Raw genomic sequence first — 111584 nt, 5'->3', positions numbered from 1 at the left:
GCGCTGGTGCGCGAGGGCGACCCCGACCGCTACCTCGCTACCCTCTTCGCCCCGGCGGCGGTGCGCCCGCACCTCTTCGCCCTCTACGCCTTCAGCCTCACCGTCGCGCGGGTGCGCGAGGCCGCATCGAACCCGATGGCCGGGGAGATCCGCCTGCAATGGTGGCGCGACGCCCTCCAGGGTGAAGCGCGGGGCGACGTGAAGGCCAACCCCGTCGCGGCCGCGCTGGAAGAGGCGATCAAGGTCAATCGCCTCAGCCGCCAGCCCTTCGTCGATCTGATCGATGCCCGCGTCTTCGACCTCTACGAGGATCCGATGCCGCGGGTGAACGACCTCGAAGGCTATTGCGGTGAGACCGCCTCGGCCCTGTTCCGCATCGCGAGCCTGATCATCGGAGGCGGCGCCGAGCCCGGCGGCGCAGCCGCCGCCGGTCATGCAGGGGTGGCCTACGGCATCACCGGGCTGCTCCGCGCCCTGCCCTGGCACGCCCGCGCCGGGCAGGTCTATCTTCCTGCCGACATCCTCGGGCGCTACGGCGTGACCCGCGAGGACATCGTGACCGGCCGGGGTGGCCCGGGCCTGCGCGGCGCCTGCGCGGATCTCCGCGACCTGGCCCGCCGCCACCTCGCCGCCTACGAGGCGGGGCGTCCGACCATCGCGCCCGCCGCCCGCGCCGCCTTCCTGCCGATGGCGTTGGTCGAGCCTTATCTCACCCTGATGGAGCGGACGTCCTACGACCCGCTCAACACCGCCATCGACCTGCCGCGCTGGCGCAGGGTGTGGCGATTGTGGCGGACCTCGCGCCGCAACGGCTGAGGTGCCCCGCAGGGCACCGCCCTACACCCGCTGGGTCGCTCGCTACTTGGGAGCCTCCGATTCGCTAACGCGTCAGCGGGACAGCTGTGACGAAGCGGGCTGCGCCGTTCTCGTCCAGGCGCCAGACCGTACGGATGTGGGGCGTGCGTCCGTCCGGCGCTGTGATGGGGCCTTCGAAGGCGAGCTTCACATCGCCCCGTTCCGAGACCGTCTTGGTGACGAAAGTATCCCAAGTCGGGTGAGCGATCAGCGCCGAGGCCAGATCGAACGGAGCGGCGGCTTCGAAGCCGAAACGCAGGAAGAAACGGGCTTTCGGGCCGCCTTCCAGATGGAACTCATCGAGCAGGTAATGGACGACCTTGCGCGGGTCGAGCGAGAAGCTCGACGGCCATGGCAGGTCGCTCAAGCGGGCGCGTGCTCCACAAGACGAAGGTTCCCGGCCTCAACCGTTGCCAGGGTTCCCGGCGGGTCGGCGAACTCGACCTCATACGCGGCCCCACCGCGCCAAATTCCGACAATGGTACCCTGAGTGCCAACTTCCATCCGGCCGCCGTCATCCGTGATGGCCGCAGCCGTCAGGGCGACGCGATCAAGGTCGCGTAGGGGAAGGTCAGGCTCAGCCTGCCTCACGATGGTAAGCGTATCCACCGGCATGAATGGGAAAATAGCCCCACCGCCGTTCCGGTGCAAGGGCTTGGACCCAGCTCAAAGTATCCGTGCCAAGCCCGGCACGAGGGCAGCGAGGCGGATGGGCGGGCCGATTTCCTGCGTGCCGTCCGCCGCGACGGCGGCGATGCGGCAGAAGCCGCCTACGGTGAGGCCGGTCACGAGGCGTCCGCCCGGCTCCAGAGCCGCGAGCCAATGCTCCGGCACGGCGTCCACGCAGCCATTGACGAGGATGCGGTCGAAGCCGCCATCCGGCAGGGCCGGGGCGAGGGCGTCGGCCTGGACGACATGGACCTCGGGCAGGTCCGCGAGCCGGGCGGCGGCGTCCTCCGCGAGGGTCCGGTAGCGTTCGAGGCTCAGCACCGCCCCCGCCCCGAGCCGGTCGAGCAGGGCGGTCACATAACCGGAGCCCGCGCCGATCTCCATGACCCGTTGTCCTTCCCTGACCCGCAGCCAGGACAGCATCGTCGCCACCGCCGAGGGGGCGGTCATGGTGGCGCCGCAGGGGAGCGGCAGGGCGATATCCCGTCGTGCCTGCTCCCGATGCGCCTCCGGGGCGAAGGTCTCGCGCGGCACGCGCTCCATCGCCCGCAGCACGGCGGTGTCGCGCAGGCCCTTCTCGCGCAGGGCGAGGACGAAGGCGGCGTTGCCGATGGAGGCCGCCTCGTCCTGCGCGTTGCTCATTCCTTGAAGGCCTGGGCGAAGCGGGTCAGCGTCGGCTCGTCGGTCAGGTCGAGGCGCAGCGGCGTCACCGAGATGTGCTTGTCCGCGATGGCCTTCAGGTCCGTGCCGTGGCCCGGCTCGAACCGGGCCTTGGCGAAGGCGAGCCAGAAATACGGGTTGCCGCGCCCGTCGACGCGGGCGTCGATCGAGAGCAGCGCCTGGTTGCGGAATCCCTGGGCCGCCACGGAGATGCCCTGCACCTCCTCCGGCTCGCAATCGGGGAAGTTCACGTTGATCAGGATGCCCGGCTCGATGCCGGTCTCGAGGATCTTGCGGACCACCTTCGCCCCGTGGGTGCGGGCGCAATCCCATTTCAGGGCCTGCCGCCCGCCCGCCCCGTAGGCTTGGCTCAGGGCGATGGAGCGAATGCCGAGGATGGTGCCCTCCATCGCCGCTGCGATGGTGCCGGAATAGGTCACGTCTTCGGCGACGTTCTGGCCCCGGTTGACGCCCGAGAGCACGAGGTCCGGTCCCTTGTCCGCCAGGATGTGGCGGACACCCAGGATCACGCAATCCGAGGGCGTGCCCTTCACCGCGAAACGCTGCTCGCCCGCCTGCCGCAGGCGCAGCGGATCGTTCAGCGAGAGCGAGTGCGACACGCCGGATTGGTCGCTCTCCGGCGCCACGACCCAGACATCGTCCGACAACTCGCGGGCGATCTCTTCCAGGGTGGCGAGCCCCGGAGCGTGGATGCCGTCATCGTTGGTGACGAGGATGCGCATCAGCGGGGTCCTTCGATCCGGTGGAGGCCGCCCATATAGGGCGCGAGCACGGATGGGATCGTGACGCTCCCGTCCGGGTTCTGGTAATTCTCGAGCACGGCGATGAGCGCGCGGCCGACCGCCACGCCCGAGCCGTTCAGGGTGTGCACGAAGGCGGGTTTGCCGTCCTTGCCCCGGTAGCGGGCGTTCATGCGGCGGGCCTGGAAATCGCCGCAGACCGAGCAGGAGGAGATCTCCCGGTAGGTCTTCTGGCCCGGCACCCAGACCTCGATGTCGTAGGTCTTCTGGCTGGCGAAGCCCATATCGCCGGTGCACAGCGTCATCACCCGGTATGGCAGGTCGAGCTTCTTGAGCACGGCCTCCGCGCTCGTGAGCATCCGCTCATGCTCGTCGGCGGAAGCCTCCGGCGTCGTGATCGAGACCAGTTCGACCTTGTTGAACTGGTGCTGGCGCAGCATGCCGCGCGTGTCCCGCCCCGCCGCCCCGGCCTCGGCCCGGAAACAGGGGGTGAGCGCGGTGAAGCGAAGCGGCAGCTCCTCCTCGCGTAGGATCGACTCGCGGACGAGGTTCGTCAGCGGGACTTCGGCGGTGGGGACGAGCCAGCGGCGGGGCTGCTCGGAGGCGGACGCCCCGCGCAGCGCCTCGCCATCGAGCACCGCGAACTGATCATCCTCGAACTTCGGCAATTGCGCCGTGCCGAACATCGCCTCGTCGCGCACCATGATCGGCGGCGCGACCTCGGTGTAGCCGTGCTCCTGCGTGTGCAGGTCGAGCATGAATTGCCCGAGCGCCCGTTCGAGCCGGGCGAGTTGCCCCTTCAGCACCACGAAGCGCGAGCCGGAGAGCTTGGCGGCCGTCTCGAAGTCCATGAGGCCCATGGCCTCGCCGATCTCGAAATGCTCCTTGCCCTCTCCGAGGCGTTCCCGGGTCGAGGCGTGGCTGCGGTAGAGCACGTTGCCGTGCTCGTCGGCGCCCTCGGGTACGTCGGCCTTCGGACGGTTGGGGATGGCGGCGAGCCGTGCGTCGAGGGCCTTGCCCGCTTCAGCCTGTGCGGCTTCGAGGCCGGGACCGGCCTCCTTGAGGGCGGCAACCTCCGCCATCAGCGCAGTGGCGCGCGCCTCGTCCTTGGCCTTCTTGGCCCCGCCGATCTCCTTGGCGAGCGCGTTGCGGCGCTCTTGATTGGCCTGGGCGGCCGAAACGGCGGCCTTCCGCGCCTCGTCCAGAGCGATCAACGCAGCCGAGAGCGGATCGAGGCCCCGGCGCTCGAGATCGTGGTCGAAGGCGTCCGGGTTGTCCCGGATGGCGCGGATGTCGTGCATCGGTTCGGCTCAGGTCGGTCGCGGGGTCGCGGCCCGCGCGGGCCCCGCTTTGCCGCATCGCGCCGGATGGGACAAGCAAAACGGTTCACCCAAGGGGGTGAGGCAACGCGTGCCTTTCGCCGCCGCCCGCCTTATGAGGCGGCATCTCCCCCGCGACTCGCGCCATCACAAGCCCCGCATGACAAGCTCCGCCCCCCTCGACGCCCTGATGCCCCTGTTGGAGCGCATTGCCACCGCCCTGGAGCGCGCGGCGCCGCCCGCTCCGCCGCCCTTCGACCCGGATGCGGCCGATGCGTTCCTCTGGGGGCCGGAGCGGCGGCTCGTGCCGGTGCCGCAGGTGGCGCATGTCGCCATGGCGCTGCTCACCGGCATCGACCGGGCGCGGGAGATCCTGGTCGAGAACACCGAGCGCTTCGCCCGCGGCCTGCCCGCGAACAACGCCCTGCTCTGGGGCGCGCGCGGCATGGGCAAGTCCTCGCTGGTGAAGGCGGCCCATGCCGACATCAACGCCCGCCGCCCGGCGGGCACCCGGCCCATGAAGCTCGTGGAGATCCACCGCGAGGATATCGAGGCCCTCCCGGACCTGATGGCCCTGCTCCGGCCCGACCCGCATCGCTGGCTGGTCTATTGCGACGACCTGTCGTTCGATGCCGACGACACGTCGTACAAGTCCCTGAAGACGGCGCTGGACGGGGGCATCGAGGGCCGACCCGCGAACGTGCTGTTCTACGCCACCTCGAACCGCCGCCACCTGCTGGCGCGGGACATGATGGAGAACGAGCGCTCCACGGCGATCAACCCCGGCGAGGCGGTGGAGGAGAAGGTCTCGCTGTCGGACCGGTTCGGCCTGTGGCTCGGCTTCCACAAGTGCAGCCAGGACGAGTACCTCGCGATGATCGACGCCTATGTCGCCCGCTACGGCCTGGAGATCGCCCCCGAACGCCTGCGCGCCGAGGCTCTGGAATGGGCGACGACGCGCGGCCACCGCTCCGGACGCACGGCCTTCCAGTACATCCAGGATCTGGCGGGGCGGCTGGGGAAGACGCTGGACTGAGTGAGGGTGTCCAGGAGGCGAGCCCTCTGGCGGGTGCAGGGCGGAGCCCTGCGATCTCCCAGGGGTTTCACTCCTGGACCCCACCAAAGGACTCGTCCTTTGGGATCCTCGTCTTCAATAGTCGATCGAGGCCGAGAGCCAGGCCGTGCGGGGTGCGCCGAGGATCAGGGCGCCGTTCGGGTTGGCGATCCAGTGGTGGCTGTCGGTCACGTTCGTCACCGTCGCGCGGAGCGTGACCGGCTTGTCCCGTACCAGCGTCGTGTAGCGCAATCCCAGGTCCACGGTCGTCCAGTTGGGGATCTTCGAGAAGAGCAGCTTCGTGAAGGTCGTGCCGGCATACGATGAGCCGGTGTAGACGACGGTGGCGATGGCGGTGAGGCCGCGCAGGAACGGCATGTCCCACTCGAAGCCCGCCGTGGCCTGAAAGCGCGGCGCCCCGGTGGCCGGATTGCCAGTGTAGAGACCGCCCCGCGTCCATTCCCAGCGGGCGTCGAGAAGCGTCGCTCCCGCGATGACCCGCAGGTTCGGCGCCACCTCGCCGAAGATCGTCCCCTCGAAGCCGCGATTCCGCTGCTTGCCGCCGACACCGTAGATCTGGGTGAGCGGGTCGGTGTTGCCGGCCGAATTGGTGATCTGGAAGGCCGAGAGCGTAACGCCGAAGGTCTTGAAGTCGAGCTTCGTGCCGACCTCGTGCTGCCGCGTCAGGGCCGGTGCGAAGGTTTGGCCGGCATTGATCGCCGTGCCTGGCGCCCGCAGGGCGGTGAGGCCCTGGACGGCATTGGCATAGAGGGACAGCGTCTCCGTCGGGTGCAGGACGAGGCCGAAGGCCGGACTGGTCGCGCCCTTGTCGTAGGCGGAACTCGTGAGACCCGTCACTGGCGCGTAATTGCCGGTGTCAATCTCCTGCCGCCGCACGCCGACCAGCAGGTCCACCAGCCCGTCCGCGAAGGTCATCGTGTCGGCGACGCCGTAGCTTGTCATCCGGTTGTAGCTCGACCGGCCTCTCGGGTAGGTGCCCTTCGCGAGCGGGCGGCCCGGCGTGGCGAGACGGACCGGAGCGTAGAGGTTCGTCAAGTAGTCCGGGTAGGTGGTCTGGCCGAGGGTGAGGTTCTGGTCGAGGAGCGTGGCGGTGATGGCCGCCTCGTGGCGGATCCCGCCCGTGGCGAAGCGCGCCCGCGCCCCCGCCTCACCGGAGATGCCCACCGTGTCGCCGGTTTGGAAGATGGAGTTCACCTTGGTCTTTCCGCGCGCGTCGAGCAGCGTGAAGGCCGGGTTCTCCTGCTTGTCATAGGTGAAGTGGTTGGCGCCGAGCGCGGCGAACAGCGTGATGTCGGGGGTCAGGTCGTATTCCGCCCGGCCGAGCCCGGTGAGGCTGTCGGCGCGGGAGAAGTTGAAGCTCTGCGACATGTTCCGGCGCGGATCGGGCGCCCGAGGGATGCGTAGGCCCGGCACCGGAAGTCCGCCCCGTGTCTGCGCGTCGTAGGCATCGTGCTGATAGATCACGTCGGCGAAGAGCCGGAGCCGGTCCCCGGCATAGTCGAGGGCGAGGGAGCCGACGCCGTTGCGCTGGCCCGTATGGTCGATGGGCGTCTCGCCCCCGAAGCCCCCACCGTTGATGCGCACGCCGACCTGACGCTCCTCGCCGTAGCGCCGCGACACGTCGATCTGACCCCCGCCCCGCGCGGTGGAGGCGTAATCGACGCTTGCCCGCGTCAGCGGTGCGTCACCCGCGCGCTTGGTGACGACGTTCACCGTGCCGGCAATGCTGCCATTGGGCGGCATGCCGAACAGGAAGGCCGCCGGCCCTTTCAGCACTTCGATCCGTTCGAGGGGCGCGGGGTTGATCCGGTAATCCGGCACGAGGCCGTAGAGGCCGTTCAGGGCGAACTCGCGGTTCTCGACCCGGAAGCCGCGGATCGTCAGCGCGTCGTAGCGGTTGCCGCTGCCGATGGAGGCACGCACCGACGGGTCCGTCCGCGTAAGGAGTTCGCCGACGCCGACGGCCTGCGTGTCGCGGATGGTCTTCTCTGTGTAGCTCGCCGCGCTGAACGGCGTCGCCATGATGTCCCGGTTGCCGAGGATCCCGAGCCGGCTGCCCCTTGCGACCTGACCACCTGCGAAGGTCGGCGGAAGGCCCCCCGCCTCCCCCGATTCGGCGCCCCGCGCCTCCACCGACAGCGCATCGAGCGTGACGGCAGCCTCGCCCGGTGCCGGGTGTGGGGCGGCCTGGACGGGGATGATTGTGGCGATCGAAATCGTCGAGGCAAGCACAACGAGAAGTTTTCGTGGTGGTTCTTGCGCGATGCGATGGTTATCCAGGCCGAAGATCGCTCTTTCATTGGTATCATTCGAGAGGAAATCGATCGTCATCGACGCATCCTGCGGCGTTATGTCCCTTGATAGCCGCCGGTAGCATGAGAGAAACGTTCAAGAAACAAGAATGATTTAGAAGTTATCTATGAATAGATCTAAACAACGGTGTATTGCCGCCTATTCGCGAAGCGCAGGCGCCCATTCCCGCTCACCGCGGCCGGATTCTCGTCATGGGGAAGCGGGTGAGACGAGTTTTGCCAGGATCCCCATCGTGGGGAGGACGGAGCATCGCGCCCCGTGATCCGGCCTTGATCGAACCCGCGCTTATCGTCCGCTGGACCCGAACCCGCCCTCACCTCGCGCCGAGCCCGGCCCGGCGTCGCCGTCGAGGACGCTCAGCACCGGCCGGGCGATGCGGGTGAAGACGAGTTGAGCGATGCGCTCGCCGGGCTCGATCCGCACCGGTTGGCGCGAACGGTTCCAGGCCGAGATCATCAGCGGCCCTTCGTAATCGGCATCGATCACCCCGGTGCCGTTGCCGAGGATCAGCCCGTCGCGGTGGCCCCGGCCGGAGCGCGGGAAAACGAGGCCGCACCAAGCAGGGTCGCGGATCAGCACGCTGAAACCGGCTGGGATCAGCGCGGCCGGTGAATCCGGCGCGAGGTCCAGGGGCGCATCGAGGCAGGCATGGAGGTCGAGCCCGGCAGCGGCCTCAGAGCCCCAGCGGGGAAAGCCCCAGCCGGTCAGCCGGGCGTCGAGCAGACGGATGCCGACCGAAGGCAGATCGCCCATCGCGTCAGGCGCCGAGGCGTTCGATGGCCTCGGCGATAGCGAGCGTGCGCTTGGCCGCCTCGGCATGCAGCCGCTCGACCATGCGCCCGTCGACCCCGACCACGCCGAGCCCGTGATTCTCGGGGGCATCGAACACGGCGGCGATCTTGCGCGCCTGCGCCACCTCGTCCGGGTCCGGGGAGAAGGCTGCGTTGGCCGGGCCGATCTGGCTCGGATGGATCAGCATCTTGCCGTCGAAGCCCAGCTCGCGACCCTGACGGCACTCGGCCTCGAAGCCGATCTCATCCTTGAAGTTCGTGAACACGCCGTCGATGGCCTCGATCTCGTAGGCGCGGGCGGCGGCGAGCACCTGCATCAGCCACGGGATGAGGGCGGCGCGGCCCGGTGCCGGGATGCGCCCGGCCTTGAGGAGATCGTTCGGCCCGACGATCAGCGCGGAGAGCCGCGCATCGACATCGCGGGCGGCGCTAGCGATCTCGGCGGCGTTCACCACGGCCATCGGCGTCTCGATCATCGCCCAGACGCGGGTCGAGGCGGGGGCGCCGAGGCGGCGCAGGCGGGAGCCCACGGCGATCAGCGCGTCGGAACTCTTCACCTTGGGCACCAGCACGGCGTCGGGGGCAGCCTTGGCCAGGGCGGCAAGGTCGGCCTCACCCTCCTCGGTCTCCGGCGGATTGATGCGCACCACGACCTCGCGGGCGCCGAAGCCCCGGGCCGCCACCGCTGCCGCAACCGAGTCCCGTGCCGCCGCCTTGACGGCGGGCGCGGTGCCGTCCTCCAAATCGATGAGGATCACGTCGGCGGGAAGGGAGCGGGCCTTCTCGATGGCCCGCGCGTTGGCACCGGGCATGGCGAGAACACTGCGGCGCGGACGGATCTCGCTCATCACGGTATCTCCCCGACGGACGGCCCCGTCCCGCCGGGCGCATAGCGGGCGCATCCGCTTCGGGCAAGGAGGGAACGCGCAATGGCGCGCTGGATCGCGGGTCTCGACGGGTGCCGGGGCGCGTGGGCGGGCGCGTTGATGGATCACGACGATCCGGAGCGGTTCCGCTGCGGCCGTTTCGAATCGGTCGCTGCCCTGCTCGACGGGCCGGAGGCACCGCTCGTCCTCGGCATCGACGTGCCCATCGGCCTGCCGGATCGTATCCTCGGCGGTGGCCGGACGGCCGATCTCGCCGCCCGCGCCCGGCTCGGACCCGCGCGCGCCTCGGTCTTTCCGATGCCGCCGCGCGCATCGGTCTATGCGCCCGATTACGACACGGCCAAGCGGCTTTCCCGCGAGGGCAGCGACCCGCCCTTCGCCCCCTCGATCCAGGGCTGGAACATCTTCCGCTATGTCCGAGAGGTGGATCGCCTCCTGCGCGACCGGCCGGACTTGCGCCCGCGCGTCCACGAGGTCCATCCGGAAATCGCCTTCCAGGCCCTCAATGGAGCGAAGCCCCTCGGCCTCCCGAAGAAGGGGCCGCTCGCGGCTCAGGGTCTCGGCCTGCGCCGGGCGCTGCTGGCCGCCGCCGGATTGCCGGAGGCCCTGATCGCGGCGCGCCCCCCGGGCGTGCCCGCCGACGACCATCTCGATGCCCTGGCCGGTCTCGTCACCGCGCGGGACATCCTCCTCGGTCGAGCGACCCCCCTTCCCGAAGCGCCGGAGCACGACGCGCATGGCCTGCCGGTCGTGATCTGGTCGCCCGCCCCGATGACGGGCGCAAGCTTTGCGCTAGATTCGCCCGCATGAGCCCGCCCATCCGCCACATCGCCCGTGCCATCGTGCTCGATCCGGCGGACCGCTTGCTGCTGATCGCCTACACCTCGGTCCACACGAAGGGGCCGGATGGCGAGCCGCTTCGCTTCTGGTTCATGCCCGGCGGCGGGCTGGAACCGGGGGAAGACCACGTGACCGCCTGCGCTCGCGAACTCGGGGAGGAGATCGGCCGCAGCGACGTGACGATCGGACCCCAGATCGCGTCCTGCGACGGGCCGTTCCATCTGTTCAAGCAATCCCGCGATGCGCGGGAGCGCTACTTCCTCGTGCGGCTCCCCGACGACCGGATCGACACGAGCCTCCTGGCCGAGACGGAGGATAATCCGGTCCAGGGCACGCGCTGGTGGACGCTGGCCGAACTCCAGGCGACGCGCGAGCGGATCGAGCCGGCGGGTCTTGCACGTGTCGTCGCGCACGCGATTTCCGGAACTACGACAGCCGCTCCAACCGTTCTGCATTGGCACGAACACTGATCTCGCACCTGCGGTATAGGGTGCGACAACCGAGGAGGTAGAATGTTTCCCCAGGCCCTGACCAACGGCTACCGCGCGTTCCTGTCCGGTCGCTTCCCGGAGGAGAGCCGCCGGTTCAAGGAATTGGCCACCAGCCAAGCCCCCGAGGTGCTGATCATCAGCTGCTGCGACAGCCGTGTCGCGCCTGAGGCTATCTTCGACGCCGGGCCGGGCGAACTCTTCGTCATCCGCAACGTGGCCAACATCGTTCCGGTCTACGAGACCGGCGGCGATTATCACGGCACCTCGGCGGCCATCGAGTTCGCGGTGATCGGTCTGAAGGTGAAGCACATCGTCGTCCTCGGCCACGCTACCTGCGGTGGCATCAAGGCCTACGCGAACAAGGCCGAGCCGCTCTCGCCCGGCAACTTCATCGGCAAGTGGACGTCCCTCGTCGCTCCGGCCGAAGCCAAGGCGGGCGATTCGAGTGCGCCGGACTACCTCACCCGTCTGGAACACGCGATGGTGAGCCAGAGCCTCGAGAACCTGATGACCTTCCCCTTCGTGAAGGAGCAGGTCGATGCCGGGACGATCCAGCTGCACGGGGCGCATTTCGGCGTGGCCAACGGCCAACTGTTGGTCCGCAACCCCGAAACCGGCGATTTCGCCCCCGCCGCCGATCACCAGGGCCAAGCGATCCGCCCCTCGGCCACCATCACCTGCAACTGATCCTTTGAGAATGCCGGGCTCTGCCCCGGCATTCTTCGACCAGCAAATCAGCCACGAAAAAGGGCGGTGGGTCGTTTGACCCACCGCCCTTCGGCATTCTCAGCCTATCGCTGAATTACATGGAGCGCGGGAGGCGCTGCAGCATGCCGTAATGCTCCTGAAGCGACGGCAGAACCTGCTGGGCGTAGGTCCGGAGCGCCGGGTTCGGGCCACCCTGAGCGTAGGACTGCGTCATGCTGATCGCCATCTGGTGCGACTGCAACTGCTGATCGACATACAGACGGTCGAAGCGCGGACCGGCCGGGGTCGCCGACAGCTCGGCGAGCATCGCCTGCTGCTGCGCGTTCGGGGGCACCATCGTGCCCGCGCCGGTGTTCTCGACCATGCCACCGCCGCCGATGCGGCTGCCCGCCGCCGCGCCACGCGCCGCGCCGTTGCCCACGCCCTCAAGACCGCCGACCGGGCCACCCGTCAGGGTGCCGCTCACAGCGCCCGTCGCGGCGCCGAGGCCCGCGCCGACCGCGCCACCCGCAACCGCGAGCGGAGCACCGATCAGGCCGCCGATCGGGCCGCCATCGGCCATCGCACCCATGGAGCCGGTGGCACCGCCGGACAGCGCTACGTTCGCGGCGCGGTGGTCACGAAGGGCTTCCTTGGCGTAGGTGCGAACGCGGGCGTTGCGCGACTTCTGAAGGGCGATCTGCGCCGACTGGACCTCGAACGCGTTCGCCTGCATCGCTTCCATACGGAAGTCATTCATCTGGGCGAAGGCGGGGCTGGACAGGGCCAGAACCATCGCGGAAGCAGCAGCGTAATTCTTGAGCATCAAGTGACCTCGTATCAAGAGAAAACTGACGAACTCATGCGTCGCCCGCGCCGGATCCAGAAGACCCAACGGCACTTGGCGACGCCTCGAGCGCCGGATTCCTGGGTCAACGGCAACTTCCGGAGATTGTTCCTGATACCGGCAACTGGACCGGACAATCCGGGCGCAGGTTCCGCTACGAAGACGCCGGATAGACTGGCCCGATGCTGATTTTCGTTCAGATCCTGCGGGCCGTCGCGGCGGCGATGGTGGTCTGGCACCATGCACGTCACGAAGCCGGGCTGCTCGCCGCCCGTGGTGCCGGGGAGACGCTCTCGCCCGATACGGTCCTGCCCTGGTGGGCGGGCGTCGACCTGTTCTTCGTGATCTCCGGGCTGGTGATCGTGCTGGCGAGCCGTCCGCTGGTCGGATTGCCCGGTGGCCGGGGACACTTCCTCGCTCACCGGATCGCGCGGGTGGCGCCGCTCTACTGGCTCACCACCCTGCTCTACCTCGCTCTCGCTCTGGCTGTTCCCTCCCTGCTCGGCGAGGCGGGGGCGCTGGTCCGTGATCCCGCCTTCGTCGCGGCCTCGTTCCTGTTCTGGCCTCTGGCGCGGCCTGACGGCGCGGTGCAGCCACTCTACGGCCTTGGCTGGACGCTGAATTACGAGATGGCGTTCTACGCCGTGTTCGCCCTCGGGCTGGGTTTCACCCTGCGCGGCGCGGTGGTCTGGCTCTGCGCCGTCCTTGTCGCTCTCGTCACGGCGGGGACGCTCGTCGCCCTGCCCATGCCCCTCGCCTTCTGGGCGGACCCGATCGTCCTCGAATTCGCCCTCGGGGCCCTGCTCGGCCTTGCGCGAGTTTTCGGCCTGCGCCTGCCTCCCGTCCTGCGGATCGGCCTCACCCTTCTCGGCGCGGCGGGATTTCTGCTGGCCGCGCGGCAGCTTCAGGACGGCGCCGAGGTGCCGGGCTTCGCGCGGCCGTTGCTCGTCGGCCTTCCGGCCCTGCTCCTCGTCGCGGCGGCCGCCCTCGGCCCGTCCCGCGACAGGGCCGAAATCACCGCCCTGCCCGCTCCGATGCGGGGGCTGGCACGGCTCGGGGATGCCTCCTACGCGCTCTACCTCACCCATCCCTTCGCGCTACGGGTCGGTCGCGAGGCACTCCTGCGGCTCGGCCTCGCCCCGGCTCTGCATCCCTGGGGGGCGATGCTCGCGATGACGGGTCTCGCCCTCGCGGTGTCCCTGGCCGTCCATGCCGTCGTGGAGCGCCCCCTGACCGAGCGCCTGCGGTCGTTCCTCGAAAACCGTGTGGGGGCACGGCGCCGCCCGGTTTTCATAGGCCGAGAGGATCGCTAGCCTCGCGCCCGTTCCACGACGTCAGCCCCGAGGACGGCATGATGAAGACCCTGCTCGTACCTGTGGCGATGCACGACGCCCTGCCCTCCGTGTTCGAGACGACGCGTCTGGCTGCCACGCGCTTCGGCAGCCTGATCGAAGGCGTCTCCCTGCGCCCGGCTCTGGCCGAATACGTGCCCGTCGACATGGTCGGCGGCATGACGTGGCTGCGCGACGAGGAAGCGGATATCGCGGAGGCTGAGGAGGCCGGGTCGCGCTTCGTCGCCGCCATGGATGCGGCGGGCATTCCCCGCCATCCGCGCGATGGCCAATGCATCCCCGACCGGGTGATGGAGGCCGGGCCCCGTTACCGATGGCGCCAGGACGTGCCGACCGGCGATGCCTTCCTTGGCCAGTATGCGCGGCTGTTCTCGGCCACCGTGGTCGGCCGTCCGGGGGCGGGCGACAACGCCCCGCGCATGACCACCTTCGAGACCGCCCTGTTCGAGAGCGGGCGTCCGATCCTGCTCGCGCCGCCGTCCGCGCCCACCAGCCTCGGCGAGGCGGTGCTGATCGCCTGGAACGGCTCCACCGAGACCGCCCGGGCGGTCGCCTTCGCGACGCCGTTTCTGCGCTCGGCCAAGAAGGTGATGGTGCTCAGCGTCGAGGGCGGGATGGTGCCGGGGCCGAGCGCTCAGGACCTCGCCCAGGCTCTGGCCTGCGAAGGCGTCGATGCCGTGCACCGCGCCTTGCCGACCGGGCGGCGCACCCCCGGCGAGACCTTCCTGGCCGAGGCCAAGGACTTCGGGTGCGATCTGCTCATCAAGGGCGCCTACACGCAGAGCCGCCTGCGCCAGATGATCTTCGGCGGCGTGACGAGCCATGTGCTGGCGCACGCAGACATGCCTGTTCTGATGGCCCACTGACCGGAACCCCCCGCCCCACGGCCACGTTCGGGCAGGGCTTCTCGTTTGGCCGGAGGAATTCCTTGATCCGCACCCTCCCTGTCCTCGCCGCGCTGCTCGCCGCCGCACCTGCTCTGGCTCAGCCGTCGAAGCCGGAGCCCTCGACGCACCGCTTCCGCGGAACGGTGCAGGTCCGCAACGGCGACAACCTGACCATCCAGCGGCCGAACGGCGGCACCCTCACCGTCGCCATGGGGCCGAAGACACAGGTCTACATGGCGAGCGGAGCGCGCCTGCGCGACATAAAGCCGGAGAGCTACATCACCGTGGTCACCCCGGGTGAAACCGCACGGGCTGAACTGGTGACGCTCTATTCCCCGTCGGAGCGCGGTTTCGCAGCGGGGCGCCAGCCCTGGGACACGCAGCCCGGGGCGACCCTGACAGGCGGCTGGATCTCCGACCTGAGCGGGACCGGCCCGCGGAAGGCGACACTCACCTACGGCGAGGGTCGCGAGACCAGCGCCGCCGTCGAGATCCCCGCCGGCACGCCGGTGACGCAGGTCGCGCCCGGCGAGAAGGCCCTGCTGATACCGGGAGCCTTCGTGACGGTCTTCACCAACGCCGCCCCGGATGGGGCGCAGGATGCCAGCACCATCATCGTCGGCCGCCAAGGGACTGTGCCGACCCTGTGAACGAGCTCGGCATTCGGCGCCGCACTCGCCTGTTCGGCGGGTGCGGCCGCGCTATAGAAGCGGGATGACCGAGTCCGAATTCGTCCTCGACCCGCGCCTCTCAGCCGATACCGTCCATCTCGGCGATCTCGCCCTGTCGCGGGTTCTGCTGATGGACGATGCCCGCTTTCCCTGGCTCATCCTGGTGCCCCGGCGGGCGGGCGTGAGCGAGATCACCGATCTCGCCGAGCCGGATTCGGCGGCGCTCTGGCAGGAGATTCGCCTCGCCACCGGGGTGATGCAGGAGCTCGCCAAGCCCGACAAGGTCAATGTCGGGGCGCTCGGCAACATGGTTCCCCAGCTCCATGTTCACGTGATCGGGCGGTTCCGTTCCGATCCTGCCTGGCCCGGCCCGGTCTGGGGCTTCGAGACCCGTACCCCCTACCCGCTCCATGCCCGCGCCCAGCTCGCCGAGCGGGCGGGCTCCCTGTTCGCGGCGGCCTGACCCCGATGACGGATTCCCTCGCCACCCTCGGCTTCGTCCGCAACCGCCTCGATCGCCACTCGGCCGAGCAGCCCGAGGAGACGGTGCCGCCCCTCGATGCGGAGGGCACGGGCCTCCTCATCCTCGGGGGCGACCGCTTCCTGCTGCGCGGCGATACGGCAATCCAGTCGGCCTCGACCCTCCCCCATGCGGTTGAGCGTACCGAGACGGTATTCCTCGGCCGATGGGACGGTCGCCCGGTTTTCGCCGCCTCGATCCCGGCGGACGAGTTGCCGACCCTGGAAGGCACCGAGAACCGCAGCCTCGACCTGCGCAGCATCGCCACCGACGGCACCGTCGAGGCGGAGGAACTCGGGCTCCTGGCGGTCGCCAAGTCGATGCTCGACTGGCATGGCCGCCACCGCTTCTGCGCCAATTGCGGCGCGCCGACCTTCACCGCGGCCGGAGGTTTCCGACGGGAATGCCGGGCCTGCAACGCCCATCATTTCCCGCGCGTCGATCCCGTGGTGATCATGCTGGTGCGCCGGGGCGAGACCTGCCTGCTGGGCCGCGGCCCGCATTTCCGGCCGCACATGTTCTCCTGCCTCGCGGGCTTCCTCGAACCCGGCGAGACCATCGAGGATGCCGTCCGCCGGGAGGTCTACGAGGAGACGAAGATCCGCGTCGGCGCGGTCTCGTACCGAGCCTCGCAGCCCTGGCCGTTCCCCTCATCGCTCATGCTCGGCTGCGTCGCCGAGGCGCTGGACGGGGAGATCGTCACCGACCCGACCGAGATCGAGGATGCCCGCTGGTTCGACCGCCAGGCGGTGGCGGCGATGATCGAGGGGACCCATCCCGAGGGACTCGTCTCGCCCCCGCCCATGGCCATCGCCCATGTCCTGATGCGGCAGTTCCTGGACGAGCAGAGCGGCGCCTGAGAGCCTCTCACAAGAGTCCCGCCGCGCCGTCGAGGCTAGGGGAGACCTCCCGAGGAACGGGAGTCTCGTGAGAGGCTCTAAGCCGCCTTCGGCACCGAGGCGGCCAGCCCTCTCAGCGAGGCGAGCCCGTAAGCGGCGATGCAGGCGTAGCAGGCGATCGGCGCGATGAGGGCGGCCTGGAGGCCGATCCGGTCGGCCAGGGCCCCGGTGATCACCGGCACCACCGCGCCGCCGACGATGGCGACGCAGACGATGCCCGCGCCCTGCGCGGTGCGCGGTCCCAACCCTTCGATCGCCATGGCGAAGATCGTCGGGAACAGGATCGAGTTGGCGAGGCCGACGGCCAGCAGGCTCCACCCGGAGATCGTCCCGCCGGTCAGAGCCGAGAGGGTCGCGAGGCTCCCCGCCGCCAGGGCACAGAGCGCGAGCGCCGCCCCGCCCTTCACCTTGCGCAGCACGAAGCTGCCGACGATCCGCCCCGCCAGCGCGCCGCCCCAATAGACGCTCAGAAGATGCCCGGCCTGCTCGGGGCTCGCCGCCAGAACCCGCTCCTGCTCGAGATAGCTCACCATCAGCGTGCCGATGGCGACCTCCGCCCCGACATAGAGGAAGATCGCCAGTGCGCCGAAGGCGAGGCGCGGTCGGCCCAGCAGATCGAGGCCGATGCCCTTGGTCCCGTCCGCTCCGCCCTCCTCCGGCAGCCAGCGGCGAAGCGTCCAGAAGACGGCCGCGAGCACAGCGAGCCCGCCTGCGATGACGAGGAATGGCGTCTGCAACACGGCGGCCTCGGCCTGACGGGCGGCGGCGAGCGCCTCGGGCGAGAGGGTGGCGGGATCGGCCGGAGCCGGTCCGCGCGACAGGATCGCCCAGGCGCCGACCGCCGGGCCGATGGTGGTGCCGAGCGAATTGAAGGTCTGGGCCAGGGTCAGGCGGCTCGGCGCACTCTCGGGGGCTCCGAGGCCGGTCACCAGAGGGTTGGCCGCGACCTGCAGCACCGCGATGCCGGAGGCCATGACGAAAAGTGCGGCCAGGAACAGGGGATAGACGCCGACCTTCGCGGCGGGCGTGAACATCAGGCCCCCTGCCGCCATGACGAGGAGGCCGAGGACGAGCCCACGGATGTAGCCGATCCGCGCGACGAGCGCCCCGGCAGGCAGGGAGATCACCGCATAGGCGAGGAAGAAGCAGAACTGCGTGAGCGTCGCCTCGGCATAGCTAAGGGAGAACAGGCTCTTGAGCTTCGGCGTGATGATGTCGACGAGGACGGTCGCCAGCCCCCAGGTGAAGAACAGGGCGAGCATGAAGGGCAGAAGCCAGCCCGCCTTCGCGGGGGGCGGATTCTCCCCCTTCCGCGCGGCGCCTTCGGCCGGATTCCCCCCGAGAGCGACCATGCGCTGCCTCCCCGCCCCGGCTGAGCCGGGGTCTCACCACACTCAGGGTTGTGGCGCGCGGGGTCAGCGTGTCAACGCGACCGGATTACAGCCCGGCGAGGGGGAAGACCGCCAGCGCCCCCAGGAAGACGAAGCCCGTGACGACGGTCGTCAGGAGCGCCTTCTCCCGCAGGCGCGGTGCGGCGGGCGCGCCGGGATCCTGCCCCGGCACGATGTGCTCCGGCCTCGTCTCCGCATGGTTGCGCAGAGGCAGGATGGCGAACAGGAGCGTCCACCAGATAACGAAGAAAAGGGCTACCCCGCCGCCGACGGTGAGCTTGAACAGGCTCACCCCCAGGGCGACGAAGATCGCCACCAGGACGGCGATGGCTGCGAGAGTGGCGGGCGTCGAGCGCCCGAACACCCGCATCAGGCCGCTCATACCTGCTCCAGCTCCACGAGCGTGCCGAGGAAGTCCTTCGGGTGCAGGAACAGCACCGGCTTGCCGTGGGCGCCGATCTTCGGCTCGCCCGTGCCGAGCACCCGCGCGCCCTGCGCCTTCAGCGTGTCGCGGGCGGCGATGATGTCATCGACCTCGTAGCAGACATGGTGGACGCCGCCGTTCGGGTTGCGCTCCACGAAGGCCTCGATCGGTGAACCCTCGCCCAACGGCGACATCAGCTCGACCTTGCTGTTCGGCAGCTCCACGAAGACGACCGTGACGCCGTGCTCGGGCTGCGGCAGCGCCTCGGACACCTTCGCGCCCAGCGTGTCGCGGTAGATCGCGGTGGCGGCGTCGAGGTCGCGCACCGCGATGGCCACATGGTTGAGCCGGCCGATCATTCTTTTTGTCCTCCCTGGCGCTGCTTTGCGGATGTCCGCGTTCCGTCATCGCGAGCGTAGCGAAGCGACCCAGGGCTACGAGACCTGTCAGAATGGCACGCTGCCCTGGATTGCTTCGCTCGGCTCGCAAAGACGACGGAGCGTTCAGCCGTTTATATCACACCTCCACAACCTGCACGTGGCAGGCGGGCTTCTTGCCCCAGACCTCGTTGAGCGACTGCCGGACCGCACGGTCCACGGTCTTCTCGACGCCTTCGGAATCCTTCAGCTTGCCGCGCGAGAGCCCGGCCAGAGTCTGCGACACCGCATCGACCACGATGTCGATCAGCGCCTCGCCGTTCCGGCCCCGGTTCGGCAGGCCGATGATGTCCACCGCCGGCTCGCCCAGCACCACGCCGTCCTCATCGATGGCGATGGCCACCGAGACGAGACCGGCCTGCATCAGCTTGCGCCGCTCGGGGATCGCCCGGTCCTTGTCGTCGATGAGAATGTTGCCGTCCTTGTAGAGGCGTCCGGCCTTCACGTGCTCCACCACCTCCGGCTTGCCGGGGGCGAGGCGGATCATGGCGCCGTTGCGCGCCTTCACCACGTGGCCGACACCCTGGGCGCGGGCGAAGCGGGCATGCTCATCGAGATGGAGGGCCTCACCGTGGACGGGGATCGCCGTCTGCGGGCGGGTCCACTTGTACATCTCGACCATCTCGTCCCGGCGCGGGTGGCCGGAGACGTGGACCAGCTCGGTCCGGTCGGTGATGACCTCGACGCCCTGCTCGATCAGGTCGTTGATGATCGCGCCGACATCCCGCTCGTTGCCGGGAATGGCCCGCGATGAGAAGATCACGCGGTCCCCCTCGGCGAGGGTGATGTCCGGATGGTCGCGGCGGGAGACGCGGGCGAGCGCGGCCCGGTTCTCGCCCTGCGAGCCGGTGAGCAGGGCCACGATCTTGTCGCGGGGGATGCTCTTCCACGAATCCGCGCGGCGGAATTCCGGCAGGCCGTCGAGATAGCCGCATTCGCGGGCCACATCGATCACCCGGTCCATGGCCCGGCCGACCGCGATGACCTCGCGCCCACAGGCCTGGGCAGCCTCGGCCACGGCGCGGATGCGGGCGACGTTCGACGCGAAGGTCGTCACAGCCACCCGGTGGGGAGCGTCGGCGATGATCTTCTTGAGCGTGGCGGCGACCTCGGTCTCGCTCGGGGAGAAGCCCTCGCGCACCACGTTGGTCGAATCGCAGACCAGGGCGAGAATGCCCTCATCGCCCAGGGCGGTGAACTGCTCCGGCGAGGTCACGTTGCCCGCGACCGGGGTCGGATCGAGCTTCCAGTCGCCGGTATGGACGACGAGGCCCGCCGCCGTACGGATCGCCACCGCGTTCGATTCGGGGATCGAATGCGCCACCGGCACGAATTCGAGGTCGAACGGGCCGACGTTCAGCCGCTTGCCCGGCTTCACCTCGCGCAGTTCCACCTTCGGGGCGCCCGGCTCCGAGAGGCGGCGCGTTTCGAGGAGGTTCTTGGCGAAGCGCGTCGCGTAGACCGGCACGCGCAGCTTGGTCCACAATTCGGAGATCGCGCCGATATGGTCCTCGTGCGCGTGCGTAATGAAGATGCCGAGAAGGTCCTTCCGGCGCTCCTCGATGAAGGTCAGGTCCGGGAACATGAGGTCGATGCCGGGCATCGCCTCCTCTCCCGCGAAACCCATCCCGCAATCGATCATGATCCACTTGCGGCCCTTCGGCGGCCCGAAGCCGTAGAGCGCCGCATTCATTCCGATCTCGCCCACGCCGCCGAGCGGCAGGAAGACGAGCTCCTCCTGTCCCATTGCCATCTGTCGTCGTCCAAACTCAGGCCGCCGTCGCGGCCGTTCCAAAATGCACTTCCCCAGCGGTCACGACATGCCGGGTATCGTCGGGGCCGTGGATCACGAGCCGCCCCCCCTCGTCGATCGTGTCGAACCGGCCCCGCAGGACCCGTTCCCCGCTCGCCACCGCAATCTCGGATCCGAGACCGGCGGCCCGCGCGAGCCATTGCGCGCGGATGCGGGTGAAATTCGCGCCCCCGTCCCACACACGCGCCTGCGCGGCCATGTGGTCGGAGAGATGTTCCAGTAACGCTTCCGGGCCGCCGACGTAACCCGCTGCCGCAAGGCTAGTCGCCCGCAAGCCCTCCGGCGCCGAGGCGACGTTGACCCCGAAACCGATCACCACCGCCCGTCGCCCGCCGGGCAGCGTCTCGGCCTCCAGGAGCAAGCCCGCGAGTTTGGCGCTGCCAAGCAGGAGATCGTTCGGCCATTTCAGGCGAACAGATCGGGCGGCGTCGGCCCTGTCCCAATCCGGCAGGGTGCCGCAGGCTGCGTCCACTGCCCCCGCGAGCGCCACGCCCGCCACGAAGCCGAGTTCGGCAAGCCTCTCCGGCGCCACCCTCGACACCGGCCATAGCACGCTGGCCGTGAGGTTGCCGGGCAGCGAGGCCCAGCTGTTGCCCCGCCGTCCGCGTCCCGCATCCTGGCGGTGCGCAACGACCCAGAGCGGGCCGACCTCTCCGGTTCGCGCCCGCTCCATGGCTTCGGTGTTGGTGGATCCGAGGCGGTCATGGACATGGAGCCTATGGCCCGCCGCCCGCGCCGCTTCTCCGAGACGGTAGGCCAATCCTAGAAGAGGGATTTGGCCGCGTTCGCCGCAGCGGCCCGCAGGGGATGCGGCACCACGACGAACAGGATCACCACGATGCTCGACAGGGCGAGCACGACCCGCAGGCCCGGCGCCATGGCCTCGTAACGCTCCTTCGGCTCGTCGAAGTACATGATCTTGACGATGCGCAGGTAGTAGTAGGCGCCGACCACGCTAGTCACCACGCCGATCACCGCGAGCGTCACGAGACCCGCCTTAATGGCCGCCGCGAAGACGTAGTACTTCGCGAAGAACCCGGCGAGCGGCGGGATGCCGGCCAGCGAGAACATCATCGCCGCGAGGCAGAAGGCGAGCCAGGGATGAGTCCGCGACAGGCCCGACAGGTCGTCGATCGACTCGAACATCACGTCCCGGCGACGCAGGCTGAGGATGATCGCGAAGGTGCCGAGCGTCATCGCGAGGTAGATGATCATGTAGAGGACGAGGCCCTCGATCCCTTCCTGCGAGCCCGAAGCGAGGCCGATCAGCGCGTAGCCGATATTGGCGATCGACGAATAGGCCATGAGGCGCTTGATCGAGCGCTGCCCGATCGCCGCGAAGGAGCCGAGCGCCATTGAGACGATGGAGACGAACACGAAGATCTGCTGCCAGACCGCCGTGACGTCCGGCAGGGCGCCGATGAACACGCGCACCGTCATCGACACGGCCGCCATCTTCGGTGCGGCGGCGAAGAAGGCCGTCACCGGAGTCGGAGAGCCTTCATAGACATCGGGCGTCCACATGTGGAACGGCACCGCCGACATCTTGAAGCACACGCCCGCCGCGACGAACACGATGCCGAGCACGATACCCGCGCCGGCCTGATCGTTGAGTGCCGAGACGATGCCGGGGAAGGAAACGGTGCCGGTGAAGCCGTAGATCAGCGACGAGCCGTAGAGCAGCATGCCCGACGAGAGTGCGCCGAGCACGAAGTACTTCAGGCCGGCCTCAGTGGAGCGGACGTCGTCCCGGTGGAAGGCCGCGATGACGTAGGCGGCGAGCGACTGCAACTCCAGGCCGAGATAGAGGGCGATGAGGTCGTTGGCCGACACCATCACCATCATGCCGATCGTGCAGAGGACGATGAGCACCGGAAACTCGAACCGGTCGATCTTCTCGCGCTTGAAGAAGTCGTGCGCCAGCACGATCGCCGCCGACGAGCCGAGCAGCACCAGCGACTTCATCACCTTGGAGAAGGCATCGGACACGAAGGCGCCCGACAGGGTCGTGACCCGCCCGGTGGCCGGCTGCGACAGCACGGCGAACAGGGCCACGAGCAGCAGCACCAGGGCACCGACGCTCACGGTCTCGGCGGAGCGTTCGCCCCGCCACGCGCCGTAAAGGATCAGCACCATCACCCCGATGCCGAGGATCAACTCGGGCAGGAGCGGCGCGAGGGATGGGAGGGCGGCGTGGACGGGCGGCATCGGAACGGCCTCAGCGCGGGACCGGCAGCGCAGCCGCCGCGGTCTGGGTGTTGGCGAGCGCGGCCTTCATGCCCGTCATCAACGCCTCGGTGGAAGGCGCGAACACGTCGAGCACGGGCGCAGGATGCACGCCGTAGTAAATGGTGAGGGCGACCAGCGGAGCGATGATGATCTTCTCGCGCAGGTCGAGGTCGAGGATGCCCTGGAGGTTGGGCTTGTCGAGCTTCCCGTAGATCACGCGGGCGTAGAGCCACAGGGCGTAGCCCGCCGACAGGATGATGCCGAAGGTCGAGAAGAAGGCGACCATCGGGTTGGCCTTGAAGGCACCCATCATCGACAGGAACTCGCCGACGAAGCCGGACGTGCCGGGCAGGCCGACATTGGCCATGGTGAACACCATCATCGCCGCCGCGTAGAGCGGCATGCGCTTCACGAGGCCGCCATAGGCCGCGATCTCGCGGGTGTGCATCCGGTCGTAGACGACGCCGACGCAGAGGAAGAGCGCGCCCGAGACGATGCCGTGCGAGATCATCAGGAACAGTGCGCCCTGGATGCCCTGCTCGTTGAGGGTGAACAGGCCGAGCGTCACGAAGCCCATATGGGCGACCGACGAGTAGGCGATGAGCTTCTTGATGTCGGTCTGCATCATCGCGGTGAGCGACGTGAAGATGATCGCGACCACCGAGAGAGCGAAGACGAGCGGCGCGAATTCCTGGCTCGCCAGCGGGAACATCGGCAGCGAGATCCGGATGAAGCCGTAGCCGCCGAGCTTGAGCAGGATGCCCGCCAGGATCACCGAGCCCGCCGTCGGCGCCTCGACGTGCGCGTCGGGAAGCCACGTATGGACCGGCCACATCGGCATCTTCACTGCAAAGGAGGCGAAGAAGGCGAGCCACAGCCACCATTGCAGGCCCGCCGGGAAGCGGTGCTGCAGCAGAGTCGGGATGTCGGTGGTCCCGGCCTCCCACTGCATCGCCATGATGGCGAGCAGCATCAGCACCGAGCCGAGCAGCGTGTAGAGGAAGAACTTGAAGCTCGCGTAGATCCGGCGCTTGCCGCCCCAGATGCCGATGATGAGGAACATCGGGATCAGGCCTGCTTCGAAGAACAGGTAGAACAGGACGAGGTCGAGGGCCTGGAACACGCCGATCATCGTGGTCTCGAGGACCAGGAAGGCGACGTAGTATTCCTTCACGCGGACCGTGATCGAGTTCCACGACGCCCCGATGCAGAACGGCATCAGGAAGGTCGTGAGCAGCACGAGCGGCATGGAGAAGCCGTCGACGCCGAGCTTGAAGCGGATCGTCTCGGCGAGCCACGCATGGCTCTCCACGAGCTGGAAGCTCGACGAGGTGGCGTCATAGCGCGACCACGCCACCAGAGAGAGAACGAACACGACCAGGGTGGTCGCCAAGGCCGCCCAGCGGCTGTTGCGCGCCACCGATGCCTCGTCGCCATTCAGCGTGAGGATGAAGGCCGCTCCGAGGAGCGGCACGATCAGCAGACCGGAGAGGATGCCGAGGCCGAACATTTACTGCGTATTCCCCTCTGCCTGCCGCAACGAAGGCCGCCGCATCAGTGGCCACCCTTGGGAAGACCGGACATCAGGTACCAGCTGATGAGGCCGGCGACGCCGATGAGCATGACGAACGCGTAGTGGTAGACGTAGCCGGTCTGGAGCCGGACCACCCCGCGGGTGACGTCCACGACACGGGCGGCGACGCCGTTCGGGCCGAACCCGTCGATGATCCGGCCGTCGCCCTCCTTCCAGAGGAACAGGCCGAACTTCTTCGCGGGACGCACGAAGATCGCGTCGTAAATCTCGTCCACGTACCATTTGTTGAGCAGGAACCGGTACAGGCTCGGCTGCTGCGCCGCCAGGGCGCCGGGCAGTTCCGGCCGACGGATATACATCCAGAAGGCGATGACGAAGCCCAGGACCAGCATGATGAACGGGGCGTAGCTCACCAGCGCCGGGACGTGGTGGATGTCGTGCATGATGTGGTTGTCGGGGCCGTGCGCCAGGGCATGACCCCAGAACGCATCCATGCCCTCCCCGATGAACTTGTTCTTGAAGATCAGGCCCGCGAACAGGGCGCCGAAGGCCAGCACCGCCAGCGGGATCGTCATGACCAGCGGGCTCTCGTGCGGCGTGTGATCGCCGTGATGGCCGTGATGGTCGTCCGCCACGAGGTCGCTGTGATGCGCGGGCTCGATGTCGTGACCCTTGTTGTCGTGAGCCGCGCCCTCGGTATGGCCGGGAGCACCGTCCGCCTCATGCGCCATGGCCGAGTGGGCCACCGCCAAATGGGCATGGTCGTCATGATGCCCGTGGGCATGCACGCCCCAGCGCGCCGGACCTTCGAAGGTCATGAAGAACAGGCGCCAGGAGTAGAACGACGTGAAAAAGGCGGCGATCACGGTGCACAGGAAGGCCAGGGTGTGGCCGGGCCGGGTCGAAGCGTAGGCCGCCTCGATGATCGCGTCCTTGGAGTAGTAGCCGGCGGTGAAGGGGAAGCCGATCAGCGCCAGGGTGCCGATCGCCATCATCGCGCAGGTGAAGGGGATGTAGCGGCGCAGCGCTCCCATGTTCCGCATGTCCTGCTCGTGATGCATCGCGTGGATGACCGAGCCGGCCCCGAGAAAGAGCAGCGCCTTGAAGAAGGCGTGGGTGAACAGGTGGAACACGCCCGCCGAGTAGGCGCCGACGCCCAGCGCTACGAACATGTAGCCGAGCTGCGAGCAGGTCGAGTACGCGATGACGCGCTTGATGTCGTTCTGAACGAGGCCGACAGTCGCCGCGAAGAAGGCGGTGATACCGCCGATGACGGTCACGACGATCAGCGCATTCGGCGCCACCTCGAACAGCGGCGAGAGCCGGGCGACCATGAACACACCCGCCGTCACCATGGTCGCAGCATGGATGAGCGCCGAGACCGGGGTCGGGCCTTCCATCGCGTCCGGCAGCCACGTGTGCAGCAGGAACTGCGCCGACTTGCCCATGGCGCCCATGAACAGGAGCAGGCAGGCCAGCGTCAGGGCGTTCCAGTCATAGCCGAGGAAATGGAAGCTCAGGTCCTTCACGGTGTCGATCTTCGGGAAGATCCCGTCGAAGGCGACCGAGCCGAACAGCACGAAGACGAGGAAGATGCCGAGCGAGAACCCGAAATCGCCGACGCGGTTCACGATGAACGCCTTCATCGCCGCGGCGTTGGCCGAGGGCTTCTCGTACCAGAAGCCGATCAGCAGGTAGGAGGCGAGACCGACGCCTTCCCAGCCGAAGAACATCTGCACAAGGTTGTCCGCCGTCACCAGCATCAGCATGGCGAAGGTGAACAGCGACAGGTACGCGAAGAAGCGCGGCCGGTGCGGGTCCTCGTGCATGTAGCCGATGGAGTAGAGGTGCACGAGGGTCGAGACCGAGGTCACGACCACGAGCATCACCCGCGTCAGCGTATCGATGCGGAAGGCCCAGTCGACCGTCAGGTCGCCGGCGGTGAACCACGAGGCCACCTGCACCCGCACCTCGGGGCCGCCGTCGATGAAGACGCCCCAGGCGATCAGGGCCGAAAAGGCGAGGCAGGCCGTGGTGATCAGCTCGCAGGTTCGCGCGCCGAGGTAGCGCCCGAACAGGCCGGCGGTCAGGGCGCCGATGAGCGGGAAGAAGACGATCGCGTGGTACATCGGGGGAAGGCTGTCCGTCTTCGCGTCGGGCGGGGCGGGTTGGGAGACGACGAGGGGCTAGGTCAGCCCTTCATCATGCTCACGTCCTCGACCGCGATCGATCCACGGTTGCGGAAGAACACCACCAGGATGGCGAGGCCGATGGCCGACTCGGCCGCCGCGACGGTCAGCACGAACAGGGCAAAGACCTGTCCGGTGATGTCGTTGAGCTGGGTCGAGAAGGCCACGAGGTTGATGTTGACCGAGAGCAGGATCAGCTCGACCGACATCAGGATGACGATGATGTTCTTGCGGTTGATGAAGATGCCGAGCACGCCGAGCGTGAACAGGATCGCCGCGACGGTGAGGTAGTGGCTGAGGCCGATCATCGTTCAAAAACCTCCGGCGGGCATCAGACTTCCACGCCCTGCCGCGAGGGCACCTTGCGGGTCTCCACGGCGGTGGCTTGGGTACGGGCGTTTTGCACCGCGATATTCTGGCGCTTCACGCCCGGGCGATCCCGCAGCGTCAGCACGATCGCGCCGATCATCGCCACGAGGAGGATGAGGCCGGCGATCTGGAAGAAGTACGCGTACTCCGTGTAGATCACGCGGCCCAGCGCCTGGGCGTTGGTGACGTTCTCGGCGCTCGCGACATTGCCCAGCGGCGCCTGCACGAGGCCCGGATCGATGGTCCAGGAGCCCACGACCAGCAGCAGCTCGACCAGGAAGATCGCGCCGATCAGCGCGCCGATCGGCAGGTACTGCTGGAAGCCCTGGCGCAACTCGGCGAAGTCCACGTCGAGCATCATCACCACGAACAGGAACAGCACGGCGACGGCGCCGACATAGACGACCACGAGGATCATCGCGAGGAACTCGGCGCCCATCAGAACGAAGAGACCCGCCGCGTTCACGAAGGCGAGAATCAGGAACAGCACGGATGCGACGGGATTGCGGGAGGCAATCACCATGAAACCGGACGCGACCGTGATGCTCGCGAACAGATAGAAGAAGGCGGCTGCTGCGGTCATGCGCTTGGTGCGTCCGGCCGCTCGCGCGGCCCCTTCTGCCTCGGTGGCGTCAGGCCGCCGCAGGCGGCCCGTCTATAGAACCCGGCCCGAGCCGGCACAACGGTTTTGCCGCATTGCGGCGGCGGACAGGCGGGCGTGCCTGTCAGCGGTAGGGTGCGTCCATCGCGATGTTGCGCGCGATCTCGCGCTCCCAGCGATCCCCGTTCAGGAGCAATTTCTGCTTGTCGTACAGCAGCTCCTCGCGGGTCTCGGTCGAGAACTCGAAGTTCGGCCCCTCGACGATGGCATCCACCGGGCAGGCCTCCTGGCACATGCCGCAATAGATGCACTTCACCATGTCGATGTCGTAGCGCGTGGTGCGCCGCGTGCCGTCGTTACGGCGTGGGCCGGCCTCGATGGTGATGGCCTGGGCCGGGCAGATCGCTTCGCAGAGCTTGCAGGCGATGCACCGCTCCTCGCCATTGGGGTAGCGCCGCAGGGCGTGCTCGCCCCGGAAGCGCGGACCCCGGTGGCCCATCTCGAACGGGTAATTGATCGTGGCCTTCGGCTTGAAGAAGTAGCGCATGCCGAGAACCATCCCGGACACGAACTCCTTCAACAGGAGGCTCTTGGCAATCTGATCGAGCTTCATGCCCGGATCTCCGAAGTTCCGTGACGTCAGGCGCCGGGGGCGAGGCCGGCGACCTTGAGAACGAAGGCCACCACGACGACGCAGACGAGGGACAGGGGCAGGAACACCTTCCAGCCGAGCCGCATCAGTTGGTCGTAGCGGTAGCGCGGGACGATGGACTTCACCATCGCGAACATGAAGAACAGGAAGCTCGCCTTCAGCACGAACCAGATCACGCCCGGCACCCAGGTGAAGGGCGCGAAGGGGATCGGCGAGAGCCAGCCGCCCAGGAACAGCACCGTGCCCAGCGCGCACATGGTCATGATGGCCACGTACTCACCCAGCATGAACAGCAGGTACGGGGTCGAGGAATACTCGACCATGTAACCGGCCACGAGCTCCGATTCGGCCTCCGGCAGGTCGAAGGGCGGGCGATTCGTCTCGGCCAGCGCCGAGATGAAGAACACCACGAACATCGGGAACAGCCACAGCCAGTACCAGCCGAACAGGCCGAGGCTGGTGTCCTGAGCCGTCACGATCCGCGTGAGGTTGAGCGAACCCGCGCACATCAGAACGCAGATGATCACGAAGCCGAGCGAGACCTCGTAGGAGATCATCTGCGCCGCCGAGCGAAGCGCGCCGAGGAAGGCGTATTTCGAGTTCGACGCCCAGCCGCCCATGATGACGCCGTACACGCCGAGCGACGAGATCGCGAAGATGTAGGTGATGCCGACATTGATGTCGGCGATGGCCCAGCCGTCGGCGATCGGCATCACCGCCCAGCTCGACAGGGCGAGCATGGCGAAGACCAGCGGTGCCAGCAGATAGATCGCCTTGTTGGCGCCCGCCGGGATCACCGGCTCCTTCAGCACGAACTTGAGCAAGTCCGCGAAGGATTGGAACAGGCCGTAGGGGCCGACCACGTTCGGACCGCGCCGCAACTGCACCGCTGCCCAGATCTTGCGATCGGCGAGCAGGGCATAGGCGATGAAGACGAGGAGCGCCGCGAGCAGCACGAAGCTCTTCAGCGCGATCAGGAGCACGGTCCCGACCATTTCCAGGGGCGTCATCGAGCTCTCCTACTCGGCGGCCGCGAGGGGCGCCGGCTCGGCCGCGCGCTGGCGGGCGAGCCGCGAGCACTCGGCCAGCACGCGCGAGGCGCGGGCGATCGGGTTGGTCAGGTAGAAATCACCGACCGGCGACACGAAGGCTCCGGTCCCGGTTTCGCCGCCGCGCTGGATCAACGCCGCGACAGCGCCCGCCACGTCGCCATGCTCCACCGCGTCGACGCCCGCGAAATGCGGGTGCGCCGCATAGAGTGCCTTGCGCAGCGCGATGAGCGAATCGAACGGCAGGCGCTTGCCGAGCACGTCCGACAGGGCACGCAGGATCGCCCAATCCTCGCGGGCATCACCCGGCGGGAAGCCCGCCCGGTTGGCGACCTGTACGCGGCCTTCGGTGTTCACGTAGGTCGCGTTCTTCTCGGTATAGGCGGCGCCGGGCAGGATCACGTCGGCACGGGAGGCACCCTTATCCCCGTGGGTGCCCTGGTAGACCACGAACGCGCCGGGGGCGATCTCGCACTCGTCCGCGCCGAGGTTGAACAGCACGTCGACACCGTTGCCGGCGATCATCTCGCCGAAGGTCAGGCCACCCTCCCCCGGCACGAAGCCGAGATCGAGGGCGCCGACCCGTGCCGCGGCATGGTGCAGGACGCCGAAGCCCGGACGGCCCTCAGCCGTCGCGCCGATCTCGTCCGCGAGCTTCGCGGCGGCGGCCATCACGCCGGGCGCGACGTTCGCACCGACGATGACGAGCGGCGCCTGCGCCTCCTTGAGGATCTCGAGGAAGCTGTGCTCGCCCCGCGCCAGAGCGGCCAATGATTCGGAACCCGCGCCGAGATAGTGGCTCGGATAGGTCAGGTCGATCTGTTCGCCGATCACGCCCACCGCCAGCGGGGCCATGCGCCACCGCTTGCGGATGCGCACGTTCAGCAGGGACGCTTCCGTGCGCGGATTGGCGCCGACGATCAGGATCGCGTCCGCCGCCTCGATCCCCGCGACGGTCGGGTTGAACAGGTAGCTCGCCCGGCCGAGCGCCGGATCGAGGGCCGCGCCGGTCTGGCGGCAATCGAGGTTCGACGAGCCGAGGCTGCGGATCAGTTCGCGCAGGGCGAAGATCTCTTCCACGGCGGCGAGATCGCCGACAATGGCGCCGATGCGCTTCGGATCGGTGCCCTTCACCTTCGCCGCGATGGCCTGGAACGCCTCACCCCAGGAGGCCGGACGCAGGCGCCCGTTCTCGCGCAGGTACGGCCGGTCGAGGCGTTGCATCCGCAGGCCGTCCACGACATGCCGGGTCTTATCGGAGATCCACTCCTCGTTGATGTCCTCGTTCACCCGCGGCTCGATCTGCATGACCTCGCGGCCACGGGTATCGACGCGGATCGCCGATCCCACGGCGTCCATCACGTCGACCGATTCGGTCTTGGACAGCTCCCAGGGGCGGACGTTGTAGCTCTGCGGCTTGTGGACCAGCGCGCCCACCGGGCAGAGGTCGGCGACGTTGCCCTGAAGCTCCGAGGCCATGGATTGCTCGAGGTAGGAGGTGATCTCCATGTCCTCGCCACGCCCGATGGCGCCGAGATCCGGCACGCCCGCGACTTCCGCAAGGAAGCGTACGCAGCGCGTGCAGTGAATGCAGCGGTTCATCGCGGTCCGCACCAGCGGCCCGATATGCTTCTCCTCGACCGCCCGCTTGTTCTCTTGGTAGCGGGTCGAATCGACGCCGTAGGCCATCGCCTGGTCCTGCAGGTCGCAATGGCCGCCCTGGTCGCAGATCGGGCAATCGAGCGGGTGGTTGATGAGGAGGAACTCCATCACCCCCTCGCGGGCCTTCTTGGTGAGACCCGAGCGCGTCAGCACCTCCGGCGGCTCGCCATTCGGGCCGGGACGGCAATCCTTCACCGCATAGGCGCAGGAGGCGACGGGCTTCGGCGCGCCCTTCAACTCCACGAGGCACATGCGGCAATTGCCGGCGATGGACAGCCGCTCGTGGAAGCAGAAGCGCGGGATCTCCGCCCCGGCGACCTCACACGCCTGAAGCAGCGTGTAGTCGGCCGGGACCTCGACCTCGGTGCCGTCGATGAGGATCTTGGTCATCGCATCGTCTCGAAATCTGGCACGAACGCGGAAGGGCGGGACATTCCCTGAAACCCGCCCTCGTCATTGCGAGCACAGCGAAGCAATCCAGGGCTCCGCCACAGTCTGAAACGGCCCGCTTCCCTGGATTGCTTCGCTTCGCTCGCAAAGACGGAGCTGCCGGCAACCTGTGCGGTAAGGCGCTCGGGAAGCAGAGGGGACGTTCCCATTATGATCACTCCGCTGCCATCGGCACCGGGTCGGAATGCGGGTTCGCGCTGTACTGGTCGATCCGCTTCTCGATCTCGGGGCGGAAGTGGCGGATGAGACCCTGGATCGGCCAGGCCGCCGCGTCGCCGAGCGCACAGATCGTGTGGCCCTCGATCTGCTTCGTCACCTCGAACAGCATGTCGATCTCGCGCTTCTGCGCCCGGCCCTCGGCCATGCGCGTCAGCACCCGCCACATCCAGCCGGTGCCCTCGCGACAGGGCGTGCACTGCCCGCACGATTCGTGCTTGTAGAAGTACGAGATGCGCGCGATCGTGCCGACGATGTCGGTGGACCGGTCGAGCACGATCACCGCCGCCGTACCAAGGCCGGAGCCGAGGTTGCGCAGGGTGTCGAAGTCCATCTTGGCATCGATGATCTGCTCCGCGGGCACCAGCGGAACCGAGGAGCCGCCAGGGATCGAGCAGAGCAGGTTGTCCCATCCGCCGCGCATGCCGCCGCAATGCTTGTCGATCAGCTCACGGAAGGTGATGCCGAGCTCTTCCTCGACGTTGCACGGCTTGTTGACGTGCCCCGAGACGCAGAAGAGCTTCGTGCCGGTGTTGTTCTTGCCGCCGAGGCCGGCGAACCATGAGGCACCCCGGCGCAGGATCGTGCCCGCCACCGCGATCGACTCGACGTTGTTCACCGTCGTGGGGCAACCATAGAGGCCCATATTGGCCGGGAAAGGCGGCTTCAGCCGCGGCATCCCCTTCTTGCCCTCAAGGCTCTCGATGAGGGCCGTTTCCTCACCGCAGATATACGCGCCCGCGCCGTGGTGAACGTAGATGTCGAACGGGTAGTCATGGACGTTCGACGGGCCGACGAGGCGCGCCTCATAGGCCTCATCGACGGCCTTCTGCAGGGCGTGCTTCTCGGCAACGTACTCGCCGCGGATGTAGACGTAGCAGGCATGCGCGCCCATGGCGAAGCAGGCCAGCATGCAGCCCTCGATCAGGAGATGCGGGTCATGCCGCATAATCTCCCGATCCTTGCAGGTGCCCGGCTCCGACTCGTCGGCGTTGACCACGAGGTAGTGCGGCCGCCCATCCGACTTCTTCGGCATGAACGACCATTTCAGGCCGGTCGGGAAGCCCGCGCCGCCACGGCCACGCAGGCCGGACGCCTTCATCTCTTCGATGATCCAGTCACGACCCTGCTCCAGGAGGAACTTGGTTCCGTCCCAGGCGCCGCGCTTCTTCGCGGCGTCGAGCCCCGGCGAATGCAGGCCGTAGAGGTTGGTGAAGATGCGATCCTGATCGGCGAGCATGTCAGGCCCTCACTTCTTCTTCGCGTCGGAGTCGAGCTTCTCCTCCACCGCTTCGCTGGCGCCCGTGGCTTCCGGCGGCGGCGGGGGGATGTCCCGACCCGGCAATTCCTGGCCGCCCTCGTCTCCGGCGGCGAGCTCACCCTCAGCGACCCGCTTGGCGGGCGAATCGAGGGCATCCGAATCGTGCTGGCGGGCGCCGCCATGCTTGGCGATCGAGTGGCCGCGCTCCGCGGCGTCGGCCCGATCCTCCGGCTTCACCGGCTCCTCACCATTGGCCGCACGCTGGGCGGGGGCGTCCGAGACGGTCCGCTCCACCGGGCGCCCGGCATCGGGACGGGCCGGCTTCGGGTTGGTGGCGGCCTGCTGCGTGGCCGCCTGCGCCTCGTCGGCCTTGGCGGCCTCGGCCTCCTCCGCCTTCTCGAACCGCTTGCGCCACGCGCCGACCCGCGACCCGTCGAACAGGGTCTCGTCGGTCAGGGTGTTCACGGCGCCCTGCGGCTCGGAGGAGGTCCGGCCCGTCTGCGAGCCGATCTTGACCGGGCGGCCCGCCGCGAGGTCGTCCATCAGCTTACCGAGGGATTCCGGCGTCAGGTCCTCGTAATAGTCCTGATTGATCTGGACCATCGGCGCGTTGCAGCACGCACCCAGGCACTCGACCTCCAGCCAGGAGAAGTTGCCGTCCGCCGAGACATGGCCGGGCGGGCCGAGGCGCTTCTCCAGCATGCCCTTCAGCTCGCGGGCGCCGCAGGAATCGCACGGCACCGTGCCGCAGAGCTGGATCCAGAACCGGCCCACCGGCTCCAGGGCGAACATCGTGTAGAAGGTCGCCACCTCCAGTACGCGGATCTTCGGCATGCCGAGTTCCTCGGCCACCGCCTCGATCGCCTTCTGCGGCAGCCAACCGCCATTCTGCTCTTGGGCGCGCCACAGGAGCGGGATCACGGCCGAAGCCTGCCGGCCTTCCGGATATTTCGCGATCTGGTGCTTGGCCCACTCCGCGTTCTCGGGAGTGAAGGCGAAGGTTTGGGGTTGCTCAGAGGCGGGGGCGAGTCTGCGGTTGGCCATCGCTGCTGTCTTACCGATCCACTTCGCCGAACACGATGTCGAGCGTGCCGAGCACGCAGGACACGTCGGCCAGAAGGTGCCCGCGGCACATCCAGTCCATCGCCTGCAAATGCGCGAATCCCGGAGCGCGGATCTTGCAACGGTACGGCTTATTGGTGCCGTCCGACACGAGATACACGCCGAACTCGCCTTTGGGCGCCTCGACCGCGGCGTAGACCTCGCCCTCGGGGACGTGGAAGCCCTCGGTGTAGAGCTTGAAGTGGTGGATGAGCGCTTCCATCGAGCGCTTCATCTCCCGGCGCGGCGGCGGCGCGAACTTGCCGTCGACGGAGGCGATCGGCCCCTGCCCGGCGGGCTCGCGCAGCTTGGCGCAGCACTGCTTCATGATCTTGGCCGATTCCCGCATCTCTTCCATGCGGATGACCTGCCGGTCGTAAGTGTCGCCGTTCTTACCCACGGGGATGTCGAAATCCATCTCCTCGTAGGCCTCGTAGGGCTGGCTCTTGCGCAGGTCCCACGGGATACCGGAGCCGCGCACCATCACGCCGGAGAAGCCCCACTCCATCGCCTCGTCCACCGACACGATGCCGATATCGACGTTGCGCTGCTTGAAGATGCGGCTCTCCATGACGAGCGCATCGAGGTCGTTCACCACCTGCAGGAACGGGTCGCAGAAGGCGTCGATGTCGTCGATGAGCTTGGGCGGCAGGTCCTGGTGGACGCCGCCGGGCCGGAAATAATTGGCGTGGAGCCGGGCGCCGGAGGCCCGCTCGTAGAAGATCATCAGCTTCTCGCGCTCCTCGAAGCCCCAAAGCGGGGGCGTGAGGGCGCCGACATCCATCGCCTGCGTCGTGACGTTCAGAAGGTGAGACAGCAGTCGCCCGATCTCACAATACAGGGTGCGGATCAGCTTCGCCCGGCGCGGCACCTCGATGCCCGCGAGCTTCTCGATCGCGAGACAGAAGGCATGCTCCTGATTCATCGGCGACACGTAGTCGAGCCGGTCGAAATAGGGCGTCGCCTGGACGTAGGTCTTGTGCTCGATCAGCTTCTCGGTGCCGCGGTGCAGTAGGCCGATATGCGGATCGACGCGCTCGACCACCTCGCCGTCGAGCTCCAGCACGAGGCGCAGCACGCCGTGCGCCGCCGGATGCTGCGGGCCGAAGTTGATCGCGAAATTGCGGATGTTGTGCTCAGTCACGACGACCTCCGCGCCTCAGGCCGACTTCTTCTCATCGCCCGGGAGCACGTAATCCGTGCCCTCCCACGGCGAGAGGAAGTCGAAGTTCCGGAATTCCTGCGTCAGCTGGACCGGCTCGTACACCACGCGGCCCTCGTCCTGGTCGTAGCGGACCTCGACGAAGCCGGTGAGCGGGAAGTCCTTGCGCAGGGGGTGCCCCTCGAAGCCGTAATCGGTCAGCAACCGACGCAGGTCGGGGTGGCCCGAGAACAGGATACCGTAGAGGTCGTAGGCCTCGCGCTCGAACCAGTTCGCCGCCGGGAAGACCTCGATCACCGAGGGAACGGGGGTGGTCTCGTCCGTCTGCACCTTCACCCGGATGCGCGCGTTGTGACGCAGCGACAGCAGGTGATAGACGACATCGAACCGCCTCTCCCGCTGCGGGTAATCCACCCCGCAGATGTCGATGAAGCAGCGGAAGCTGCAGGCCGGGTCATCGCGCAGATAGGTCAGCGCGTAGACGATGTCCGATGCCTGCACGACGAGGGTCAGTTCGCCGAAGGCAATGGTCCGCGAGACCACGGCCGGGCCCAGCGCGCCGCCGATGCGCTCGGACAGGGCGTTCAGGGCCGCGTCGCCGCTCTCGGGCCGGGTGTGGGCGAGGATCGAGATGCCGTTCGTCATGTCAGCGCTCGATCGTCCCGATGCGGCGGATCTTCTTCTGGAGCAGGAGCACCCCGTAGAGCAGCGCCTCCGCGGTGGGCGGGCAGCCCGGAACGTAGATGTCCACCGGCACAACCCGGTCGCAGCCGCGAACCACCGAATACGAGTAATGGTAGTAGCCGCCGCCGTTGGCGCAGGACCCCATGGAAATGACGTAGCGGGGTTCCGGCATCTGGTCGTAGACCTTGCGGAGCGCCGGGGCCATCTTGTTGGTCAGCGTGCCGGCCACGATCATCACATCCGACTGGCGCGGTGAGGCACGCGGGGCGAAGCCGAAGCGCTCGCAGTCGTAGCGCGGCATCGACATCTGCATCATCTCGACGGCGCAGCAGGCGAGGCCGAAGGTCATCCACATCAGCGAGCCGGTGCGCGCCCAGTTGATCAACTCGTCGGCGCTGGTCAGCAGGAAGCCGCGGTCGGCCAACTCGTCGCTGATCGACAGGAAGGTCGGATCGTCCGCGCCGATCGGGCGACCGGTGTTCGGGTCGATGATGCCCTTCGGCTGCGGCGCGAAGGCCGGCGTCCGGGACGAGATCGGTGAAGAGGGGTCTTGGATCAGGGCCATGCAGCGCCTCGAAATCTGTGCGGTCTCAGGGCTTTCCGGGGCTTAGTCCCACTCGAGGGCGCCCTTGCGCCACTCGTAGACGAAGCCGACGGTGAGCACCCCGAGGAAGACCATCATCGACCAGAAGCCGTACCACCCCAGTTCCCCGAACGTGATGGCCCAGGGGAACAGGAAGGCGACCTCGAGGTCGAAGATGATGAACAGGATGGCGACGAGGTAGAAGCGCACGTCGAATTTCATGCGCGCGTCATCGAAGGCGTTGAAGCCGCACTCGTAGGCCGACAGCTTCTCCGGATCCGGCGCCTTGAAGGCGACCAGAAACGGGACCACCAGAAGAGCGGTGGCGATGAAGAGCGCCACCCCGATGAAGACGATGAGCGGCAGATAATCCGCCAGCAATCCGGTCATTGCCCGAGCCTCACGAGACGAGGAACGGGTGCGGCGCGAGGCCGGACCGGCTCCCCCAGTGGAATTGTTCTTATGCCAGGATGCGTTTGCCGGTGGCTTAGTCGAGGCGCCGCCGCATGACAATGGGCGTTCCGCGACGCACAAACGGCGTTGTCTCATCGAGATGGGTGCGCGCGGCCCTGAGCGGAGACGGCAGATCCGCGCATGGGGCAGAGCGACGCCTGCGACCAAGGGGACTTGAAAGGTCCGGCCAAGCTTTCTCCCTAGGGATGCGTTTTCCTGTGCGACTCGCGCTTGACAGGGGGAGCCCACCCCCATAAACCCCGCCTCGTCGCTCGGCACTGAGGTGCCTCCGAAGCGGCCGCCCGCGCGGGCGTAGCTCAGTTGGTTAGAGTGCCGGCCTGTCACGCCGGAGGTCGCGGGTTCGAGCCCCGTCGCCCGCGCCACTTCAGAACTTCCCATCTTCATCTCATTGCAGTCGATAGCGCCCTTATCGTCGGCTGCGGCATGTTCGGCGCGTTGCTGGTATGGCCGTACTGGTTAATGCATGTTGCGGCGGGCTTTGCTCGAACGCGCGACACTCCGGGTCCTGACGGGAGCAATTTGCTCTCGCGCTGTCTTTCAGCGGACCTGATGACTGAGCCCGATGTAGCGATCCTCGACGGCGAGGCGGGTCCCGCCCTCCCCGATTCCATTCGCCGCCATCTCGGCGCGCTCTTGAGGGCCGCCTACGAGGAGGGTCCAAGAGAGCCCGACGACGGCTTCGCGGATCTGCTCGCGCGCCTGGACAAGGCGCTGGGGCAAACCGGACGCTTGGGCGCGGATGACGAGGAGGTGTTCCGCACGGGGCTGCTGGCGAGCGTCCCGGCCTTGCGTCGCTTCGCGCTGTCGCTCGCGCGGGAGCCCGCGGCCGCCGACGATCTCGTACAGGACGCCCTGCTGCGCGCGTGGCGCGGGCGCGGCGGCTTCGCGCCGGGGACGAACCTCGAAGCGTGGCTGTTCACGATTTTGCGTAACGTCTTCTACAGCCGCCATCGCCGCCAGACCCGCGAGGTGCCCGACAGCGACGGCGATTATGCCGGTCGCCTGGCCGCTGCCCCCGAGCAAGGCGGCCATCTCGATCTTCAGGACGTCCGCGCCGCCCTCGACCGGCTCGCTCCCGTGATGAGGGAGGCCCTGGTTCTCGTCGGCATCGAGAACCTGAGCTACGAGGAGGCCGCCGCCGTGATGGAATGCCAGATCGGCACGGCCAAGAGCCGTGTCTGGCGGGCGCGGGCGCAACTCGCCCGGATGCTCGGTTATGGCGGTGCCGATATCGGGAGCGACGGCGTGACCCTCTCGGCGCTGGGTACGGTGAGCGACGCTTCGGCCTAGGAGAATGCCCCTCAGCCCGGCAGCCTGAGCGTCGCGCGCAGGCCCCCACCTTCGGCGCGGCCGAGGCTCAGCGAGCCGCCATACAATTCCGCCAACTCCAGCGTGATCGGCAGGCCGAATCCGTCCCCGGGGACGGCCTCATCGAGGCGGCGGCCCCGTTCCATCACGGCGGCGGCGGCCTCCGGCGACAGGCCGGGGCCGTCATCCTCGATCCGGATCTCGATCTGCGACCCGGCCCGCTCGGCATGGACCGCGACGCGGCCCGCGCACCAGCGGCAGGCATTGTCGAGGAGGTTGCCCAGCATCTCGTCGCAATCCTGCTCCTCGCAGGCGACCGCGAGGTCGGCGGCGACATCGAGGGCGATGTCCGGCCGCTTGCCCGCATGGATCTGCACCAGCACCGCACGCAGATCGGTGAGGCGCGGCAGCAGCGCCGTGCGAACGCGTCCCGGACCGGCAAGGGCAGCGGCCCGCGCCCGGCGCAGGTGGTGGCGTACCCGACGGTCCATGTCCTCGACCTGCGCGGAGAGAACGCCGTCCGGGTCCCTCGCCGGATCGCGCAGGGCCAGCGACAGGGTCGCCAGCGGCGTCTTGAGGCCATGGGCGAGATTGGCGACGTGGCCACGGGCCCGATCGAGATTGCGCTCGTTCTGCTCCAGCAGGCCGTTCAGTTCGGTCACAAGAGGGCCAACCTCCTCCGGCTGGTCGGAGGGCACTCGCGCCTGCGTTCCGGCGCGAACGGCGGCGAGGTTGTCCCGAAGGCGCGCGAGGGGCGCGAGGCCGAGGCGCACCTGCGCGACCGCCCCCGCCGCCAGCACGAGGCCAAGCCCGGCGAGTGCCAGGGCGAGGCTCGCCAGCACGTCGCGCAAGGGGCCGTAGAGGGCGGCCCGTGGAGCGCCGACGAGGATCGTCGCGGGCGGGTCTCCCGGCAACTCGATCTGCCGCAGCATCATTGCTCCGGGCGGATGCGGCGCGGCGAGGGACTCCGAGCGGACGGTCTCGCTGCCCTTGCGGACCTCCCAGATCCAGCCGCCCGGCCGGTCGAAGGGGGGGCCGTCGAACCGCTCGGGATGACGAGCCAGCGTGCCCGCTTCCAGCCCCGCGCGGAGGGCCGTGACCTGCGCATCGAGGCGCCCGTCGATCTGCCCATGCAGGAACCGCGTGAGGATCACGCCGATGGCGAGGCCCGCCACGATGAGGGCCACCAGAACCGCCGCCAGGGCAGCGGCCACAAGACGCGTCCGTAGGGAGCCGAAGCGCAGCCGCATCACGCCGCGTCCGCCGTGAGGCGATAGCCGTGGCCGCGCACGGCCTCGATCCGCGCCGGGGCGATCTTCTTGCGCAACCGCGCGACGATCACTTCCACCGAGTTCGAATCGACCTCGGCATCGCCGTCATAGACGCGCTCGATGAGGTAAGCGCGGGGCACCACGGAATCCTTGTTCAGCATCAGGCAGGAGAGGACGCGCCATTCGAGCCCCGTGAGGCGTAAGGGCAATCCGTCCCGCTCGAAGGCGCCGAGCCCCGGATCGAAGCTCAAAGGCCCGCAACTGAGTCGGCTCGCGCCGTGGCCTTGCGTCCGCCGCACCAGGGCGCGCAGGCGAATCACCAATTCCTCCACGCGCACCGGCTTCACGAGGTAATCGTCCGCCCCGGCCTTGAAGGCGGCGACCTTGTCGCTCCACCCGTCGCGGGCGGTGAGCACCAGCACGGGCAGGGTCCGTCCCGCCGCCCGCCACGCGTTCAGCACCGACACCCCGTCGCCGCGTGGCAGGCCGAGATCAAGGATGCAGGCATCGTAGCCCTCGGTCTCGCCGAGGTGCCGGGCATCCTCGCCATCCGCCGCCCGGTCGAGGACGAAGTTCTCCGCGCGCAGGGCCTTGCCGATCTCGGCCGCCAGCGCCGCATCGTCCTCCACCAACAGGATCTTCACGCCCGTCCCTCCTCGGCTCCGGGGTAGGTCAGGCCGTTTAACCGGGGCTGAACCGCCCGGTTCAGTTCCCGTCGCGCCCCTCCCCTTACACCGGCTGCCACGGACCGAACGGGTCCCGCAGCGAAAGGCAAGAGCGATGAACGCGGACAACACAAGCACGGACACGGTGATCGACGGCACCGCCACGGAGATTCCGGCACAGCCGCCCAAGCCCGGCAAGGGCATCCCGAAGCGCACCTGGGTGGTCGGCGCGGTGGCCCTTCCCCTCGCCTTCGGGGCGGCCGGCCTGTCCCTGGCGCGAAACGGCACGGTGCCGATGACCCCGGTCGAGCCGGTGGCGATCCAGGCGCTCGCCCCCTCCGGCGCGACGGCGATCAAGGGTGATGTGGCCGAGATCTTCGGCAACAAGTTCGTCGTGCAGGACGCGACCGGGCGGGCCCTTGTCGAGACCGGCCCGGCGGGCGAAGGCGGCAAGCTCGTTGCGAAGGGCGAGAGCGTCACGGTCCAGGGCCGGTTCGAGAACGGCTTCCTCCATGCCAAGCTGATGACCCACGCCGATGGGCGCCAGGATCTCCTCGGCCCCGCGGGCGGCCCGCCCCCCGGCGGCCTCGACTGGGCCAGGGACAAGGTCGGCCTCGGCTCCACGCCCGACGTCCCCGCCCTGACGGAGGCCGTGAAGAAGGCGGGCTACGACGATGTGCGCGTCACCGGGCGCGGCCCGCGTCATCTCGAAGTCGCGGCCAAGGACAAGGACGGCCGTGAGCGCGAGCTTCATGTCGGCTTCGACGGGCAGGTGCGTGACCGGCCGGACCGCTAACCGCGACGGCGCGTGCAACCGAACGCGCTCCTGCGCGTCCTCCGCACTCTCAACCGAGGCGGAGGACGCGGCATGGAACCGATGAAGCCTATGGAGCCCATGAAACCCATGGAGCCAATGAAACCCATGGAGCCCATGGAGGGCACCAAGCCCTGGTGGCCCGAGGATCTCGGCTCGCCGTCGACGAGCGGCGCCCAGAACGGAATGAAGTACGCCTTCTTTCCCGAGAAGCGGCGCCTGCTGATCGAGGCGAATGGGCAGGTCTCGACCTATGACAGCGGCGATCACCGCATCGGCGGCGTATCGCAGGCCGATGGCGGCGGGCAATCGGTGACCTTCACGAGCCAGAATGGCGAGGTCGATATCGGTTCGCTCAAGAAGCTCGGCTGAGGCCCTTGCGCCCTCCTCCCGGTCCGTTAACTCGGATGTCCGACAGGACCGGGAGCATTCCGTGAGCGAGCGTATCGACCTCATCGCGCAGGATGGCAGCACCGCGACCGTCGCGACCCATGGGGCCGAGCCGGTCTCCTGGCGGGTCGGCGGGCGCGAGTACCTGTGGAACGGCGACCCCGCCCATTGGAACCGCCATGCCCCCTGGCTCTTCCCCGTCGTCGGCGCCTCCGCAGGGGCCGCGGTGAAGGTCGATGGCCGATCCTACCCGATGGGGCAGCACGGCTTCGCCCGCGACCTGCCCTTCACGGTCATCGCGCGGACGGACGATTCGGTGGTGCTGCGCCTCACCGACGGGCCCGAGACGCGGGAGCACTACCCCTTCGCCTTCCGTCTCGACGTGGCGGCACGGCTCCGCCCGGCCGGGCTCGATTTCGAGGTCACGGTGGCCAATCCCGGCGACAGGCCCCTGCCCTATGCGCTCGGCTTCCATCCCGCCTTCCCCTGGCCCTTCGCCGGGGGCGAGCGTGCGCGGGACGGCGGCTATGCCGTGGCGTTCGAGGCGGCCGAGCGGCCCTATGCGCCGAAGGTCGGCGAGGGCGGTCTTCTCCTGCGCGACGAGGAGCCGGTACCCCTCGACGGGGCGAGCCTGCCCCTCGATCCCGCGATCTTCACCGAGGCCTTCGTGTTCCGGAACGCGAAGAGCCGCGTGATGCGCTTCACCGGGCCGGACGGGGCGGCGATCCGCATGGAGGCGGAGGATTTCCCCCATCTCGCCATATGGACCAAGCCGACCGCGCCGTTCCTCTCCCTGGAATGCTGGACCGGCCATGCCGATTGGGCGGGCTTCGACGGCGAACTTTCGGAGCGGGATTCGCAGCGTCTCCTGGCTCCCGGTGAGGAGGCGCGCCACGGCGTGCGCCTGAGCCTGGAGGGCTGAGCCCGGTGCGCGTCTGGGTGGCGCGACCGGAACCGGGGGCCTCGCGTACCGGCGCTGCCCTGGCCGGGCTCGGCCATGCGGCCTTCGTGGCGCCGGTTCTTGCCGTGCGTCCCGTGGACGGGCCGCTTCCGGAGGGGGAGTTCGACGGCATCGTCCTCACCAGCGCCAACGCGGTCGAGGCTCTGGAGCGCCGCCTGCGGGGTGTCCCGGTCTTCGCCGTGGGAGCACGGACGGCCGAGTGGGCGGCCCGCGCGGGGTTCGGGCCGGTCATCGAGGGGCCGGGCGATGGGGCGGGCCTCGCAGCCGTCGTGGCGCAACGCCTGCCGCCGGGCGGGCGCCTCATCCATGTCGCGGGGGCCGAGCGCAAGCCGGAGCCCGCCGCCTCGCTCGACCGGGCGGGGTTTCGCCTCGTGACCCACATCGCCTACAGGGCCGAAGCCCTGCCGCGACTGCCGGGCGAGATCGAGCACGCCCTTGCCGACGGAACGCTGGAGGCTGCGTTGCACTATTCAAATCGGAGTGCCCGGATCGCCGCTTCGCTGTGCGATGCGGCGGGTTTGCGCGGAGCTTTCCGGGCTCTGGAACATTACTGCCTGTCCGCCGACATCGCGCGAACACTGGAAGAAGCGGACATCCGGGTCCATTTCGTCGCGGCCGAGCCGCGCGAAACGGCGCTGCTCGGCGGGCTTGCCCGATGAGCGGCGGCCCGACAAACCGAACAGGCCGCCCTCGCCGGAACAGGCGACGCGGTGATAGGGGAACGGTCCGCCGCGACGCCGCGGCGACCGTGACGCCGAGAGTGGAGGATCCGCCCGTGACGCCAGCGCCCAGCGACGCAGACAAGCCCGCCACCGGGCCGTCCGGCGCGAAGCCGGATGCCAAGCCCGAGGTGAAGCCTGCCGCGGTGCCTGCCTCGGCGACGAAGCCTGTCACGCCTCTGCCGCCCGGCACCCCGCCGAAGACCGGCACCGAGCCGCCGAAGCTGGAAGCCTCCAAGGCCGAGCCCCCGAAGGTGGAGCCCGCCAAGCCTTTCGAGAGCAAGCCCTTCGAGAGCAAGCCTTCCGACGTGAAGCCCGCCGGGGTCGCGAGCGGCACCGTGAAGACCGATGCGCCCAAGGTCGATCCCGTGAAGGCGGATCCGCTGAAGCCGGAGCCCGCCAAGGCTGCCGATGCCAAGATGTCCGATACCAAGTCGTCCGATCCGAAGAAGCCCGACCCCGTGAACACGGCTGGTCCCAGCGCCCGCCCCGGCGGACCCGCCGGTCCCGTGACCGGTTCGACGGTCACGAGTGGACCGATCCTCGACCTGAAGGCGACGCGTGTGCCCGAATCGGCGGGGCCGAAGGAGGCGCCCAAGCCCGGCGCGACCGTCCCCAACAAGCCCGGCGACACCAAGCCTGCCGATACGAAGCCTACCGACATTAATTCCGGCGGACCGATCCCGGTGGTCAAGCCGGGTGATACCAAGACTGCCGACACCAAGTCCGGTGAGACGAAGCCCGGCCCTTCCCCGGCTCCGGTGACGGCGTCCAAGGCTGCGCCCTCGCCTTCGCCCGCTGCATCCTCGGCCGGTGCCGTGCCCCCGGCCGCGAAGGCTCGGGGCGGCTTCGGCTCCATGGCCGCCGCCGGCCTCATCGGTGGCGTGATCGGTGCGGGCCTCCTCTTCGCCGCCGACAAGGCGGGGATCGGTGGCGATGCCGGGCGTCTATCCGCCCTCGACCAGAAACTCAGCGGCCAGATCTCGGCGCTGGACCAGCGCGTCGGTGGGCTCGCGCCGAAGGATGCCCTCACCTCCCTCGACAAGCGCGTGGCTGCCGCCGAGACGAGCGCCAAGCAGGCCCTCGACAAGGCGTCCGCGCAGCCGTCGGCCCAGGGCCAGGCGGGCGGCCAAGCGGGCGACGCAGCCGCCGTGCCGCCGGATCTCGCCGCCCGGCTCGACAGCCTCGACCAGCGCGTCTCGGCGCTTCAGGAAGAGCCCGGTCGCGACCAAGGTGGCAATGCCGCCGTGGGCGTCGCGCAGGCCGATGGAGCAAAGCAGGTCGCCGATCTCGATGCCCGCGTGAAGGCGCTGGAAGGCGCCGGGGCGAACGACGCCAAGGCCAAGGAGACGACCGACGCCATCGCCGCCCTGCGGAGCGATGTCGAATCGCGCACCAAGCAGAATGCCGATGCCGCCGCCGCGCTCGGGCAGCGCCTCGACTCGCTGCAGCAAAGCCTCGACGCCAAGGTGAAAGCGGCCACGGACTCGGTGCAGTTGGCGACCGAGGCGGCCCGCAAGGCTGCCGAGGCCGGTCAGGCTCAGGCTGCCGAGGCGTCGAAGGCGGTCGATCGCAAGCTCTCCGAGCAGGCCGAGCGGATCGCCACCCTGGACAAGGGCCTCGCCGACCGGGCGCCGACCGCGACCGTCCAGGCGGCCCTCAAGGTCGTCGTGGCGGATCGCGTGGCCTCGGCGCTTGCCAGCGGCGTGCCCTATGCCGAGCCTCTGGCCACCCTGCGCAAGCTCGATCCCGCCGCGCAGGATCAGGCCCAGGCGCTGGCGCCCTTCGCGGACAAGGGGGCGCCCACGGTCGGCCAGCTCGCGGGGACCTTCCGCAGCATCGCCGACAAGATTGCGCAGGCGCGTCAGGCCGCACGGGTGAAGGCGGCCTCCGAGAGCGGTGATTTCCGCACGAAGCTGCTGAGCATGGCCGATGGCCTCATTCAGGTGCGCAAGGTCGATGCCGCCGCACCTGCGGAGGGTAACGCCGCCGCGCCCGAGGAGGCCGTGCAGGCTGCCCTCGACCGGGGCGACCTTGCGGGTGCCGCCAAGGCGTTCGACGCCCTCCCGCAGGAAGCGAAGGCCCAGGCGGGCGATTTCGGCAATACCCTGGCCGCCCGGGCCAAGGCCGCCGAGGCGTCGCGGGCGCTCACCGCTTCAGCGTTCCAGGCGCTGCCCGCCCCCGCCGCGCAGCCATGAAGGCGGCGCTCGCCCGCCGATTTCACCCATCGGCGCGGGGCATGAGAGCCCCCGCGCCATCCCGAATTCGCGCTGGCCGCCCGGCGGCCGGTGCCAGGAGAGACTGACCTCATGTGGCGCGCCCTCGCCTATCTCGTCCTGTTGGCCGTCGCCGCCTTCGGAGCGGTCTGGATCGCCGACAGGCCCGGCACCGTCACGCTGGTGTGGAACGGCTACCAGGTCGGTACCAGCCTCGCCCTCGCGATCGTCGGCGTCATCGCGGTGGCGATCGCCCTCGGCTTCGTTTGGGCGTTCATCCGCGGCATGATCGGCTTGCCTGAGGCGCTCGTACGCGGCTCGGCCGAGCGGCGGCGGACCAAGGGACTTTCGGCCCTGTCGCGCGGCATGATCGCGGTGGGCTCGGGCGATCCGCTGGCCGCCAAGCGCTATGCGGGCGATGCCGAGCGCCTGCTCGGCACCGAGCCGCTCACCCTGCTCCTGAAGGCCCAGGCGGCCCAGATCTCCGGTGACCGCGATGGCGCCGAGCGCGCCTTCCAGGCCATGGCCGACGACCCCGAGACGCGGGTGCTCGGCCTGCGCGGCCTGTTTGTCGAGGCCCGCCGCCGCGACGACGAGATTGCCGCCCGCGCCTACGCCTCCGAGGCGGCGCGGTTAGCGCCCAGCGTGACCTGGGCCAACGACGCGATGCTCGAAGCCCATTGCGCCGACACCGACTGGACCGGCGCCCTGGAGACGGTGGAGCGCCGCGCCTCCCTCGGGCTCATCGACAAGCAGGCGGCCAAGCGCCAGCGGGCCGTGCTGCTCACCGCCATCGCCCGCGACCGCGAGGCCGGGGAGCCGGAGGCCGCCGCCGAGCGTGCCCTCCAGGCCGTGAAGCTCGCCCCTGGCCTTGTGCCCGCCGCCTGCCTCGCCGGGCGTCTCCTCGCCCGCCGGGGCGACCTCAAGAAGGCCGCCCGCGTGGTCGAGGCCGCGTGGCGCATCAACCCGCATCCCGATCTCACCCAGGTCTATCTCGGCCTGCGGACCGGTGACTCGGTTCGCGACCGGCTCGCCCGCGCGGAGAACCTCGCCAAGATCTCGTCCTGGGATCCCGAGGCACGCCTCGCGGTCGCCCAGGCCGCCCTGGACGCCCGCGAGTTCGGCCGCGCCCGGGAGGCGATTCAGCCGCTCACCCTCGAGGGGCCGACTGTCCGCACCTGCCTGATGATGGCCGCGATCGAGGAGGCCGAGCACGGCGCCCAATCCGGCCGTGCCCGTGAGTGGCTTTCGCGGGCCGCCCGTGCCCCGCGTGATCCCCTCTGGATCGCCGATGGCGTCGCTTCGCAGACCTGGGAACCGGTCTCGCCGATCTCGGGCCAACTCGACGCCTTCACGTGGCAAGCCCCGCCGAATGCGCTGGGCGCGCCCAGCGAGCCGATGGACCCGGAGGAGGACGAGCCGCAGCCCGGTCACACCCTCGTGGCAGCTCCGGCGTCAGCCGGCGCGCCTGCCAACTCCGTCGCGAAGCCCATTCTGGCGGAGGTCAAGGCGGACAAGCCTGCGGCGTCCGATCCGATTTCGGCAGGGATGGCTGCGGTGGCTCTGCCCGTTTCTGGGGCGTCCGGCTCGGGTGTCACGGTGGGCGTGCGTGATACGTCCAAGCCCTTGTCCAGCCTTGCTCCGCGGCCGGAAGGTAGCAATATCTAGACAACGGCTCATCGGGAGCCGTGCGGGGCTACCCGTTGCAGGGGGTGAGCCGGGTTCGACCCGGACGCCCGGAGGACGTTCATTATCGCCGCACACACCGCCAAGCCGTCCACCCGTCGGCTAAGGCCCTCCGATCTCCACCTCGACGATGCCGACGAGCCGCGGCGCCAAGTCGGCGTCCTGCCCATTCGCAGTGGCCGGGACGGCGCCGTGAAGGTGCTGCTCGTGACCTCGCGTGAGAGCCGCCGCTGGGTGATCCCGAAGGGCTGGCCGATGAAGGGCCGCAAGCCGTTCGAGGCGGCGGCTCAGGAGGCCTACGAGGAGGCTGGCTTGCGCGGCACGGTCGGCAAGCGACCGCTCGGCTATTACCTCTACGAAAAGCGGCTGAAGAGCCTGGAAGCCGTCACCTGCCAAGTGAAGGTGTTTCCCCTGCGCGTGCGCAAGCAGCTGAAAGATTTTCCCGAGGCGCACCAGCGCGAGCTGCGCTGGTTCACCCCTGCCGAGGCAGCGGAGGCGGTGACGGAACCCGGCCTCGCGGCCATCATCCGGGCGGTCCTGCAACGTCCGGTGCTGCCAAAGGTGACGCCAGAGGCATAACTGGCGTTGCCAAGCCCGCGCCGATCCGTTATGGCCCCACTCGCGCAGACGGAACGGCCCCACCGGCCCCCCGATCTGCCTCGCATCCCCGAGGGGATGCCAGATGCTGCGGTAGCTCAGTGGTAGAGCACTTCATTGGTAATGAAGAGGTCGAGAGTTCAATCCTCTCTCGCAGCACCAGCAATCTCAACGACTTAGACTGCGGTTTATGAAGTGCTGAGAGGTTCGTGCGAACCTCTAGGCTCCGATTGAACCTGTAACGTAGGTTCACGGCCGGCTAGGTCGCGTGGCCTTCTCGGCACGGACGAAGCTGCCGTCACCCCTCCCCTCGCCACCCAAGACGCAGCCGAAGCCCTGATCGCGCTCGGTTGGCCGATCACGCCCGACGGCCTCGGCGTGGAGTGCTGGCGGATCAGCGATCTGGTGACGACGGACAAGGATCTGCTCGACCTTGCGATGCGATGCGGAATCCAGGCTCTCAGCGACCGGGTGCGGTAGGCCCCTGGGGGGGAGCCGCCCCAAAGCATGTGCGACAGGCGCCGAATGGCTATCGCCACTGATGCCTTGAATAGGGGCCCGAAGGCTCAACCGTTCGACGTTCGCAAGCACCCACCAACCATAGATGGGTGAAGCCGATGTGTCGGCGGCTCAAACTCGATCTGAGCATCCCGGAGCCGAACGCTCAGCGCTCCCAGCTCGCGACACCGCCATGGCGAGAGCATGTGCCGCGATGGGTGTGGCTGAAGCTCCACGTCCCATCACGGCAGCGGGCCGAGGCGCCAGCCGGCTTGGAGCCATCTCTCGTTTTCGCTGGCCGGTGGACCGATTGGCCATCTGTGCGGCTCACATAGTGTCCGTGTCGGTCCAGTGTGGAATCGTCAGGCTCCCTGTACTCGCGAGCTTGAACGACGCTGACGGAGGCAAGAATGGCTCCGATCAGCACCACGCGCCGAAGCCGTGAGTGTACCGGGTACCCCGAGCTGTTTCGGCCGAGCATCAGCTTTCTCCGGTCCTGCCGGATACTGCTGCGCTCGCTGTTAAGTTGTCGAGAGGTTGTGGGCTACAACCGTATCGCTACTGATACGCCGTCAATGGCCTGAAGGTGCGGTGTGAGATATGGCGCATCGGCAATCGCACGCGCATGCGCGCCCTCGGCGATCACCCGTCCCATGTCGGGCCTATGCACGCTCATCGCGCTGGAATCCAACGATAACGCACCACCCTGTTCTCGGCCTCAGCTCGACCTTTCTCGATCTCGTCGATCAGGTCGGCTGTACTTCTGTTTCTTTTACCTCGGGGTTGTCTTCTTCCGGGATGGTCGGCTTGGTCTTGGGTGACGGTTCGATTTCGTCGAGCCGAGAGGGATCCTCGATCAAAGCACCGGGATCCTCACCCGGCATCGGGGTATCGGCCATGGCCATTGAACGTACCTCCTCTTCCACAGAGCGACTGCTCGCAGGCCCTAAGTGTTCCGATCCGCTGACGCCTCAGGTCTCGCGGTCGGCTTTCGATGACAGCCCACGGTGTTTGGCACCTCAGACTACCGACCAAGTCTCGTTCTCACGGCACATCCCACGTCAGGTTACGGCGATCGGCAACTCGCTGACCTGAGTCGTGTAACGCGGTGTCCGCACATCCAACTTGGTGTTCCACTCGCGCTTCGTCGTAAGCCCCGCCCACGCTGGCATCACGGCCCCCTGCCCCATCGCGCGTTGCAGGCGTCCATCGCCGCCCTCAGCGGCGACGTCGTGAGGCGAATTGTTGGTGGCACATGCTCGAAAGGGAAGCGTGATCCAAGGCTGCTTTCAACTCGTCCCGGTCATGAGGCGATCCCTACCGATCTCCCCGATAGTGGACATCGCCTGACTCCGCGTGCGCAGCCTCCGATGGAAGAAGTTTGTCATCTTCCGATAACAACATGTGGGAACGATCCTCTTCGCACTGCCCGAAGTTCGGAATCTGCTACTCTTGATATGCCTCCTTGAATTCGAGATACAAAACATGAAATTGATCTCCAGACTTGCTGCGAAAAGCTAGCGCCGTGCCTGTATCGACCCGTCGCGTCTTCCTGTCCGGCGCCCTCGCCTTGAGCATGGGATCGGCCCGTGCCGCGCCGGCGCCGCTGCGGGTCGTGGCATCCTCGGTACCCCATGCGGAAATCCTGGAATTCGTGACCGGGCAATTCGGCCCCGAGCTGCCGCTGAAGATCATCGAGATTTCAGGCGATCTCCGTCCGAATGCCCTGCTCCGTGACGGGGATGCCGACGCGAACTTCTTCCAGCACGTGCCCTTCCTGCGATCGGAAGAGGCCTCGATGGGGATACGCTTCGCCGTCGCCGCCGCGGTGCATATCGAGCCGCTGGGCTTGTACAGCCGTCGGGCCAAGTCCCTGGCGGAAGTGCCGGCCGGCGGGATCGTGTCCCTCTCGAACAGCGTCTCCAACACGAGCCGTGGGCTCCTGCTGTTGCAGGCCAACGGGCTGATCCGGCTGCGTTCCAAGGAGCCCGGCGTCGACCTCACCCTGGACGATGTCGTCGAGAACCCGAGGAAGTTCCGTTTCGTCGAGATCGCGCCCCCGCAACTGCCGCGCTCCCTCGACGACGTGGCGCTCGCGGTGATCAACGGCAATTACGCGCTCGAAGGCGGGTTGGAACCCGCCAGGGACGCGCTGGCCCTCGAGCGGGCCGAGGGCAATCCATATGCGAATGTCCTCGTCACGACGGAGGGCTTGGCCACGGACCCTCGCGTGTTGCGCCTCGCCGCGTTGCTGACCTCGGCCGAGGTCGCCGCCTTCATCCGCACTCGCTACCGCGGCTCGGTCATCCCCGTCCGCCCGGCCTGACCGGTGCCGGGTGGCCAAGGCCGCCGTCTTCCCTTCCGACCTGACCACGCTGCCCCGGCTTCCCCGTGGCGGCAGACCGGAGCCCACGACCGATGCGTTTCCTGAAGACCCTCGCCATCGCCTTGCTTTGCACGGTTGCGATGGCGGCCCACGGGCAGGCCGGGGCCGAGACCCTGAAGATCGGCACCGTGCCGGGCGCCTACAGCGACGCTGTCAATGCGGTCGCCAAGGAGGCCAAGGATCAGGGCATCGACGTGAAGGTCATCGAGTTCAGCGACTGGACGACGCCCAACGTCGCTCTCGACGCCGGCGATATCGATCTGAATTTCTATCAGCACCGACCCTTCATGGAGAACGCCTCCAAGCAGAAGGGCTACCGGTTCGATATCGTGGGAATCGGCATCCTGCAGAATATCGGGCTGTTCTCGCTGAAGCATAAGAGCTTCGACCAGATTCCGGTGGGCGGGAAGGTCGCCATCGCCAACGATCCGGTCAATCAGGGACGTGGCCTGCTGCTGTTGCAGAAGGCCGGGCTCATCAAGCTGAAAGACGGCGTCGGCTTCCTCGGCACTGTCGACGACATCACCGAGAATCCGAAGAAGCTGAAATTCACCGAGGTCGAGGGCCCCCAACTCGTGCGGATCACCGGCGATGTCGACCTCGCACAGGGGTATCCGCACTTCATCGTGGCGGCCGGGACCTTCGATCCGACGAGCGGGCTCATCTATTCCGGCATCGAGGACAAACTGTTCGCGGTGAGCTTCGTCAGCAAGGACTCGCGCAAGGACGATCCGACGATCAAAAAATTCGTTCAGATCTTCCAGAACTCCGAGGCGGTCAAACAGCAGATTCACAAATCCTTCGCCGGAAGCGATAAGCTCTACCTGCTCGCATGGCAGAAGTGACGATGGTCGGTTTGGCTCTAGACAGTGTCGGCACCGTATCTCCGGTCGCATCGATCGCGGTCGGTCCCCAGGCGGTTTCCGCAGCCCACGCGGCCGTGGGTCTGCGGGGTACTGGAACAGTGCGGTTCGATCGCGTCTCCAAGACGTATCGTTCGGCAGCGGGAGAGGTTCGAGCCCTCGACGACGTGAGCCTCGACATCCCGTCCGGGGCGATCTTCGGCATCATCGGGCGCTCGGGCGCGGGGAAGTCCACGTTGCTCCGAACCGTCAACCGGTTGGAGGAACCCAGTTCCGGCCGGGTGCTCGTCGATGGCGAGCCGATCGCCACCCTCGGCACGGATGGCCTCGTGGCCCTGCGCCGCCGCATCGGCATGATCTTCCAGCACTTCAACCTGCTCTCGGCCAAGACCGTGCGGCAGAACGTGGCCCTGCCGCTCACGGTAGCGGGCGTGGAGAAGCGCGAGATCGCCCGGCGGGTGGAGGAGGCGCTGCGCCTCGTCGGGCTGGAGGGGAAGGCGGAAACCTACCCGTCGCGCCTGTCCGGAGGCCAGAAGCAGCGGGTCGGCATCGCCCGCGCCCTGGTGAGCGATCCAGAGATCCTGCTCTGCGACGAGGCGACCTCGGCGCTGGACCCGGAGACCACCCTGTCGATCCTGGGCCTCCTGCGGGACATCAACCGGCGGCTCGGGCTCACCATCATCCTCATCACCCACGAGATGAGCGTGATCCGTGAGATCTGCACCGATGTCGTGGTGCTGGAGGCTGGCAAGGTCGTGGAAGCCGGGCCGGTCTGGCGAGTCTTCGGCGCGCCGGAGCACCCGGCGACGCGGGCGCTGCTCGCGCCCCTCACTCGCGACATGCCGGACGATCTGGCCGCGCGCCTGAGGCCGCACCCTGTGCCGGGCGGGAAGGCCGTCCTGCGGATCACCTATTCCGGCGCGACGCCGCCCGACCTCTCGGCTCTCGTTGCGGCGACGGGCGGGCCGGTGCACCTGCTGCAGGCGGGTGTCGAGCGCATCCAGGGGCATGCGGTCGGCCGGATGCTCGTCGCCGTGGGCGGCCCGGACGCGGAAGCCCGGCTGAGGGCCATCGGACAGGATGTCGAAGGGATCGGCTATGTCGCCGCAGATGATTGACCGCCTCTGGCAGGCGGCGTTCGACACGCTCTTCATGGTCGGCGTCTCGGCGGGGATCGCGGTCCTCGCGGGCATCCCGCTGGCGCTGTTCCTCGTCACCTCCGGTCCCGGCGGCATCTTCCCCGCGCCGCGGGCCAACCGTCTCGTCGGCTTGGTCGTGAACGGTTTCAGGGCCGTGCCCTTCATCGTGCTGCTCGTGGCGCTCATCCCGTTCACCCGGCTTGTGGTCGGCACCACGATCGGCGTCTGGGCGGCCATCGTCCCGCTCGCGGTGAGTGCGACGCCGTTCTTCGCACGGATCGCCGAGGTATCCCTGCGGGAGGTCGATCCCGGCCTCATCGAGGCGGCGCAATCCATCGGATGCCGCCGCCGCCACATCCTGCTCCACGTCCTGTTGCCGGAGGCCCTGCCGGGCATCGTTGGCGGCTTCACCATCACCGTCGTCTCGATGATCGGCGCCTCGGCCGTGGCCGGTGCGGTCGGCGCGGGCGGCCTCGGCGACGTGGCGATCCGGTACGGCTACCAGCGCTTCGACACCACCGTCATGTCGGTGGTGATCGCGATCCTGATCGTCCTCGTCTGCTGCGTGCAGTTCACGGGCGACACCGTGGTGCGGAGGCTGCGCGCACGATGACATCCCTCCGAAAGCAGATCCGGCTGAACGCGTTCAACATGAACTGCGTCGGCCACATCAATCACGGCCTGTGGACCCATCCGCGCGACCGCTCCGGCGATTACAACACGCTGCGCTACTGGACCGATCAGGCGAAGCTTCTGGAACGCGGCCTGTTCGACGGACTGTTCATCGCCGACATCCTCGGCGTCTACGACATCTACGGCGCGGGCATCGACGTGACGGCGCGGGAGGCCGTGCAACTGCCGGTGAACGACCCGACGCTGATCGTCCCGGCCATGGCGGCGGTGACGGAGCATCTCGGCTTCGGCATCACGCTCAACGTCTTTGCGGAAGCGCCCTACACCTTCGCCCGGCGGATCTCGACGCTGGACCACCTCACCGGCGGCCGGGTCGGCTGGAACATCGTCACCGGCTATCTGGAGAGCGCCCATCGCGGGCGAGGCGAGGCGCTTCCCGCCCATGACCGGCGCTATGACTATGCCGACGAGTATCTGGAGGTGCTCTACAAGCTCTGGGAGGGAAGCTGGGACGACGATGCCGCCCGCCGCGACCGCGAGGCGCGGGTGTTCAGCGATCCGGACAAGATCCGCTCCATCTCCCACCGTGGCGAGTTCCTGGCGGTGGACGGCTATCACCTCTGCGAGCCTTCGCCCCAGCGGACGCCCGTTCTCTATCAGGCGGGCGCGTCCGGCCGGGGCCGGGCCTTCGCCGGACGCCATGCCGAATGCGTGTTCATCTCGGCGCGGGACAAGCCCTCCGCCCGCGAGGCCGTCCGCGCGATCCGCGCCGAAGCGGTTGCCGCCGGGCGCGACCCGCAGGACGTGAAGGTGTTCATCGGCATCGCCGCCATCCCCGGCCGCACCCGCGCCGAGGCCGAGGACAAGCGCGACGAGTACATGCGCTATGCCAGCGCCGAGGCGGGGCTCGCGCACTTTTCCGCCTCCACCGGCATCGATTTCGCCCGCTACGGTCTCGACGAGGTGATCCCCTACGCGCCGGGCAACGCGATCCAGTCCGCTACGGCGGCGGCTGCGAAGCGGGGGCTGACCAAGCGCGACTTGCTGGCGGAGATGGGCCTGGGCGGGCGTTACGCCGTGCTCACCGGCGACGCGACCTCCATCGCGGACGAGCTTCAATCCTGGGTCGAGGAAGGGGAGGTGGATGGGTTCAACCTCAGCCGAATCGTCGTACCGGAGAGCTTTTCGGACTTCATCGACCTCGTGATCCCCGAGCTTCAGGACCGGGGCCTCTACAAGACCGCCTACGCGCCCGGCTCCCTGCGCAGGAAGCTCTTCGGCGAAGGGAATCGCCTTCCCGCCCGCCATGCCGCCCATGCATTCCGGTATGCCGGTGGTCCCACTTCGGTGTGATGGACGAGAAAATTTCCCGGATCGTCCGATCGAGAAAAGGCTTGCATAGGATCGGGCGCAACAAGAGTTTCGAATGCTTTTGACGGCGGATATAGCGAAGATATAAATATTCGCAGCTGCTAGAGCTTTCCGGGGAACTCCAGATCATGCCGCCCCTCCCGTCTTTACGAGCGCAGCGAAGCAACCCAGGGATCCACCACCTCCGGACAAGCTGATCCGCCCTGGATTGCTTCGCTGCGCTCGCAAAGACGGTGGCGCAGGCGATCCCGAACTAATCGAAATCGCTCTCACCGCTCCTGATCTCGCCGGGGTGATCGCCTCATCCGCCTCCGTCGTTGCGTGGGGGTGCGGCAAGCGCCGACGGCTGCAGAGCTTACCTCGTCATCGATTGCACATGAAGGAGCCGTTGCCTTGACCACGACAAGACGCCGTGCCGCCACCCTTCTCGGATTCCTGGCTCTGGGCCTCTCCCTCGGGGCGGGTGCCCTGGCGCAGAACGCTCCGAAGGAATTGAGGATCGGCTATCAGAAGGTCGGCCTCGTCGTCGTCGCCCGTCAGCAGGGCTTGATCGAGAAGCAGCTGGCACCGCAGGGCGTTGCCGTGCGCTGGGTCGAGTTCCAGGCGGGGCCGCCCCTGTTGGAAGCGCTGAACGCGGGCGGCATCGATTTCGGCTATACCGGCGACGCCCCGCCCATCTTCTCACAGGCGGCGGGGGGCAACCTCGTCTATGTCGGCGCGGCGGCACCGACCCGCGATGGCGAGGCCATCCTGGTCAAAGCTGGTTCAACGATCCGGTCGGTCGCTGACCTGAAGGGCAAGACCGTCGCCGTAGGGCGCGGGACGAGCAGCCATAACCTCCTCATCGCCGCCCTCGAGAAGGCGGGCCTGAGCTTCTCCGACATCAAGCCCGCCTACCTGCTGCCCTCCGATGCCGGCTCGGCCTTTGCGAACGACAGCGTCGATGCCTGGGTGATCTGGGATCCCTATCTCGCCCTGGCGCAATCGCGCGGCGAGACACGCGTGCTCGCGACCACCGGGCAGACCCACGACGTCTCGTCCTTCTTTCTCGCCAACCGGACCTTCGCGGAGAAGAATCCCGGCCTCATCGCCGGCGCCCTGTCGGGCCTGACCGAGGCAGCGGGCTGGGCAAGGACGCATCGCGACGAGGTCGCGCAGTCGCTCGCCGCCGTCACGGGCGTTCCCTACCCCGTCCAGAAGGTCGCCGCCGACCGGACGGAGTTCGCCGTCCGCCCGCTCTCGGACGAGATCCTGACCGCCCAGCAGACCACCGCCGACCGGTTCTTCCGGCTCGGCCTGATCCCCCGCCCCATCAAGGTGCGGGACATCGTGTGGGCCCCGCCGAGGACCTGAGAACCGCTTCGATAACCCGTCCCCTGCCATCACCCCTCAGAGGAGTCTTCTCGATGAGTGCCGTCCTCCATTCGCTCCACACCGCCGCGCCCGCCCTGGATATCCGCCGCGTCGCCGGGCGCATCGGTGCCGAGATCCGCGGCATCGCGCTCTCCGGTGACCTCGACGCCGCGACGGTCGCGGCGATCCGGCAGGCGCTGGTTCGGTACAAGGTGGTCTTCTTCCGCGACCAGACCCTGGACGAGGCCGGTCACGAAGCCTTCGGGCGGCTGCTCGGAGATCTCGTCCCGCACCCGACCGTGCCATCCCTCGACGGCACTGCGGGGACCCTCGACATCGATGGCAGCCGGGGCGAGCGTGCCAGCTCCTGGCACACCGACGTGACTTTCGTGCCGAACTATCCGGCGATCTCGATCCTCCGTGCGGTGACGCTTCCGGCCTATGGCGGCGACACACTGTGGGCCAATACCGCGGCAGCCTATGCCGAACTGCCAGAGGCTTTGCGCGACCTCGCCGACCGCCTCTGGGCGGTGCACTCGAATGTCTACGACTACGTCGGCGGGCGGGTGAACGTATCGGATGCCGGACGGCGGCGGTACGACGAGGTTTTCACCCGCACCGTCTTCGAGACCGAGCATCCCTTGGTTCATGTCCACCCGGAAAGTGGCGAGCGCTCGCTGATCGTCGGGCATTTCATCCAGAGGATCCTCGGCTTGACGACCTCGGATTCGCAGCACCTGCTCGCGATCTTCCACGATCACGCGACGCGGCCTGAATTTACCGTTCGATGGTCCTGGCGGCAGGGTGACGTGGCGATTTGGGACAACCGGGCGACGGTGCACCGGGCCGTGGACGACTATGATGACGAACCGCGCGTGGTACGGCGCGTGACGATCCAGGGCGTCGCACCGGTCAGCACGGACGGGCGTCGCAGCCGGGCGCGCGAGACGCAGGCGGGCAAGGCCGCCTAAGCCTAGCCCCCGGCGCGCGGGTTCAGCAAGGACGCGATCATGCAGCCGCGGCGGGCTTGGCTCGCTGCGGCTCTGCCGTACGCGCAATGACGGCGAGAGACGGCGACGGCGAGAGACGGCACGGCGTCGGCGCGGATCCTTCCGCGCGCACCGGCCGACGGTCAGGGCTTCACATCCGGCCTCGGGTCCGGGATGAAGCCGTCGCGGTTCGGCATACGGATGGCCGAGAGCAATTTCGCATCGAACACGGCGTCCTCGGGCGCGAGCCCGTTCAGGTGCAGGACGTAGCCCGAGACAGCATAGACATCGTCGTCGCTGAGCGATTGCGGCGCGTTCATCGGCATCGCCCGACGGATGTAGTCGAACAGCGTCGGCGCGTAGGGCCAGAAGCTGCCGACCGTCTTCACAGGCTTGGCGGTGGCAAGCGTTCCCTGTCCGCCTGCGAGCCGCTCGCCCGTGCCGCCTTCACCCCGCCCGCCGTGGCAGGAGGCGCATTGCTCCTCGAACACGGTGCGGCCGTGGGCGACGCTGCCGCTTCCGGCCGGAAGCTTCCGGCCGTCGCGGTCGATGTCGATGTTCCAGGCCGTGATTTCGGCCTCTGTCGCCGGGCGGCCGATTCCGAAGCGCTCCGCGCCGTGAGTCGCGCTGCCGATGCCGAACGCGCAGAACGCGGCGGCGAGCGCCCGGACGTTACGCGTAGCCATTGGCGACCTCCCCATCCGCCGCGATGCGCCAGGGCACCACCGCGTTGTTGTGGTAGAAGGACTTGAGGCCCCGCACCGCCGTGAGGTCCTCGAAGCTCGGCTGGACGTAGCCGGTCTCGTCGATGGCGCGGCTCGCGATGGTCGTCGGCTGGCCGTCCCAGGTCCAGGGCAGGCGGAAGCGGGTCAGGGCCCTGTTCAGGACCGGCTCCTGCAACGCTGCCTCCCGCCAGCTCTTGCCACCGTCCATCGTGACCTGCACGGCGCGGATGCTACCGCGCCCGGTCCAGGCGATGCCGGTGATCTCGTGGAAGCCGGGGCCGATCCGCTGCGTGCCGGAGGGCCGGGTGATGATCGACTTCGCCTCCATGACGAAGGTGAATTGGCGGGCCGTGCCGTCCGGCATCAGGTCCGTGTACTTGGCGGTCTCCTCGCGGGAATAGGCCGGCTCCGCGCTGACGTTGAGGCGGCGCAGCCACTTCACGCTCATGTTGCCCTCGAAGCCGGGCAGGAAGACGCGCAGCGGATATCCCTGCTGCGGGCGCAGGCGCTCGCCGTTCTGGCTGTAGACCAGCAAAGCGTCGTCGAGGCATTTCTCGATCGGGATGCTGCGGGTCATCGCGGCGGCATCCGCGCCCTCGGCGACGACCCACTTCGCCTCCGGCTTCAGCCCGGCCTCCCGCAGAACCGTCGCGAGGCGCACGCCCGTCCACTCGGCGCAACTGACGAGCCCGACGAGGTCGGAAGCCGTCTTACCCTTGATCGCTTCGAAGCCCGGATTGCCCGAACATTCGAGGAAGTGGATGTGCGATTCGCTAGGGAAGCGCCGGATGTCCTCCATGGTCAGGATGAGGGGTTGCTCCACCAGCCCGTGGATCAGGAGCCGGTGGCGGGCCGGGTCGATGTCCGGGATGCCGCCGTGGTGGCGCTCGTAGAACAGGCCGTTCGGCGTGAGGATACCGTCGAGATCTTGTAGAGGCGTGCGGGTGGAGGCCGAGATGTATTGCTTGAGCCCTTTCGGGACGTTGCGGATGATCCCCGCCTCGAAGCGCGATGGCGTGCCGTAGGGCTGGCTGCCGGTATCTGCGCCGGGCGCCTTCATCCAGTCCGGGATGCCGGGCGGGCTCGCCTCCTCGGCGCGGGCGGCGCCGGCCACCGCGCCCACGGCCGCCGCCGCGCCCCGCACGAGGAAGCGTCGCCGGGCGGGGATCGTCGTCTCGTTGTCGCTCATGCCCGTCGCCTCACGCCGATCCGACGCGATACTGCCGGGGCGGCGCCTCGCCGGAGATCGCGAAGGTGCCGACGCTGCGGTCCCGATAGATGCGCGGGTTGTGGGAGGCGATGGTGCGGGCGTTGCGCCAGTACCGGTCCAGCCCGGCGCCCACCTTCACCGCCGAGGCGCCGAGCGCGTCGAACAGGTTCGTCGTCGCCGTGAGGATCAGGTCGGTGACGACGCTGACCGCTTGGTTCACCTCGACATCAGCGAGCGTCGCCTGCCGCTCCGCCTCGGGCGATCCGGCTTGGTGCGCGTCGTGGACTCTCTGGACTGCCTCCGCTGCCTTCAGCACGATGGCGCCCGCCGCATAGGCGTTGGCGCGGACACGCCCGACGACGGCCTGGATCTGCGGATCCTCGGCGGTGCGCCCGGCATTTCCGTGGCTGTAGACGCGGGTCCGCTCGGCCACCAGCCGCGCTACGTCGTCCGCCGCTGCACGGCCGATGCCGGCGAGCGTCGCGAGATGCACCAGCTGGAAGAACGCCATGGCGTAGGGGAAGCGGGCCGGATCCGGTTTGATCAGCGCGGGGTCGAGCGCCACACTCTCGAAGGTCGCGGTACCGCTGGCGGTGAGCGCCTGCCCGAACCCGTCCCAATCGTCCTCGATGGTGACGCCCGGCGCGCGCACCGGCACGGCCGCCGTCACCGGCCCGCCGGCCTCGTCGTCGGCGGAGAGATGGATGTAGTCCGCGAAGAGCGAGCCGGTGGTGTAGAACTTCCGCCCCTCGACCACGGGCTTGCCGTCGCGCCGCCTCACTACCGTGTCGAAGGCGCCGACCTTGGCGGGCCCGGTCTCCGAGACGCCGCTGCCGATCGTTTCGCCCGCGCCGATCCGCGCGATCCAGGCCGCCCGCCACTCGGGTGAGGAGGAGCAGAGCGCGTCCTCCGTGAAGCCGAAATGCGCCCGCAGCGCATTGGTGACATTCGAATCGGCGGCCGACAGCTCGATCAGCAGCGCGAAGAGTTCCGGCAGGCTGGCGCCGTGGCCACCCGCCTCGGGCGAGAAGCGCAGGGTGGTGAAATTCGCCTCCCGCAGCCAGCCGATCTCGGCGTGCGGCAGGCGGCGCTCCCGGTCCCGCTCGACGGCGGCGGCGCGGATCTCGGCGAAGACCGGGCGGAACCGCTCCGCGAGTGCTTCGTAACGTGCGCTCGGCCCCGCACCCCAGCCCGCATCCGTCTGCGACATGGCTTTGACTTTCCGATTTTCCGACATCGCCTCAGGGCGTTTGCCAGAGGAATCCGTGAGCCAGCCCCCAATCGCAACCCAGATTTCAAGCCGAACCTTAACTTTAGAAGTGAGTTATCGCAGAGGATCCGCCGAGAGATTTTTGTATTTGCAGCGGTGCTTCGACGTGGAAGCGCGTTCCATTCATCTGTCGGCGCAACTTGTGATAGCGATCTGCTGCGTTCTATCGGCTGACAGGGAAGACTTATTCGGAAATTGCTATTCTGTGGGAGGCGATTTCCTGTTCGTCCGATAATTCGAAAACGCGTTTCATTGATCCGCCGCGCCTTGCTGGCCTTCAATGCCTGCGCCGCGTAGGCCCCCGTGCCCCGGCGCCCACCCACCGCTCTTCCTTGCCATTCGCGAGTGCCCGATGACCGATGACACGATGGGCCGGTTCGGCTCCTCCCGCCGCGCCCTATTGCGTGGCGGGCTCGGCGGAGCGGCCGCTCTCGCGCTCGGCGCCCCGTCCGTCCGCGCAGGGCCCCGCGAGGTGAAGATCAGCATGCAGCGTTCGTCGGTGCTGTTCACCGTGCTCAAGGTGAAAGGCACGCTGGCCGAGCGCCTTGCCCCGCTCGGCTTCACCCCGACCTGGCACCTGTTCACCAGCGTGATCGAGCCGATGAACGCCGGCGCGGTCGACATCCATGCCGACGTGGCCGATGCCGTGCCGATCTTCACCCAATCCGCCAAGGCGCCCCTGACCTTCTATGCCCGCGAGCGGGGTGCGCCCTCGGCCGAGGCGATCATCGTGCCCGCCGATTCGCCGATCCGCACCGTCGCCGACTTGAGGGGCAAGACGGTCGGCGTCTCGCGGGGTTCGGGGAGCCACTATGTGCTGGCCGCCGCGCTCAAGCGCGCCGGCCTGTCGCTCGCCGACATCAAGCCCGCCTATCTCCAGGCACCGGAGGGGGCCGTAGCCTTCGATCAGGGCGCCCTCGATGCGTGGTCGATCTGGGATCCGTTCCTGGCATTTGCCGAGGCCAAGCGCCCGGTGCGGGTCATCGCGGATGGCACGGGGCTGACGAGCTACCACCGCTATTACCTCGTCAACGACAGCTTCGTGGCCGCGCAGCCCGAGGTGGTGGCGACCGTCTACCGATCGCTCGTCGAGGCCGGCGCCTGGATGAAGGCCAACCCCGAGGAGGCCGTAGCCCTCCTGGCGCCGATCTGGGGCGATCTGCCCCCGGCCGTCGTGGCCGCCGCCAACAGCCGCCGGACCTATGCGGTGGAGCCGGTGGAGCGGGCGCAGCTCGGCGAACAGCAGGCCATCGCCGATGTGTTCCACGAGGCGAAGCTCATCCCTCGCCGGATCGACGCCACCGACGTGCCGATCTTCGCGATCCCTGCCGGCCGGGGCTGAGGCCATGGCGAGTGTTCCCCGCTTCGGTATCTGGGCCGCCGTCCACGGCTCCCGCGCCTCCCACCACGATCCCGACGAGCCGGACGACGCCACGTGGGAGCGCAACCGCGCCCTCGTGCTGGAGGCCGAGGCGCTCGGCTTCGATTCGGTGCTGGTCGCCCAGCACACGATGAACCCTTACGACCCTCAGCGTGACCAGCTGGAAGCCTGGACCGGCGCGGCCGCGCTCGCGGCGCTGACGAAGCGGATCGAGATCATCGCGGCGATCAAGCCGGGGCTCTACCACCCCGTGGTGCTCGCCAAGATGGCCCTCCAGATCGAGCATATCAGCGGCGGACGCTTCGCCCTGAACCTCGTGAATGCCTGGAACAAGGCCGAGTTCGAGCGCGCCGGCCTGCCCTTCCCGGCCCATGACGACCGCTACGCCTATGGCCGCGAGTGGATCGGCCTCGTCGACCGGCTGATGCGCGGCGAGCGCGTGACCTATCGGGGCGAACACTTTCGGACGGAAGACTACCAGCTCCGCCCCGCCGGCACGTTCCGGCCACGGCCGACGATCTATCTCGGCGGCGAATCCGAACCCGCCCGGGCGCTCGCCGCCGACCACGCCGACGTCTGGTTCATCAACGGCCAGCCGCTCGAGGATGTCGCCGCGCTGATCGCCGACGTCGCCCGGCGCCCTGCCGCCAACGGGCCCCTGCGCTACGGCCTCTCGGCCTTCGTGATCGCGCGGGAGTCCGACGCGGAGGCGGACGCCGAGCACGCCCGGCTCCTCGCCCTCGCCCATCGCGACGCGGATCTCCGCGCCGACACCCGTGCGCGCACGGATGCGGCGAGCGTGATGTTCGCCAAGACCGACGCGGCGGCCTCCCGTCATGTCGGGACCAATGGCGGCACGGCGGCCGGGCTCGTGGGCAGCTACGAGGCGGTCGCGGAGCGGATCCGCGCCTTCCACGCCGCCGGCATCGAGCTGTTCATGCTGCAGTTCCAGCCCTTCGAGGCGGAGATGCGCCGCTTCGCCGAGCAGGTCATCCCCCGCATCCGCTGACCCAGAGGGCTTCGATGAGCGACCGCCCATTGCACCTCAACGTCAACCTACTGCATTCGGGCGTCTACCCGTCGGCCTGGCGGCTGCCGGAGAGCCGGCCCGACGCCTTCATCGACATCGACCATGTCGTGCGCGTTGCCCGCATCGCCGAGCGCGGGAAGCTCGACGCGATCTTCCTCGCCGACACGCCGGCCATCAACGACCGGATCGAGGACCGCCCGTTCAACGCCCTCGAACCCACCGTCGTGCTGGCGGCCGTCGCGGCAGCGACGCGCCATATCGGCCTCGTGGCCACCGCCTCGACCACCTACAACGAGCCCTACAATCTCGCCCGCCGCTTCGCGAGCCTCGACCTCGTGAGCCGGGGCCGGGCGGGCTGGAACGTGGTGACGACGGCGGACGCGTCTGCGGGCCGCAATTTCGGCTTCGCGGGCGCCGCGGACCACGGCGCCCGCTACGCCCCCGCCCGTGAATTCACCGACCTCGTCCATGCCCTGTGGGACAGCTGGGAGGATGACGCCTTCGTTGGCGACAAGGCGAGCGGCCGGTTCGTCGATACGGCGAAGGTCCACGCGGTCGACCATCGCGGCCCGCACTACGCCGTCGCGGGGCCGCTCACCGTGCCGCGCAGCCCGCAGGGGCGGCCCGTGACCTTCCAGGCGGGCGGCTCCGAGGATGGGCGCGAACTCGCGGCCGCCACGGCGGATGCGGTGTTCTCCCTGGCTCAGACCATCGAGGACGGCGCGGCCTATGCCCGGGACCTGCGGACGCGGGCGGCGCGCTACGGGCGCCACCCGGACGAACTGGTCATCCTGCCGGGCCTCGCCACGGTGATCGGCTCGACCGAGGCCGAGGCGCGGCGGCGTCAGGACGAACTCTGGGATCTCGTGCCGGTGGAGTACAGCCTCGCCCGGCTCGCCGGCACGCTGCGCATCGACCCGGCCCGGCTCGACCTCGACAAGCCGTTGCCCGACCCGCTGCCCCTGCCGCCGGACGCCAACCACACGATGTTCCTCGGAACCGTCGCCCTTGCGCGGCGGGACAAGCTCACCGTGCGCCAACTCCTGCGAGCGCTCGGCGGCGGCGTCGGCCACCGCATCGTCGTCGGCACGCCGGAGGCCATCGCCGACGACATTGAAGCGTGGTTCCGGGCCGGCGCGGCGGACGGCTTCAACCTGATGCCGGATGTCCTGCCGGAGGGGCTGGAGACCTTCGTGGACGCCGTCGTGCCGATCCTCCAGCGCAGGGGGTTGTTCCGGCAAGACTATGCCGGGGCAACCCTGCGGGACCACCTGGGGCTGGCGCGGCCAGCGAGCCGCTACGCCGCGACCGGCCGCTCGCTTTCGGCGTGAGCAAAGCGCCCGGAGGCTTTGCCGGGCGGGGCCGGGAAGCGACCCTTGCCAAAACGAGTTCGCTCAACAAACATCGAGCTATCACAATGGTTTATTGAAGGTCGTGCTTCTGTTCGGGCCAGCTGCGACAGAAACCTTCTCCTCCGACCATGACGAGGCGGAAGGGCATTTTCCGGGATGTCCGACAGAGCCGTGATCACCGCCTCCTGCGGGCGCTGCACACCCTGCCGCGGCATTGCACGCTCCGCGCCAGCTGGACGGGGTCGGCGCGGAATGAGGCCGGGAACGAGCGATCACGAACTGAAGGCTTTCGCTCAACTCGATAGAAGTTTGCTTCGTCCGCTTTGGCATGAGACGGCCTTACAAGCAGACGGGTGGCTGACGACCAACTCCCGTCGCATCGGCGGGTGCCGCTGAATAGCTAGGTTGGGTGGATTTCGGTAGGCCCGCTTTTAACCGGCGAGACCGTCATCGCGACCCAGATAGCTTCGCCGCTAAAATCACGCTTGCAGCAAATCCGGTTACGACCCCTAGAGGCACAGTAAGCAGAGTTAGAAAGGTGCTCCCCACGTCACCCTTATCTCCCAGATAGTAGGATGCGACCCAGCCTAGGGCATACCCCAAGGGAATGAGGATGATCGCGAAAGCGAAGCTTATCAGAAAGCATATCAGCCTCTCTATTCCTCGCGATTGCTACAGACCGTGGCCTGCTTCCCAGCCAAGCTGAAGCTGCCAGATTGTCCACGAATGACCGCTTCCGGGAATGGTCGTCAATTTCCGGTACGACCGGGGTGGGTCGATAGGGGCTCGTCCGCCCTTCCGGCGGACCTCCATCAAATCAGCACTTCCGCTTGCGGCCACACACGGTCACGCCGACTGGCGCTCCTCAATGGCGGGCTCGGGTGGTTTGCGGCTGGTCGACTTCAAACCAAAATTTGCCAAATCGGACATCTGCAAAAGCCGAAAGCGGGCGGGATCATCTGTGCTCAGGATCCTAGATTAACTTATTCCGTTCATATAGCCGCTGGAAAAATGCCGAGCTTTGATCTCTTGGCAATTTTCCATCGTCAAAAGGTGCGCTAGAGGACCCTGAAACCTGCAACTCATCATTTTATTAGCCACGAATGAAGACGCTATTTCCAATCATTGCCGCCGTTATGGCCGGATCTCTGACGGCCCTGGCTCAAGCAGCCACCGCATCTCCGGCAAGCGACCTCGATCGACTGGTGTTTGCTGACCAGTCCACGCCACGCAGGGTTGATATCCTCGACGCGGCAATCACGCGCGATCTCCTGAACGACAAACTTGCCGTTGTCTCTTTCATCGGCACGGACTGCCTGATCGTCTGCATCACGCGCACGATGGAGATCGACAGGCTCGCTCGGACCTTGCCGGCGGATTTGAAACGTCGTGTGGTCTTCCTCGCGATCAATACGGATCCGACGACCGGCGATCCGCAGCGTCTTCGCCGTTTCGGCGAGGATCTCCTCGGACGGGACGCCGAGGTGCATATCCTGGCCTCGGACGTCAAAGCCACGAAGGCTCTGCTCGCCACCATCGGTCACCCGGCCTCCGCCCTGCCGGAGCCGCCGGCCATGGTGATGCTGTTCGATCGCCGAGGCCAGATCGCCATGACCTACGGCGGCGATCCCCTCGATACCTCCCGCCTTCGGCAGGACCTCGGCGTCCTCGACACCTTCACCGAGGGCCTTGGGCCTTCCCCCACCGGCGCGGCGGACACCCCCCACGCTCCTCACTGACCTCACGCTCCTCCCGACCATGGAACTCACGATGCCTTCGACCTCGTCCTTCCCTCAGGCCGCCCGGATGCGCGGGCACAGGCGGTGGCTCTTGTCGGCCACGATGCTGGCCGGGTTCCTGCCGCATCCGGTCGAGGCCGCCATGTACAAGGTGGTCGTGAACCAGGTTACGGATCCGATGCTGGCCGGGCTGACGATCCCGGCCTCGGCTCCGAAGGCGGGCATGTGGTCGGGCGTCTACAATTGGCCGATCAACGCCATTTCGCTCGGCCTCTTGTGGAACGGCAAGGTCGTGTCCTACGGCACTCCGCTCGACCAGCCGGGGGTGCAGGACGGCCGTAAGTTCGACGTTTGGGATCCCACTCAAGGCTTTGCCGGAGGTGCCCACGTCACCCTCAATGGGGTCGTCGGGATCAACAGCTTTTGCGCGGCGCAGTCCTACCGCTTCGATGGCTCGACGATGACGGCGGGCGGCATCTTCGACAACGGCCAGGACAAGGGCAGCGCGATCCTGAACGCGAGCGCCACCGCGATCGGCGCGAGTGCAGCGAAGCTTGCCTACGATCGCTACTATGCCACCATGCTGACCCTCCCTGCGGGCAAGCAACTCATTCTGGGTGGTACCTATCCCTACGCCGCCGGGTTCAACGACCCGCAGACGTCGATCAACAACGGCTACAACACCGGTATGACGCCGGAGCTTTACGACGGCACCAAGTGGACAACCCTGTTCGGCGCCAACAGCCGGGACGCCTTCGGCCCCGACAACAGCCGCTACTGGTACCCGCGCGCCTGGGTGGCGCCGAACGGCAAGGTCTTCGGCATCTCGTCGGACAAGATGTGGTTCGTCGATCCGACCGGCAACGGCTCGGTCTCAACCATGGCGTTCCGGAATGCGCCGCAAACCGCGAATACCGCGCTCAACGCTCCCAATTCCGGCCCGGCCTCGACGGCGGTGATGTACGATACCGGCAAGATCCTCCAAGTCGGCGGAAACAGCTTCACCAACGGTGACGGCTTCCTGTCGTCGAGCCGGGCGACCGTCGTCGATATCAACGGAGCAACCCCCGTCGCCACCGACGTGGCACCGATGAGCTTCGGCCGTGCCTGGGCGAATGCCACGGTCCTGCCCAACGGCCAAGTCGCCGTGACGGGCGGCAGCAAGTACAACGATCAAGCCGGGGCCAACACGGTCACGCAGACGGAGATCTGGACGCCCTCCACCGGCCAATGGAACGTCGGGGCCGCCGCCGCAATCTATCGCGGTTACCATTCCACCGCGATCCTGATGCAGAATGGAACCTTGCTGAGCGCTGGTGGCGGCGCGCCGGGGCCATTCAGCAACCAGAACGCAGAGATCTATTATCCGCCCTACCTGTTCACCTCGGTGAACGGGCAAGTCGGACTGGCACCACGGCCCCAGATCGTGAGCCTCAGCACCTTGCAACTGCAGCACGGCGCGTCGATGCAGTTCGAGCTGGCATCGTCCAATGGGCTGTCGCAGGTCGTGCTCGTCGGCACGAGCCTCGTCACTCATAGTTTCAACTCGACCCAGCGGCGGTACTCCGCGGCCTTCTCGGTCACGGGCAACGCGGTGACCGTCCAAGTCCCGGCCTCGGCCAACGTGGTGCCGCCCGGCCATTATCAGCTCATCGCGATCGATAAGAACGGCGTTCCCTCACCGGGCATCATCGTCGCACTCGGCAATGCCGTCACGGCTCCGACGCAGGCCACGACCTTCGCACCTCCAAGCGCGGGCGGTATGGGTACAGGCGGCACGTCCGCAGGGGGAACGACTGGCGGTGGCGCAGGTACGGCTGGCGCCATCCCAGGCTGGCCAGCTTCCACGAGCGCTTGGAACCAGATCGGCGTGACGGTGACACGGATCGCCGCCGCGTCGGACGGCCTGATCCTCGGGATCAACTCGGGCAACCAATCGATCTGGAGCAACTATCTCGGCGGCGGCTGGAACGCGTTGCCTGGTACCGCGAAGGACATCGCCGCCGTCAACGTCAACAGCATCTATGCCGTAGGAACCGACGGCGCCGTGCGCCGCTACGACGGAAACGGCCAGTCCTGGACGCAGGTCGGCTACGGTGCGGTGAATATCGGCGCCGCCGCGGACGGCACGGTCGCCATCGTCAACGTCAACAACGACATCTGGGTGAAGCGCACCGACGGCAACGAGGACGCGTGGTACCAGATACCCGGCAAAGCCAAGCGTGTCGCCCCCATGAGCCGCACCAGCTTCTACAGCATCGGGATGGACGACAACGTCTACCGCAGCGACGCGACCGGCAAGTGGGTCCAGATCGGCCGCGATGCGTCCGACATCGCGGTGTCGTCCGACGGCAGCATCATGGTGATCAACAAGGTGGCGGGCAGCCTGTGGCGGAAGGTCGGCGACAACGCCACCGAGGCCTGGACGCAGCAGCCCTTCACCCAGGCCGCCACCTCCGTCGCGATCCCGAATGCCATGCGCACGGTCGTGGTCGGCAAGGATACCAACATCTACCGTTGGTAGAGTCCGAGGCCGAGTAAAGCGCGCTTCTCTCACCGTGAGAGGGGCGCGTCGCCTGTCGGCCAAATTCTTCCTAGAGCCGTATCCGACCGGATTGCATCATCGGTCAGGACGTCGTGGACGCCCTCGCGCAGAGGATGCTCGGCGGTCGAGCGACCCATGCCCGACTTGGCCCCTGTCGCGACGGCCACCCGTCCGCTGATGCCGAGATCCATCTGTACCGCTCCGCCATCGTTCGAGGGGACCGCCTCGGGTCCGGACGAGAGCGGCGGTTGAGAAGTCCGCCTTGCGACGGGAGTGCCTTGCTCGCCCGTCCTCTGCCTCCGGTGACACAAGCGCGTCACTTGCGTGCCTCGCCCGGGCCGCCACCTTCACCCGCCCTGGCGGCAGCACGACAGACCGGCGTGAGTCTGGAGGGCTGGGGTCTCAGAACCGAGCGTCTTCCCCCCAATAAAGGGAACCCTCCCAGCCCTCCACAATTGCCGCCTCGACATGACGGAGCAAAGCATGGCTACGAGCAGCACCCCGCGAACCCACCAAACCCGTAACAACACTGAGTCCAACGCCAAGAGGGTGTCCATCGAGGCCCTGAACGCCCGGCTGGCGGACGGCATCGACCTCGCCCTGGCGATCAAGCAGGCCCACTGGAACCTCAAGGGCCCGCAGTTCATCGGCATCCACCTGATGCTGGACGGCTTTCGCGCCGAGATCAGCGACCTCAACGACAAGGTGGCCGAGCGGGCGGTGCAGCTCGGCGGCACGGCCCTCGGGACGGCGCAGGTCGTGGCGGGGTCGTCCAAGTTGCCCGCCTACCCGACCGGCATCTACGCCATCGCCGACCATATCGCTGCGCTGATCGACAGCTACGCCGCCTACGCGAATGCGGTGCGCGAGAATATCGACGAGACGGACGAGGCGGGAGACCCCGGTACGGCCGACCTGTTCACCGAGGTCTCGCGCGCCGTCGACAAGCAGCTTTGGTTCCTCGAAGCCCACGTCCAGGAGCCGACGGGCCAGATGCGCGACGGCGACGCTCGCAACTGAGGAACGCCCCGCCCCTCCGTTTCCGATCCAACGGAGGGGCGGTCAGGATGACGATGGTCTTGCCCTAAAGGGTCATGGGTCACTCCTCACCGCGTGATGTGGGAGGAGTTCAGCTCAGGCCGGGATGCTCTCGGGCGTGGCGGTGTTCTCGGCGGTGACGCCGTTCTCCCGATGGCGGAAGTCGCTCAGCGCCCGGTAGACCTGGAGCCGCGCCCGCATGATCGACCCAAGGGGGCGGTGCGCCGCGAGGCTGTGCGCGGGCCGGAAGGTCATCACCTCGTCGAAGTAGCGCACCCGCTCGGGGGAATAGGCGTCCTGCCGGGGCAGGCGGACCGTCGCCACCGTGCGGTACGGGCTGATCGAGACTGGCCAGTCGACCGAGGAATCCTCGATGGGCTGGCGCTCGGCATCGGCCCAGAGCTGCGCCTTCAATTCGAACACCACGTCGTCGTCGCGGAAGAACGCGACCGTGGCATGCCGGAAGCCGTTCTCGTCCCCATGCGGGTCGAGCCGCCATTCGGCGAGGTCCCGCTGCGCCTGCGTCGCGGGCACCGCACCGAGCTTGGCGACGTAGTCGCCGAACCTCATCGGGGCCTGGCTGAAGTAGCTGTCGGCGAGCGGATGGCTGTAGGGATGGCCGAAGAAGTCCGCCATGGCGCTCTCCGTGCCGAAGGCGTGGAGCACCTTGTTGAGGGTGCGGGCGCCGGCCGAAACTGCGCTCTTCACGCCCTCCGGCATGCCGGTCGACTTGCCGATCACCGTGCCGTCCCGCAGGAAACCCGCTGCGGTTCCGGACGGGAAGGTCGTGCCGGTGGCGAGCACGAAGTCCTGGGTGTCGACATCGTGCCCGGGGAGCTTCTCGCCGGGCACGCCGAACACCTTGATCGACATGCCCCGGTGGGTCGATACCCGGTCGCCCAGGGTCTCGCCGGGCCCCTGCGCGAAGCGCACGGCGACGGGGTGCGTGCCGGGCTTGGCGAACAGGCCTTGCGCGAGTTCCGGGGGCAGGTTCTCCGAAACGACCAGCTCCCCGACGACGCAAGCCGAGCTCTTGGCGTGGCTCGCGCGGACCGCGTGGTGCTCGCGCTTCTCGACCGTCTGCGACTGCTGAGTCATCCCCTGGATGATGCCGTCGATGGTCTCCTGTTCATCCGGCGCGGGCCGCTCGATGTCGGGAGCGTAGCGAAGGCTGGACATGGCGGTTTCTCCGTTGCGGCCCGGCCGCGGGAGGAGCCGAACGCATGACGTTCCTGGCCCGACCTCAGGCCGTGGGACTGCAAGTCCGCGAGGGTGCACCCCGCGACTGGCAACCCGGCAACGCCACATCCCCGAGATCGTTCAAGGGCGATTGAGTGGCCCGCAATCCGGAACGTCGGCCGTTTCGCCCAGTTCTGTCCGCAGCCGAACGAAGGACGCCCGACCTTGCACGCACCTGTCCGCTACAGCCCCGACGTCGAGAACGTGATGCCCGACGAGGGCGAGACCATCGCCGGGCTGAACGAGACCTTCGACACGATCCTGGAGAGGGTCGCGAAGGATTCCGGGCACGCGGTACGCTCGGTGCACGCCAAGGCCCACGGCATCCTGGAAGGGACCCTAGCGGTCGAGGCGGGCCTTCCGCCCGAGCTCGCTCAGGGCCTGTTCGCGACGCCGGGCGAGCACAAGGTCTTCATGCGCCTGTCCACCAATGCGGGCGACATCCTGCCGGACGCCGTCTCGCTGCCGCGTGGCCTGGCCTTGAAGGTCCTCGACGTGCCGGGCGAACGCCTGCCGGACGCCGAGGGCACGACCCAGAACTTCATCATGGTTAACGGCCCCGTCTTCCAGGCCCCGAACGCGAAGAAGTTCCTGGGCAGCCTGAAGCTGCTCGCCGGCACCACGGACCGGGCCGAGGGACTGAAGGTCTTCGCCTCGACGGTACTGAGAGGGGTCAACAAGGCGTTGCAGGCGGTCGGGGTCGAGAGCCCGACCCTCGGCTCGCTCGGCGGCGCGCCGAACGTCGATCCGCTCGGCGAGACCTATTACAGCGTCACTCCGTTCCGGTACGGCGACTACATCGCCAAGTTCTCCATCGTACCGGTCTCGCCGGGCTTGACCGACCTGACCGGCAACGAGATCGACGCTTCCGGCCGACCGAACGCCATCCGCGAGACGGTGCGGTCCGAGATGCGTGCCGTCGAGGGCGTGTGGGAGTTCCGGGTGCAGCTCTGCCGCGACCTCGAACGCCAGCCGGTCGAGGATCCCACGGTGGAGTGGAAGGAAGACGAGGCACCCTTCCGTAAGGTCGCGACGATCCGGGTTCACCCTCAGGACAGTTGGGAGCCCGGGCGTGTCGACGCCGTCGACGAACGCATGCGATTCAGCGTCTGGACCGGGCTGGAAGCCCACAGGCCGCTGGGCAACATCAACCGCGCCCGAAACGCGCCCTACAAGCACTCCGCAGAATTCCGGCAGCGGTTCAACGGCTGCCCGATCCATGAGCCAGCAGGTCGTTGAGCTTGCCCCGAGGACGCTGCACGGAGCCCTCTCGGACATCGAGATGCACGTCGCTGTAGCCGGATGTCAGGGCGACCGGGAGGCCGGGCCGGCGCCGCCGGATCTCGCCGGCGAGCTGGACGCCGGTCATGCCCGGCATCACCACGTCGGAGAACACCACCTCGAACCGGGAGGGCTCGCGCTCGATCTCGCCGAGCGCCTGATGCCCGTCTTTGGCCCAGACGGTGACGTAGCCTAGCTCGCGCGACGCGGTCTTCAAGCTCGCGCCTCGTTCCACAGCGCGGTCGCCTCCCAATCGGCTCGGTCCAAAATACCGGTCAGGTCAGCGACAAGTCCACCCCGCCTGAACCATGGCCTGGCGGGCGAGGGATCGCCTCTGGCCTCAGCACTCCGGCAGATTGACGGCGAGGCCGCCGGTCGAGGTTTCCTTGTAGCGCGTGCTCATGTCACGGCCGGTCTGCTTCATGGCCTCGATGCAGTTGTCCAGCGGCATGATGTGCGTGCCGTCCCCCCGCAGCGCCAGGGAGGCAGCGGCCACCGCCTTGATCGCCCCGAGGCCGTTGCGCTCGATGCAGGGCACCTGCACCAGCCCCCGGATCGGGTCGCAGGTCAGGCCGAGATGATGCTCCAGCGCGATCTCGGCGGCGTTTTCGATCTGGGCGTTGGTGCCGCCCAGCGCGGCGCAGAGGCCCGCGGCGGCCATCGCGGCGGCCGACCCGACCTCCCCCTGGCAGCCGACCTCGGCGCCGGAGATCGAGGCGTTCGTCTTGATGATCCCGCCGATGGCCGCCGCCGTCAGGAGGAAGTCGCGGAGACCCGCGTGGTCGGCCCCGAGGCAATGGTCCCGGTAATAGCGGATCACGGCGGGGATGACCCCGGCCGCGCCGTTCGTCGGGGCGGTCACGACGCGCCCGCCCCCGGCATTCTCCTCGTTCACGGCCATGGCGTAGACCGAGAGCCAATCGTTCGCCACGTGGGGCTGGACGCGGTTCGTCCGGCGCTCGTCGAGCAGCATCCGATGGATGCCCGGGGCCCGGCGCCGGACCCCGAGGCCCCCGGGCATGATGCCCTCTGTCACGAGCCCCCGTTCGATGCAGGCGTCCATCGCCGCCCAGATCCGGTCGAGGCCGGCGTCGAGATCCCCCGCCGTCCGGTCGACCGTCTCGTTGGCGCGCTTCATGGCAGCGATGCTGAGACCTGCGCTGTGCCCCATCGCCAGCATCTCCGCCGCGTTCGCAAAGGGGTAGGGCCGGAGCACGGAGGCATCGACGGAGCGCATCTCGCCCTTGGCCATCTCCTCCTCGGTCAGCACGAACCCGCCGCCGATGGAGTAGTAAGTGCGATCAAGGCAGGTCGATCCTGCCGCATCGAAGGCGCGCAGGATCAGACCGTTGGCGTGGCCCGGAAGCGGATCGCCGTAATCGAAGACAATCCCCGCTTCGCTGTCGAATGCGACCAGGCCGAGGTCGGGGATCGCGATCCGGCCGTCTTCGCGCAAGGCAGCCAGCCGAAGCTCGGCCTCGTCCGGATCGAGGGTTTCGGGACGGTAGCCGAGGAGACCGAGAATCACCGCCCGGTCGGTGGCGTGGCCCTTGCCGGTGAAGGCGAGGCTCCCATGGAGAGTCGCCTCGATCCGGGCGGGTGCGGCTGTCCCGGGGGGCCGCGCGGCGCGGTCGCGCAGCGCCTGGACGAAGTGGTGGGCCGCGAGCATCGGCCCCATCGTGTGCGAGCTCGACGGCCCGATCCCGATCTTGAAGACATCGAAGATGCTCAGGAACATCGCCGCTCGCGGTCCTTATCCGATGGTGGACAGGTGAGCCCCCATCGCACGATCCATTCCACCGATCCGGTCTTTACCCCGATCCGGCCCGCCGCATCAGGGCCGAGACGCCCGAAGTGCCATCACCGTGACCTAGCCGCCGTCGCCCGCGACGGAGAGGCCGGGCAATGACCGGTCGCAGCCTTCTCCTGTCCACCGTCAGCACACCTGAGACGGATCGGGGGTCTTCACGAACGGAGCACCGCTGGTTCATCGTAGCCGTCGAGCGGAGATGGCGCAGTCGTTCGTGTCGGCGGGAGGGCATCGTCCCAGTGATGGACGAGGGCTCGGGCCACGAGCGGATCGCGTTCGAAAGTGAGGACCATGATCGACCCATACGCAGCGGCCGTGGCGCGGATCGTCCGGCGCCGATGAAGGTGCGAGACGAGGGGGATCGCGTCGGCGCGATCTGTCAGGCCCTGCGGCGGGCGATCGTCGAGCGGGCGCTGGCGCCCGCGGACCGTCTGCCCGAGGATGCGCTCGGCGAGCGGTTCGGGGTCAGCCGCACCATCGCGCGGCAGGCGCTGCTGCGCTTGGCCGGCGAGGGATTGGTCGATCTCCGCCGGAACCGCATCGCCGTCGTTGCGACGCCGAGTTGGGAGGAGGCCCGCGACACGTTCGACGTGCGGCTCGGCCTGGAGCGATTGGTGGTGCGGCGCCTCGCCGGACGGTTGAGCGCCGAGCAGCACGCGACGCTGCTCGATCAGATCGCTCGCGAAGAGGCCGCCCGCAGCGGCCCCGAGGCGGTCTCGATCCGGCTGGCCACGGAATTCCACCTGATGCTGGCGGAGATGACCGGCAGCACCGTGCTGAACCGGTACGTCGCCGAGATCGCCTACCGCTGCGCGCTGATCCTGTCGCTCTATGCACGTCCGCATTCGTCGGACTGTGCCGTCAACGAGCACGGCGAGATTGTCGCCGCCCTCATGAGCGGAGATGCGGAGCGCGCCTGCAGCCTCATGGACCACCATCTCGACGCGGTGGCGGAGCGGGCGCGCATCGTTCAGCAGGTTCCGCGCGAGCGCGATCTGGTTCGCCTGCTCGCGCCCTATGTCGAGGATGTCGGCGCCGGTTGATCGGCGCTCAGGCGGTGATGCCGTGCTTGGTCAGCAGGCGCTCGGCGCTGTCGTTCCACACCTCCATGCCGACGATCAGGCCGTCGCGCACGGTGAAGCGGTCGACGTAGCGGTTGCCCTCGAACGGCGTGCCGTCGGGCCATTCGCCGTAGAGCGTGCCGAGACTGTAGACCGTGGTGACGCCGTCGCCCGGCACCACGTCCAACCGCTCCATCCGCTTCTTCACCCAGGCATAGCGGCCGGCATTGAAGGCCGTGACCTCGGACGGATGGCCGAAGACGCGGGCGCCCGTGAACACGATCCGCGTGCCGGGCGCCATGTAGCGCGCGGCTGTTTCGGGATCGGGCACCATCGACGCTTCGAGATAGGCGGTCACGCTCGCGGCGTCCCGCTCCGTCGGATCCTTCAAGGTCGCATCGGTCATGGCAAGCTCCTGTCCCGTGAGTGCTGAGACGCACTCACCTCGTTCACGCAATTGAGCCCTAGCTCTTTGCTTGTGCATCAGTTTCTCCCCAGACACGGCCGACGCCTCCGTCTGGATCGATGCACGAGGGTGGCGGATCCGAACCCAAAGTGCATGCAGAAAGTGTATGCACTTTGACGTGGGAATGTGCACAGATTTGCTGCTGTGCGGGCATCTCCCGGCGGTAGAGCGCCGCGGCCCTGCTCGCATTCCAGTGGCATGGACGTTGCGCAAGACCCGGCGTGCCGGTCGTCAGACGGCGCCTCGCTTCCGGGAGACACCCATGGCCTCCAACGCCTCACCCGTTCTGCGCCGCATCGCGCTGTCCGCGTGCGTCGCGCTCGGCTTCGCCCACCAGCCCGCAGCGGCGGCTGAGCCCGTCAGGATCGGGCTCGTGACCGCATTGAGCGGCCAATCCGCGAAATCGGGCGAGGCGATCTCCCGGGGAATCGGGCTGGCCATCGACGAGATCAACGCCAAGGGCGGTGTGCTGGGCAGGCCGCTCGAACTCGTCGCCCGCGACGACGAGGCGAACCCGTCGAAGGGCGTTTTGGCCGCCCGCGAACTGATCCAGCGGGTCGGCGTCGTGGCCGTCGTCGGCGGTCTCGATACCCCGGTCTCGATGGCGATCGTGCCCGTCGCCAATCAGATGAAGGTACCCTTCATCGGTCCCTGGGCGGCCGGAACCGGGATCACCCGGAACGGCGCCGCCGACAATTTCGCCTTCCGCGTCTCGGCCGTGGATGCTCTCGTGGACGAGGCCCTCGTCGCCTACGCGATCAAGACCTACGGCGCGAAGAAGCCCGGCATGATCCTCGTCAACAACGCCTGGGGCGAGTCGAACCAGAAGGGCCTCAAGGACGCTCTCCAGGCCGCGAACCTGCCCACGGCAGGGATCGAGAAGTACGAGGCCAACGACGTCGACATGGTGCCGCAACTGACGCGGCTGAAGGAGGCGGGCGCCGATACCCTGTTCCTCGTCGGGAATGTCGGCCCTTCGGCGCAGGTGGTGAAGTCCCTCGACCGGATGAACTGGGCGGTCCCCGTCGTCTCCCATTGGGGCCCCGCCGGTGGCCGGTTCGATGAGCTCGCCGGCCCGAGCGCCGCCAAGGTTCACTTCATCTAGACCTTCACCTTCGCGGGGAATACCTCCCCGAAGGCGACGGCCGTCCTCGGCGCGCTGAAGGCCAAGTACCCGGCGATCAAGTCGATGGCCGACGTCACCCCGGCGGTCGGCATCGCCAATGCCTACGACGCCACGCATCTGCTCGCCCTGGCGATCCAGGCGGCCGGTTCGACCGAGGGGCCGAAGGTTCGCGACGGCTTCTACAAGATCGGCACCTATCAGGGCCTCATCAAAACCTACGATCATCCGTTCGCGGCGGACCGTCACGATGCGCTGGGGCCGTCCGATTACGTGTTCACGCGCTTCAAGGACGGTGAGATCGTCGCCGTCACGAACTGAGCGGCGGCGATGCTGACCTCCATCCTCGTCAGCGGCCTCGGGCTCGGCAGCATGTACGGGCTCGTGGCGTTGGGCTTCCACGTCACCTACGCCGTCTCCGGCACCGTGAACTTCGCGCAGGGCAGCGTCGTCACGCTCGGCGCGGTCCTGGCCTACTGGCTGGGCGTGACACTCGGCTGGCCGATGCCGGTGGCCATCCTCCTCGCGCTCCTCGGATGCGCCGTGTTCGGCCTCCTCGTCGAGGCCGTTCTGGTGCGCCCCTTCGTGATGCGCGGCTCGGACGCGTGGCTGCTCGCGACGGTGGCGGGTGGGATCGTCCTCGACAACACGCTCCTCTTCAGCTTCGGCAAGGAGCCACGCAGCCTGCCCTCCCCGCTCGCGAGCAAGCCGGTGGAGATCTTCGGAACCGGAATCTACCCGCTTCAACTCGTGATCCCGGTGATCGGGATCGCCCTGGCCTTCGCGATCCGCACGGTGTTCCGACGGACCGATCTCGGCCGCGTCCTCCTCGCGGTGGCGCAGAACGCCGACGCGGCGCGCCTGATGGGGATCGACGTGCGCCGCACAGTGGCCTGCGCCTTCGCCCTGTCGGCGACGCTCGCGGGCATCGCAGGCCTGCTCATCGCGCCGCTCTTTTCGGTCTCGGCCGAACTCGGCACCCTGTTCGGCATCAAGGCCTTCGCCGTGGCGATCCTCGGCGGCATCGGCTCGGCCACCGGGGTGATCCTGGCGGGGCTGCTCTACGGACTGGTCGAGGCTGGCGTCACCGCGACACTGGGCTCTACCTACACGCAACTCGTCGTGTTTTCGGTGATCGTCCTGGCCCTCGCCCTGCGGCCGGACGGCCTGCTGGGCCGCGCCGCCGTCAACAAGGTCTGATCCCATGCATCGCCTGAGATCGGCCCCGGCGATGCGCCTCTGCATCCTCGTCCTCACCACCGCCGCGCTGGGCCTCGTCGCGATGACGGCGGGCTACAGCCATTTCGTCATCGCCCTCGTGGCGCTGACGACGGTGGCGGGCATCGGGCTCAACGTGCTTCTCGGCCTCACCGGGCTGATCTCCTTCGGCCATGCCGGCTTCTACGCCATCGGCGCCTATGCCAGCGCGATCCTGACCCTCCGCGGCATCAGCTTCTGGCTGGCACTCCCGGCGGCGGCCTTGATCGCGGCACTCGTCGGAATCCTCGTGGCCGTGCCGGCGATGCGGGTGAAGGGCCCCTATCTTGCCATGCTGACGATCGCCTTCGGCTTCATCGTCGAGCACGGTCTGATCGAGGGCGGCGAGGTGACGGGCGGCCAGAACGGCCTCGTCGTCACCGACGCCCCGAGCCTGTTCGGCGATCCGCTGTCCCCCGCCGGTCTCGCAACACTGGCGGTGCTCGCGGCCGGGGCGAGCCTCCTGTGCTTCGATCTCCTCGCCCGCAGCCGCCTCGGCCGGGCGATGCGGGCCGTGCGCGACGCCGACGTCGCCGCCGCCGCGCTCGGCTTCGACCCCGTGCGCGTGAAGACCTTGGCCTTCGCCATCTCGGCGGCGCTCACCGGCCTCGCCGGAGCCGTGCTGCCGCCGCTGATGCTGTTCATCGCGCCGAGCTCCTTCCCCTTCTCGCAATCGATCCTCTTCGTCCTGTCGGTGATCGTCGGGGGAGCCGGAACCGTGCTCGGCCCGCTCTTTGGCGCCCTCGTGACCGTACTCCTGCCGGAGGCGCTGTCGGGCCTCGCCGAATACCGCCTGCTGTTCTTCGGCCTCACCACCCTGGTGGTGCTCTGGCTAGTCCCGTCAGGATTGGTCGGCAGCCTCGCCCGCCTCTTGCCGCGCCCGCGCGACGAGACCGTCTCCGATGGCGGGGACGCGGCTCCGCTCACCGGAAGAGCGGGGGACGCGCCGCTGACTCTCGAAGGGCTTGGCATCCGCTTCGGTGGGATCACGGCGGCGGAGGGCGTCGCGCTGACCGCCCGGCGGGGTGCCGTCACCAGCGTGATCGGCCCGAACGGAGCCGGCAAGACGACGGTGCTCAACATGGTCTCGGGCTTCTACCGCCCGAGCGCGGGCACGATCCGGCTGGGCGAGCGCGACCTGGCCGGGCGGCCCGCTTATGAGGTCGCCAGGGCGGGCATCGCGCGCACCTACCAGACGACGCGCCTGTTCGGCTCGCTCCCTGTCGCCGACAACGTGGCCTTGGGTTTCGCGCCGGGCCGCCTCTGGCGCCGCGCCGGGGCGGGCGACCGCGCGGCGGCGCATGCTTTGCTCGCCTTCGTCGGTTACCGGGGCTCCCTCGACCGCCCCGCCGCCGAGCTGCCGCATGTCGATCGTCGCCTCGTGGAGATCGCCCGCGCGCTGGCGGGACATCCCGCCGTCCTCCTGCTGGACGAGCCCGCCGCCGGTCTCTCGCGGGCCGATACGGACCGGCTGGCGAAGCTGATCCGCCGGGTCGCGGATCACGGCATCGCCGTGGTGCTGGTCGAGCACGACATGCCGCTGGTGATGGGAATCTCCGACCACATCCTCGTCATGGATGCGGGACGCCCGATCGCGCGCGGAAAACCCGCCGAGATCCGGCGCGATCCTGCGGTGCTGCGTGCTTATCTCGGGGGCGCCGACACGCCCGCTCGCCCGCGCGCCGCGCCGTGGCAGGGACCGGCGGATGCGGTGCTCTCCGTCCTCGACCTGACGGCGGGCTATGGCGCCGCGCCGGTCCTCGATCGTGTCGCGCTCGATGTCCGCCCGGGGGAGACCGTGGCGCTGCTCGGCGCCAACGGGGCGGGCAAGTCCACGGCGATGCGGGCGCTCGCCGGGCTGTTGCGCCCGGTCGAGGGGGCGATCGTTCTCGAGGATCGTCGCGTCGATGCGATGCCCGCGCATGGAATCGCCCGTCTCGGCCTCGCGCTGGTGCCGGAGGGACGGCAGGTCTTTCCGGAACTGACCGTGGTGGAAAATATCCGCCTGGGCGCCTTCGGGCGCGGCACGCCGATCGATCCGGCCGAAGTGGAACGCTTGCTCGATCGTTTCCCGCGCCTGCGCGACCGGGCGACGAGCCGGGCGGGGCTGCTCTCGGGCGGCGAGCAACAGATGTTGGCCATCGCCCGTGGGCTGATGGCGCATCCGCGAATCCTGCTGCTCGACGAGCCTTCGCTGGGTCTCGCCCCGTCCATGATCAACGCTCTCTACGCCACCGTCGCCGAACTGCGCGACGAGGGCGTCACCATTCTCATCGTGGATCAGATGGCGGCGCTGGCCCTCACCGTCGCGGACCGCGGCTATGTGCTGGAACAGGGGCGGGTCGTCGCGCACGGAACGGCGGTGGAACTGTCGGCGGACAAGGGCTTGGAGGCCGCCTATCTCGGCGCCGCGTGAAAGTGTCCAAGATCGCTTTCGGCTCGATCACAGGCGGCTCACGGACGGTCCCTGACCGTCTCACAGTGAGTGAAGCATCGGGCGAGCGTGAACCCGTGGCGGCACCGGGCCGGCTACTGCGCGGGCGCGGCTACCGTCTGAGCCATGGGCGTCGGGATCGGATCGGAGGCCGAGGGCGTCATGGGGAGGCTGGCCGCCGATTTCCGGTCCTTCTTCTCGTAGAAGACATTGCCACCGGCCGCAGCCACGTAGTGCATGTTCTTGTACGGGAAGTGGTACCCGGCGGTGTGGAAGAACATGGCCTTCCCCACCTTCGGGTGGCGCTCGCCAGCCAGAACGGCGTCGGCGACGTCCGCGATCTTGTCGAGATCCTTCTCGCGCATGGGCTTTGTCAGGACGCCGGTCGCGAACTGACCCGGTTGGCCGACCACGGCGCAGATGCCGCCCGGAAACATCGCCGCTTCGAGGCGGTTCATCACGACCGTGCCGACGGCCAGCAGGCCTTCCGCGTCGTTCCGCTTCGATTCGAAGTACATGGCGCGGCCCAGGCAATCACGCTCGGCATCGCTGACGACGAGGGCGGTCTGGTGGACGGCGAGGGAGCCGGTGGTCGTCGGGCCGGTGGAATTGCAGGCGCTCAGGCCGGCACCGAGGAGAACGATCCCGATTCGCGCTGTCGATGACGTCGCCCGGATGACCTGCATGCAGCTTCGCTTTCCTCGCGTCCGGGGAGAGCGCTCCCCATGTTGCTAGAAGTTGGCCTGAAGGCTCGTCTTACGGTCGAGCTTATGCGGCACTTCTGGGCGAGGATGTGGCGAGGTGTGGAAAGGCACGGCGGCGCCCGTCTGGCGCCACCGTGTCGTCGGGTCTTAGCGGGAGGTCGTGGTGGTGGAGCCGGTCGAGGTCGGCGCGGTGTTCGTGCTCGCCTTGTTGGCGCGGTGATGGCCGATGGCGCAGCCCGCCGCAGCGCCCGCCGCGCCGTGGCCGACCATATGGCCCGCGACGCCGCCGACGACGGCACCCTTGAGGCAGCCCTTGGCCTCGGCTTGTCCGATTCCGGCGACGGCGGTGAGGGCGAGGATGGAAGCAATGGTCAGAGCGCGCATGGCGTTTCTCCTGGATGAGAATTCGCTCTGAAACGTGCGGCCGTCCCCACCCGTTCCGCCATAGACGGGGATCGGCCTCAGTAGGCGGGCACGATTCGTTGATCGGGCAGCGGCGCCCGCATGGTGAAATGCAGGCCCGAGGGCTGGTAATCGAAGGCGATGTCCGCTCCGCATTGGAGCTTCAGCACGCGCTGGAGCAGGGTCGAGCCGAAGCCCTTCCGGGTCGGGGCCTGGGTCAGCGGGCCGCCGCTCTCGGTCCAATCGAGGCACAGGACCTGCTGGTCATCTTGCCGCTCGACCGTCCAGGCGATGTGGATCCGGCCCTCGGGCACGGACAGGGCTCCGTGCTTGGCGGCGTTCGTCGTCAGTTCGTGGATCGCCATGCCGGTCGGCACCGCGAGGTCGCCGACGAGATCGACCTTCGGGCCATCGAGGACGATCCGGGATCCCTCGCTGTCGTTGTAGGGGCCGAGTTCGTTCATCAGCATGTCGCGGAGCCGAGCCTGCTGCCAGTAATCCTCGGTCAGCAGGTTGTGCGTCTTGGCGAGTGAGATCACCCGCGCCGAGAACGAGGCGTAGAACGCGTCGACGGTGGTCGCCGAGCGGGCAGAGGCTCCGAGCAGGGCCTGCACCGTGGCCAGAGTGTTCTTCACGCGATGGTGCAACTCGCGGATCAGCAGCGTCTGCCGTTCCGCCGTCCGGTCTCGCTCTTCGAGGTGCGTGCGCGCGTCGAGCTGGCGGTGCTTGGCCCGCAAGGCCGCCCGCGCCGCCGAGACCAGGGTCGCCGGATGGAACGGGCGTTCCAGCACGCTCACGTTGCCGAGCATCTCCGTTAGATGCCTGTTGGGCTCGGCGCCCCTCAGGCCGAGGAGAATGAACGGAAAGTCCGACCAGGGCGGCTGCGCCGCGATCCAATCGGCCAGCGCCTGCCGGTTCGAGGAGAGCAGCGCCTCCTCGGTCAAGACGGCGCAGCTGCCTTGGTCGAGCCGGGACACGAGGTCCCCGAGGCTGTCGCAGACCTGTGTCGCGATCCCCCCTTCCCCGAGAATGGCGGCGGCCACGATCGCGTCGCGCCCACCCGGCGTGAAGAGGAGGACCGGCGGATCAGCCACGGTCATCGGCGGGGCGGACGGCCAGGAGGGACGAGCGTTCGCCGTCGAATGTGGGGACGCCGGTCATGATGCCCCGGAACGCGGTGAGGGGATCGCCAACGCGAATCCCGCTCGAGTCGATCCGCAACTCGCGGATCGTGTCCTCGTGGATGCCCGTCCGCTTCTTCACGACCGAGAGCGCCCGGCGCAGGCGCCCCTCCGCCTCGAATGTGCGGAACAGCAGGATCGTGTCGCTGAGATAGGTCAGATCGACGTTGGATCCCATCGCGCCGATCATGCCGTGCTGTGCCAGGACGAGGAGCGAGATGACACCCTGCTGGTTCAGGTACGTCAGCAATTCGTGCATCTGCAGCAGGAGGTAATTCTCCTCCGGCATGGCGTTGTGATAGCCGGTCAGCGAGTCGATCACCACGACCGTCACGCCGCGGTGCTCGACGGCGTTCTGCACGAGGTCGGCGAGTTCGCCGGGCGAGATCTCGGCCGGATCGATCTGCTCGATCTGGATCGCGCCGGACGCTACCGCATCGTCGATCGGCATCGAAAGGCCGCGTGCCCGGCGGCCCAGGACCCCCTTCGTCTCGTCGAAGCTCAGTATCAGCACCTTCTCGCCCCGGGCGATCGCCGCCGTAACGCAGGTGAGCGCCACCGTCGACTTGCCGACGCCGGAGGGGCCGATCAGCATCGTGCTGGTGCCGCGATCGATGCCGCCGCCGAGGAGATCGTCGAGCTCGGCGCTGCCCGTCGTGCAGGGCTCGCCGGGGACCTCGGCCTCGTGGTCGGCCGCGACCAGGCGGGGGAACACGGTCAGGCCACCGCGCCGGATCACGTAGTCGTGGAAGCCGCCCCGGAAGGCCGTGCCGCGCATCTTGATGACCCGCAGCCGACGGCGCTCGCCGCCATAGAGCGGCGCGAGCTGTTCCAGCCGGATCACGGCGTGGCTGAGGCTGTGCAGGTTCAGGTCATCCGTCTCGGCGGTCATGTCGTCGAGGAGCAGGGCGGTCGCATTTTGGATCAGCAGGTAGCTGCGCAGGGCATGGACCTGCCGCCGGTAGCGCAACGACCCCTCCGACAGGAGCCGGATCTCGGACAGGCTGTCGAATACGACCCGCCGGGGCTTCGACCGTTCGATCTCGGCGATCGCCAGACGCACGGTCTCGCCGAGTTCGAGATCGGAGGAATGGACGAGGCTCTGCTGCTGCGTCGGATCGAGGCTGAGCTCGGGCGGAACGAGTTCGCAGATCTCGATGCCGTCGAGGGACCATCCGTGGCGCCGCGCGACGTTCAATAATTCGCGGCGGCTCTCGGACAGGGTGATGTAGAGGCCGGACTCACCGCGTCGCACACCTTCGAGCAGGAACTGCATCGCCAGCGTCGTCTTGCCCGATCCGGGGCGGCCCTCGATGAGATGGGAGCGCTGCGCGGCGTAGCCGCCGTCGAGGATGTGGTCGAGGCCGCTGACGCCGGTCGAGACCGGTGTGGCGTCCTGATCGATCGATGCCATCAGGCACTCCTTCTCGCCGCCCTGGACAATGGGTGCCTGTCGAAAGCCTTAGTCGTCTCACGATGCCGCGTACATGTCAGCGGCCCGGTTGTCCTCATTGCGAACGACGCAGGACAAGAGAGAGATCCCGCTTTCTCGAACGCAACGGCCCGGCGCAGGGGCGCCGGGCCGTGTGCCGCGCGGTCACGAGCGACTTAGCGGGCGGTGGCCTCGCTCACCCGGCGCGGGGACTGGGGGGCGGCCCGCACGAGGCTCGGAATCGTGGTCAGTTCCGCAGCCGGACGGATCGCGGCGGTCGGACGGGCCTGTTCCCGGTAGAGCGGCGGGGTGAAGTCGATCCGCTCGTCCGCCACGGCAGAGCCGAGGGCGGGGACGATCGCGAGGGTGGCGAGGACGAAAGTGCGAATGGTCATGGTGTGATTTCCCTTGTTCACCGGGGTTCGCCCCGGTTCGTGAAGGGAAGATGCGCCGCACTGCACCATCATTCAAACAGATCGTATCGATAGTCGATATCGATGAAATCAATGCTCTGCGGATGTCTTGGACGCTGCTCCGAGAAGGCCGGCGTCCTCGCCGATGACGCGGTCGCGAAGGCTCTTCGAGCCCAGCGTCAGAGCGAAGATGTCGAAGACCCCCGCATGGTCGTTCGCCATTAGGAACTGGAAGTGCATCCGGAACGGTCGCAGGCGAATGCTGCGATAGGTCTGCGCGTCGATGATCTCGGTGAACTTGGCCGAGCGGATGACCGGGTTCGCCATCTCCGTCACCGGAATGCCCACCGGCAGATCGTGGCCCGGATTGAAGCCGGGGAAGTTCATCCAGTCCTGCGGTGCTTGGAAATCGACCCAGGTCAGTCGCTTGGAGGTCATGAGCTGCGCGACGGCCGCCCGTGTGTCGCGGGCTCCAGGCTGGAACGCCACGACCGGCAGGCTGGAGCCGAGGGTGAGCAGGGAGAAGGTCGGCCCGGCCTGCCCGAGCGACGGTTCCTTGTCGAGGAGCAGGACGGCGAGTTCGGCGGCGGTCAGCCCGCCGGTCGAGTGACCGACGATCAGCACCTCGTCGGCATCGGCCGCCCGGATGCGGGCCAGCATGTGTTCGGCGAAGGCCTCGATCCGCGCCCGGTAATCCGGCCTCCGGCCAGTCGCGTGCTGCCAGTGGAAGACGCAGTCATGCATCAACTGCCAGACGAAGGCCCGGTCGAGGCGCGGTGCCACGATCCTGAGGCCGACGGCTCCGGCGAGGCATCCGATCAGGAGCGCGATCCAGGTCGGCAGTCCGAGGCCGATGCCGAGCACGCCATGCCCCGCGAGGCCTGAGGCGAGCAGCACGACGAGCAGGAGGGCGGTGATGACGGCGGGATAGAGGACGACGTTCCCGCATTTCCAGCTGGCGCGGTACAGGCGCCCCAGCGTGCCGTTGGCCGCGACGTTCAGGACAGCCCAGAGGTTCAGGCAGGCGCCGACCACATAGGGCTTCCCCATGTCGCGCCGAACGAGGTCGCTCCAGAGCAGCAACTCGTATTGCGTCCGGGTGCGGCCACCGCAGGCATCGACGGTCCAGGACTGGACGAGGCCATCCTCGCTGTCGATCGGGCGACCGATCTTCGGCACCGGCAGGCCGAAAGTCCTCGCGTAGCGGCGGATCTCGCGCATGAACAGCGCCCGGTAGCGGCGCTCGGAATCGGGATCGTAGCCCGGCACATAGAAGAGGAGCCGACGGCGCACCGGTCCGGTCGAGTCCCGCGGGGCCAGGGGCGGGGTGAATGCGATGGGTTTCGTGCGCCGCGGTCGGCCAGGCTGTCCGGACCCGGCGTTCGTCGCCTCGGCCTGCATGAGCTGGTTCTGACCCCCTCGGCGGCTGGATCGCGTCGCGCCGTCATCGGCGGCACTTCGGCAGCGACCGCCGCGAGCGTCAATAGCACAGCATTACCGGTTCACCCGTCAGCGACCGAACGAGGCGCCGCTGTCACAGGCCGGGATCACCATCCCTGGCTGCCCGGCCCGCCCTTGAACGGCCCGACGATCCGCGGCGTGATCCAGCCGCCGTAGAAGCCGCCGGGCTGGGGTGTCACCCGCTCGTCGCCGACATGGCACGATTCCATGGGGCCGGCATAGAAGGCGACATGGCCGGCGATCGGCCCGAACTCGGGCATCGGCGACGGATAGGCCCAGGCTGCCTGCGGTGCGCGCCGGGTCGGGCCGATCACGTCGTAATGCACCGCCCTGCCCTTCCACTCGCAGAAGCTGCCGCTGGCGATCCGGGCGAGGCTGCCGGGGGCGATGTCGCCGGGCGGGATGTAGTAGGTCGGCGGGTGGCTCGTCTCCAGCACCCGGTAGCCGTTCACCGTGTCGGCGATCGGCATGCCGTCGAAGACGATCAGCAGGCGCTCGCGCACGGGTTCGAGACGCGGCGGGCGGGGATAGTCCCACACGCTCTCCTGGCCTGGACCCACCGGGTCGGGGATCGGGCGCTTGAACACCATCGGCCTGCTCCATCCTTGAGCCGCCGGGGGAGATAGCGCGCCGCATCCCGGTGGGGATGCGGCGTCCGGTCGGATCAGAGGCGATCGTTGCGGCGCAGGCTCGCCGGGGCCGCGAAGATCAGCAGGGCCGCCGCAACGAGGCACAGGACCCCGATGCCGTAGAGCGCCGGAGTCGTGGAGCCGGTGAGATCCTTGACCCAGCCGACCGCCACGGGGCTCACGATGCCACCGAACTGGCCGAGCGTGTTGATCAGCGCGATGCCGCCCGCCGCGCCGACCCCGGTGACGAGCTTGGCCGGCAGCGTCCAGAAGGTCGGGATCGAGGCGACGATGCCGGAGCCGACCAAGGCCAGGGCGATCATCAGCGGCACGATCTGCTTGTCGAACATCCCCGCCGCGAAGAAGCCGAGCGCCGCCGCGACGGCGAGACCGGCGACGAATTTCGGCCGCTCGCCGGAGGCATCGGACAGGCGCCCGATCACGACCATGCTGATCGCACCGCAGATGTAGGGCACGGCGGTGAGGAAACCGACCGAGGCAGCCGACCCGCCGGTCGCGGTCTTGATCAGGTCCGGCCCCCAGAAGTTCAGGCCGTAGGAGCCGATCTGGAGCAGGAAGTAGACCAGGGCGATGAGCAGGAAGCCGGGCTGCTTGATGGCGCCGAGCAGCGAATGGTCGCCGATATCCTTGTTGTGGTGGGCGATCTTCGAGGACAGCATGTCCTTTTCGGCCCGGCTCAGCCAGCGGGCATCCTCGATCCGGTCGTCGAGGCGCAGGAACACCATGACGCCGAGGAGGAGGCAGGGCAGTCCGCCCGCCAGGAACAGCCATTGCCAGCCCGCGAGGCCCGCAACCCCGTTGAGGCCGCCAAGGATCAGGCCCGCGACCGGAGCGCCGAAGATACCGGAAAAGGCCGAGGCGACGAACATGAAGGAGGTGACGCGGCCGCGGAACGAGGCCGGGAACCACAGGGTCAGGTAGTAGAGGATGCCCGGCGCGAAGCCTGCCTCCATGGCACCAATGAGGAAGCGAAGGCCGTAGAACTGCCACTCGGTGGTGATGAACACCATGAGGGCGGTGGCGATGCCCCAGGAGATCATGATCCGGGCGATCCAGCGCCGCGCCCCGACCTTGTACAGGAACAGGTTCGAGGGGACCTCGAAGATCACGTAGCCGATCACGAACATGCTCGCGCCGAGCCCGTAGGCGACGTTGCTGAAGCCGAGATCGCTCTGGAGCTGGAACTTGGCGAAGCTGATGTTGATGCGATCGAAGAACGCGAACATGTAGCAGACCATGATGAGCGGCATCAGCCGCCATGCGGCCTTGCGCACCACGCTGCTCTCGGTGACTTCGGCGACACCCGCGAGCGGGGTTGTCGTGACGGCACTCATGGGTTTCCTCCAAGCTGAGACGGCGCGCGCGAACGCGCGGAGAGGCCGTCGCCGCTTCTGTGGCGGCGTCCGGCGGGAGTGACGACGGGAGCGACGACGCGGGCTCAGGCCGCCTTCGGCACCGGATGCAGGTCGCAGGGGCGCCCGGCTTTGGCGACCTGGCCCGGCACGTCGTGTCCGACGAGGCGCGGGAGGTCGCGGGACAGAGCGATCAGGCCTTCGAGATCGAGCCCGGTGGGAATGCCCATCTCGTGGGCCATGCTGGCGAGGTCCTCGGTGCAGATGTTGCCCGTCGCCCCCGGCGCGAAGGGACAGCCGCCGAGGCCGCCGAGCGCCGCATCGAACCGGCGCGCGCCTGCGCCGTAGGCAGCGAGCACGTTGGCGAGGCCCAGGCCGCGCGTGTTGTGGAAGTGCAGGGTCAGGCGCCCGGCCGGGACCAGCGCCAGGGCGCGGGCGACCAGATGCTCCACCTGCCGGGGATTGGCCATGCCGGTCGTGTCGGCCAGCGTCACGCCCTCGATGCCGAGGGCGAGATAGCGTTCGACCTGCCCGATGACCTTGTCCACCGGCTGGTCGCCCTCGAACGGGCAGCCGAAGGCGGTGGCCACGGTGGCGTTGGTGGAAACGCCCGAGCCCTTCACCGTCTCCATGATCCGGCCGAAGCCCTCGATCGAGGCGTCCGGCGTCATGCCCATATTGGCGCGGTTGTGGGTCTCGCTCACCGAGGCGACGAGGTTGACCTCATCGACCTTGGCGGCCAGCGCCCGCTCGGCGCCCTTGGGGTTGGGCACCAGCGCCACGTAGACCGTGCCCGGCCGACGGGTGATCCCGGCAAAGACCTCGGCGGCGTCGCGGAGCGCCGGCACGGCCTTCGGCGAGACGAAGGACGACACCTCGATGCGCGAGAAGCCCGTGGCCGCCAGCGCGTCGATCAAGGCGATCTTGTCCGCCGTCTCCACGTAGACGGGCTCGATCTGGAACCCGTCGCGGGTGGCGACTTCCTGGATCAGCATGGCGTCGGCGCTCATTGGACGGCTCCCTCGCGGCGCAGGCGTGCGATGGTCTCGGCATCGCGGCCGAGGTCGGAGAGGACGTCGTCGGTGTGGGCGCCGAGCGCCGGACCCTGCCAGCGCACCGAGCCCGGCGTGCCGGACAGCTTCGGGACGATGCCTGGCATCTTCACCTTGGTCCCGCCGGGCAGTTCGGCCTCGAGGATCATGTCGCGGGCGTTGTAATGCGGGTCGGCCACGATGTCGGCGACGGAGTAGATGCGGCCCGCCGGGACATCGGCGGCGTCGAGGGCGGCCAGAGCCTCGTCCACGGTGCGGGCCCTAGACCAGTCGGCGATCACGCCGTCGAGCATTCCGGCCACCGCCGAGCGCCCGTCATTACCGCGTAAGGACGGATCGTCCGCGAGGTCCGGACGGCCGATCGCAGTCATCAGGCGGCGGAAGATCGGGTCGGAATTACCCGCGATGACGACGAAGCCGCCATCCCGGGTCGGGTAGGTGTTGGACGGCGTGATGCCCGGCAGCGCCCCGCCGGTGCGGGTGCGGATCTCGCCCAGGAGGTCGTATTCCGGAACGAGGCTCTCCATGACGTTGAACACGCTCTCCACGAGAGAGACGTCGATGACCTGCCCGGCGCCGCCGGAGGTCTTGACGTGCAGCAGCGCCATGAGCGCGCCGATCACCCCGTGGAGCGAGGCGAGCGTGTCGCCGATGCTGACGCCGACGCGGGCGGGCGGACTGTCCGGGCTGCCGGTGGTGAAGCGGATGCCGCCCATCGATTCGCCGATGGCGCCGAAGCCCGGCCGGTCGCGATAGGGGCCGGTCTGGCCGTAGCCCGAGATGCGGACCATCACGAGCTTCGGGTTCAGCTCCTTCAGCACGTCCCAGCCGAGGCCGAGCTTCTCCAGGCCGCCGGGCCGGAAATTCTCGACCACCACATTGGCGGTGCGGACGAGATCCTTCACCACGGCGAGGCCGTCCGGCGATTTCAGGTTGATGGCGATCGACTTCTTGTTGCGCGATTGCAGGTACCACCAGAGCGAAGTGCCCTCGTGCATCTTGCGCCACTTGCGCAGGGGGTCGCCCTCGTTCGGCGCCTCGACCTTGATTACTTCGGCGCCGAATTCACCGAGGATCTTCGTGGCGAACGGTGCGGCGATCAGCTGGCCGAGTTCGAGAACACGGATACCATTCAGCGGGCCTTGCACGGATTCTGGGGCCGAGCTTGCCATCAACGCTTCCTCCATGAGTATTTTGTTGAACAATACTGCAGGGGGAGTGGCCGGTCTAAACGCCATGCGCCAATCAGCGTTCTCCGCTTGAGAACGCTGCCCGCAGTTCAGCCAGCGGCGCGAAGATGGGCGAACAGCAGCGCGGGAGCCGGCGTCAGGGTGCCGGGCCGGGCGACCAGAAGCAGGGTACGTTGCGCCCACGGGTCGGTAAGCGGCACGGCGACGACGTGCATCTGGGGGCCGAGGAGGGCGTGAACGCGCTCCGGCACGACGCCGAGGCCCATGCCCGCTTGCGCCATCCGGCAGATCGCATCGAAGCTCGGCACATGGATGCGCAGCTTCAGCGGGCGCCCGAGGCGGCGCGCCTCGTCGCGCAGGGCGGCGTAGATCGAGCTTTCCCGATGCATCCCGACATGGTCATGATCGAGGGTGTCGGCCAGCGACACCGCCTCGCGTCCCGCCAGCGGATGACCTGCCGGGACGACGAGGACGAGGCGGTCGCTGCGGTAGGGATGGGCGACGAGGGAGCGCGTATCGGTGCCCCCGGCGCAGATGCCGAGATCGGCCGCCCCCTCCTCCACCCCGGCGACGACGCCGCTGCTCGGGCGCTCTTCCAGATCGACACGGATCTCGCCCTGCGCCGCGAGGAAGGCCTGAAGATCCTCCGGCAGGAATTGGACGATGGCCGAGAGGTTCGCGAAGACGCGGACGAAGCCGCGCACGCCGCGCGCGTGCTCGGCGAGTTCGAGGCTGATCTGCTCGGCGCTCGCGAGCATCCGGCGGGTATGGTGAAGCAGGGTCTCCCCCGCAGGCGTCGGGCGCATGCCCTTCGGCTCGCGGATCAGCAACTCGCAGCCGAGCGCCCGCTCCAGTTCCGCGAGGCGCTTGCTGACCGCCGAGGGGGCGATGGCGGCCCGGCGGGCCGCGCCGTTGAGCGTCCCGTCCTCGCAGATCGCCACGAACAGGCGCAGCGTCTTGAGATCGAGGCGGTTCAGGATGGAGGGCGTCGCGGGACCCTGGGCCATGGCCGGTCGGGACGCGCGCCGCCCGCGGGCCGCGCGTTACTTGGCGAGCCGGTTGGTGACCCAGCGGAAGGCGACGCCGGACATGTCCAGCACGAACAGCACGCCGACGATTCCGAGAATGACCTGCAGCATCGCGAACCCCTCATGCGTGACCGTCGCCGCCGCCGCGCCGAACGGAGACGTCCGATCGCATGCAGACATGGCACGATCAAGACGCGCGCCGGGATTCTCGGACCCGCTGGCTTGACGGGGCCCCGGCGCAAGGGGACACCGAACGGCAAAGGTCGAAGGCCGGTCGAGGGGGGAACGGGTTGAATAGGTTCGTGCTCCCGCTGCTCTCCACGCTCGCCTTGGCGGCGACGCCCGCGCCCGTCTCGGCGCAGGCCTCCGGCCACGATGCGCAGCTCTGGATCAACACCACCCTGTTCGGCTCGGTCGGCGACGTCGCCTTCTTCGCGGAGGTGCAGCCGCGCTTCGGCAACGGCATCTCGCAGCTCGATCAGTTGATCCTACGTCCGGCCGTGGGCTGGAAGGTCACCAAGGACCTCACGCTCTACCAGGGCTACGCCTATGTCGAGGATCACGGCACCGGCCCGGTTCTGGTCGAGAACCGCAGCTTCCAGGAGGTGAACTGGAAGATCGGCGAGTACAACGGTCTGAAGACGTCCTCGCGGACGCGCTTCGAGCAGAGATGGCGCTCCGACGGGAAGGACGTCGCCTTCCGCGCGAGGCAACAGTTCCGCGTCGCCGCCCCGCTGTTCGAGGGGGCGGACAGCGTGTCCCTCGTCGGGTGGAGCGAGACCTTCATCGCCCTCAACGATGCCGATTGGGGTCCGAAGGCCGGGTTCGACCAGCTTCGCACCTTCGCAGGGCTCGAAGTGCCGATCGGCGGGAAGTCCACCGTCGAGGTCGGCTACATCAATCGGCTGATCAAGAGTTCCGGCAGCGGTCTCCAGACCGACCACATCGTCTCACTCAACCTGTCGATCCGGCCGTAGCGCTGCCACCTACCCGTGCGGCGGGCGCAGGATGGACCGGTCGACGTCGAGGAGGTTGCGGTGGCCGCAGAGCGCCATCGTCATGTCGAGCTCCTTGCGGATGATCTCCAGGCAGCGCGCGACGCCCGCCTCCCCGCCCGCGCCGAGCCCGTAGAGGAACGGGCGGCCGATGAAGACACCCTTCGCCCCCAGCGCGATGGCCTTCAGCACGTCCTGACCGGACCGGATGCCGCCATCCATCAGCACCTCGATGCGTGATCCCACGGCCTCGACGATCTCGGGCAGGATCGCGATGGAGGACGGCGCGCCGTCGAGCTGCCGTCCGCCATGGTTCGAGACGATCAGCGCCTCGGCGCCCGTGGCGACGGCCTTCTCCGCATCTTCGGTATCCAGGATGCCCTTGAGGATCAGTGGGCCTTTCCAGCGGTCGCGGATGCGGGCCACATCGTCCCAATCGAGGCGCGGGTCGAATTGCTGCGAGGTCCAGGCCGAGATGGAGCGCGTATCGCCGACGCCCTCCACATGGCCGACGATGTTGCGGAAGGTCCGCCGCTGCGTGCGCGCCATGCCGAGGCACCAGCGCGGCTTGGTCAACAGGTCGATGACGGTCGAGGGCGTCAGGCGCGGCGGGGCCGAGAGGCCGTTGCGGATATCCTTGTGGCGCTGGCCCAGGATCTGGAGGTCGAGGGTCAGCACCAGCGCCGAGCAGCCCGCCGCCGCAGCCCGGTCGATCAGCCGGTCGTTGAAGGCGCGATCGCGCATGAAATACAGCTGGAACCAGAACGGCGAGGACGTCGCCTCGGCCACGTCCTCGATGCTGCAGATGCTCATGGTCGAGAGGGTGAAGGGGATGCCCGCCTCCTCCGCCGCCCGCGCCGCCAGGATCTCCCCGTCCGCATGCTGCATGCCCGTCATGCCGGTCGGCGCAAGGGCGACCGGCATCGCCACGCGCTGCCCGGCCATGGTCGTGGCGAGTGAGCGGTCCGTCATGTCGACGGCGACCCGCTGGCGGAACTGGATCGCGGCGAAATCCGCCTCGTTCGCCCGGTAGGTTCCCTCTGTCCACGAGCCGGAATCGGCGTAGTCGTAGAACATCCGCGGCACGCGCCGCTTGGCGATCCGGCGAAGGTCTTCGATCGTGGTGATGGTGTGGTCCATCGGGACCGGTCCTTTGGCGAAGTGACGGTTCAAGTCCGGTGGGGGCGAGCCGATGTCAGTCGCGCGCGGCCCACCTCAGCGATGTTATCGCGCGATGCGCGTCAAAGCCCGGCGACGCTCGGCGGCGCGGGCGATGGCACCGAGTTCTTCCAATCGCGCCACGAACTTCTCCCGCGCGCGGACGACGTGCGCCCGGCCGAGCGCCTCAGCCCTCGCCGCGTCTTGGGCGACGATCGCCCCCAAAATCTCCTCGTGCTCGTCCCACAAGCCGAGGGTGACGCTTTCCTCCAGCCGTAGCACCTCGCCCATCGTCCGGCGCATGTGGTGGAGTTGGGGGCGGCTCATCTCACCGATCACGGAGTTTTCGGAGAGTTCGCTCACATACTCGTGAAACGCGATATCCGCAGCAATCTGATTGGCGATCGTGTCATGCGCGATGGCCGCCCGTCCCCGCGCGATCAACTCGCGACCGCGTTCCTGAACCGCCGAGCCTGTCGCACGCTCGGCGGCGAGGCGGCATGCCAGCCCCTCCAAGACTTCGCGGACTTGATAGATGCTGCGCATCAGGTCGACGTCGAGCGGCGCCACCACGACACCGCGCTTGGGCGCATCGGTGACGAAGCCCCGTTCCCGCAGCAGCATGATCGCCTGCTGCACGGGCTGTCGCGATACGTCGTAAACCTCCGCCAAATCGTCCTGAATCAGACGTGAGTTCGGTTGAAGGGTTCCGTCGCAGATCTCGTCGAGGATCCGTTCGTAGACCTGATCGACGAGGCTCGGGATGATGTGCGAAGGCATGCGCTTGCTACGAGAAGGGAACGCTCTCTAGCATCATACACGGTTGAGTTGTTTGGCCTTCATCGTAAGCGCGAACCCAGCCTGGAGATTTGAAGTCGGTGGAGGGTGCCCGTTGGTCTGATGTCCGCGCCGCTCGGCGCCGAACCGCAGGTCTGGCAGCATCCCCGCATCAGGCGCCGCGCTTCGAGGCGGTTTCGCGCTGGCGCTCCACCTCGACGCGCACGCCCCGGCCCGTGAGCAGGATCTCGACGAGGAAAGCCCCGATCGCCGCGATGGTGAAGAGGAGGGCGAGCCCGAACAGGGCGAACAGCACCGAGGCCGCTGCCCCGTCGCGTAGGGCGCCGACATAGAGGGTGAGGATCGAAGTGAGGACCAGCCCCGCCCCGAGGCAGGCCAGCACGACCGCCGCGTCGAGCAGGATCGAGCGGCGATGCAGGTAGGCGAGCCGGATGGAGATCGTTCGCGCCTCGTCCTCGCTGGCGCCGAGCAATTCCTTGTCGGCGGCGTTCACTTTGTCGGAGATGCGTGCGAGCCGCGTCGAGAAGGTGTTGAGCAGCGTCGCCAGCGCCGACAGCAGGAAGGCGGGCGCGAGCGACACCTGAATGATGTGGGCAATGTCGTCCGGCGAATTGCCGCTGAATGCACCGCCGAACAGATCCATGCCGCTCCCCTCGTCCGGCCCGCCGAGGCGGCGGGGGCGTGAAGGCGGTTTAGAACATTTCCCGCGGGAGCGGATGCCGCTCCGATGCAGGACACGACAGCGGACTCACCGGACGAAAGCCTCAATCGGCCTTGGCCAAAGCCTTAGCCTGGGCGGCGAGGCGCGCCTTGCGGGCATCCCGGATCATAATCTCCGCCCGCTCGGCCTCCGTGCGGATGCCCATGCGGTCGATCAACTCGGCCCCTGCCCGTTCCCGTACGGCCTGAAGATCCGTCTTCGGCCGCGGCCCCTTCACCTGCCCCATTCCTCACCTCGTCCGCCATAATGGCCACGCTCGTGCAGGTGATGTTGGGCGCTACAGCAGGGCGTCAACCCTGGCCATTAGGGGTAATTCACAGCACAACTCATCCGGGCAGGCCGTTCAGGGCCTGCCCGGATGAGAATCAACGGCAGATCAATGAGATCAGTGTGCGCTCGTCCAACCGCTCGCGGCCACAGCGCGATTCCAGGTCTGACCTGCGCCATCCATCAAGTACAGCTCGGTGGCGTCCGGGTATTCCCGGCGAACCTTCTCGTAAGCGACATTGGCTTCGGACTGCGCCGACAGCGCGTCGCCGGCCGAGATGGCGATCCGGCGCACCGGCTCGTCGTCACCGTCAGCCATGATACCCAGCATGAACTTGGCCATGGAAACCTCCCTTATAATTCTTGAGCCATCTCACTCCGTTTGGGATGAGGGTGTCAATTGCCCGTCCTCCAGTTTTGTGCTGGAAGAATGGTGCATGTTATTTCGCAAGTGCGAACGAATATATGCCGCACTGCGATATTAGCTTTCAGAGCGCGTACAACCTGCGGCGGGGGCCGTCGTTCCTACCGGCGCATCGGGTGCGTCAACATGCACGCCTTTGCGAGAGCCGGGCCGAATACTGCCGTGCCCCCTCAATGGGCGCCGCCGGTCTCGATGAATTTGAACAGGAATACCGCCGCGATCACCCAGACCACGGGTTTCACGTCGCGCGCCCGGCCGCTCATGAGCTTCAGGACGGCGTAGGTGATGAAGCCGAACGAAACGCCCGTGGCGATCGAATAGGTGAAGGGCATCAGCAGCGCCGTCACGCAGGCCGGGACGACTTCGGTGATGTCGTCCCAATCGAGATGAACCAGTTCGCGCAGCATCAGGCAGGCGACGTAGAATAAGGCGGGCGCCGTGGCGTAGGGCGGGACCGAGCCCGCCAGCGGCGCGAAGAACAGGCAGGCCAGAAACAGCACGGCCACGGTGGCGGCGGTCAGGCCGGTGCGGCCGCCCTCCTCCACCCCTGCCGCGCTTTCCAAGTATGCGGTGGTGCTCGATGTGCCGAGCAACGAGCCCACGAAGATCGCCGAGGAATCGGCCTTCAGCGCCCGGTCGAGCCGTGGCATCTTCCCCTCGGTCAGGAGGCCCGCCCGGCTTGCCACGCCCATCAAGGTGCCGGTGGCGTCGAACAATTCCACCAGGAACAGCACGAGGATCACATTGACGAGCCCGGCCGAGAGCGCTCCGGGCAGGTCGAGGGCGAAGAGCGTCGGCGCCAGCGAAGGCGGCATCGAGACGAAACCCGTGAACGCATTGCCGGCGAAGGCGAAGCTCAGCATCGTGATGGTGAGAATGCTGATGAGCAGTGCCGCCTTCACCCGCCGCGCCGAGAGCACGGCGACCATGAGGAAGCCGATCACCGCCAGAACGGTGCTGGGCTTGTGGAGGTCGCCCAGAGTCACGAAGGTCGCCGGGCTCGCCGTCACCACGCCCGCGCTCTTGAGGGCGATGATGGCCAGGAACAGGCCGATCCCCACCGTGAGGGCGATGCGCATGGAGCGGGGGATGCCCTCCACGATGATCCGTCGCAGCCCGGTGAGGGTAACGATGAGGAAGCCAATGCCGGAGAGGAACACGGCCCCGAGCGCCGCCTGCCACGTGTAGCCCATCTGGAGCACGACGACGTAGGCGAAGTAGGCGTTGAGGCCCATCCCCGGCGCGAGGGCGATCGGGTAGTTCGCCACGAACGCCATCACCCCCGAACCGATCGCCGCCACGAGGCAGGTGGCGACGAACACCGCTCCCTTCGGCATCCCGGCCTCCGCGAGGATGCTCGGATTGATGAAGATGATGTAGGCCATCGTCAGGAAGGTGGTGAGCCCGGCCAGCACCTCCGTGCGGATGGTGGTGCCGTGCTCGGAGAGGCGGAAGGTGCGCTCGAGGAAACCGGAGCGGGCGGGGGGCGGGGTGGCGTCCATCACCTCCCATCTTGGCACGAGGCCGCGACGGCCTGGAAGATCCTGTCCGGTGCGAAGGGCGTGGCTGTCAGCCGGGCGCCGGTGGCGTCGCGGATCGCGTTGCCGAGGGCCGCCGCCACCGGGTTGAAGGGCGACTCGCTCATCGACTTCGCGCCGAGCGGCCCGACCGTATCGTCGGTCTGCGCGAACAGCACCTGCGTGTCCGGCACGTCACCACAGGCGGGGATGTGGTAGTTGCGGAAGGTGCGCGTCTCCACCGCCCCCTCCCCGTCCAGGCGGACATCCTCGTAGAGAGCCGCGCCGATCGCCTGCGCGACACCGCCCTCGATCTGCCCCCGGCACTGCATCGGGTTGATCACGACGCCCGCATCGGCGGCGTGGACGCTGCGCAGGATCCGGACCTCTCCCGTTACCGGATGCACGGCCACGCGGAAGGCCTGGACGTTGAATGCAACAGAGCGCGGGCTTCCGTTCGCATGCCCGGATGCTTCCAGCGGCGCGAGGTCCTCCAGCGGGATGCGCCCGCCCGGCGCCTCGACGGCGGCGCCTTCCAAACGGCATTCCTCCGCCGGAACGCCAAGCCGCTCGGCCGCGCGCGCGCGGATGGCCACAGCCAGGGCTTCGGCCGCCCGCAGCACCGCCTGGCCCGCCACGACCGTGCCGGTGGAGCCATAGGCGCCGGTATCGTGCCCGACCTGATCGGTATCCGCGCCCGCGATCCGCACGGTTGCCGGATCGGCGCACAGCGCCTGCGCGGCGAACTGGCGATGCACCGTCTGGCTGCCGTTGCCGAACTCGGCGGTGCCAATGCGGATCAGGTAGCCGCCTTCGGGCAGGAGCGCGGCCCGTGCCTCGGCATGGTGGCCGCGCGGCGGAATGGTGTCGAGCATCGCCATGGCCATGCCGGTGCCCACCCGCCAGCCGGGTTCCGGGGCCGGGCCGGAGTTCTCGGCAAGCGCCGCCTGCGCGAGGTCGAGGCATTGATCGAGCCCGTAGCTGCCGAACACCACGTCGTGCGGGGTGAGGCTGTGAGCGACCATCGGTTGGCCCGGCCGCACGGCATTCAGCCGCCTCAGGGCGAAGGGGTCCAACCCCAGGCGCCGCGCCACCTCGTCCAGAGCGCTTTCGAGGGCGAAGATCGTCTGGCTCAGGCCGTAACCACGGAAGGCGCCGGACGGCAGAGTGTGGGTGTGGACCGCCCTGCCCCGCACCCGCTTGTTCGGGCAGGTATAGGCGGCGAGCACCTCGTTGCAGCCATGGTGGAGCACGCCGCCCGCATGATTGCCGTAGGCCCCCGTATCGGACAGCACGTCGAGGGCGAGCGCGGTGAGCCGCCCGTCCTTGTGCGCGCCGACTGTCACCTTCACCCGCATCGGGTGGCGGGTGGTGGTGGCCGCGAACTGCTCCTGCCGGGTCAGCTCCCATTTCACCGGGCGGCCCGTCTTGAGGACCGCCAGCGCCACCAGATCCTCCGTCAGCATCTCCTGCTTGCCGCCGAACCCGCCCCCGACCCGCCCGCAGAGAACGCGCACCTCATCGCGGCTCAGCCCGTACAGGGCACAGAGGGCGTCGCGCGTCAGAAACGGCACCTGCGTGCTGGATCGCAGGGTCAGGCGGCCCTCCTCGTCCCGCCAGCCGACGCAGCCATGGGTTTCGAGATGGGCGTGCTGGACACGCTGCGAGCGGAAGGTCTCTTCGTAGACGACCTCCGCCTCCGCCAAGGCGGCCGAGACGTCCCCGACCTCTCCCCGAACCTCGGCCGCGAGGTTTCCTCCTTCGTGGACGAGGGGCGCGTCCGGCGCCAAGGCGCCCTCGGGTTCGAGGATCGCGGGCAGCACCTCGTAGGTGACGCGGAGCGCCCGGCACCCGGCCTCGGCGGCGCCCTCGCTCTCCGCGATCACGGCGGCGACCCGCTGGCCGACGAAGCGCAGCACGGGATCGAGCACGCGCGTGTCGGCGGCGTCGTCGCGTGGATCCTCGTGACGCCCGGTCGAGAAGCAGGAGGCGGGCGCGTCCTCGTGCGTCAGCACCGCCACGACGCCGGGAATGGCCAGGGCGGTCCCGGTCTCGATTCCGGCGATGCGGGCATGGGCGTGGGGCGAGCGCAGCACCTTCAGGTGGAGGGTCCCGGCCTCGGGGACATCGAAGGTGAAGCGGGCCGTGCCCGTTACCACCAACGGCGCCGCCGGAGCGGGCAGGCTGCGGCCGATGCAGGTGCCGTCCGGTGCCTCGACGCGCGCGATCCCCGCGATGGCATCGCGGATCGCGCCATAGCCGGTGCAGCGGCACAGGTTGCCCTTGAGCGCGTCCCCGAGATCCTGCCGCCGAGCTTGATCGAGGGCGGCGGCGGTCATCACCATGCCGGGCGTGCAGAAACCGCACTGAAACCCTTGTGCGGCCAGGAACGCCGTCTGGACCGGATGAGCCGGGGTGATCGCCTCGCCCGGACGACACGGCCCGGACAGCCCCTCGATGGTCGTGACCTCGGCACCCTCGGCCCTGACGGCGGGGACGAGGCAGGAATGGACCGGTTCGCCGTCGAGATGGACGGTGCAGGCGCCGCAATCGCCCGCGTCGCAACCCTTCTTTACCCCGAACCAGCCCGCCTCGCGCAGGACAGTGCGCAGGCACTGGCCGGGCCGGGGCGTCGCCTCGTGCGGGTGTCCGTTGACGGTAAGCCTCATGCGCGCGCCTCTGTCAGCTCCGCCAGGATTTCGCCTGCGAAATGGTCCGTCATGCGGCGGCGCCAGTCCGGACGGCCATGGACATCGTCGTAATATCGCCCCCCGGGGATCGCAGCCTCGATCGCCGCGAGCAGCGCATCGTGATCGGGAAGGCGCGGGAAGGCGAGCCGGAGGGGCCGTGGCAAGGAGGCGGTGATCGTGAGGGCGAAGGTGCCATCCGCGCCGCGCGTGCCGATGAGCAGCGCGCCGGAGCGTCCGTAGGGGCTCAGGCTGATCCGCCGGAAGGCGGTCCGCCGCGCCAATGCTCCGGCGGGCAGGTGGATGCTCCGCAGGATCTCGCCGGGAGCCAGCGCGGTACGCTGCGGCCCGAGCACGAGATCGGGCACGGCCATGCGGCGCTCGCTCCCATCCGGCGCCCAAAGGAGGCAGGTGCCTTCGAGTGCCGTGGTGAGCGCGATGATCGGCCCGGCCGGAAGGGCGAGGCACAGGTTGCCCCCCACCGTCGCCCCGTTCCAGACCTTGAACGAGCCGAGCAGCGCGCGGCAGCATTGCCGGACCAGCGGCGCGGCGATCCATGCGGGCGGCAACTCCAGCCGTTCCAGGGCCGCGACGGTGCAGGTCGCACCGAGGGTCAGCCCCTCGGCATCCGCCTCGTGTGGCGCCCAGCCGAGGCTCGTGAGGTCGAGGAGACGGCGCAGCGACGGCTGCGGTTCGGAATAGAGCCACGTCCCGCCCGCGAGCAGCGCATCGCCTTCGCGCCACTCGGGCATGTCCGACCGGCTGCGGAGCCGGATCAGCGTCTCGATCGTGTGAAGATCCATGGCGTCCCAGGAGATGATGTCCGGGATCGCTTGGCAAGTTGCTTGCCGCCAGCCCTGCTTCAGACGCGCAACATCCGCCCGACCTTGCGCATCGCCCGCGCCGACCGGAATCACAGCGGCGGCGGGGGATCGCCCCCCCGCCGCCGCCGATATTGCCGTGTTACGAAGAGGCGGAGATCAGTTCTTCAGATCGTAGCGGTCGAGGTTCATCACCTTGTCCCAGACCTTCACGAAGTCGCGCAGGAAACGCTCCTGCCCGTCCGTGCCGGCATAGACCTCGGCCACGGCCCGAAGCTGGGCGTTGGCGCCGAACACGAGATCACAGCGGGTGGCCGTGTACTTCGTGCCGCCACCCTCGCGCGCGTCGAGGTTGAAGGCCATGCCGGCCGCGTCCGCCTTCTTCCACTCGTAGTCCATGCTGGTGAGCACGGTGAAGAAGTCGTTGGTCAGCACGCCGACGCGATCGGTGAAGATGCCGTGCTTCGATCCGTCGTGGTTCAGGTTCAGCGCCCGCAGGCCGCCCGTCAGCGCCACCCATTCCGGCGCCGTGAGCGCCAGAAGATGAGCCCGGTCGAGGAAGACCTGCTCGGGCGAGACGCGTCCTTGCGTGATCGCGTCGAACTTGTCGTCCACGTAGTTGCGGAACCCATCCACGACGGGCTTCAGCCACTCGAAGCTCTCGGCGTCGGTCATCGCGTCGGTCGTGTCCATCCGCCCGGGGGCGAAGGGCACCGTGACCGAGGCCCCGGCATCGCGGGCCGCCTTCTCCACGGCGGCGCAACCGCCGAGGATGATGAGGTCGGCCAGAGACACCTTCTTGCCTCCGGTCGCCCGGCCGTTGAAGCCCGCCATGATGCCCTTCAGGGACTCGATGACCGGCATGGCCCGGCGGTTGACCGTCCAGTCCTTCTGCGGGGCCAGCGCGATGCGGGCTCCGTTCGCTCCACCGCGCTTGTCGGTGTTGCGATGGGTCGAGGCCGAGGAGAAGGCCGCGAAGGCGAGATCGGAGACGGAATGCCCGCTTCCGAGGATCTCCTCCTTCAGGGCGGCGATGTCGGCCTCATCGATCACCGGATGGTCGAGGGCCGGGATCGGATCCTGCCACAGCAGATCGGGTTCGAGGGTCTTCTCCGGGCCGAGGTAACGCTCCTTCGGGCCCATGTCGCGGTGGGTCAGCTTGTACCAGGCCTTGGAGAACTGCAGCGTGAAATAGTCGAAATCACTGAGGAACTTCAGGCAGATCTCGCGATAGACCGGGTCGGTCTTCAGCGCGATGTCGCTCGTCATCATCATCAGCGGGTGGGTCTTGCCGGGGATGTGCGCGTCGGGCGTGCGCGGCGCATCCGGATCGGTCGGCTCCCATTGCAGGGCGCCCGCCGGGCTCTTCGTCTGCTTCCACTCGAACTTGAAGAGGTTCGTCAGGTAGTCATTGTCCCACTGAGTGGGGTTCGGGATCCACGAGCCCTCGATGCCGTTCGTCATCGTGTTCTCGCCCGCACCCGTGCCTTGCGGGTTGTGCCAGCCGAGCCCCATCGCCTCGAGGGGCGCGATTTCCGGCGGCGGGCCGATCTTGTCGGCCTTGACCATGCCGTGGCTCTTGCCGAAGGCGTGGCCGCCCGCGATCAGCGCGACGGTCTCCTCGTCGTTCATGGCCATGCGGGTGAAGGTGACGCGGATGTCCCGCGCCGAGCCCATCGGATCACCGTTGGCGTAGGGACCTTCCGGGTTCACGTAGATCAGTGCTTGGTGGGAGGCCGCGAGCGGGTTCTCCATGTCGTAGTCGGCATCGCCGTTCTTGCCGCGCCAGCGCTTGTCGCGATTCACCATGCTGTCGAAGGACTCGACGTTGTGCGGGTCCCACAGCTCCGGACCCCAGTAGGTCGCGTTGTCCGCTTCCCAGGCATCGTGCCGTCCGCCGGCGAAGCCGTAGGTGGGCAGACCCATGATCTCCAGGGACACAGTGCCGGTCAGCACCATCAGGTCGGCCCAGGACAGGGCGTTGCCGTATTTCTGCTTGATCGGCCAGATCAGGCGGCGAGACTTATCGGTGTTGCCGTTGTCCCACCACGAGCTGATCGGGGCGAAGCGCTGCAGGCCCTCGCCCGCGCCGCCGCGCCCGTCGGCGATGCGGTAGGTGCCCGCCGAGTGCCAGGCCATGCGGATCATCTGCGGGCCGTAATTGCCGTAATCGGACGGCCACCACGCCACCGAGCTCGTCAGGAACGAGCGGATGTCGGCCTTGAGCTGCTCATAGTTGATTTTTTCGAACGCGGATTTGTAGTCGAAATCGGCCAGTGGGTTCGCCTGCGGGCCATTCTGGTGAAGCATCTCGACCCGGAGCCGGTCGGGATACCATTCCTCAAGCGTCGGCGGCGAGGTGTGCGCGCCGCCGATCCGGTCTCCGCCGAACGGGCATTTGCCCTCGAGGACGTCGGTATAGGTTTCCATAGGTCATCCCCCGTTTCGTCGTCCGGACACCTAGAGCGCGGCCGTACGAAGTCGCGTGCCGAAGGCGTTTCTCTCGCGATGCGGCAGGCGCGCCGTCGCGTCGCATGCCGGATTTGGCGGGGCTCGGGTGTGGGGGTCAGGCGTCCGCGCGGCGCAGCCGGACCACGGCCCGGTCGAGGGCGCCGAGGAAGGCGGACCGGTCCTTGGCCGAGAAGGGCGGTGGGCCGCCCGTGATCGCGCCCGCCTCGCGCAGCTCCTGCATGAGGTTGCGGGTGGCGAGCGCCATGCCGACCGAGGACTCGGTGAAGGCCTTGCCCGTGGGGGAGAGAGCGCTCGCTCCGGCCTTCACGCAGCGGCTCGCCAGCGGCACGTCGTTAGTGATGACGATGGAGGTCGGTCCCGCACGCTCGGCGATCCAGTCGTCCGCGGCGTCGAACCCGTCCGACACGACGACCCGCTCGATCCACGGTTCGCGCGGCACGTTGAGGATGCTGTTGGCCACCACGTAGACATGCAGGCCGTAGCGCTCGGCCACGCGGTAAGTCTCGTTCTTCACCGGGCAGGCGTCGGCGTCGATGAAGATGGTGATCGGTGGCGACACGGGCGACGTCCGTCAGCCCCGCATCGCGTCGGCTGCGGCGGACAGACCCCAGCGGACGAGGTCCTGCGCCTCGTCGGCCGTCTTCGCCTCGGCGTAGCAGCGCAGTTCCGGCGCGTTGCCGGAGGCGCGGAAATGGATGGTGCGGTGGCCCGACAGGACCATCCTGACGCCGTCGCGGGAATCGACCGACTCCACCGTGCCGACCGGGCGCAGGAATTCGCTGCGGAACGCCTCCTCGGTCAGCTTCGCGAGGAAGGCGCTGCTCTTTTCCGAGGGGGTTTCCGGCAGGCGGTCGCTCGCCATCTCGCCTGCGTCGAGGGAGGCGACGAGGTCGGCGAGGCTCAGGCCCGCCCGCTTGGCCGCCGCGAGCGTCGCCACGATGGGCAGCATCGCGTCACGCGTCGGCAGGGCCGGCAGGGTACCGTTCGCCAGCGTTACGTCCGAGCCGAGGAGGAAGCCGCCGTTGGCCTCGTAGCCCACGATCAGCTTGGCACCGTCGCGCATCGCCTCTTCCATGCCCGCAATGACGAAGGGCGAGCCGACCTTGGTGCGGACCACGCGGCCGAAGCCACCGGAACGCTCCAGTGCGGAACCGACCGTGACGGGCACCACCACCGCATCGGCACCGAGGAAGCGAGCCGTGATCAGGCCGAGATGGTCGCCGCGAAGGATGCGCCCCGTTCCATCCGCGACGAGGGGGCGGTCCGCGTCGCCATCGGTCGTGACGAGGGCGTCGAACTCACCCGAGGCCATGGCCTCGCGGATAGTGGTCACGTCCTCCGGGCGGTGTGCCTCGGTGTCGATCGGGATAAAGCGTGAGGCCCGGCCGATGGCCGTGACGCGGGCGCCGAGCGCTTCGAGCAATTCGACCAGCACGTCCCGCGCGACGGAGCTCTGCTGGTAGACCGCGACATGCAGCCCCGCGAGCAGGTCCGCCGGGAAGGCCGCGCCGTACCGGCGATGATAACGCGCGATGGCCTCCGGCTCCGGCGTCGCGGCGGAGGGGGTCGCGGTGGGATCGCCCGCGTTCCCGTCCTTCAGGGCGGCGAGAATGGCGACCTCGTCGGCCTTCGTGATCTCGCCATCGGGACGGTAGAATTTCAGGCCGTTGCGATCCTCGGGGATGTGGCTTCCGGTGACCATCACGGCGAAGGCCCGGCGGCGCATCGCCTCCAGGGCGAGGGCCGGGGTCGGCAGGGCACCGCAATCGATCGCGGTGAAGCCCGACGCGGCGGCGGCGCCCGCTACGGTTTTGGCGATGCCCTCGCTGCTGTCGCGAAGGTCCCGTCCGATCACGACGCGGCGCTCATCGCCCTCGGCGCCGACCGACCGGAAGAAGGCGGCGGCGTAGGTGGCACTCGGTGCACCGACCAGATCCGTCACGAGGCCGCGAAGACCGCTGGTGCCGAATTTCAGACTGCTCACAGCGGATCCTTCGTGCTCGAACCTGACCTTGTGATGCTGTTGTAGAAAGGCGGACGGGTCGCAATGCAACCCGCCCGCCCCGATTTTTTCCTGCCGTTTCGGGCCCGTTCCTGCGGTCAGTAGTTGTATCCGCGCCGGGGATAGGCCTGCCCACCGCCATAGCCGGTCTCCCGATCCCGGACCCGCGAGCCGTAATCGATCTCGTTGCGGCGGGCCTGACGGTTGGCGAGGTAACGGCCGCCGATGCAGCCCGCGACAGCGCCGACGACGCCACGCTCGGCGAGGTAATGACCGGCGAGGCCGCCGATGATCGCGCCCTTGATGCAGCCCTTCGCCTCGGCGGCCCCGACACTCATCAGGGTCACGAGGGCGATAACGGATGCTTGTCCGACGATGCGCATGAAAGCCCCTCCTCTAGGATCCGTGAGAGAATGTCGCCGATCGGGGAAGCGTTCCTGTCGCGGTCTCGCGCGGGCCGGGTTTCCGTCACGTCCAGTAAAGCATCCGCGCCTGCGGCAGGCGCTCGGCCAGAAGGGCCGTGAGCGTGTCCCGCATCTCGCGCATCTGCGGCGCCGGATAGACCCACTTGGTCGAGCCGAACTTCGTCAGCTTGCGGGAGCGGCGCGCCTCGTCGAGATCGAGATCGCTGCCGGGATACCAGTCCTGCAGAACGGTCTTCGATTTCGGCGTGAACCGGTGGGTGATGAACTCCGCCGTGAGATCAGGATCCGCGGCCCCGTCGAGGGCGCGCGCCGTCTGGTCGAACAGGTCGGCATAGCCCTCCTGCCACCCCTCGAACGGCTGGATCGGCGCGATCGTCAGCCCGATGCGGTAGCCGTCGCGGGCGAGGCGTCCGATGGCCTCGATGCGCTCGGATAGCGGGCTCGTCCCGCCCTCGAAGCGGATCAGCGCTTGCGCGTTGACCGACAGGCGGACCCGGACCCGCCGTCCATGCGGCAGGCCGATCAGGGGCCCGACCTCACCGAACTTGCTCGTGAAGCGGAGTTGCACGGGCGCGTCCCAGGCGCCGAAGAAGCGGATCGCTTCCGAAAGGCTGCCCGTCAGGTGCTCGATGCCGAGTGGGTCGGCATAGCAGGAGGCCTCGAAGGTCGTGCCCTCTCCGGCCCGCTCCGGCGAGACCGAGGTGACGCCCCCCTGACCGAGGGCCTGGGGCAATCCCGCCAGGATCTCCTCGACATTGGCGTAGACGCGCGTCACCGGCGGCCCCGCCAGCGATCCCGCAAGGTAGCAATACTGGCAATGGGCGTGGCAGCCCTCAGCCAGGTCGAAGCGCCAATCGGCGGAGGGCGGAATCGGCTGCAAGCGCCGCTTGCTCTTGGACGCGACCACGACGGCAAGGGTCGCCTTGGCCTCGCGATAGGCCGCGCGGGGATCCTCCGGCTTCGGCAGGCTGAGCCGGTCGCCGGACAGTTCGATGATGTCGGCGCCGAGCCCCGCCGCCCGCTCGGCAATGGCCCGTCCATGGGCATGGGTGAGCGCCGAGCGGGTCACGAGCACGCGGCGGGGCCGCCAGAGACGAGAGGGCATGCCGGGAAGACCCCGCCGGGCTCGGCGGGGTTCCGGCCCGGTCGTCATGCCTCAGGGGTGGGGCCATGAAGGCGTGCCAGCGCGCGGGCGAGCGCTGGTTCCAGGGTCCGCAACTCCTCCAGATGCACCGCCGTCAGTTGCTGCAGCAGCGCCGTGGCGCGGGGCGTCAGGGCAAGGGCCGAGCGGCGCCTGTCCTGGGGCGAGGCGGTCTTCGACAACAGGCCCGCCTCGACCATGCGCGAAACCAGCTCGGCCGCCGTATGAGGCGCGACGAGAAGCTGTTCCGCCACGAACCCCACCGGGGGCGGTGCCTCGCATCCGGCGATGGCGAGCAAGGCCTGATGCTGCTGCGCGGGCAGGCCGACCCGGCCCGCCGCCGCTTCACTGAAGGCGAGGAAGCGGCGCAGTTCGAGGCGAAACGCGGCGATGGCGGCGTAAGATTCCCGCGTGAGGCCGTTGCCCGCACCCTCGCTCATCGCGTCGCTCCCGAAAGGGCTTCAAAATATCGTATCACGATATATATCCGGGCACATCGTTCCAGTCCGAAGGTGTCCCGCATGCGTGTCACGAAGGCTACCCCGGCGGCGGGTCGCCGCGTCCTCGCCGATTTCCGTGCCGACCGGCGGATCCTCCTGCTGGCCGCCATGGCGGTGGTGATCGGCGCGGCGGGAACCGTCGCGGCCTGGGGGCTCCTCGCACTCATCGCCCTGGTGACCAACCTCGTCTGGTTCGGTCGGATCGATACGGCGCTGGTGTCCCTGGCGCAGGTAAAGCCGTCCTGGTGGATGGTCGCCGCGCCCATCCTCGGTGGGCTCGTCATCGGCCTGATGGCCCGGTACGGCTCGGAGAAGATCCGGGGCCACGGCATTCCCGAGGCGATCGAGGCGATCCTGATCGGCGGAAGCCGCATGTCGCCGCGTGTCGCCGTGCTCAAGCCTGTCTCGTCCGCGATCTCCATCGGCACGGGCGGTCCCTTCGGCGCGGAGGGGCCGATCATCATGACCGGCGGGGCGATCGGTTCCCTGTTCGCGCAGTTCTTCCACCTGAGCGCGGCAGAGCGGAAGACGCTGCTCGTGGCCGGTGCAGCGGCGGGCATGACGGCGATCTTCGGCACGCCGGTGGCCGCCATCCTGCTGGCGGTGGAACTGCTCCTGTTCGAATGGCGCCCGCGCAGCTTCATCCCCGTCACGGCGGCGGTGGTGACGGCGACCATCCTGCGGCCCGCTCTTCTCGGCGCCGGGCCGCTCTTCCCCTTCGCGGCCGATCCGGTGCTGCCCTCGTGGGGGCTCGTCGTCTGTGCCGGTCTCGGCGCGGCGACGGGGCTCCTGTCCTGCGCGCTGACGAGCCTGCTTTATGCCCTGGAGGACCGGTTCGAGCATCTGCCGATCCATTGGATGTGGTGGCCTGCCCTCGGGGGGCTGGTCATGGGGCTCGGCGGGCTGATCGAGCCGCGTGCCCTCGGCGTCGGCTACGACGTGATCGGCGATCTGCTCGGCGGGCACATCGTGCTCGAAGCCGTCCTGACGATCCTCATCGTGAAGGCCGTGATCTGGCTCGTGGCTCTCTCGTCGGGCACCTCGGGTGGCGTATTGGCGCCTCTCCTGATCATCGGCGGGGCGATGGGCTGGCTCGCCGGGACGGCGCTCCCGGGCGAGCCGGGCTATTGGGCACTTCTCGGCATGGCCGCGATGCTCGGCGGCACGATGCCCGCGCCGCTGACCGGCGCCCTCTTCGCCGTCGAGTTGACCGGCGACCTTCACGCTCTGCCGGCGCTCCTGGCAGCGTCCGTCTCCGCCTACGCCGTGACGGTTCTGCTCCTGAAACGCTCGATCCTCACCGAAAAGATCGCGCGGCGCGGCCAGCACATCACTCGTGAATACGGCATCGATCCGCACCAATTCACGCGGGTCTCGGAGGTGATGGTACGGACCGTCGAGACCCTGCCGGGCCACTTTCCGATCCGCGAGGCGGTGGCCGTGTTGGAGCGGGGCCAGCATCGCGCCTACCCGGTCATCGATGAGGCGGGCCGTCCCGTCGGCTTCGTCACACGCGCCGACGTGCTGCTCTGGGGGGCCGAGGGCGGTCTTGGGGAGGACCGCTTGAGCGAGCAGGTCTCGGACGCGGCCCTCCCCGTCATCTACCCCGAGGACGTGACGGCTCACGCCATCGAACTCATGCTGGCCTCCGACAGGGGGCGCCTGCCGGTCGTGGATCCGGCGAGTGGCGCCCTGCTCGGGCTCGTCACACGCCGGGATCTCCTGCAGGTCCAGGCGTCGTTCAGCCGGGCCGAGACCGAGCGGCGGGCCTATTTCGTCCGCAGACGGGCCTGATTCAGGCCCGCTCGCCGATCTTCGAGTTGCCTAGGGCCTCGAAGCCCTCGAATTGCGGGTGGCCGAGATAGAGCGGGCGGGTGCTCGGTGCGCGGCTATGGGCCTTGCGGAACTGCTCGGAGCGGGTCCAGGCCTCGAAATCGGCGCGCGAACGCCAGATCGTGTGCGAGGCGTAAAGGATATGGTCCTCCGCCTCCGGCCCACGCAGGAGATGGAATTCCACGAAGCCCTCCATCTCGTTCAGATGGCTGTCGCGCCCGAGCCAGACCTGCTCGAACTCCTCCGTGCCGTCCTTCACGACCTTGAAGCGGTTCATGGCGATGAACATGCGAGCGTCCCTTCTCAGAATCCGGGCCGGAAGTGGCGTGTCGTGCTCTAGCCAGGATCCCGCATGAGATCGAGTGCGGCATCATCGTTTGACGAAAGCCCGCCGCTCATGGCCGTGGACTGTCCCACGCGATTGAGGCCGATCTTCGCATCCGGCGTAGGGACTCGATTAGGATCTCGTGTGCCAAGCTAACCGGAACTTGCACGCAGAGCTGGCCCGATGATCGCAGAGTGTAAGACCTCGGATCGGGGCGGCCATTCGATGCCGTGGGGCCTGGATGCCGGGTGCTGAAAGCGGCGCGATGAATATCCTGATCGCCGATGCGGACGAGGAGACACGGCTGACGCTGTCGGAGGCGATCACCGCCGCGCGGCCGCAGGCGCGGATCCGGGAGGTGACGAACGGCTCCGACCTGCGCGCGGCCTTGCGCGGGCCCGCCCCGGACATCCTGTTCATCGACACGATCCTGCCGGATACGAATGCCGAGATCATCACGGCCTGGCGCAAGGGCGCCGGAGCCGACAGCGTGGTCGTCCTCGTCGCCGATCTGCTGACGGCGCGGTGGCCGACGATCGCCCGGCGGCTCAGCGCCTACGACGTGGTGCTGAAGCCTTTGGGCGAACGCAAGGTCGGGCACGTCTTGGAGGCGGCCGCTTTCCTGCGCCGGGAACTCTCGCTCCTCCTGATCGAGCCCAGCGCCAAGACCCGTCAGATCACCCGGCAGATTCTCGCGTCGGCCTCGTTCCGGTTCGGCGTGACGGAGGCCGAGAACGGCCGGAGCGCCGTGAAGATCGCCGCGACCCGTCCCGTGGACCTCATCGTCGTCGGCTCGGCGATCCCCGACATGCCGCCCTCGGAGGTGGCCTGCCGGATCGACGCCCTGGGGACCGGCGCGCGCATCGTCATGGCGGTGGGGCAGCAGGACGCCTCCTCGTCCGGGAAGCTCGCGATGTTCGGCGCCAGCACCGTCCTTCGTCTGCCCTTCACCGCGACCGACATCGACCGGCTCGTCTACGAGACCTTCGGCCTGTGGCAGCCCTACCTGCTCGAGGCGCTGCGGAAGGAATACGACCGGCAGGGCGACGATGCCCCTGCCCTCCCGGTGTCACGATGAATTCCGGGCTCGGCCGCGCCCCCCTGCCCCGCCTCGATCTGCTCGTGCGCGATATCGAGGCCGCGATCATCAGCAAGGATCGCGCGCGGCAGTCGGAGCTGGTGCTGCGCTCGGCGGCCGCGCTCACGCGGCGCTGGTCGCGGCTGCCGCCTGCGGCCAAGCCGGGCTTCGACGGCCTGCTCTCCAGCCTGCTCGATCAGGTCGATACCGAGGCGCGGGCTACCTTCGCCCGGCATCTCGCGCCCCTCCGGCGGGCCCCCCGGGTCACGACCACGCGCCTCGCCTGCGATCCCTCGCTCGCCGTGGCGACGCCTCTCCTCGAGCAATGCCCGAGCTTCGATGAGGAGTGGCTGCTTCAGATCATCCCGCGTGTCGGGGAGGCGCATCGCGCGGCGATCGCCACGAGGCCGAGTCTCGGCACGGCTGTCACCGATGCCCTGCTGAAGGACGATCATCCCGCCGTCGCCGCTGCGCTGCTCACCAATCCGGGCGCGGTCATGCAGGTCGAGTCCCTCAAGACGCTCCTGCCGCGCGCATCGGTCTCCCTGCCCCTGACGCTCGCCCTGGCCGCCCGGGCCGACCTGCCCGAGGCCGGCCGGGAGATGCTCGCGTCCCTGGCACGAGGAGCGGCCGTGGCGGCCTTGTCCGCCGAGGGTGAGTGGGACGCCGACGAAGCCGAAGCTCTCCTCGGCCCTGTCGCGGGCCCTGTCGCGCTCACCTTCCGCGCGTCGGCCTGTCCCGACCGGCTGGCCCGCCTCGCCGCCTCGGTCGAAGCCGCGGGGCGCGTGCTTGGGGCCAAACCCGTCTCCTCGGCGCGGATCGCGAACTGGCTGTACATGCGGCGTGTCGAGGACGTGCTGGCCATCCTCGCGCGCGATGCCACGTTGCCGACCGGTGTGCTGATCGCCAGTCACGATGCCTTTGCGCCGCACGCCCTCGCCGTCATCCTGCGCGGGCTCGGGCACCCCTGGTCGGTCCTGAAGTTGCTCCTGAGCGGCGCACCCGGTGGAGATGTCTCGGTCGAGCGCCTGCTCGACGCCCACCGGATCCACGACGCACTGACCCCTGTGGCGGCCCGCATGGTGGCGCGCTACGCGGCGATCCTGTCGGGATCGGCCGCCTTCGTCGCCTCGGCGGCCGATGATGACGAGAGATGGAAAGGCGCGCGTCGGGCACGGTAGGGCGGCTCCAGCCCCCGAACCGGCTGCGACCAGGGAAGCTGGTCGCTCCGGCGGCCGTTCAGTAGCCCCGGCGCGGAGGGGTCGCCGCGCGGCCCGTGATACGGCGCGTGACGAAGGCGATCAGCCTCGGCAGCACGAAGAGGGTGAGAAGCTTGCGGATCATCGGTTTCTCCTCAATCGGAAGGGATCAGCGGGAGGGACGGGAGAGCCAGCCGAGGGCGAAGGCCACACCGACGAAGGCGAGGAGCGTCGTGGTGCGGTTGGCGTCGGCGTAGCGAAACGCGCGGCGGCCATGGGTCTGCACCCGTCGGCGCGCTTCGCCCGCGATGTGGCGGCCATCCTCAAGGACATCGTCGGCCCGCTCCCACACCTCGTGAGCGAGATGGCGGCCATCCGCGGCGAGGTCCTCGGCCCGGTCCCGCGCGCGGCCATAGGCGTATTGCGCGCCACCGGCCACTTGGTTGACGGCGCCGCGCACTTGGCGGGCCGGATCACCGGTGAGGCCGCCGAGAGCGGTCTGCGCGCGACCCTTGAGGTGACGGGATGCGCCACGGAATTGGTCGCGATTCATGTCGAACTCCAATGGTGAGGGGGGTGAGGGGCGGCACCGGTGGGTCCGGTGCCGCCGACCTTGCTCAGTGTTTGCCGGTGACCTTGTCGGCGAGGTTTTTGGCGCCGTCCTTGACGTCTCCGACGGTCTTCTGGGCTTCGCCCTTGAGTTCCTGGGCCTTGCCCTCGGCCACGAGCTT

108 protein-coding genes, 2 tRNA genes and 2 pseudogenes (1 of these 112 running past the window's edge) are annotated in these 111584 nt (G+C 68.4%); 42 read left to right on the top strand and 70 right to left on the bottom strand.

Annotated elements, in window-relative coordinates; translation table 11 throughout:
- A protein-coding gene (locus tag J4O73_RS13075) for a phytoene/squalene synthase family protein (RefSeq protein ID WP_426217938.1) crosses the window boundary here: on the top strand, positions 1-816 show its 3' portion. Its footprint begins 72 nt before the window's first position; the window shows 816 of its 888 coding nt (coding positions 73-888); the start codon falls outside the window, past its left edge; it ends in the stop codon at positions 814-816.
- Between the two features lie 64 nt (positions 817-880).
- Here the strand turns inward: J4O73_RS13075 and J4O73_RS13070 are convergent, their stop codons facing one another.
- The 5 genes from J4O73_RS13070 to serS are packed head-to-tail and all read right to left on the bottom strand — an operon-like array spanning position 881 to position 4246.
- Complete coding sequence (locus J4O73_RS13070) at positions 881-1222, bottom strand: DUF6883 domain-containing protein (protein WP_426217937.1); 342 nt, start codon at positions 1220-1222, stop codon at positions 881-883.
- Positions 1219-1470, bottom strand: coding sequence for a DUF4926 domain-containing protein (locus J4O73_RS13065; RefSeq protein ID WP_426217935.1), 252 nt, complete (start codon positions 1468-1470; stop codon positions 1219-1221). Before J4O73_RS13065 ends, J4O73_RS13070 begins: the two co-directional genes overlap by 4 nt.
- A gap of 51 nt (positions 1471-1521) precedes the next feature.
- On the bottom strand, positions 1522-2166 hold the full coding sequence (locus tag J4O73_RS13060) for a protein-L-isoaspartate O-methyltransferase family protein (RefSeq protein ID WP_426217933.1): 645 nt from the start codon (positions 2164-2166) through the stop codon (positions 1522-1524).
- Positions 2163-2927 carry a 5'/3'-nucleotidase SurE gene (surE, locus tag J4O73_RS13055; protein WP_426217931.1) on the bottom strand — a complete coding sequence of 255 codons (765 nt, stop codon included), beginning with the start codon at positions 2925-2927 and terminating at the stop codon, positions 2163-2165. The genes J4O73_RS13060 and surE overlap by 4 nt, the downstream gene beginning before the upstream one ends.
- Entirely contained in the window at positions 2927-4246 is a 1320-nt protein-coding gene (serS, locus tag J4O73_RS13050) for a serine--tRNA ligase (RefSeq protein WP_426217929.1), read from the bottom strand. The genes surE and serS overlap by 1 nt, the downstream gene beginning before the upstream one ends.
- 178 nt (positions 4247-4424) lie before the next feature.
- Between serS and J4O73_RS13045 the strand changes: the two genes are divergently transcribed.
- Entirely contained in the window at positions 4425-5300 is an 876-nt protein-coding gene (locus J4O73_RS13045) for an ATP-binding protein (RefSeq protein ID WP_426217928.1), read from the top strand.
- Positions 5301-5414: 114 nt separating this feature from the next.
- On the opposite strand, the gene J4O73_RS13040 is transcribed toward J4O73_RS13045, so the two are convergent.
- The 3 genes from J4O73_RS13040 to J4O73_RS13030 all read right to left on the bottom strand — a co-directional run bounded on the left by J4O73_RS13040 (position 5415) and on the right by J4O73_RS13030 (position 9291).
- Positions 5415-7571 carry a TonB-dependent receptor gene (locus J4O73_RS13040; protein WP_426217927.1) on the bottom strand — a complete coding sequence of 719 codons (2157 nt, stop codon included), beginning with the start codon at positions 7569-7571 and terminating at the stop codon, positions 5415-5417.
- A gap of 366 nt (positions 7572-7937) precedes the next feature.
- A complete protein-coding gene (gene dut / locus J4O73_RS13035) occupies positions 7938-8405 on the bottom strand; it encodes a dUTP diphosphatase (protein ID WP_426217925.1) in 468 nt (155 codons plus the stop codon).
- Positions 8406-8409: 4 nt separating this feature from the next.
- Positions 8410-9291 (bottom strand): HpcH/HpaI aldolase/citrate lyase family protein, encoded by an 882-nt coding sequence (locus J4O73_RS13030; protein ID WP_426217923.1) that lies wholly within the window; start codon positions 9289-9291, stop codon positions 8410-8412.
- A gap of 81 nt (positions 9292-9372) precedes the next feature.
- On the opposite strand from J4O73_RS13030, the gene J4O73_RS13025 reads away from it, so the two are divergent.
- From J4O73_RS13025 to J4O73_RS13015, 3 genes are read left to right on the top strand one after another with little or no spacing between them, the layout of a single operon-like run.
- Positions 9373-10140, top strand: a complete 768-nt coding sequence (locus J4O73_RS13025) for a DUF429 domain-containing protein (RefSeq protein WP_426217921.1) — start codon at positions 9373-9375, stop codon at positions 10138-10140.
- Positions 10137-10640: an NUDIX hydrolase gene (locus J4O73_RS13020; RefSeq protein WP_426217919.1), complete on the top strand. Its 504-nt coding sequence runs from the start codon at positions 10137-10139 to the stop codon at positions 10638-10640. Before J4O73_RS13025 ends, J4O73_RS13020 begins: the two co-directional genes overlap by 4 nt.
- 42 nt (positions 10641-10682) lie before the next feature.
- Positions 10683-11348 carry a carbonic anhydrase gene (locus J4O73_RS13015; RefSeq protein ID WP_426217917.1) on the top strand — a complete coding sequence of 222 codons (666 nt, stop codon included), beginning with the start codon at positions 10683-10685 and terminating at the stop codon, positions 11346-11348.
- Between the two features lie 115 nt (positions 11349-11463).
- On the opposite strand, the gene J4O73_RS13010 is transcribed toward J4O73_RS13015, so the two are convergent.
- Positions 11464-12174: a DUF4142 domain-containing protein gene (locus J4O73_RS13010; protein WP_426217915.1), complete on the bottom strand. Its 711-nt coding sequence runs from the start codon at positions 12172-12174 to the stop codon at positions 11464-11466.
- 203 nt (positions 12175-12377) lie between these two features.
- On the opposite strand from J4O73_RS13010, the gene J4O73_RS13005 reads away from it, so the two are divergent.
- From J4O73_RS13005 to nudC, 5 genes are all read left to right on the top strand, one after another.
- Positions 12378-13508, top strand: a complete 1131-nt coding sequence (locus tag J4O73_RS13005) for an acyltransferase family protein (protein ID WP_426217914.1) — start codon at positions 12378-12380, stop codon at positions 13506-13508.
- A gap of 41 nt (positions 13509-13549) precedes the next feature.
- Positions 13550-14413 (top strand): universal stress protein, encoded by an 864-nt coding sequence (locus J4O73_RS13000; RefSeq protein WP_426218366.1) that lies wholly within the window; start codon positions 13550-13552, stop codon positions 14411-14413.
- A 62-nt stretch (positions 14414-14475) separates the two neighbouring features.
- Positions 14476-15084, top strand: coding sequence for a hypothetical protein (locus tag J4O73_RS12995; RefSeq protein ID WP_426217913.1), 609 nt, complete (start codon positions 14476-14478; stop codon positions 15082-15084).
- A gap of 64 nt (positions 15085-15148) precedes the next feature.
- The gene (locus tag J4O73_RS12990) at positions 15149-15568 is read left to right on the top strand and encodes an HIT domain-containing protein (RefSeq protein WP_426217911.1); all 420 of its coding nucleotides are present in this window, start codon (positions 15149-15151) and stop codon (positions 15566-15568) included.
- Between the two features lie 5 nt (positions 15569-15573).
- Entirely contained in the window at positions 15574-16485 is a 912-nt protein-coding gene (gene nudC / locus J4O73_RS12985; protein ID WP_426217910.1) for an NAD(+) diphosphatase, read from the top strand.
- Positions 16486-16562: 77 nt separating this feature from the next.
- Here the strand turns inward: nudC and J4O73_RS12980 are convergent, their stop codons facing one another.
- From J4O73_RS12980 to J4O73_RS12890, 19 genes are all read right to left on the bottom strand, one after another.
- Positions 16563-17876 carry a sugar MFS transporter gene (locus J4O73_RS12980; protein WP_426217908.1) on the bottom strand — a complete coding sequence of 438 codons (1314 nt, stop codon included), beginning with the start codon at positions 17874-17876 and terminating at the stop codon, positions 16563-16565.
- An 85-nt stretch (positions 17877-17961) separates the two neighbouring features.
- Entirely contained in the window at positions 17962-18297 is a 336-nt protein-coding gene (locus J4O73_RS12975; protein ID WP_426217906.1) for a DUF1467 family protein, read from the bottom strand.
- Positions 18294-18698, bottom strand: a complete 405-nt coding sequence (mce, locus tag J4O73_RS12970) for a methylmalonyl-CoA epimerase (RefSeq protein ID WP_426217904.1) — start codon at positions 18696-18698, stop codon at positions 18294-18296. Before mce ends, J4O73_RS12975 begins: the two co-directional genes overlap by 4 nt.
- A gap of 157 nt (positions 18699-18855) precedes the next feature.
- Positions 18856-20529, bottom strand: coding sequence for a ribonuclease J (locus tag J4O73_RS12965; protein WP_426217902.1), 1674 nt, complete (start codon positions 20527-20529; stop codon positions 18856-18858).
- Between the two features lie 16 nt (positions 20530-20545).
- Positions 20546-21349, bottom strand: coding sequence for a biotin--[acetyl-CoA-carboxylase] ligase (locus J4O73_RS12960; RefSeq protein WP_426217901.1), 804 nt, complete (start codon positions 21347-21349; stop codon positions 20546-20548).
- A 2-nt stretch (positions 21350-21351) separates the two neighbouring features.
- On the bottom strand, positions 21352-22797 hold the full coding sequence (gene nuoN / locus J4O73_RS12955; protein WP_426217899.1) for an NADH-quinone oxidoreductase subunit NuoN: 1446 nt from the start codon (positions 22795-22797) through the stop codon (positions 21352-21354).
- Positions 22798-22807: 10 nt separating this feature from the next.
- Positions 22808-24328, bottom strand: a complete 1521-nt coding sequence (locus J4O73_RS12950) for an NADH-quinone oxidoreductase subunit M (RefSeq protein ID WP_426217897.1) — start codon at positions 24326-24328, stop codon at positions 22808-22810.
- A 44-nt stretch (positions 24329-24372) separates the two neighbouring features.
- On the bottom strand, positions 24373-26481 hold the full coding sequence (nuoL, locus tag J4O73_RS12945; protein WP_426217895.1) for an NADH-quinone oxidoreductase subunit L: 2109 nt from the start codon (positions 26479-26481) through the stop codon (positions 24373-24375).
- Positions 26482-26543: 62 nt separating this feature from the next.
- On the bottom strand, positions 26544-26849 hold the full coding sequence (gene nuoK / locus J4O73_RS12940; RefSeq protein ID WP_010686008.1) for an NADH-quinone oxidoreductase subunit NuoK: 306 nt from the start codon (positions 26847-26849) through the stop codon (positions 26544-26546).
- A gap of 23 nt (positions 26850-26872) precedes the next feature.
- Entirely contained in the window at positions 26873-27493 is a 621-nt protein-coding gene (locus tag J4O73_RS12935; RefSeq protein WP_378972199.1) for an NADH-quinone oxidoreductase subunit J, read from the bottom strand.
- Positions 27494-27635: 142 nt separating this feature from the next.
- Positions 27636-28124 carry an NADH-quinone oxidoreductase subunit NuoI gene (gene nuoI / locus J4O73_RS12930; protein ID WP_238206107.1) on the bottom strand — a complete coding sequence of 163 codons (489 nt, stop codon included), beginning with the start codon at positions 28122-28124 and terminating at the stop codon, positions 27636-27638.
- Positions 28125-28150: 26 nt separating this feature from the next.
- Positions 28151-29173, bottom strand: coding sequence for an NADH-quinone oxidoreductase subunit NuoH (gene nuoH / locus J4O73_RS12925; protein ID WP_426217892.1), 1023 nt, complete (start codon positions 29171-29173; stop codon positions 28151-28153).
- A 9-nt stretch (positions 29174-29182) separates the two neighbouring features.
- Positions 29183-31264: an NADH-quinone oxidoreductase subunit NuoG gene (gene nuoG, locus J4O73_RS12920; protein ID WP_426217891.1), complete on the bottom strand. Its 2082-nt coding sequence runs from the start codon at positions 31262-31264 to the stop codon at positions 29183-29185.
- A gap of 214 nt (positions 31265-31478) precedes the next feature.
- On the bottom strand, positions 31479-32780 hold the full coding sequence (gene nuoF / locus J4O73_RS12915) for an NADH-quinone oxidoreductase subunit NuoF (protein ID WP_426217889.1): 1302 nt from the start codon (positions 32778-32780) through the stop codon (positions 31479-31481).
- Positions 32781-32789: 9 nt separating this feature from the next.
- Positions 32790-33845: an NADH-quinone oxidoreductase subunit NuoE gene (gene nuoE, locus J4O73_RS12910; RefSeq protein ID WP_426217887.1), complete on the bottom strand. Its 1056-nt coding sequence runs from the start codon at positions 33843-33845 to the stop codon at positions 32790-32792.
- A gap of 10 nt (positions 33846-33855) precedes the next feature.
- The gene (locus J4O73_RS12905) at positions 33856-35046 is read right to left on the bottom strand and encodes an NADH-quinone oxidoreductase subunit D (RefSeq protein WP_426217885.1); all 1191 of its coding nucleotides are present in this window, start codon (positions 35044-35046) and stop codon (positions 33856-33858) included.
- A 15-nt stretch (positions 35047-35061) separates the two neighbouring features.
- A complete protein-coding gene (locus J4O73_RS12900; RefSeq protein WP_426217883.1) occupies positions 35062-35709 on the bottom strand; it encodes an NADH-quinone oxidoreductase subunit C in 648 nt (215 codons plus the stop codon).
- Between the two features lies 1 nt (position 35710).
- Complete coding sequence (locus J4O73_RS12895) at positions 35711-36313, bottom strand: NuoB/complex I 20 kDa subunit family protein (RefSeq protein ID WP_426217881.1); 603 nt, start codon at positions 36311-36313, stop codon at positions 35711-35713.
- A 42-nt stretch (positions 36314-36355) separates the two neighbouring features.
- The gene (locus J4O73_RS12890; protein WP_378972184.1) at positions 36356-36721 is read right to left on the bottom strand and encodes an NADH-quinone oxidoreductase subunit A; all 366 of its coding nucleotides are present in this window, start codon (positions 36719-36721) and stop codon (positions 36356-36358) included.
- 369 nt (positions 36722-37090) lie between these two features.
- On the opposite strand from J4O73_RS12890, the gene J4O73_RS12885 reads away from it, so the two are divergent.
- Both J4O73_RS12885 and J4O73_RS12880 read left to right on the top strand, forming a co-directional pair.
- A tRNA-Asp gene (locus tag J4O73_RS12885) sits at positions 37091-37167 on the top strand.
- A gap of 187 nt (positions 37168-37354) precedes the next feature.
- On the top strand, positions 37355-38095 hold the full coding sequence (locus J4O73_RS12880; protein ID WP_426217878.1) for a sigma-70 family RNA polymerase sigma factor: 741 nt from the start codon (positions 37355-37357) through the stop codon (positions 38093-38095).
- A gap of 11 nt (positions 38096-38106) precedes the next feature.
- Here J4O73_RS12880 and J4O73_RS12875 read toward each other — a convergent pair whose 3' ends face one another.
- Positions 38107-39363 carry a sensor histidine kinase gene (locus J4O73_RS12875; RefSeq protein WP_426217876.1) on the bottom strand — a complete coding sequence of 419 codons (1257 nt, stop codon included), beginning with the start codon at positions 39361-39363 and terminating at the stop codon, positions 38107-38109.
- Positions 39363-40028, bottom strand: a complete 666-nt coding sequence (locus J4O73_RS12870) for a response regulator transcription factor (protein WP_426217874.1) — start codon at positions 40026-40028, stop codon at positions 39363-39365. The genes J4O73_RS12875 and J4O73_RS12870 overlap by 1 nt, the downstream gene beginning before the upstream one ends.
- A gap of 136 nt (positions 40029-40164) precedes the next feature.
- Here J4O73_RS12870 and J4O73_RS12865 point away from each other — a divergent pair, with 136 nt between their 5' ends.
- The 8 genes from J4O73_RS12865 to J4O73_RS12830 all read left to right on the top strand — a co-directional run bounded on the left by J4O73_RS12865 (position 40165) and on the right by J4O73_RS12830 (position 47594).
- On the top strand, positions 40165-40845 hold the full coding sequence (locus tag J4O73_RS12865) for a DNA-binding protein (protein ID WP_426217872.1): 681 nt from the start codon (positions 40165-40167) through the stop codon (positions 40843-40845).
- 72 nt (positions 40846-40917) lie between these two features.
- Entirely contained in the window at positions 40918-41235 is a 318-nt protein-coding gene (locus tag J4O73_RS12860; protein ID WP_426217870.1) for a hypothetical protein, read from the top strand.
- A 61-nt stretch (positions 41236-41296) separates the two neighbouring features.
- Positions 41297-42175: an aldose 1-epimerase family protein gene (locus J4O73_RS12855; RefSeq protein ID WP_426217869.1), complete on the top strand. Its 879-nt coding sequence runs from the start codon at positions 41297-41299 to the stop codon at positions 42173-42175.
- Between the two features lie 5 nt (positions 42176-42180).
- A complete protein-coding gene (locus tag J4O73_RS12850) occupies positions 42181-42873 on the top strand; it encodes a uroporphyrinogen-III synthase (RefSeq protein WP_426217867.1) in 693 nt (230 codons plus the stop codon).
- Positions 42874-42989: 116 nt separating this feature from the next.
- Positions 42990-45131 (top strand): translation initiation factor 2, encoded by a 2142-nt coding sequence (locus J4O73_RS12845; protein WP_426217865.1) that lies wholly within the window; start codon positions 42990-42992, stop codon positions 45129-45131.
- A gap of 111 nt (positions 45132-45242) precedes the next feature.
- Positions 45243-46817, top strand: a complete 1575-nt coding sequence (locus tag J4O73_RS12840; protein WP_426217863.1) for a heme biosynthesis protein HemY — start codon at positions 45243-45245, stop codon at positions 46815-46817.
- 84 nt (positions 46818-46901) lie between these two features.
- On the top strand, positions 46902-47414 hold the full coding sequence (locus J4O73_RS12835; protein ID WP_426218364.1) for an NUDIX hydrolase: 513 nt from the start codon (positions 46902-46904) through the stop codon (positions 47412-47414).
- Between the two features lie 105 nt (positions 47415-47519).
- Positions 47520-47594, top strand: a tRNA-Thr gene (locus J4O73_RS12830).
- A gap of 502 nt (positions 47595-48096) precedes the next feature.
- On the opposite strand, the gene J4O73_RS12825 is transcribed toward J4O73_RS12830, so the two are convergent.
- From J4O73_RS12825 to J4O73_RS12815, 3 genes are all read right to left on the bottom strand, one after another.
- The gene (locus J4O73_RS12825; protein WP_426217861.1) at positions 48097-48411 is read right to left on the bottom strand and encodes a DUF3761 domain-containing protein; all 315 of its coding nucleotides are present in this window, start codon (positions 48409-48411) and stop codon (positions 48097-48099) included.
- 265 nt (positions 48412-48676) lie between these two features.
- On the bottom strand, positions 48677-48835 hold the full coding sequence (locus J4O73_RS12820) for a hypothetical protein (protein WP_426217859.1): 159 nt from the start codon (positions 48833-48835) through the stop codon (positions 48677-48679).
- A 156-nt stretch (positions 48836-48991) separates the two neighbouring features.
- Positions 48992-49102 carry a DUF4113 domain-containing protein gene (locus J4O73_RS12815; protein WP_426217857.1) on the bottom strand — a complete coding sequence of 37 codons (111 nt, stop codon included), beginning with the start codon at positions 49100-49102 and terminating at the stop codon, positions 48992-48994.
- Between the two features lie 353 nt (positions 49103-49455).
- Here J4O73_RS12815 and J4O73_RS12810 point away from each other — a divergent pair, with 353 nt between their 5' ends.
- From J4O73_RS12810 to J4O73_RS12780, 7 genes are all read left to right on the top strand, one after another.
- On the top strand, positions 49456-50256 hold the full coding sequence (locus J4O73_RS12810; protein WP_426217855.1) for a MetQ/NlpA family ABC transporter substrate-binding protein: 801 nt from the start codon (positions 49456-49458) through the stop codon (positions 50254-50256).
- Positions 50257-50348: 92 nt separating this feature from the next.
- On the top strand, positions 50349-51161 hold the full coding sequence (locus tag J4O73_RS12805; RefSeq protein ID WP_426217853.1) for a MetQ/NlpA family ABC transporter substrate-binding protein: 813 nt from the start codon (positions 50349-50351) through the stop codon (positions 51159-51161).
- A gap of 2 nt (positions 51162-51163) precedes the next feature.
- A complete protein-coding gene (locus J4O73_RS12800; protein ID WP_426217851.1) occupies positions 51164-52297 on the top strand; it encodes a methionine ABC transporter ATP-binding protein in 1134 nt (377 codons plus the stop codon).
- Entirely contained in the window at positions 52278-52931 is a 654-nt protein-coding gene (locus J4O73_RS12795; protein WP_243955217.1) for a methionine ABC transporter permease, read from the top strand. Before J4O73_RS12800 ends, J4O73_RS12795 begins: the two co-directional genes overlap by 20 nt.
- Positions 52928-54304 (top strand): LLM class flavin-dependent oxidoreductase, encoded by a 1377-nt coding sequence (locus J4O73_RS12790; RefSeq protein ID WP_426217848.1) that lies wholly within the window; start codon positions 52928-52930, stop codon positions 54302-54304. The genes J4O73_RS12795 and J4O73_RS12790 overlap by 4 nt, the downstream gene beginning before the upstream one ends.
- A 411-nt stretch (positions 54305-54715) precedes the next feature.
- Entirely contained in the window at positions 54716-55675 is a 960-nt protein-coding gene (locus J4O73_RS12785; RefSeq protein ID WP_426217846.1) for a sulfonate ABC transporter substrate-binding protein, read from the top strand.
- A 53-nt stretch (positions 55676-55728) separates the two neighbouring features.
- The gene (locus J4O73_RS12780) at positions 55729-56646 is read left to right on the top strand and encodes a TauD/TfdA dioxygenase family protein (RefSeq protein ID WP_426217844.1); all 918 of its coding nucleotides are present in this window, start codon (positions 55729-55731) and stop codon (positions 56644-56646) included.
- A 161-nt stretch (positions 56647-56807) separates the two neighbouring features.
- Here J4O73_RS12780 and J4O73_RS12775 read toward each other — a convergent pair whose 3' ends face one another.
- The 3 genes from J4O73_RS12775 to J4O73_RS12765 are packed head-to-tail and all read right to left on the bottom strand — an operon-like array spanning position 56808 to position 59809.
- Complete coding sequence (locus tag J4O73_RS12775; RefSeq protein WP_426217842.1) at positions 56808-57350, bottom strand: c-type cytochrome; 543 nt, start codon at positions 57348-57350, stop codon at positions 56808-56810.
- A complete protein-coding gene (gene soxC / locus J4O73_RS12770; RefSeq protein WP_426217840.1) occupies positions 57337-58578 on the bottom strand; it encodes a sulfite dehydrogenase in 1242 nt (413 codons plus the stop codon). The genes J4O73_RS12775 and soxC overlap by 14 nt, the downstream gene beginning before the upstream one ends.
- A 10-nt stretch (positions 58579-58588) precedes the next feature.
- Positions 58589-59809, bottom strand: a complete 1221-nt coding sequence (locus J4O73_RS12765) for an acyl-CoA dehydrogenase family protein (RefSeq protein ID WP_426217838.1) — start codon at positions 59807-59809, stop codon at positions 58589-58591.
- 412 nt (positions 59810-60221) lie between these two features.
- Here J4O73_RS12765 and J4O73_RS12760 point away from each other — a divergent pair, with 412 nt between their 5' ends.
- From J4O73_RS12760 to J4O73_RS12740, 5 genes are all read left to right on the top strand, one after another.
- Positions 60222-61211 carry an ABC transporter substrate-binding protein gene (locus tag J4O73_RS12760; protein ID WP_426217836.1) on the top strand — a complete coding sequence of 330 codons (990 nt, stop codon included), beginning with the start codon at positions 60222-60224 and terminating at the stop codon, positions 61209-61211.
- Between the two features lie 4 nt (positions 61212-61215).
- On the top strand, positions 61216-62259 hold the full coding sequence (locus J4O73_RS12755) for an LLM class flavin-dependent oxidoreductase (protein WP_426217834.1): 1044 nt from the start codon (positions 61216-61218) through the stop codon (positions 62257-62259).
- A gap of 14 nt (positions 62260-62273) precedes the next feature.
- Positions 62274-63611, top strand: coding sequence for an LLM class flavin-dependent oxidoreductase (locus J4O73_RS12750; RefSeq protein ID WP_426217832.1), 1338 nt, complete (start codon positions 62274-62276; stop codon positions 63609-63611).
- A 1124-nt stretch (positions 63612-64735) separates the two neighbouring features.
- On the top strand, positions 64736-65371 hold the full coding sequence (locus tag J4O73_RS12745) for an SCO family protein (RefSeq protein ID WP_426217830.1): 636 nt from the start codon (positions 64736-64738) through the stop codon (positions 65369-65371).
- A 31-nt stretch (positions 65372-65402) separates the two neighbouring features.
- Positions 65403-67895: a galactose oxidase-like domain-containing protein gene (locus J4O73_RS12740; protein WP_426217828.1), complete on the top strand. Its 2493-nt coding sequence runs from the start codon at positions 65403-65405 to the stop codon at positions 67893-67895.
- Positions 67896-67924: 29 nt separating this feature from the next.
- On the opposite strand, the gene J4O73_RS12735 is transcribed toward J4O73_RS12740, so the two are convergent.
- Positions 67925-68107: a hypothetical protein gene (locus J4O73_RS12735; RefSeq protein WP_426217826.1), complete on the bottom strand. Its 183-nt coding sequence runs from the start codon at positions 68105-68107 to the stop codon at positions 67925-67927.
- A 292-nt stretch (positions 68108-68399) separates the two neighbouring features.
- Here J4O73_RS12735 and dps point away from each other — a divergent pair, with 292 nt between their 5' ends.
- Positions 68400-68936: a DNA starvation/stationary phase protection protein Dps gene (gene dps, locus J4O73_RS12730; protein WP_426217824.1), complete on the top strand. Its 537-nt coding sequence runs from the start codon at positions 68400-68402 to the stop codon at positions 68934-68936.
- Between the two features lie 114 nt (positions 68937-69050).
- On the opposite strand, the gene J4O73_RS12725 is transcribed toward dps, so the two are convergent.
- Positions 69051-70133 (bottom strand): catalase family protein, encoded by a 1083-nt coding sequence (locus J4O73_RS12725; protein WP_426217822.1) that lies wholly within the window; start codon positions 70131-70133, stop codon positions 69051-69053.
- 225 nt (positions 70134-70358) lie between these two features.
- Between J4O73_RS12725 and J4O73_RS12720 the strand changes: the two genes are divergently transcribed.
- Positions 70359-71432, top strand: coding sequence for a catalase family protein (locus J4O73_RS12720; RefSeq protein ID WP_426217821.1), 1074 nt, complete (start codon positions 70359-70361; stop codon positions 71430-71432).
- Here the strand turns inward: J4O73_RS12720 and J4O73_RS12715 are convergent.
- Together J4O73_RS12715 and J4O73_RS12710 are read right to left on the bottom strand one after the other, a co-directional pair.
- Positions 71395-71691: a response regulator gene (locus J4O73_RS12715; protein WP_426217819.1), complete on the bottom strand. Its 297-nt coding sequence runs from the start codon at positions 71689-71691 to the stop codon at positions 71395-71397. The genes J4O73_RS12720 and J4O73_RS12715 overlap by 38 nt on opposite strands.
- A gap of 123 nt (positions 71692-71814) precedes the next feature.
- Positions 71815-73212, bottom strand: coding sequence for an L-serine ammonia-lyase (locus J4O73_RS12710; protein ID WP_426217817.1), 1398 nt, complete (start codon positions 73210-73212; stop codon positions 71815-71817).
- Between the two features lie 410 nt (positions 73213-73622).
- Between J4O73_RS12710 and J4O73_RS12705 the strand changes: the two genes are divergently transcribed.
- Positions 73623-74327 carry a GntR family transcriptional regulator gene (locus J4O73_RS12705; RefSeq protein ID WP_426217816.1) on the top strand — a complete coding sequence of 235 codons (705 nt, stop codon included), beginning with the start codon at positions 73623-73625 and terminating at the stop codon, positions 74325-74327.
- A 7-nt stretch (positions 74328-74334) separates the two neighbouring features.
- Here the strand turns inward: J4O73_RS12705 and J4O73_RS12700 are convergent, their stop codons facing one another.
- A complete protein-coding gene (locus J4O73_RS12700) occupies positions 74335-74751 on the bottom strand; it encodes a nuclear transport factor 2 family protein (protein ID WP_426217814.1) in 417 nt (138 codons plus the stop codon).
- Positions 74752-75073: 322 nt separating this feature from the next.
- Between J4O73_RS12700 and J4O73_RS12695 the strand changes: the two are divergent.
- The 3 genes and pseudogenes from J4O73_RS12695 (at position 75074) to J4O73_RS12685 (ending at position 79607) form a co-directional block, all read left to right on the top strand.
- Positions 75074-76255, top strand: a pseudogene (locus tag J4O73_RS12695) (ABC transporter substrate-binding protein).
- A 9-nt stretch (positions 76256-76264) separates the two neighbouring features.
- Positions 76265-77134 (top strand): branched-chain amino acid ABC transporter permease, encoded by an 870-nt coding sequence (locus J4O73_RS12690; RefSeq protein WP_426217812.1) that lies wholly within the window; start codon positions 76265-76267, stop codon positions 77132-77134.
- Positions 77135-77138: 4 nt separating this feature from the next.
- Entirely contained in the window at positions 77139-79607 is a 2469-nt protein-coding gene (locus J4O73_RS12685) for an ATP-binding cassette domain-containing protein (RefSeq protein ID WP_426217810.1), read from the top strand.
- A 113-nt stretch (positions 79608-79720) separates the two neighbouring features.
- On the opposite strand, the gene J4O73_RS12680 is transcribed toward J4O73_RS12685, so the two are convergent.
- The 12 genes from J4O73_RS12680 to J4O73_RS12625 form a co-directional block, all read right to left on the bottom strand.
- Positions 79721-80311, bottom strand: a complete 591-nt coding sequence (locus tag J4O73_RS12680) for a cell wall hydrolase (RefSeq protein ID WP_426217808.1) — start codon at positions 80309-80311, stop codon at positions 79721-79723.
- 165 nt (positions 80312-80476) lie between these two features.
- Entirely contained in the window at positions 80477-80713 is a 237-nt protein-coding gene (locus J4O73_RS12675) for a hypothetical protein (protein WP_426217806.1), read from the bottom strand.
- A gap of 77 nt (positions 80714-80790) precedes the next feature.
- Positions 80791-81831 carry a sensor histidine kinase gene (locus J4O73_RS12670; RefSeq protein ID WP_426217804.1) on the bottom strand — a complete coding sequence of 347 codons (1041 nt, stop codon included), beginning with the start codon at positions 81829-81831 and terminating at the stop codon, positions 80791-80793.
- Positions 81818-83326 (bottom strand): ATPase domain-containing protein, encoded by a 1509-nt coding sequence (locus J4O73_RS12665; RefSeq protein ID WP_426217802.1) that lies wholly within the window; start codon positions 83324-83326, stop codon positions 81818-81820. Before J4O73_RS12665 ends, J4O73_RS12670 begins: the two co-directional genes overlap by 14 nt.
- A gap of 194 nt (positions 83327-83520) precedes the next feature.
- The gene (locus J4O73_RS12660) at positions 83521-83739 is read right to left on the bottom strand and encodes a hypothetical protein (protein WP_426217800.1); all 219 of its coding nucleotides are present in this window, start codon (positions 83737-83739) and stop codon (positions 83521-83523) included.
- Positions 83740-83847: 108 nt separating this feature from the next.
- Positions 83848-85050: an alpha/beta fold hydrolase gene (locus J4O73_RS12655; RefSeq protein WP_426217798.1), complete on the bottom strand. Its 1203-nt coding sequence runs from the start codon at positions 85048-85050 to the stop codon at positions 83848-83850.
- A gap of 254 nt (positions 85051-85304) precedes the next feature.
- Positions 85305-85808, bottom strand: a complete 504-nt coding sequence (locus tag J4O73_RS12650) for a DUF427 domain-containing protein (protein WP_426217796.1) — start codon at positions 85806-85808, stop codon at positions 85305-85307.
- A 74-nt stretch (positions 85809-85882) separates the two neighbouring features.
- Positions 85883-87202 (bottom strand): MFS transporter, encoded by a 1320-nt coding sequence (locus tag J4O73_RS12645; protein ID WP_426217794.1) that lies wholly within the window; start codon positions 87200-87202, stop codon positions 85883-85885.
- A gap of 104 nt (positions 87203-87306) precedes the next feature.
- Positions 87307-88230: a hydroxymethylglutaryl-CoA lyase gene (locus J4O73_RS12640; RefSeq protein WP_426217792.1), complete on the bottom strand. Its 924-nt coding sequence runs from the start codon at positions 88228-88230 to the stop codon at positions 87307-87309.
- Positions 88227-89420, bottom strand: a complete 1194-nt coding sequence (locus tag J4O73_RS12635; RefSeq protein ID WP_426218363.1) for a CaiB/BaiF CoA transferase family protein — start codon at positions 89418-89420, stop codon at positions 88227-88229. The genes J4O73_RS12640 and J4O73_RS12635 overlap by 4 nt, the downstream gene beginning before the upstream one ends.
- A 131-nt stretch (positions 89421-89551) precedes the next feature.
- Entirely contained in the window at positions 89552-90469 is a 918-nt protein-coding gene (locus J4O73_RS12630) for a LysR family transcriptional regulator (protein WP_426217790.1), read from the bottom strand.
- A gap of 36 nt (positions 90470-90505) precedes the next feature.
- The gene (locus tag J4O73_RS12625; RefSeq protein WP_426217788.1) at positions 90506-90670 is read right to left on the bottom strand and encodes a hypothetical protein; all 165 of its coding nucleotides are present in this window, start codon (positions 90668-90670) and stop codon (positions 90506-90508) included.
- Between the two features lie 122 nt (positions 90671-90792).
- Here J4O73_RS12625 and J4O73_RS12620 point away from each other — a divergent pair, with 122 nt between their 5' ends.
- Entirely contained in the window at positions 90793-91467 is a 675-nt protein-coding gene (locus J4O73_RS12620; RefSeq protein WP_426217786.1) for a DUF2490 domain-containing protein, read from the top strand.
- Positions 91468-91476: 9 nt separating this feature from the next.
- Here the strand turns inward: J4O73_RS12620 and J4O73_RS12615 are convergent, their stop codons facing one another.
- The 14 genes from J4O73_RS12615 to J4O73_RS12550 form a co-directional block, all read right to left on the bottom strand.
- Positions 91477-92625 carry an alpha-hydroxy acid oxidase gene (locus J4O73_RS12615; protein WP_426217784.1) on the bottom strand — a complete coding sequence of 383 codons (1149 nt, stop codon included), beginning with the start codon at positions 92623-92625 and terminating at the stop codon, positions 91477-91479.
- An 84-nt stretch (positions 92626-92709) separates the two neighbouring features.
- The gene (locus J4O73_RS12610; protein WP_426217782.1) at positions 92710-93423 is read right to left on the bottom strand and encodes a GntR family transcriptional regulator; all 714 of its coding nucleotides are present in this window, start codon (positions 93421-93423) and stop codon (positions 92710-92712) included.
- A 169-nt stretch (positions 93424-93592) separates the two neighbouring features.
- The gene (locus J4O73_RS12605; RefSeq protein ID WP_426217780.1) at positions 93593-94084 is read right to left on the bottom strand and encodes a DUF2721 domain-containing protein; all 492 of its coding nucleotides are present in this window, start codon (positions 94082-94084) and stop codon (positions 93593-93595) included.
- A gap of 121 nt (positions 94085-94205) precedes the next feature.
- On the bottom strand, positions 94206-94379 hold the full coding sequence (locus tag J4O73_RS12600; protein WP_426217778.1) for a hypothetical protein: 174 nt from the start codon (positions 94377-94379) through the stop codon (positions 94206-94208).
- Positions 94380-94547: 168 nt separating this feature from the next.
- Positions 94548-94772: a hypothetical protein gene (locus J4O73_RS12595; protein ID WP_378972106.1), complete on the bottom strand. Its 225-nt coding sequence runs from the start codon at positions 94770-94772 to the stop codon at positions 94548-94550.
- A 251-nt stretch (positions 94773-95023) separates the two neighbouring features.
- Positions 95024-96355 (bottom strand): NCS2 family permease, encoded by a 1332-nt coding sequence (locus J4O73_RS12590; protein WP_426217776.1) that lies wholly within the window; start codon positions 96353-96355, stop codon positions 95024-95026.
- A complete protein-coding gene (locus J4O73_RS12585; protein WP_426217774.1) occupies positions 96355-99039 on the bottom strand; it encodes a molybdopterin-dependent oxidoreductase in 2685 nt (894 codons plus the stop codon). Before J4O73_RS12585 ends, J4O73_RS12590 begins: the two co-directional genes overlap by 1 nt.
- Positions 99036-99860 (bottom strand): FAD binding domain-containing protein, encoded by an 825-nt coding sequence (locus J4O73_RS12580; RefSeq protein ID WP_426217772.1) that lies wholly within the window; start codon positions 99858-99860, stop codon positions 99036-99038. The genes J4O73_RS12585 and J4O73_RS12580 overlap by 4 nt, the downstream gene beginning before the upstream one ends.
- A gap of 177 nt (positions 99861-100037) precedes the next feature.
- A complete protein-coding gene (katG, locus tag J4O73_RS12575) occupies positions 100038-102308 on the bottom strand; it encodes a catalase/peroxidase HPI (RefSeq protein WP_426217770.1) in 2271 nt (756 codons plus the stop codon).
- A gap of 136 nt (positions 102309-102444) precedes the next feature.
- Positions 102445-102909 carry a YaiI/YqxD family protein gene (locus J4O73_RS12570; protein ID WP_426217768.1) on the bottom strand — a complete coding sequence of 155 codons (465 nt, stop codon included), beginning with the start codon at positions 102907-102909 and terminating at the stop codon, positions 102445-102447.
- Positions 102910-102921: 12 nt separating this feature from the next.
- Positions 102922-104334, bottom strand: a complete 1413-nt coding sequence (locus J4O73_RS12565) for a phosphomannomutase (protein WP_426217766.1) — start codon at positions 104332-104334, stop codon at positions 102922-102924.
- 116 nt (positions 104335-104450) lie between these two features.
- Complete coding sequence (locus J4O73_RS12560; protein ID WP_426217764.1) at positions 104451-104735, bottom strand: hypothetical protein; 285 nt, start codon at positions 104733-104735, stop codon at positions 104451-104453.
- 85 nt (positions 104736-104820) lie between these two features.
- Positions 104821-105882, bottom strand: a complete 1062-nt coding sequence (locus tag J4O73_RS12555) for an SPL family radical SAM protein (protein ID WP_426217762.1) — start codon at positions 105880-105882, stop codon at positions 104821-104823.
- Between the two features lie 44 nt (positions 105883-105926).
- Positions 105927-106358: a MarR family winged helix-turn-helix transcriptional regulator gene (locus tag J4O73_RS12550; protein ID WP_426217760.1), complete on the bottom strand. Its 432-nt coding sequence runs from the start codon at positions 106356-106358 to the stop codon at positions 105927-105929.
- A gap of 81 nt (positions 106359-106439) precedes the next feature.
- Here J4O73_RS12550 and J4O73_RS12545 point away from each other — a divergent pair, with 81 nt between their 5' ends.
- Positions 106440-108212, top strand: a complete 1773-nt coding sequence (locus tag J4O73_RS12545; protein WP_426217758.1) for a chloride channel protein — start codon at positions 106440-106442, stop codon at positions 108210-108212.
- A gap of 1 nt (position 108213) precedes the next feature.
- On the opposite strand, the gene J4O73_RS12540 is transcribed toward J4O73_RS12545, so the two are convergent.
- Positions 108214-108540, bottom strand: a complete 327-nt coding sequence (locus tag J4O73_RS12540) for an antibiotic biosynthesis monooxygenase family protein (RefSeq protein WP_378972078.1) — start codon at positions 108538-108540, stop codon at positions 108214-108216.
- 301 nt (positions 108541-108841) lie between these two features.
- On the opposite strand from J4O73_RS12540, the gene J4O73_RS12535 reads away from it, so the two are divergent.
- Complete coding sequence (locus J4O73_RS12535; RefSeq protein ID WP_426217756.1) at positions 108842-109654, top strand: response regulator; 813 nt, start codon at positions 108842-108844, stop codon at positions 109652-109654.
- Positions 109651-110835, top strand: a complete 1185-nt coding sequence (locus tag J4O73_RS12530) for a DUF2336 domain-containing protein (protein ID WP_426217754.1) — start codon at positions 109651-109653, stop codon at positions 110833-110835. Before J4O73_RS12535 ends, J4O73_RS12530 begins: the two co-directional genes overlap by 4 nt.
- 187 nt (positions 110836-111022) lie before the next feature.
- On the opposite strand, the gene J4O73_RS12525 is transcribed toward J4O73_RS12530, so the two are convergent.
- Both J4O73_RS12525 and J4O73_RS12520 read right to left on the bottom strand, forming a co-directional pair.
- Positions 111023-111406, bottom strand: a complete 384-nt coding sequence (locus J4O73_RS12525) for a CsbD family protein (protein ID WP_426217752.1) — start codon at positions 111404-111406, stop codon at positions 111023-111025.
- A 64-nt stretch (positions 111407-111470) separates the two neighbouring features.
- Positions 111471-111584, bottom strand: a pseudogene (locus tag J4O73_RS12520) (CsbD family protein); the annotation flags it as partial.

The sequence above is a fragment of the Methylobacterium sp. NFXW15 genome, assembly GCF_049887755.1.
Lineage (GTDB): Bacteria > Pseudomonadota > Alphaproteobacteria > Rhizobiales > Beijerinckiaceae > Methylobacterium.
This window is presented reverse-complemented; position numbering and strand designations above follow the sequence as displayed.

What these genes read in the sequence shown, in the direction of transcription:
- nuoE (WP_426217887.1), bottom strand. Translation starts at nt 33,845, where the DNA reads ATGGCCAACCGCAGACTCGCCCCCGCCTCTGAGCAACCCCAAACCTTC.
- J4O73_RS12580 (WP_426217772.1), bottom strand. Translation starts at nt 99,860, where the DNA reads ATGGATCTTCACACGATCGAGACGCTGATCCGGCTCCGCAGCCGGTCG.
- J4O73_RS12860 (WP_426217870.1), top strand. Translation starts at nt 40,918, where the DNA reads ATGGAACCGATGAAGCCTATGGAGCCCATGAAACCCATGGAGCCAATG.
- J4O73_RS12670 (WP_426217804.1), bottom strand. Translation starts at nt 81,831, where the DNA reads ATGACCGTGGCTGATCCGCCGGTCCTCCTCTTCACGCCGGGTGGGCGC.
- J4O73_RS13000 (WP_426218366.1), top strand. Translation starts at nt 13,550, where the DNA reads ATGAAGACCCTGCTCGTACCTGTGGCGATGCACGACGCCCTGCCCTCC.
- J4O73_RS12875 (WP_426217876.1), bottom strand. Translation starts at nt 39,363, where the DNA reads ATGCGGCTGCGCTTCGGCTCCCTACGGACGCGTCTTGTGGCCGCTGCC.
- J4O73_RS12665 (WP_426217802.1), bottom strand. Translation starts at nt 83,326, where the DNA reads ATGGCATCGATCGATCAGGACGCCACACCGGTCTCGACCGGCGTCAGC.
- J4O73_RS12820 (WP_426217859.1), bottom strand. Translation starts at nt 48,835, where the DNA reads ATGGCCATGGCCGATACCCCGATGCCGGGTGAGGATCCCGGTGCTTTG.
- J4O73_RS12950 (WP_426217897.1), bottom strand. Translation starts at nt 24,328, where the DNA reads ATGTTCGGCCTCGGCATCCTCTCCGGTCTGCTGATCGTGCCGCTCCTC.
- J4O73_RS12805 (WP_426217853.1), top strand. Translation starts at nt 50,349, where the DNA reads ATGCGTTTCCTGAAGACCCTCGCCATCGCCTTGCTTTGCACGGTTGCG.
- J4O73_RS12535 (WP_426217756.1), top strand. Translation starts at nt 108,842, where the DNA reads ATGAATATCCTGATCGCCGATGCGGACGAGGAGACACGGCTGACGCTG.
- J4O73_RS12880 (WP_426217878.1), top strand. Translation starts at nt 37,355, where the DNA reads ATGACTGAGCCCGATGTAGCGATCCTCGACGGCGAGGCGGGTCCCGCC.
- J4O73_RS13025 (WP_426217921.1), top strand. Translation starts at nt 9,373, where the DNA reads ATGGCGCGCTGGATCGCGGGTCTCGACGGGTGCCGGGGCGCGTGGGCG.
- J4O73_RS12645 (WP_426217794.1), bottom strand. Translation starts at nt 87,202, where the DNA reads ATGAGTGCCGTCACGACAACCCCGCTCGCGGGTGTCGCCGAAGTCACC.
- J4O73_RS12800 (WP_426217851.1), top strand. Translation starts at nt 51,164, where the DNA reads ATGGTCGGTTTGGCTCTAGACAGTGTCGGCACCGTATCTCCGGTCGCA.
- J4O73_RS12675 (WP_426217806.1), bottom strand. Translation starts at nt 80,713, where the DNA reads ATGCGCGCTCTGACCATTGCTTCCATCCTCGCCCTCACCGCCGTCGCC.
- surE (WP_426217931.1), bottom strand. Translation starts at nt 2,927, where the DNA reads ATGCGCATCCTCGTCACCAACGATGACGGCATCCACGCTCCGGGGCTC.
- katG (WP_426217770.1), bottom strand. Translation starts at nt 102,308, where the DNA reads ATGGAAACCTATACCGACGTCCTCGAGGGCAAATGCCCGTTCGGCGGA.
- J4O73_RS12660 (WP_426217800.1), bottom strand. Translation starts at nt 83,739, where the DNA reads ATGACCATTCGCACTTTCGTCCTCGCCACCCTCGCGATCGTCCCCGCC.
- J4O73_RS12585 (WP_426217774.1), bottom strand. Translation starts at nt 99,039, where the DNA reads ATGAGGCTTACCGTCAACGGACACCCGCACGAGGCGACGCCCCGGCCC.
- J4O73_RS12965 (WP_426217902.1), bottom strand. Translation starts at nt 20,529, where the DNA reads ATGGCAATGGGACAGGAGGAGCTCGTCTTCCTGCCGCTCGGCGGCGTG.
- J4O73_RS12560 (WP_426217764.1), bottom strand. Translation starts at nt 104,735, where the DNA reads ATGCGCATCGTCGGACAAGCATCCGTTATCGCCCTCGTGACCCTGATG.
- J4O73_RS12680 (WP_426217808.1), bottom strand. Translation starts at nt 80,311, where the DNA reads ATGCAGGTCATCCGGGCGACGTCATCGACAGCGCGAATCGGGATCGTT.
- nudC (WP_426217910.1), top strand. Translation starts at nt 15,574, where the DNA reads ATGACGGATTCCCTCGCCACCCTCGGCTTCGTCCGCAACCGCCTCGAT.
- J4O73_RS12640 (WP_426217792.1), bottom strand. Translation starts at nt 88,230, where the DNA reads ATGAGCGCCGACGCCATGCTGATCCAGGAAGTCGCCACCCGCGACGGG.
- J4O73_RS12530 (WP_426217754.1), top strand. Translation starts at nt 109,651, where the DNA reads ATGAATTCCGGGCTCGGCCGCGCCCCCCTGCCCCGCCTCGATCTGCTC.
- nuoI (WP_238206107.1), bottom strand. Translation starts at nt 28,124, where the DNA reads ATGAAGCTCGATCAGATTGCCAAGAGCCTCCTGTTGAAGGAGTTCGTG.
- J4O73_RS12795 (WP_243955217.1), top strand. Translation starts at nt 52,278, where the DNA reads ATGTCGCCGCAGATGATTGACCGCCTCTGGCAGGCGGCGTTCGACACG.
- J4O73_RS12650 (WP_426217796.1), bottom strand. Translation starts at nt 85,808, where the DNA reads ATGGTGTTCAAGCGCCCGATCCCCGACCCGGTGGGTCCAGGCCAGGAG.
- J4O73_RS12545 (WP_426217758.1), top strand. Translation starts at nt 106,440, where the DNA reads ATGCGTGTCACGAAGGCTACCCCGGCGGCGGGTCGCCGCGTCCTCGCC.
- J4O73_RS12705 (WP_426217816.1), top strand. Translation starts at nt 73,623, where the DNA reads ATGAAGGTGCGAGACGAGGGGGATCGCGTCGGCGCGATCTGTCAGGCC.
- J4O73_RS12605 (WP_426217780.1), bottom strand. Translation starts at nt 94,084, where the DNA reads ATGGATCTGTTCGGCGGTGCATTCAGCGGCAATTCGCCGGACGACATT.
- nuoN (WP_426217899.1), bottom strand. Translation starts at nt 22,797, where the DNA reads ATGCCGCCCGTCCACGCCGCCCTCCCATCCCTCGCGCCGCTCCTGCCC.
- J4O73_RS12625 (WP_426217788.1), bottom strand. Translation starts at nt 90,670, where the DNA reads ATGTCTGCATGCGATCGGACGTCTCCGTTCGGCGCGGCGGCGGCGACG.
- dps (WP_426217824.1), top strand. Translation starts at nt 68,400, where the DNA reads ATGGCTACGAGCAGCACCCCGCGAACCCACCAAACCCGTAACAACACT.
- J4O73_RS12890 (WP_378972184.1), bottom strand. Translation starts at nt 36,721, where the DNA reads ATGACCGGATTGCTGGCGGATTATCTGCCGCTCATCGTCTTCATCGGG.
- J4O73_RS12895 (WP_426217881.1), bottom strand. Translation starts at nt 36,313, where the DNA reads ATGGCCCTGATCCAAGACCCCTCTTCACCGATCTCGTCCCGGACGCCG.
- J4O73_RS13060 (WP_426217933.1), bottom strand. Translation starts at nt 2,166, where the DNA reads ATGAGCAACGCGCAGGACGAGGCGGCCTCCATCGGCAACGCCGCCTTC.
- J4O73_RS12755 (WP_426217834.1), top strand. Translation starts at nt 61,216, where the DNA reads ATGGCGAGTGTTCCCCGCTTCGGTATCTGGGCCGCCGTCCACGGCTCC.
- J4O73_RS12780 (WP_426217844.1), top strand. Translation starts at nt 55,729, where the DNA reads ATGAGTGCCGTCCTCCATTCGCTCCACACCGCCGCGCCCGCCCTGGAT.
- serS (WP_426217929.1), bottom strand. Translation starts at nt 4,246, where the DNA reads ATGCACGACATCCGCGCCATCCGGGACAACCCGGACGCCTTCGACCAC.
- J4O73_RS12900 (WP_426217883.1), bottom strand. Translation starts at nt 35,709, where the DNA reads ATGACGAACGGCATCTCGATCCTCGCCCACACCCGGCCCGAGAGCGGC.
- J4O73_RS13010 (WP_426217915.1), bottom strand. Translation starts at nt 12,174, where the DNA reads ATGCTCAAGAATTACGCTGCTGCTTCCGCGATGGTTCTGGCCCTGTCC.
- J4O73_RS12540 (WP_378972078.1), bottom strand. Translation starts at nt 108,540, where the DNA reads ATGTTCATCGCCATGAACCGCTTCAAGGTCGTGAAGGACGGCACGGAG.
- J4O73_RS13015 (WP_426217917.1), top strand. Translation starts at nt 10,683, where the DNA reads ATGTTTCCCCAGGCCCTGACCAACGGCTACCGCGCGTTCCTGTCCGGT.
- nuoL (WP_426217895.1), bottom strand. Translation starts at nt 26,481, where the DNA reads ATGTACCACGCGATCGTCTTCTTCCCGCTCATCGGCGCCCTGACCGCC.
- J4O73_RS12760 (WP_426217836.1), top strand. Translation starts at nt 60,222, where the DNA reads ATGACCGATGACACGATGGGCCGGTTCGGCTCCTCCCGCCGCGCCCTA.
- J4O73_RS12550 (WP_426217760.1), bottom strand. Translation starts at nt 106,358, where the DNA reads ATGAGCGAGGGTGCGGGCAACGGCCTCACGCGGGAATCTTACGCCGCC.
- J4O73_RS12735 (WP_426217826.1), bottom strand. Translation starts at nt 68,107, where the DNA reads ATGGATCTCGGCATCAGCGGACGGGTGGCCGTCGCGACAGGGGCCAAG.
- soxC (WP_426217840.1), bottom strand. Translation starts at nt 58,578, where the DNA reads ATGAGCGACAACGAGACGACGATCCCCGCCCGGCGACGCTTCCTCGTG.
- J4O73_RS12980 (WP_426217908.1), bottom strand. Translation starts at nt 17,876, where the DNA reads ATGGTCGCTCTCGGGGGGAATCCGGCCGAAGGCGCCGCGCGGAAGGGG.
- J4O73_RS12690 (WP_426217812.1), top strand. Translation starts at nt 76,265, where the DNA reads ATGCTGACCTCCATCCTCGTCAGCGGCCTCGGGCTCGGCAGCATGTAC.
- J4O73_RS13045 (WP_426217928.1), top strand. Translation starts at nt 4,425, where the DNA reads ATGACAAGCTCCGCCCCCCTCGACGCCCTGATGCCCCTGTTGGAGCGC.
- nuoG (WP_426217891.1), bottom strand. Translation starts at nt 31,264, where the DNA reads ATGACCAAGATCCTCATCGACGGCACCGAGGTCGAGGTCCCGGCCGAC.
- J4O73_RS12700 (WP_426217814.1), bottom strand. Translation starts at nt 74,751, where the DNA reads ATGACCGATGCGACCTTGAAGGATCCGACGGAGCGGGACGCCGCGAGC.
- mce (WP_426217904.1), bottom strand. Translation starts at nt 18,698, where the DNA reads ATGATCGGCCGGCTCAACCATGTGGCCATCGCGGTGCGCGACCTCGAC.
- J4O73_RS12685 (WP_426217810.1), top strand. Translation starts at nt 77,139, where the DNA reads ATGCATCGCCTGAGATCGGCCCCGGCGATGCGCCTCTGCATCCTCGTC.
- dut (WP_426217925.1), bottom strand. Translation starts at nt 8,405, where the DNA reads ATGGGCGATCTGCCTTCGGTCGGCATCCGTCTGCTCGACGCCCGGCTG.
- J4O73_RS12590 (WP_426217776.1), bottom strand. Translation starts at nt 96,355, where the DNA reads ATGGACGCCACCCCGCCCCCCGCCCGCTCCGGTTTCCTCGAGCGCACC.
- J4O73_RS12555 (WP_426217762.1), bottom strand. Translation starts at nt 105,882, where the DNA reads ATGCCCTCTCGTCTCTGGCGGCCCCGCCGCGTGCTCGTGACCCGCTCG.
- J4O73_RS12740 (WP_426217828.1), top strand. Translation starts at nt 65,403, where the DNA reads ATGCCTTCGACCTCGTCCTTCCCTCAGGCCGCCCGGATGCGCGGGCAC.
- nuoH (WP_426217892.1), bottom strand. Translation starts at nt 29,173, where the DNA reads ATGACGCCCCTGGAAATGGTCGGGACCGTGCTCCTGATCGCGCTGAAG.
- nuoK (WP_010686008.1), bottom strand. Translation starts at nt 26,849, where the DNA reads ATGATCGGCCTCAGCCACTACCTCACCGTCGCGGCGATCCTGTTCACG.
- J4O73_RS12775 (WP_426217842.1), bottom strand. Translation starts at nt 57,350, where the DNA reads ATGGCTACGCGTAACGTCCGGGCGCTCGCCGCCGCGTTCTGCGCGTTC.
- J4O73_RS12750 (WP_426217832.1), top strand. Translation starts at nt 62,274, where the DNA reads ATGAGCGACCGCCCATTGCACCTCAACGTCAACCTACTGCATTCGGGC.
- J4O73_RS12610 (WP_426217782.1), bottom strand. Translation starts at nt 93,423, where the DNA reads ATGCCTTCGCACATCATCCCGAGCCTCGTCGATCAGGTCTACGAACGG.
- nuoF (WP_426217889.1), bottom strand. Translation starts at nt 32,780, where the DNA reads ATGCTCGCCGATCAGGATCGCATCTTCACCAACCTCTACGGCCTGCAT.
- J4O73_RS12710 (WP_426217817.1), bottom strand. Translation starts at nt 73,212, where the DNA reads ATGTTCCTGAGCATCTTCGATGTCTTCAAGATCGGGATCGGGCCGTCG.
- J4O73_RS12865 (WP_426217872.1), top strand. Translation starts at nt 40,165, where the DNA reads ATGAACGCGGACAACACAAGCACGGACACGGTGATCGACGGCACCGCC.
- J4O73_RS12840 (WP_426217863.1), top strand. Translation starts at nt 45,243, where the DNA reads ATGTGGCGCGCCCTCGCCTATCTCGTCCTGTTGGCCGTCGCCGCCTTC.
- J4O73_RS12815 (WP_426217857.1), bottom strand. Translation starts at nt 49,102, where the DNA reads ATGCCAGCGTGGGCGGGGCTTACGACGAAGCGCGAGTGGAACACCAAG.
- J4O73_RS13020 (WP_426217919.1), top strand. Translation starts at nt 10,137, where the DNA reads ATGAGCCCGCCCATCCGCCACATCGCCCGTGCCATCGTGCTCGATCCG.
- J4O73_RS12825 (WP_426217861.1), bottom strand. Translation starts at nt 48,411, where the DNA reads ATGCTCGGCCGAAACAGCTCGGGGTACCCGGTACACTCACGGCTTCGG.
- J4O73_RS12975 (WP_426217906.1), bottom strand. Translation starts at nt 18,297, where the DNA reads ATGAGCGGCCTGATGCGGGTGTTCGGGCGCTCGACGCCCGCCACTCTC.
- J4O73_RS12765 (WP_426217838.1), bottom strand. Translation starts at nt 59,809, where the DNA reads ATGTCGCAGACGGATGCGGGCTGGGGTGCGGGGCCGAGCGCACGTTAC.
- J4O73_RS12745 (WP_426217830.1), top strand. Translation starts at nt 64,736, where the DNA reads ATGAAGACGCTATTTCCAATCATTGCCGCCGTTATGGCCGGATCTCTG.
- J4O73_RS12615 (WP_426217784.1), bottom strand. Translation starts at nt 92,625, where the DNA reads ATGGACCACACCATCACCACGATCGAAGACCTTCGCCGGATCGCCAAG.
- J4O73_RS13065 (WP_426217935.1), bottom strand. Translation starts at nt 1,470, where the DNA reads ATGCCGGTGGATACGCTTACCATCGTGAGGCAGGCTGAGCCTGACCTT.
- J4O73_RS12595 (WP_378972106.1), bottom strand. Translation starts at nt 94,772, where the DNA reads ATGGCCAAGTTCATGCTGGGTATCATGGCTGACGGTGACGACGAGCCG.
- J4O73_RS12525 (WP_426217752.1), bottom strand. Translation starts at nt 111,406, where the DNA reads ATGAATCGCGACCAATTCCGTGGCGCATCCCGTCACCTCAAGGGTCGC.
- J4O73_RS13030 (WP_426217923.1), bottom strand. Translation starts at nt 9,291, where the DNA reads ATGAGCGAGATCCGTCCGCGCCGCAGTGTTCTCGCCATGCCCGGTGCC.
- J4O73_RS13005 (WP_426217914.1), top strand. Translation starts at nt 12,378, where the DNA reads ATGCTGATTTTCGTTCAGATCCTGCGGGCCGTCGCGGCGGCGATGGTG.
- J4O73_RS12990 (WP_426217911.1), top strand. Translation starts at nt 15,149, where the DNA reads ATGACCGAGTCCGAATTCGTCCTCGACCCGCGCCTCTCAGCCGATACC.
- J4O73_RS12935 (WP_378972199.1), bottom strand. Translation starts at nt 27,493, where the DNA reads ATGACCGCAGCAGCCGCCTTCTTCTATCTGTTCGCGAGCATCACGGTC.
- J4O73_RS12630 (WP_426217790.1), bottom strand. Translation starts at nt 90,469, where the DNA reads ATGGCCCAGGGTCCCGCGACGCCCTCCATCCTGAACCGCCTCGATCTC.
- J4O73_RS12725 (WP_426217822.1), bottom strand. Translation starts at nt 70,133, where the DNA reads ATGTCCAGCCTTCGCTACGCTCCCGACATCGAGCGGCCCGCGCCGGAT.
- J4O73_RS12790 (WP_426217848.1), top strand. Translation starts at nt 52,928, where the DNA reads ATGACATCCCTCCGAAAGCAGATCCGGCTGAACGCGTTCAACATGAAC.